107 protein-coding genes and 1 tRNA gene (2 of these 108 cut by a window edge) are annotated in these 115,343 nt (G+C 33.6%); 48 read left to right on the forward strand and 60 right to left on the reverse strand.

The features are described from left to right. The 6 genes from C1S72_RS05015 to C1S72_RS05040 all read left to right on the forward strand — a co-directional run. On the forward strand, positions 1 to 646 hold the end of the coding sequence (locus tag C1S72_RS05015; protein WP_104734547.1) for a carbon-nitrogen hydrolase family protein. Its footprint begins 884 nt before the window's first position; the window shows 646 of its 1,530 coding nt (coding positions 885-1,530); the start codon falls outside the window, past its left edge; it ends in the stop codon at positions 644 to 646. After that, entirely contained in the window at positions 643 to 867 is a 225-nt protein-coding gene (locus C1S72_RS05020; RefSeq protein ID WP_104734548.1) for a CBU_0592 family membrane protein, read from the forward strand. Before C1S72_RS05015 ends, C1S72_RS05020 begins: the two co-directional genes overlap by 4 nt. A gap of 108 nt (positions 868 to 975) precedes the next feature. After that, positions 976 to 2,421: a RimK family protein gene (locus tag C1S72_RS05025; protein ID WP_104734549.1), complete on the forward strand. Its 1,446-nt coding sequence runs from the start codon at positions 976 to 978 to the stop codon at positions 2,419 to 2,421. A gap of 1 nt (position 2,422) precedes the next feature. Next, a complete protein-coding gene (locus C1S72_RS05030; RefSeq protein ID WP_104734550.1) occupies positions 2,423 to 3,646 on the forward strand; it encodes a glutamate-cysteine ligase family protein in 1,224 nt (407 codons plus the stop codon). Next, complete coding sequence (locus tag C1S72_RS05035; RefSeq protein ID WP_104734551.1) at positions 3,643 to 4,338, forward strand: N-formylglutamate amidohydrolase; 696 nt, start codon at positions 3,643 to 3,645, stop codon at positions 4,336 to 4,338. Before C1S72_RS05030 ends, C1S72_RS05035 begins: the two co-directional genes overlap by 4 nt. Positions 4,339 to 4,376: 38 nt before the next feature. Beyond that, entirely contained in the window at positions 4,377 to 4,775 is a 399-nt protein-coding gene (locus tag C1S72_RS05040; RefSeq protein WP_162919931.1) for a response regulator, read from the forward strand. Between the two features lie 49 nt (positions 4,776 to 4,824). Here the strand turns inward: C1S72_RS05040 and C1S72_RS05045 are convergent, their stop codons facing one another. After that, entirely contained in the window at positions 4,825 to 7,101 is a 2,277-nt protein-coding gene (locus C1S72_RS05045; protein ID WP_104734553.1) for a T9SS type A sorting domain-containing protein, read from the reverse strand. A 212-nt stretch (positions 7,102 to 7,313) separates the two neighbouring features. Further along, a complete protein-coding gene (locus tag C1S72_RS05050) occupies positions 7,314 to 7,895 on the reverse strand; it encodes an NUDIX hydrolase (RefSeq protein WP_104734554.1) in 582 nt (193 codons plus the stop codon). 116 nt (positions 7,896 to 8,011) lie between these two features. On the opposite strand from C1S72_RS05050, the gene pyrE reads away from it, so the two are divergent. Further along, positions 8,012 to 8,656: an orotate phosphoribosyltransferase gene (pyrE, locus tag C1S72_RS05055; protein ID WP_104734555.1), complete on the forward strand. Its 645-nt coding sequence runs from the start codon at positions 8,012 to 8,014 to the stop codon at positions 8,654 to 8,656. A gap of 29 nt (positions 8,657 to 8,685) precedes the next feature. Beyond that, positions 8,686 to 9,081: an SRPBCC family protein gene (locus C1S72_RS05060; RefSeq protein WP_104734556.1), complete on the forward strand. Its 396-nt coding sequence runs from the start codon at positions 8,686 to 8,688 to the stop codon at positions 9,079 to 9,081. Here C1S72_RS05060 and C1S72_RS05065 read toward each other — a convergent pair. Then, positions 9,078 to 9,809: a biotin--[acetyl-CoA-carboxylase] ligase gene (locus C1S72_RS05065; protein ID WP_104734557.1), complete on the reverse strand. Its 732-nt coding sequence runs from the start codon at positions 9,807 to 9,809 to the stop codon at positions 9,078 to 9,080. The genes C1S72_RS05060 and C1S72_RS05065 overlap by 4 nt on opposite strands. Before the next feature lie 95 nt (positions 9,810 to 9,904). Here C1S72_RS05065 and rsfS point away from each other — a divergent pair, with 95 nt between their 5' ends. From rsfS to C1S72_RS05095, 6 genes are all read left to right on the forward strand, one after another. Next, positions 9,905 to 10,276: a ribosome silencing factor gene (gene rsfS / locus C1S72_RS05070; protein WP_104734558.1), complete on the forward strand. Its 372-nt coding sequence runs from the start codon at positions 9,905 to 9,907 to the stop codon at positions 10,274 to 10,276. An 8-nt stretch (positions 10,277 to 10,284) separates the two neighbouring features. Beyond that, entirely contained in the window at positions 10,285 to 12,252 is a 1,968-nt protein-coding gene (gene ftsH, locus C1S72_RS05075; protein WP_104734559.1) for an ATP-dependent zinc metalloprotease FtsH, read from the forward strand. 113 nt (positions 12,253 to 12,365) lie between these two features. Further along, entirely contained in the window at positions 12,366 to 12,974 is a 609-nt protein-coding gene (locus tag C1S72_RS05080; protein WP_104734560.1) for an LUD domain-containing protein, read from the forward strand. A gap of 1 nt (position 12,975) precedes the next feature. Then, positions 12,976 to 13,785, forward strand: coding sequence for a phosphatidate cytidylyltransferase (locus C1S72_RS05085; protein ID WP_104734561.1), 810 nt, complete (start codon positions 12,976 to 12,978; stop codon positions 13,783 to 13,785). A 1-nt stretch (position 13,786) separates the two neighbouring features. Beyond that, entirely contained in the window at positions 13,787 to 14,437 is a 651-nt protein-coding gene (locus C1S72_RS05090) for a phosphatidylserine decarboxylase family protein (RefSeq protein WP_104734562.1), read from the forward strand. After that, positions 14,434 to 14,700 carry an acyl-CoA-binding protein gene (locus tag C1S72_RS05095; protein ID WP_104734563.1) on the forward strand — a complete coding sequence of 89 codons (267 nt, stop codon included), beginning with the start codon at positions 14,434 to 14,436 and terminating at the stop codon, positions 14,698 to 14,700. The genes C1S72_RS05090 and C1S72_RS05095 overlap by 4 nt, the downstream gene beginning before the upstream one ends. 5 nt (positions 14,701 to 14,705) lie before the next feature. Here C1S72_RS05095 and pafA read toward each other — a convergent pair whose 3' ends face one another. Then, positions 14,706 to 16,385 carry an alkaline phosphatase PafA gene (gene pafA / locus C1S72_RS05100; RefSeq protein ID WP_104734564.1) on the reverse strand — a complete coding sequence of 560 codons (1,680 nt, stop codon included), beginning with the start codon at positions 16,383 to 16,385 and terminating at the stop codon, positions 14,706 to 14,708. 107 nt (positions 16,386 to 16,492) lie between these two features. On the opposite strand from pafA, the gene C1S72_RS05105 reads away from it, so the two are divergent. Both C1S72_RS05105 and C1S72_RS05110 read left to right on the forward strand, forming a co-directional pair. After that, positions 16,493 to 17,233 (forward strand): MlaE family ABC transporter permease, encoded by a 741-nt coding sequence (locus tag C1S72_RS05105; RefSeq protein ID WP_104734565.1) that lies wholly within the window; start codon positions 16,493 to 16,495, stop codon positions 17,231 to 17,233. After that, the gene (locus tag C1S72_RS05110) at positions 17,230 to 17,997 is read left to right on the forward strand and encodes an ABC transporter ATP-binding protein (RefSeq protein ID WP_104734566.1); all 768 of its coding nucleotides are present in this window, start codon (positions 17,230 to 17,232) and stop codon (positions 17,995 to 17,997) included. The genes C1S72_RS05105 and C1S72_RS05110 overlap by 4 nt, the downstream gene beginning before the upstream one ends. Before the next feature lie 10 nt (positions 17,998 to 18,007). Here the strand turns inward: C1S72_RS05110 and C1S72_RS05115 are convergent, their stop codons facing one another. Genes C1S72_RS05115 through C1S72_RS05130 form a run of 4 tightly spaced genes read right to left on the reverse strand, consistent with a single transcriptional unit; the run spans position 18,008 to position 21,919 of the window. Further along, positions 18,008 to 18,751, reverse strand: a complete 744-nt coding sequence (locus C1S72_RS05115; RefSeq protein WP_104734567.1) for a DUF6090 family protein — start codon at positions 18,749 to 18,751, stop codon at positions 18,008 to 18,010. 1 nt (position 18,752) lies between these two features. Next, positions 18,753 to 20,237 carry a DUF389 domain-containing protein gene (locus tag C1S72_RS05120; RefSeq protein WP_104734568.1) on the reverse strand — a complete coding sequence of 495 codons (1,485 nt, stop codon included), beginning with the start codon at positions 20,235 to 20,237 and terminating at the stop codon, positions 18,753 to 18,755. A 3-nt stretch (positions 20,238 to 20,240) separates the two neighbouring features. Further along, a complete protein-coding gene (locus C1S72_RS05125) occupies positions 20,241 to 21,320 on the reverse strand; it encodes a mannose-1-phosphate guanylyltransferase (RefSeq protein ID WP_104734569.1) in 1,080 nt (359 codons plus the stop codon). 2 nt (positions 21,321 to 21,322) lie between these two features. Continuing rightward, a complete protein-coding gene (locus C1S72_RS05130) occupies positions 21,323 to 21,919 on the reverse strand; it encodes a SprT-like domain-containing protein (RefSeq protein WP_104734570.1) in 597 nt (198 codons plus the stop codon). 267 nt (positions 21,920 to 22,186) lie between these two features. On the opposite strand from C1S72_RS05130, the gene C1S72_RS05135 reads away from it, so the two are divergent. Both C1S72_RS05135 and C1S72_RS05140 read left to right on the forward strand, forming a co-directional pair. Beyond that, positions 22,187 to 22,837 carry a hypothetical protein gene (locus C1S72_RS05135; RefSeq protein ID WP_162919932.1) on the forward strand — a complete coding sequence of 217 codons (651 nt, stop codon included), beginning with the start codon at positions 22,187 to 22,189 and terminating at the stop codon, positions 22,835 to 22,837. Between the two features lie 167 nt (positions 22,838 to 23,004). After that, a complete protein-coding gene (locus tag C1S72_RS05140; protein WP_104734572.1) occupies positions 23,005 to 23,514 on the forward strand; it encodes a lactoylglutathione lyase family protein in 510 nt (169 codons plus the stop codon). 105 nt (positions 23,515 to 23,619) lie between these two features. On the opposite strand, the gene C1S72_RS05145 is transcribed toward C1S72_RS05140, so the two are convergent. Beyond that, positions 23,620 to 24,039 carry a hypothetical protein gene (locus C1S72_RS05145; protein WP_104734573.1) on the reverse strand — a complete coding sequence of 140 codons (420 nt, stop codon included), beginning with the start codon at positions 24,037 to 24,039 and terminating at the stop codon, positions 23,620 to 23,622. Between the two features lie 453 nt (positions 24,040 to 24,492). Between C1S72_RS05145 and C1S72_RS05150 the strand changes: the two genes are divergently transcribed. The 7 genes from C1S72_RS05150 to C1S72_RS05175 all read left to right on the forward strand — a co-directional run bounded on the left by C1S72_RS05150 (position 24,493) and on the right by C1S72_RS05175 (position 30,738). Next, positions 24,493 to 25,734, forward strand: a complete 1,242-nt coding sequence (locus C1S72_RS05150) for an erythromycin esterase family protein (RefSeq protein ID WP_104734574.1) — start codon at positions 24,493 to 24,495, stop codon at positions 25,732 to 25,734. A 189-nt stretch (positions 25,735 to 25,923) separates the two neighbouring features. Beyond that, complete coding sequence (locus C1S72_RS14410) at positions 25,924 to 26,100, forward strand: DUF6090 family protein (RefSeq protein WP_162919882.1); 177 nt, start codon at positions 25,924 to 25,926, stop codon at positions 26,098 to 26,100. Between the two features lie 157 nt (positions 26,101 to 26,257). After that, the gene (locus tag C1S72_RS05155; protein WP_104734575.1) at positions 26,258 to 26,839 is read left to right on the forward strand and encodes a YdeI/OmpD-associated family protein; all 582 of its coding nucleotides are present in this window, start codon (positions 26,258 to 26,260) and stop codon (positions 26,837 to 26,839) included. Positions 26,840 to 27,045: 206 nt separating this feature from the next. After that, complete coding sequence (locus tag C1S72_RS05160) at positions 27,046 to 27,933, forward strand: NmrA family NAD(P)-binding protein (protein ID WP_104734576.1); 888 nt, start codon at positions 27,046 to 27,048, stop codon at positions 27,931 to 27,933. Between the two features lie 72 nt (positions 27,934 to 28,005). Further along, the gene (locus C1S72_RS05165; RefSeq protein ID WP_104734577.1) at positions 28,006 to 28,755 is read left to right on the forward strand and encodes a DUF6090 family protein; all 750 of its coding nucleotides are present in this window, start codon (positions 28,006 to 28,008) and stop codon (positions 28,753 to 28,755) included. Positions 28,756 to 28,830: 75 nt separating this feature from the next. Next, the gene (locus C1S72_RS05170; RefSeq protein ID WP_104734578.1) at positions 28,831 to 29,349 is read left to right on the forward strand and encodes a RidA family protein; all 519 of its coding nucleotides are present in this window, start codon (positions 28,831 to 28,833) and stop codon (positions 29,347 to 29,349) included. Between the two features lie 150 nt (positions 29,350 to 29,499). After that, positions 29,500 to 30,738, forward strand: a complete 1,239-nt coding sequence (locus C1S72_RS05175) for a fibronectin type III domain-containing protein (protein WP_230401580.1) — start codon at positions 29,500 to 29,502, stop codon at positions 30,736 to 30,738. A gap of 66 nt (positions 30,739 to 30,804) precedes the next feature. Here the strand turns inward: C1S72_RS05175 and C1S72_RS05180 are convergent, their stop codons facing one another. The 3 genes from C1S72_RS05180 to C1S72_RS05190 all read right to left on the reverse strand — a co-directional run bounded on the left by C1S72_RS05180 (position 30,805) and on the right by C1S72_RS05190 (position 33,020). Then, positions 30,805 to 31,215 carry a hypothetical protein gene (locus tag C1S72_RS05180; protein ID WP_104734579.1) on the reverse strand — a complete coding sequence of 137 codons (411 nt, stop codon included), beginning with the start codon at positions 31,213 to 31,215 and terminating at the stop codon, positions 30,805 to 30,807. Between the two features lie 142 nt (positions 31,216 to 31,357). After that, positions 31,358 to 32,107 (reverse strand): alpha/beta hydrolase, encoded by a 750-nt coding sequence (locus C1S72_RS05185; protein ID WP_230401581.1) that lies wholly within the window; start codon positions 32,105 to 32,107, stop codon positions 31,358 to 31,360. A gap of 40 nt (positions 32,108 to 32,147) precedes the next feature. Beyond that, the gene (locus C1S72_RS05190) at positions 32,148 to 33,020 is read right to left on the reverse strand and encodes an alpha/beta hydrolase (protein WP_104734581.1); all 873 of its coding nucleotides are present in this window, start codon (positions 33,018 to 33,020) and stop codon (positions 32,148 to 32,150) included. A 154-nt stretch (positions 33,021 to 33,174) separates the two neighbouring features. On the opposite strand from C1S72_RS05190, the gene C1S72_RS05195 reads away from it, so the two are divergent. Next, positions 33,175 to 33,636 carry a DUF4890 domain-containing protein gene (locus tag C1S72_RS05195; RefSeq protein ID WP_104734582.1) on the forward strand — a complete coding sequence of 154 codons (462 nt, stop codon included), beginning with the start codon at positions 33,175 to 33,177 and terminating at the stop codon, positions 33,634 to 33,636. Between the two features lie 70 nt (positions 33,637 to 33,706). Here the strand turns inward: C1S72_RS05195 and hemL are convergent, their stop codons facing one another. From hemL to C1S72_RS05210, 3 genes are read right to left on the reverse strand one after another with little or no spacing between them, the layout of a single operon-like run. After that, positions 33,707 to 34,993, reverse strand: coding sequence for a glutamate-1-semialdehyde 2,1-aminomutase (gene hemL / locus C1S72_RS05200; protein WP_104734583.1), 1,287 nt, complete (start codon positions 34,991 to 34,993; stop codon positions 33,707 to 33,709). A 10-nt stretch (positions 34,994 to 35,003) separates the two neighbouring features. Continuing rightward, on the reverse strand, positions 35,004 to 35,813 hold the full coding sequence (locus tag C1S72_RS05205; RefSeq protein ID WP_104735794.1) for a glucosaminidase domain-containing protein: 810 nt from the start codon (positions 35,811 to 35,813) through the stop codon (positions 35,004 to 35,006). Next, positions 35,813 to 36,718 (reverse strand): 1-aminocyclopropane-1-carboxylate deaminase/D-cysteine desulfhydrase, encoded by a 906-nt coding sequence (locus C1S72_RS05210; RefSeq protein WP_104734584.1) that lies wholly within the window; start codon positions 36,716 to 36,718, stop codon positions 35,813 to 35,815. The genes C1S72_RS05205 and C1S72_RS05210 overlap by 1 nt, the downstream gene beginning before the upstream one ends. A gap of 437 nt (positions 36,719 to 37,155) precedes the next feature. Here C1S72_RS05210 and C1S72_RS05215 point away from each other — a divergent pair, with 437 nt between their 5' ends. Together C1S72_RS05215 and C1S72_RS05220 are read left to right on the forward strand one after the other, a co-directional pair. Next, positions 37,156 to 42,360 (forward strand): T9SS sorting signal type C domain-containing protein, encoded by a 5,205-nt coding sequence (locus C1S72_RS05215; protein WP_162919933.1) that lies wholly within the window; start codon positions 37,156 to 37,158, stop codon positions 42,358 to 42,360. 231 nt (positions 42,361 to 42,591) lie between these two features. Further along, positions 42,592 to 47,076, forward strand: coding sequence for an Ig-like domain-containing protein (locus C1S72_RS05220; protein ID WP_104734586.1), 4,485 nt, complete (start codon positions 42,592 to 42,594; stop codon positions 47,074 to 47,076). Between the two features lie 8 nt (positions 47,077 to 47,084). Here C1S72_RS05220 and C1S72_RS05225 read toward each other — a convergent pair whose 3' ends face one another. Continuing rightward, complete coding sequence (locus C1S72_RS05225; protein WP_104734587.1) at positions 47,085 to 47,408, reverse strand: hypothetical protein; 324 nt, start codon at positions 47,406 to 47,408, stop codon at positions 47,085 to 47,087. 47 nt (positions 47,409 to 47,455) lie between these two features. Here C1S72_RS05225 and C1S72_RS14415 point away from each other — a divergent pair, with 47 nt between their 5' ends. From C1S72_RS14415 to C1S72_RS05235, 3 genes are all read left to right on the forward strand, one after another. Beyond that, positions 47,456 to 47,614 (forward strand): DUF5522 domain-containing protein, encoded by a 159-nt coding sequence (locus C1S72_RS14415; RefSeq protein ID WP_162919934.1) that lies wholly within the window; start codon positions 47,456 to 47,458, stop codon positions 47,612 to 47,614. A 133-nt stretch (positions 47,615 to 47,747) separates the two neighbouring features. After that, on the forward strand, positions 47,748 to 49,742 hold the full coding sequence (locus C1S72_RS05230; protein WP_104734588.1) for a urocanate hydratase: 1,995 nt from the start codon (positions 47,748 to 47,750) through the stop codon (positions 49,740 to 49,742). Between the two features lie 19 nt (positions 49,743 to 49,761). Then, positions 49,762 to 50,301, forward strand: a complete 540-nt coding sequence (locus tag C1S72_RS05235; RefSeq protein WP_104734589.1) for a DUF4136 domain-containing protein — start codon at positions 49,762 to 49,764, stop codon at positions 50,299 to 50,301. 61 nt (positions 50,302 to 50,362) lie between these two features. Here the strand turns inward: C1S72_RS05235 and C1S72_RS05240 are convergent, their stop codons facing one another. From C1S72_RS05240 to C1S72_RS05325, 18 genes are all read right to left on the reverse strand, one after another. Continuing rightward, on the reverse strand, positions 50,363 to 50,713 hold the full coding sequence (locus tag C1S72_RS05240) for a hypothetical protein (protein WP_104734590.1): 351 nt from the start codon (positions 50,711 to 50,713) through the stop codon (positions 50,363 to 50,365). Between the two features lie 131 nt (positions 50,714 to 50,844). Beyond that, positions 50,845 to 51,906, reverse strand: coding sequence for a bestrophin family protein (locus C1S72_RS05245; RefSeq protein ID WP_104734591.1), 1,062 nt, complete (start codon positions 51,904 to 51,906; stop codon positions 50,845 to 50,847). A 48-nt stretch (positions 51,907 to 51,954) separates the two neighbouring features. After that, positions 51,955 to 53,058 (reverse strand): bestrophin family protein, encoded by a 1,104-nt coding sequence (locus C1S72_RS05250; RefSeq protein ID WP_104734592.1) that lies wholly within the window; start codon positions 53,056 to 53,058, stop codon positions 51,955 to 51,957. A gap of 33 nt (positions 53,059 to 53,091) precedes the next feature. Next, positions 53,092 to 55,170: an alpha-ketoacid dehydrogenase subunit alpha/beta gene (locus C1S72_RS05255; RefSeq protein WP_104734593.1), complete on the reverse strand. Its 2,079-nt coding sequence runs from the start codon at positions 55,168 to 55,170 to the stop codon at positions 53,092 to 53,094. Beyond that, positions 55,167 to 56,486, reverse strand: coding sequence for a dihydrolipoamide acetyltransferase family protein (locus C1S72_RS05260; RefSeq protein WP_104734594.1), 1,320 nt, complete (start codon positions 56,484 to 56,486; stop codon positions 55,167 to 55,169). Before C1S72_RS05260 ends, C1S72_RS05255 begins: the two co-directional genes overlap by 4 nt. 3 nt (positions 56,487 to 56,489) lie before the next feature. Beyond that, positions 56,490 to 57,086, reverse strand: a complete 597-nt coding sequence (locus C1S72_RS05265) for an acyltransferase (RefSeq protein ID WP_104734595.1) — start codon at positions 57,084 to 57,086, stop codon at positions 56,490 to 56,492. Further along, on the reverse strand, positions 57,086 to 57,838 hold the full coding sequence (locus tag C1S72_RS05270) for an enoyl-CoA hydratase/isomerase family protein (RefSeq protein ID WP_104734596.1): 753 nt from the start codon (positions 57,836 to 57,838) through the stop codon (positions 57,086 to 57,088). The genes C1S72_RS05265 and C1S72_RS05270 overlap by 1 nt, the downstream gene beginning before the upstream one ends. 63 nt (positions 57,839 to 57,901) lie before the next feature. Next, a complete protein-coding gene (paaZ, locus tag C1S72_RS05275; protein WP_104734597.1) occupies positions 57,902 to 60,439 on the reverse strand; it encodes a phenylacetic acid degradation bifunctional protein PaaZ in 2,538 nt (845 codons plus the stop codon). A gap of 48 nt (positions 60,440 to 60,487) precedes the next feature. Then, positions 60,488 to 61,702 (reverse strand): 3-oxoadipyl-CoA thiolase, encoded by a 1,215-nt coding sequence (gene pcaF / locus C1S72_RS05280; RefSeq protein WP_104734598.1) that lies wholly within the window; start codon positions 61,700 to 61,702, stop codon positions 60,488 to 60,490. A 53-nt stretch (positions 61,703 to 61,755) separates the two neighbouring features. Next, positions 61,756 to 62,163: a PaaI family thioesterase gene (locus tag C1S72_RS05285; RefSeq protein ID WP_104734599.1), complete on the reverse strand. Its 408-nt coding sequence runs from the start codon at positions 62,161 to 62,163 to the stop codon at positions 61,756 to 61,758. Next, positions 62,164 to 63,318: a 3-hydroxyacyl-CoA dehydrogenase NAD-binding domain-containing protein gene (locus tag C1S72_RS05290; RefSeq protein ID WP_104734600.1), complete on the reverse strand. Its 1,155-nt coding sequence runs from the start codon at positions 63,316 to 63,318 to the stop codon at positions 62,164 to 62,166. It abuts the gene before it with no gap. Positions 63,319 to 63,375: 57 nt separating this feature from the next. Further along, positions 63,376 to 64,161, reverse strand: a complete 786-nt coding sequence (locus tag C1S72_RS05295) for an enoyl-CoA hydratase-related protein (protein WP_104734601.1) — start codon at positions 64,159 to 64,161, stop codon at positions 63,376 to 63,378. 18 nt (positions 64,162 to 64,179) lie between these two features. Continuing rightward, positions 64,180 to 64,680, reverse strand: a complete 501-nt coding sequence (paaD, locus tag C1S72_RS05300) for a 1,2-phenylacetyl-CoA epoxidase subunit PaaD (RefSeq protein ID WP_104734602.1) — start codon at positions 64,678 to 64,680, stop codon at positions 64,180 to 64,182. Positions 64,681 to 64,755: 75 nt separating this feature from the next. Next, positions 64,756 to 65,508 carry a 1,2-phenylacetyl-CoA epoxidase subunit PaaC gene (gene paaC / locus C1S72_RS05305; RefSeq protein WP_104735795.1) on the reverse strand — a complete coding sequence of 251 codons (753 nt, stop codon included), beginning with the start codon at positions 65,506 to 65,508 and terminating at the stop codon, positions 64,756 to 64,758. 68 nt (positions 65,509 to 65,576) lie between these two features. Next, positions 65,577 to 65,864 carry a 1,2-phenylacetyl-CoA epoxidase subunit PaaB gene (paaB, locus tag C1S72_RS05310; protein WP_104734603.1) on the reverse strand — a complete coding sequence of 96 codons (288 nt, stop codon included), beginning with the start codon at positions 65,862 to 65,864 and terminating at the stop codon, positions 65,577 to 65,579. A 76-nt stretch (positions 65,865 to 65,940) separates the two neighbouring features. Further along, entirely contained in the window at positions 65,941 to 66,897 is a 957-nt protein-coding gene (gene paaA, locus C1S72_RS05315) for a 1,2-phenylacetyl-CoA epoxidase subunit PaaA (RefSeq protein ID WP_104734604.1), read from the reverse strand. A gap of 69 nt (positions 66,898 to 66,966) precedes the next feature. Continuing rightward, on the reverse strand, positions 66,967 to 68,040 hold the full coding sequence (gene paaE, locus C1S72_RS05320) for a 1,2-phenylacetyl-CoA epoxidase subunit PaaE (RefSeq protein WP_104734605.1): 1,074 nt from the start codon (positions 68,038 to 68,040) through the stop codon (positions 66,967 to 66,969). A gap of 69 nt (positions 68,041 to 68,109) precedes the next feature. Further along, positions 68,110 to 68,679, reverse strand: a complete 570-nt coding sequence (locus tag C1S72_RS05325; protein WP_104734606.1) for a TetR/AcrR family transcriptional regulator — start codon at positions 68,677 to 68,679, stop codon at positions 68,110 to 68,112. A 49-nt stretch (positions 68,680 to 68,728) separates the two neighbouring features. Here C1S72_RS05325 and C1S72_RS05330 point away from each other — a divergent pair, with 49 nt between their 5' ends. After that, a complete protein-coding gene (locus C1S72_RS05330) occupies positions 68,729 to 69,034 on the forward strand; it encodes a rhodanese-like domain-containing protein (protein ID WP_104734607.1) in 306 nt (101 codons plus the stop codon). Here C1S72_RS05330 and C1S72_RS05335 read toward each other — a convergent pair. The 6 genes from C1S72_RS05335 to alaS form a co-directional block, all read right to left on the reverse strand. Further along, complete coding sequence (locus C1S72_RS05335; protein WP_104734608.1) at positions 69,029 to 69,643, reverse strand: DUF4230 domain-containing protein; 615 nt, start codon at positions 69,641 to 69,643, stop codon at positions 69,029 to 69,031. The two genes, C1S72_RS05330 and C1S72_RS05335, sit on opposite strands and share 6 nt — an antisense overlap. A 142-nt stretch (positions 69,644 to 69,785) precedes the next feature. Then, the gene (locus C1S72_RS05340; protein ID WP_104734609.1) at positions 69,786 to 70,436 is read right to left on the reverse strand and encodes a response regulator; all 651 of its coding nucleotides are present in this window, start codon (positions 70,434 to 70,436) and stop codon (positions 69,786 to 69,788) included. A 44-nt stretch (positions 70,437 to 70,480) separates the two neighbouring features. After that, entirely contained in the window at positions 70,481 to 72,364 is a 1,884-nt protein-coding gene (locus C1S72_RS14420; RefSeq protein WP_104734610.1) for a tetratricopeptide repeat-containing sensor histidine kinase, read from the reverse strand. Positions 72,365 to 72,951: 587 nt separating this feature from the next. Next, a complete protein-coding gene (locus C1S72_RS05355) occupies positions 72,952 to 73,479 on the reverse strand; it encodes a DUF6252 family protein (protein WP_104734612.1) in 528 nt (175 codons plus the stop codon). Between the two features lie 81 nt (positions 73,480 to 73,560). Continuing rightward, positions 73,561 to 74,511, reverse strand: a complete 951-nt coding sequence (locus C1S72_RS05360; RefSeq protein ID WP_104734613.1) for a GSCFA domain-containing protein — start codon at positions 74,509 to 74,511, stop codon at positions 73,561 to 73,563. A gap of 32 nt (positions 74,512 to 74,543) precedes the next feature. Further along, positions 74,544 to 77,156, reverse strand: coding sequence for an alanine--tRNA ligase (alaS, locus tag C1S72_RS05365; RefSeq protein ID WP_104734614.1), 2,613 nt, complete (start codon positions 77,154 to 77,156; stop codon positions 74,544 to 74,546). Between the two features lie 130 nt (positions 77,157 to 77,286). Between alaS and C1S72_RS05370 the strand changes: the two genes are divergently transcribed. From C1S72_RS05370 to C1S72_RS05390, 5 genes are all read left to right on the forward strand, one after another. After that, positions 77,287 to 78,258, forward strand: coding sequence for a M23 family metallopeptidase (locus C1S72_RS05370; protein ID WP_104734615.1), 972 nt, complete (start codon positions 77,287 to 77,289; stop codon positions 78,256 to 78,258). Continuing rightward, positions 78,258 to 78,587, forward strand: coding sequence for a MerR family transcriptional regulator (locus C1S72_RS05375; RefSeq protein WP_104734616.1), 330 nt, complete (start codon positions 78,258 to 78,260; stop codon positions 78,585 to 78,587). The genes C1S72_RS05370 and C1S72_RS05375 overlap by 1 nt, the downstream gene beginning before the upstream one ends. Before the next feature lie 69 nt (positions 78,588 to 78,656). Further along, on the forward strand, positions 78,657 to 79,256 hold the full coding sequence (locus C1S72_RS05380) for a LemA family protein (protein WP_104734617.1): 600 nt from the start codon (positions 78,657 to 78,659) through the stop codon (positions 79,254 to 79,256). Positions 79,257 to 79,261: 5 nt separating this feature from the next. Next, positions 79,262 to 79,699 (forward strand): TPM domain-containing protein, encoded by a 438-nt coding sequence (locus C1S72_RS05385; RefSeq protein ID WP_104734618.1) that lies wholly within the window; start codon positions 79,262 to 79,264, stop codon positions 79,697 to 79,699. Continuing rightward, the gene (locus C1S72_RS05390; RefSeq protein WP_104734619.1) at positions 79,699 to 80,517 is read left to right on the forward strand and encodes a TPM domain-containing protein; all 819 of its coding nucleotides are present in this window, start codon (positions 79,699 to 79,701) and stop codon (positions 80,515 to 80,517) included. The genes C1S72_RS05385 and C1S72_RS05390 overlap by 1 nt, the downstream gene beginning before the upstream one ends. A 13-nt stretch (positions 80,518 to 80,530) precedes the next feature. Here the strand turns inward: C1S72_RS05390 and C1S72_RS05395 are convergent, their stop codons facing one another. Together C1S72_RS05395 and der are read right to left on the reverse strand one after the other, a co-directional pair. Beyond that, positions 80,531 to 83,338, reverse strand: coding sequence for an outer membrane beta-barrel protein (locus C1S72_RS05395; protein WP_104734620.1), 2,808 nt, complete (start codon positions 83,336 to 83,338; stop codon positions 80,531 to 80,533). A gap of 90 nt (positions 83,339 to 83,428) precedes the next feature. Further along, complete coding sequence (gene der / locus C1S72_RS05400) at positions 83,429 to 84,733, reverse strand: ribosome biogenesis GTPase Der (protein WP_104734621.1); 1,305 nt, start codon at positions 84,731 to 84,733, stop codon at positions 83,429 to 83,431. Between the two features lie 106 nt (positions 84,734 to 84,839). On the opposite strand from der, the gene C1S72_RS05405 reads away from it, so the two are divergent. Next, a complete protein-coding gene (locus C1S72_RS05405; RefSeq protein ID WP_104734622.1) occupies positions 84,840 to 85,352 on the forward strand; it encodes a GTP-binding protein in 513 nt (170 codons plus the stop codon). Between the two features lie 2 nt (positions 85,353 to 85,354). Here C1S72_RS05405 and era read toward each other — a convergent pair whose 3' ends face one another. The 5 genes from era to abc-f form a co-directional block, all read right to left on the reverse strand. After that, positions 85,355 to 86,239, reverse strand: coding sequence for a GTPase Era (gene era / locus C1S72_RS05410; protein ID WP_104734623.1), 885 nt, complete (start codon positions 86,237 to 86,239; stop codon positions 85,355 to 85,357). Positions 86,240 to 86,280: 41 nt separating this feature from the next. After that, a tRNA-Met gene (locus C1S72_RS05415) sits at positions 86,281 to 86,353 on the reverse strand. A gap of 57 nt (positions 86,354 to 86,410) precedes the next feature. Continuing rightward, complete coding sequence (locus C1S72_RS05420) at positions 86,411 to 86,593, reverse strand: CPXCG motif-containing cysteine-rich protein (protein WP_104734624.1); 183 nt, start codon at positions 86,591 to 86,593, stop codon at positions 86,411 to 86,413. Positions 86,594 to 86,667: 74 nt separating this feature from the next. After that, entirely contained in the window at positions 86,668 to 87,483 is an 816-nt protein-coding gene (locus C1S72_RS05425) for a leucine-rich repeat domain-containing protein (protein ID WP_104734625.1), read from the reverse strand. A gap of 104 nt (positions 87,484 to 87,587) precedes the next feature. Next, complete coding sequence (abc-f, locus tag C1S72_RS05430; RefSeq protein WP_104734626.1) at positions 87,588 to 89,492, reverse strand: ribosomal protection-like ABC-F family protein; 1,905 nt, start codon at positions 89,490 to 89,492, stop codon at positions 87,588 to 87,590. A gap of 80 nt (positions 89,493 to 89,572) precedes the next feature. Between abc-f and C1S72_RS05435 the strand changes: the two genes are divergently transcribed. Beyond that, a complete protein-coding gene (locus C1S72_RS05435; RefSeq protein ID WP_104734627.1) occupies positions 89,573 to 89,965 on the forward strand; it encodes a DUF983 domain-containing protein in 393 nt (130 codons plus the stop codon). Here the strand turns inward: C1S72_RS05435 and C1S72_RS05440 are convergent. The 8 genes from C1S72_RS05440 to C1S72_RS05475 form a co-directional block, all read right to left on the reverse strand. Further along, positions 89,946 to 90,992, reverse strand: coding sequence for an NAD(P)/FAD-dependent oxidoreductase (locus C1S72_RS05440; RefSeq protein WP_104734628.1), 1,047 nt, complete (start codon positions 90,990 to 90,992; stop codon positions 89,946 to 89,948). The genes C1S72_RS05435 and C1S72_RS05440 overlap by 20 nt on opposite strands. An 89-nt stretch (positions 90,993 to 91,081) precedes the next feature. Further along, a complete protein-coding gene (gene porN / locus C1S72_RS05445; RefSeq protein ID WP_104734629.1) occupies positions 91,082 to 91,981 on the reverse strand; it encodes a type IX secretion system ring subunit PorN/GldN in 900 nt (299 codons plus the stop codon). 51 nt (positions 91,982 to 92,032) lie between these two features. After that, positions 92,033 to 93,583, reverse strand: coding sequence for a type IX secretion system motor protein PorM/GldM (gene porM, locus C1S72_RS05450; protein WP_104734630.1), 1,551 nt, complete (start codon positions 93,581 to 93,583; stop codon positions 92,033 to 92,035). Positions 93,584 to 93,636: 53 nt separating this feature from the next. Next, a complete protein-coding gene (gene porL / locus C1S72_RS05455) occupies positions 93,637 to 94,284 on the reverse strand; it encodes a type IX secretion system motor protein PorL/GldL (RefSeq protein ID WP_230401582.1) in 648 nt (215 codons plus the stop codon). Between the two features lie 61 nt (positions 94,285 to 94,345). Further along, positions 94,346 to 95,716 carry a type IX secretion system lipoprotein PorK/GldK gene (gene porK, locus C1S72_RS05460; RefSeq protein ID WP_449404774.1) on the reverse strand — a complete coding sequence of 457 codons (1,371 nt, stop codon included), beginning with the start codon at positions 95,714 to 95,716 and terminating at the stop codon, positions 94,346 to 94,348. Positions 95,717 to 95,875: 159 nt separating this feature from the next. Beyond that, positions 95,876 to 97,042, reverse strand: coding sequence for a formimidoylglutamase (locus C1S72_RS05465; RefSeq protein WP_104734632.1), 1,167 nt, complete (start codon positions 97,040 to 97,042; stop codon positions 95,876 to 95,878). 6 nt (positions 97,043 to 97,048) lie between these two features. Beyond that, a complete protein-coding gene (topA, locus tag C1S72_RS05470; protein ID WP_104734633.1) occupies positions 97,049 to 99,541 on the reverse strand; it encodes a type I DNA topoisomerase in 2,493 nt (830 codons plus the stop codon). 157 nt (positions 99,542 to 99,698) lie between these two features. Continuing rightward, on the reverse strand, positions 99,699 to 100,472 hold the full coding sequence (locus tag C1S72_RS05475) for a hypothetical protein (RefSeq protein WP_104734634.1): 774 nt from the start codon (positions 100,470 to 100,472) through the stop codon (positions 99,699 to 99,701). Between the two features lie 152 nt (positions 100,473 to 100,624). On the opposite strand from C1S72_RS05475, the gene miaB reads away from it, so the two are divergent. The 9 genes from miaB (at position 100,625) to C1S72_RS05520 (ending at position 111,290) form a co-directional block, all read left to right on the forward strand. Continuing rightward, entirely contained in the window at positions 100,625 to 102,070 is a 1,446-nt protein-coding gene (gene miaB / locus C1S72_RS05480) for a tRNA (N6-isopentenyl adenosine(37)-C2)-methylthiotransferase MiaB (RefSeq protein WP_104734635.1), read from the forward strand. Positions 102,071 to 102,176: 106 nt separating this feature from the next. Then, entirely contained in the window at positions 102,177 to 103,436 is a 1,260-nt protein-coding gene (locus tag C1S72_RS05485; RefSeq protein WP_104734636.1) for a sigma-54 interaction domain-containing protein, read from the forward strand. A gap of 40 nt (positions 103,437 to 103,476) precedes the next feature. Continuing rightward, positions 103,477 to 104,847 carry a DUF7507 domain-containing protein gene (locus C1S72_RS05490; protein WP_104734637.1) on the forward strand — a complete coding sequence of 457 codons (1,371 nt, stop codon included), beginning with the start codon at positions 103,477 to 103,479 and terminating at the stop codon, positions 104,845 to 104,847. Positions 104,848 to 104,924: 77 nt separating this feature from the next. Then, positions 104,925 to 105,440, forward strand: coding sequence for an LptE family protein (locus tag C1S72_RS05495; RefSeq protein WP_104734638.1), 516 nt, complete (start codon positions 104,925 to 104,927; stop codon positions 105,438 to 105,440). A 1-nt stretch (position 105,441) separates the two neighbouring features. Then, a complete protein-coding gene (locus C1S72_RS05500) occupies positions 105,442 to 106,383 on the forward strand; it encodes a hypothetical protein (protein WP_104734639.1) in 942 nt (313 codons plus the stop codon). Next, the gene (gene secG / locus C1S72_RS05505) at positions 106,383 to 106,739 is read left to right on the forward strand and encodes a preprotein translocase subunit SecG (RefSeq protein WP_104734640.1); all 357 of its coding nucleotides are present in this window, start codon (positions 106,383 to 106,385) and stop codon (positions 106,737 to 106,739) included. Before C1S72_RS05500 ends, secG begins: the two co-directional genes overlap by 1 nt. Before the next feature lie 157 nt (positions 106,740 to 106,896). Continuing rightward, positions 106,897 to 107,172 carry a co-chaperone GroES gene (locus C1S72_RS05510; protein ID WP_104734641.1) on the forward strand — a complete coding sequence of 92 codons (276 nt, stop codon included), beginning with the start codon at positions 106,897 to 106,899 and terminating at the stop codon, positions 107,170 to 107,172. A 25-nt stretch (positions 107,173 to 107,197) separates the two neighbouring features. After that, complete coding sequence (gene groL, locus C1S72_RS05515; protein WP_104734642.1) at positions 107,198 to 108,829, forward strand: chaperonin GroEL; 1,632 nt, start codon at positions 107,198 to 107,200, stop codon at positions 108,827 to 108,829. A gap of 115 nt (positions 108,830 to 108,944) precedes the next feature. Beyond that, the gene (locus C1S72_RS05520; protein ID WP_104734643.1) at positions 108,945 to 111,290 is read left to right on the forward strand and encodes a hypothetical protein; all 2,346 of its coding nucleotides are present in this window, start codon (positions 108,945 to 108,947) and stop codon (positions 111,288 to 111,290) included. Positions 111,291 to 111,338: 48 nt separating this feature from the next. Here the strand turns inward: C1S72_RS05520 and C1S72_RS05525 are convergent, their stop codons facing one another. From C1S72_RS05525 to C1S72_RS05545, 5 genes are all read right to left on the reverse strand, one after another. Further along, positions 111,339 to 111,692, reverse strand: coding sequence for a heavy-metal-associated domain-containing protein (locus tag C1S72_RS05525; protein ID WP_104734644.1), 354 nt, complete (start codon positions 111,690 to 111,692; stop codon positions 111,339 to 111,341). 18 nt (positions 111,693 to 111,710) lie between these two features. Then, a complete protein-coding gene (locus C1S72_RS05530; RefSeq protein ID WP_104734645.1) occupies positions 111,711 to 113,948 on the reverse strand; it encodes a TonB-dependent receptor in 2,238 nt (745 codons plus the stop codon). Next, the gene (locus C1S72_RS05535) at positions 113,945 to 114,676 is read right to left on the reverse strand and encodes a heavy-metal-associated domain-containing protein (RefSeq protein ID WP_104734646.1); all 732 of its coding nucleotides are present in this window, start codon (positions 114,674 to 114,676) and stop codon (positions 113,945 to 113,947) included. The genes C1S72_RS05530 and C1S72_RS05535 overlap by 4 nt, the downstream gene beginning before the upstream one ends. Positions 114,677 to 114,742: 66 nt before the next feature. Beyond that, positions 114,743 to 115,120 (reverse strand): HYC_CC_PP family protein, encoded by a 378-nt coding sequence (locus C1S72_RS05540; RefSeq protein ID WP_230401583.1) that lies wholly within the window; start codon positions 115,118 to 115,120, stop codon positions 114,743 to 114,745. Between the two features lie 81 nt (positions 115,121 to 115,201). Next, on the reverse strand, positions 115,202 to 115,343 hold the end of the coding sequence (locus tag C1S72_RS05545) for an exosortase F system-associated membrane protein (RefSeq protein WP_104734647.1). The gene runs 287 nt beyond the window's last position; the window shows 142 of its 429 coding nt (coding positions 288-429); its start codon lies off the right edge, out of view; the stop codon is at positions 115,202 to 115,204.

Raw genomic sequence — 115,343 nt, forward strand, 5'->3', positions numbered from 1 at the left:
AATCGTTCAGAAATTTTCTGAATTTGCAATAACTTATAATATCAATATTATTACTGGTAGTATGCCAGAGATTAAAGATGATTTACTCTATAATGCAGGTTATTTATGCAGACGTGATGGTTCAATAGACCGATATGAAAAACTTCACGTCACACCAGATGAAGCCAAAGTTTGGGGTATGCAAGGAGGCTCAGAAATTAAAGCCTTTGACACCGATTGCGGCAAAATAGGCATATTGATTTGTTATGATTCAGAATTCCCTGAATTAAGCAGGTTGTTGGCTGATGAAGGTATGGATATTCTATTTGTACCTTTTTTAACGGACACTCAAAATGGCTATTCTAGAGTTAGACATTGTGCACAAGCAAGAGCCATAGAAAACGAGTGCTACGTTGCCATTGCTGGTAGTGTTGGTAACTTACCAAAAGTACATAATATGGATATTCAGTTTGCACAATCTATGGTATTTACACCTTGTGATTTTTCATTTCCAGCCAATGGCATAAAAGCAGAAGCCACAACAAATACCGAGATGATTTTAATTGCTGATGTTGACATTGATTTGCTGCGAGAACTCAACCAATTCGGAAGTGTTAGAAATTTGAAAGACAGACGGAAAGATATTTTTGAACTTCGCAAAAAATGACTTTCATAGACTGGTTAGGTTTTATTGGTGTGTTTTTAATATTGCTTGCCTACTTTTTAAACGTATCAGGCAAACTAAAAAGCACCGATTTGCCATTTATATTACTTAATTTAATTGGAGCTGGAATAGCTTGCCTTGCCTCTATTTTACTCCATTATATACCTTTTATTCTTTTGGAAGGAGCCTGGACATTAATATCAGCGTTTACACTTTTTAAATAATTAAAAAACAACTAGTTATATAATTAATAATTATCTATTCCATTTGTAAAACGTGTCAAAAAATAACTTAATATTGCAAAAATTTTATATCGCATTTTTGCGCATTTAATGAATAAATATATTGTTGTTAATCAACCTGAAAAATGGCATTTTTCGATTGAGAACATTACCGTAATATCTTCGCAAGATTATCTTACAAATCCAAAGTACTCGCTGTTAAAAAAAGCACGAATTTTTAATTTGTGTAAAGACTATTCCTATCAATCAAAAGGTTATTATGTATCGCTTTTGGCTGAAGCTCGTGGACATATGCCAATTCCAACTGTAAAAAACATTGTGGATCTAAAAACCTTAAAACTTGTTCGTATTGTATCTGATGAATTTGATGATGTTATTCAACAAAGTCTAAAAAACATTAAATCACAGGAATTCACGTTAAGTATTTATTTTGGCCAGAATGTTGCTCAAAAATACAAGGAATTAAGCGCTCTATTTTACAAACATTTTCAAGTTCCGTTTTTAAGAGTAAAATTTAATCATACTACAAAATGGCATGTTCAAAACATTAGAGCCATTTCAGAATCCGAAATACCAGCAGAGCATTTTGAAAGTGTACATATTTTTGCGAATCAGTATTTTTCAAAAAAACGCTATGATACCCCTAAACTTGTTACTTCAGATTTCGATTTAGCCATTTTGGTAAACCCTAATGATCTTGCTCCGCCTAGTAATCAAAAAGCCCTAAAAAAATTTATTGATCTTGCAGAAAGGATGAATATTTATGCAGAAATCATTGAACCCAAAGACCTCTCACGATTATCCTCTTTTGATGCTTTGTTTATACGTCAAAGTACTGAAGTGAATAACGAAGCTTATGCCTTTGCCCGAAAAGCCCAGCAAGAAGGGATAGCTCTCGTTGATTATCCTGACGCTATTTTAAAATGTTGTAATAAAGTATATATGGCAGAAGCGTTGAAAAATGCCAATATAGATACTCCAAAAACAATTATTGTTCACAAGGACAACAGAAATCAAACTTTAGATATGGTTGGATTACCCTGTGTACTCAAAGCTCCAGATTCCACGTTTTCTTTCGGGGTAAAAAAAGCTAAAACTGAAGAGGACTTTCAGACCTTGGTATCAGAAATGCTCAAGGAATCCGATTTAATTATTGCGCAAGAATTTTGCCCATCAGATTATGATTGGCGTATTGGCATTATTGATGACAAACCCTTCTATGCCTGTAAATATTATATGGCAAAAGGACATTGGCAAATTTACAATTGGAATGCCAAGAAAAAAGATGATCAAGATGGCAATGCGGAATGCTTACCAATTGAAAAAGTGCCAAAAAAAGTACTAAATATGGCGTTAAAGTCTGCAAGACTCATGGGTAAAGGTCTTTATGGTATCGATATTAAGGTAGTAAACAACAAACCTATGGTCATTGAGATAAATGATAATCCGAATATAGATTTTGGCGTAGAAGATTTACATTATGGTGATGCTGTTTATACTGAAATTCTCTTAGCATTTAAAAACCGATTAGATTAAGATGGGCAAGAAATATCATTTATTTGAAGTTTACGGTATTGAACTTGAGTATATGTTGGTTTATAATAACTTGAAACCCGCTCCAATTGTTGATAAACTACTTACTAAAAAAAATGGCACATTAACCTCAGATATAGAAAATGGCGCGATTGCTTGGAGTAACGAATTGGTGGCACATGTTGTAGAGTTAAAAACCAATGGACCAACACCAGATCTTAATAATTTATCTGATTTATTTCATCAAAATATTTTAGAAATAAATACGCTTTTAAAGCCCTTAAACTCACAATTATTACCTACTGCTGCGCATCCTTTACTAAATCCGTTACAGGAGACAGAGCTGTGGAAGCATAGCTATAGTGAAGTTTACGAACTATACAACCGTATTTTTAATTGTAAGGGACATGGTTGGAGTAATGTTCAAAGTACGCACATCAACTTACCTTTTTATGATGACAAGGAATTTGAAAAATTACATGCTGCTATTAGAATTATTTTACCATTAATTCCGGGTTTATGTGCGAGTTCGCCTATTTTGGAAGGCAAAAAAACTGGCTTTAAAGACACGCGTTTAGAATACTATAAAACCAATCAGAAAGAAATTCCAGAATTAACGGGTTTGGTAATTCCAGAGCGCGTTTTTACGAAGGTAGATTATTATGCAACCATTTTTGAACCTATAAAAAGTGCTATTAGACCTCATGATACCAAAAAAATACTGGATCATCACTTTTTAAATTCTCGTGGCGCCATTGCACGTTTTGATAGAAACGCTGTTGAAATACGTCTAGTAGATATTCAGGAATGCCCAAAGGCCGATATTGCGATTTGTGTTTTAATCATAGAAGTCATCAAACTACTTGTAGATAAACAATTAGGTTCTTTACAGCAACAAAAAAAATGGCTAAAGCAAGAACTATTTGACATTTTAAACCCGATAATTAAGGATGCCGAAAGTTTTGTTATAGACAATATTGATTACTTGCGTTTATTCAAATTAGAAAACCCTGTATCGGTACAAAACCTATGGAAACACTTGTTTGCTCTGGCTAAACAAAACATTCACAAATCCCATCATGACACCTTGGAATTCATTTTAAATGAAGGGACATTGGCGACTCGCATTTTAAATGCAATGGAAAATAACCATACTGAACAGTATATAAAACACACCTATGCAAAACTTGCTGAATGCCTTCAGGAAAATAAGCTTTTCAAACCGTGAAACTTATTTTAACTTGTGAACATGGTGGAAACTCGATTCCAATAGAATTTTTTGAATATTTTAAAAAACATCAATCGGTATTAAACTCACACAGAGGTCTGGATATTGGAAGTTTAGATTTATTTCACTCTTTAAAACCATTATCCGATTTTTCGCTTTACAGCGAGATAAGTAGATTACTCATTGAACTAAATAGGTCGCTACATCATAACGCGTTATTTTCTGACTTTTCAAAAAATCTTTCAAAAGCAGACAAAGAAAAGCTCATTAACAGTTATTATTTAGTCTACAGAAACAACGTTGAGAATCAAATTAGAAACTATATTAACGCTAATGAACATGTTCTACATATTTCAATACACTCTTTTACGCCTATTTTAAATAATAACTTAAGAAATTGTGATATTGGCTTATTATATGATTCAAGACTTTCGTCAGAAAAACAATGGAGCAAGAATTTAAAACTAAGTATATTAAAGAGCAATCCTAATTATAATATTAGATTTAATTATCCATATTTAGGAAAAGCAGATGGTTTCACTACGTATTTAAGAAGACAATTCCCTAGCAATTACTTGGGAATTGAGCTTGAGATTAACCAAAAATTCGCTAAAGCAAACATGATGTCCTCACGAATAAAACGTGATTTGTTCTCTGCCTTATATTTAACAATAAACAAAGAACACCCCTAAAAATTGAGGTGCCCTTTTCTTAACTAAAAAATAGTTGGTTGATTAGAAATTGTTATTCTAAACAGATTTTATTGGCCGAAGGTGATGAGTTCAATACCATGGTGATTGAAGATGATTTGAATTATTTCATCAAGAAATTTACCTTGACAAAAGCAAAAAATAGAAAAGAAGCATTGGAATATTTCAAATCAAATACATATGACATTATACTAATGGATTTGCACATGCCTGTTTTAAACGGTATTGAAGCTACTATTGAAATCCGTAAATTGGAACTAAATAAAAATTCAATTCAATCAATACCTATTTTAGCTATGACGGCCAATATTGTAAAGTCCGAACTGGATAAATGTATAAATTCAGGTATGGATGCCGTTATACCAAAACCCTATAAACCCGAACAATTACTCTTAAAATTATCTGAATTTTTTCCATAAAAAAAGCCCCAATTAAGGGGCTTAAGAAAGTCATAATTTTTCTTTTTCATTATCTATTAATCAAAACTTTCTTTGAAATTGTTCTGTAATCAGATTCAAAATTAAGTATATACATACCATTCTTTAAGGCGCTTGTATTAATACTCTTTGAACCCGTGTCAAATGTCATTCCATTGCCCGATAAAACTTGTCTTCCAGTCATATCAAGTATTTTAAAACTCATTATTTCGTCATCAAACAATCGGATATTCACATTTAAATCATTGACCACGGGATTAGGAAACATTCTAATTTCAGAATGAGTATCAATAAAATCCTTTTCAAATGATTTATAACTATCATGATTATTTACATATGATGCTAAATTGGAATTATCATTTCCATTTTTATGGAAATAGTATTCTATAAAATCACAAATCCAATCGTAGGCTAAAACTAAATTTATAGCTCCAGCAACATCTAGTGATGCACAAATTTCATTTTCTGTTACTAAATTCACAACGTCAAAACCTGTAGTTACGCCAATTTCAACCACACTTAAATCAAGCGTACTTGGATCATACACTAAACTGTGAATTCTATAAAAGCCTCTATTATTAACGGTAAATTCTGGGGAAGTTGAAACATTTAATATAGTTAAAGAAAAAGCCTCCGTTAAAACAAATAATTGTTGGAAGCCGTCTGGAATAATTGCCGCTTCATCTTGAGATGCTATCAAAGTAGCAGCACCATCATTCAAGCAATTCACAGGGTTCATAGAATACATAGTTCCAGAATAAGCAACACATACATTATCCTTAACATGCACTGGAGCACCTGGTACATCTAATGATGCACAAATACCATTGTCATTTATCAAGTTCAATACATCTACTCCTGTAGTTACTCCTGGCTCTACAACACCTAAATCTAATGTCTCTGGATTGTATACCAATGTGTGAATGGTGTAATCTCCTGACTCACTTACTTCAAAGCTTGGCTCACCACCTGCATTTACTATCACTAATCCTGATCCTTGTGTTAAGACATAAACTGTGTTGTATCCAACTGGTACATTTGAGTTGCCATCTGGTGTCGCTGATAACGTAGCCATACCATTTACTAACTCTACTGAATCCATATCGGCTGTTAATGTACCTGCATCTGCCATGCATTCCATTACTGAAATTGGAGCACCTGGTACATCTAATGATGCACAAATACCATTGTCATTAATTAAGTTCAATACATCTACTCCTGTAGTTACTCCTGGCTCTACAACACCTAAATCTAATGTCTCTGGATTGTATACCAATGTGTGAATAGTGTAATTTCCTGACTCACTTACTTCAAAGCTTGGCTCACCACCTGCATTAACAATCACTAATCCTGATCCTTGTGTTAATACATAAACTGTGTTGTATCCAGCTGGAACATTTGAGTTACCATCTGGTGTGGCTGATAACGTAGCCATACCATTTACTAACTCTACTGAATCCATATCGGCTGTTAATGTACCTGCGTCTGCCATGCATTCCATTACGGAAATTGGAGCACCTGGCACATCTAATGATGCACAAATACCATTGTCATTAATCAAGTTCAATACATCTACTCCTGTAGTTACTCCTGGCTCTACAACACCTAAATCTAATGTCTCTGGATTGTATACCAATGTGTGAATGGTGTAATCTCCTGACTCACTTACTTCAAAGCTTGGCTCACCACCTGCATTAACAATCACTAATCCTGATCCTTGTGTTAAGACATAAACTGTGTTGTATTCTGCTGGTACATTTGAGTTGCCATCTGGTGTCGCTGATAACGTAGCCATACCATTTACTAACGCTACGGAATCCATATCGGCTGTTAATGTACCTGCGTTTGCAAAACAATTATTAGTAATAGTAATTGTAAACATAGCACGGTCACAGTTTCTACCCCTTCCTCTATCTCCGGCATGAATAGCAGTCATTACTTTGAACGTTCCAGTTCCTAAACTCCATGATGTGTCATCATTTGGGAATGTATATTCTTCAGAGTTGTCAATAATTGCGATTCGTTCATTCGTTTCTAAATTTTCAGCAGAAATTCGAGCGCTTTCTGAATTACCTTGAACATCTAATTTCAAATAGAAGTTCGCAGGTAATTCACTTAAATCGTACACGTTTCCATCTTCTATACTTATGGATTGAGAACCATTTGTGAATTGAACACTTTCAATTGTTCCACAATCTCTATTCAATGAAGAAATAGATTGTTGCGCATGGAATTGAAATGAAAATAAAAATAGAAACAAAAGTAGCATGGTAGTTTTGGGGATCCGAAAGGTAATGTTTTGTTTCATCTTTTAAATATTTTTGTCTAATGTTTACTGTACAAATATAGACAAAAATATATTATTTGTCTAACTTTTTATTTTTTTTATTGTACAAAATAATAAAAAAAATATGTATGCATTTGATTTTCAACAACATATGTAATTAAATAAAATTCAGATTATCAATTTATAGCTATCAGCAAAAAAAAATCCCTTCAGTGATAGGGATATGGAAGGGATTATATCAAAGATTTGATATTGGCATAGCTGTTTTTAAGCGCTTTGGTAATTTCCGATTGATTCAACCAAGCTACTTCGGTAATACCTTCGTTTTCTTCAGGCTCTAATTTGCCAGTGTAAGTTGTAGTCATCTCAAACCAATGCGTAATCTTAATTTTATATTTTCCATTACGTTTGAAAATATGATAGGTAGTTTCTAATGGTTTTACAATTTTTAAATCACGTACTTTAGTTTCCTCTTCAACCTCCCGAATAGCAGCCTCCTCAATAGTTTCTTTACCATCAACTTTACCTTTAGGAAGATCCCATTTCCCATTTCGGAAAATAAAAAGGATTTCTTCATTATTATTATAAACCTTACCTCCACCTGCTACAACATTAGGAAGCTTTTTTAAAAATTTTTTAAGGAGTTTATCTTTGTCATCATGAATAAGTCTTACTTCTTTTATTGAAGAACGGTTTAACTCTTTGATAACTTTACTAATATTTACTGATTTTAGCAGATAGTTTTTAAAACCAGATTCTTTTTCAACTTCTGTCGTTAAGATAATAGGTTTATCATTAACAAAAACTTTGTACATATGAACAATAGTTGTATTAGTGTCATGTAAAAATATCAAAATTTATATGATCACACTAGAATTAAAAAAATAATTTTAAAAACTTACATTAACTAAAAAAGTGTAATTTTGCGACTATGATTTTCAATAAACATACCGCCAGAAAAACCGCAGAAGTTTTACTTCAAATTAATGCAATTAAACTTCAACCAAAAGATCCTTTTACATGGGCTTCAGGTTGGAAATCCCCTATATATTGTGATAATCGTATAGTATTATCTTACCCACATATACGTAATTACATACGTGAAACTATGGCCAAACAAATTGAAAAACAATATGGACGACCAGATGTAATTGCAGGCGTTGCAACAGGTGCTATTGGTATAGGCATGTTGGTTGCTGAGTATTTAGGTTTACCCTTTATTTATGTTAGACCTGAAGCCAAAAGTCATGGTCGTAAAAACCAAATAGAAGGACATCTGGAAAGCGGTCAAAATGTAGTGGTTGTTGAAGATTTGATAAGTACCGGAAAAAGTAGTTTGAATGCCGTTAAGGCCATAAAAGCCAATAAAGGTGTCGTTAAAGGTATGGTTGCTATTTTTTCGTATGATTTTCAAGTTGCAAAGGATAACTTTGAAAAAGAAAATGTGCACCTTCTAACTTTGAGTGATTATGAATCACTTTTAGAGCAAGCACTTCATACAAATTATATTTCCAGCAAAGAGCAAGACATTTTAACATCTTGGAACGCCAATCCTTCAGAATGGAATGCTAATTGATATCTTCTTTACAGAAAAATAAAAAAACCATGAATTTAGAATCTCCAAAAACAATCGTAAATAAATCACCACAAGAGGTATTCAATTTTCTCTCCGATGTTAAGAACTTTGAAAAACTCATGCCTGAAAACATTAGTAAATTTGAAGTTTTAGATGAGGATAAATTTCTTTTTGCTTTGAAAGGTATGCCTGAAATTATCTTAAAGAAAAAAGAAGCTACATCTCCAAATAAAATTGTACTTGGAGCTGCAGGTGGAAAAATTGATTTTTCGTTGGTAGGTAACATTACTGAAATAGATTCAGATAAAAGTGAGGTTCAATTGGTATTTAATGGTGATTTTAATCCCATGATGGCCATGATGATAAAGGGACCTATTACAAAATTTATTGAAACCCTTTCAACCAATATACCTAGCTCTATTTAATAAAGGAGTGTAATTTCCTTTAGATTAAATTCTGCTAAAACATTATCTTCTAACAACAATTGCAAGCATCCTGAATCTGTCACCTGCTTAATGTAGCCTGAAAAGAGATTTCCTTCAGTATCACTAAAAGTTGAGGGTTTATCTTTTCTGAATAAATGAGACTCATATTCAGTTTTCAATTTATCGAAAGCTTTGGCTTTAAGAATTTTAAAATAATGCTTGATATTTGTAATAAGTCCAAATAGCACCTCATTGATATCATAATGCTGTCCACTTAACAACTTTAAAGATGATGCTCTGGGTAAATTATCAAATTGTGTTTGATTAACATTTAATCCAATTCCAATTATTGTGGCTCTTAATAGATCTTGTTTGACTACATTTTCGATAAGAACACCGCACAACTTCTTATCTTCTGACAAAATGTCGTTCGGCCATTTTATACTTAATTTTGTAATTGAAAATTGCTGAAGAGTCTTAATTATGGCTAGAGAAACAACCATACTGATATAAAAATGAGATTTTAATTCAAGAAAAGAAACATCTTTAAACATACTAACCATAAGGTTTTTACCTGATTCTGATTCCCAATTAGTCCCAACTTGTCCCCTACCTTTTGTTTGATAATCACTCATTACAATGGTATAATCCTTCAACGGTTTTGTACTACTCAATTGCCGTAAATATGAATTGGTGGAATCAATGGCATCAAGTTTGATTATATGCATTCTGGTGGCGTAATTTTAAGAGGCTAAAATCTTATGATTTTTTTACACTATAAAGAACTAAAAAATAATAACTTTGCACAAATTAAATCAAGTTAATGGCGAAAAAACATTCTAATGCAGACCAATTAATAACTTCTATATTAGGCGGAATTGAAGATGTAAAAGGAAAGGAAATAAACATTCTAGATTTACGGGAAATTGAGAATACAGTTTGTGACTACTTCATTATTTGTGAAGGTACGTCCAACACCCAAGTAAATGCCATTGTTAATTCCATACAAAAAAAAGTAAGCAAAGAGTTAAAGGATAAGCCTTGGCATATTGAAGGAGAAGATAATGCCGAATGGGTACTCATGGATTATGTCAACATTGTTGTTCACGTTTTTCAAAAACATATTCGTGAATACTACGACATTGAAAGCCTTTGGGGCGATGCCAAGACAACTGTAATTGAAACAAACTATTAAAGAAATTAATGACAGATAATAAGAAATCAAATAATAAGAAACCTAAATTCAGTCCCTATTGGATTTATGCTGGAATCATAGCTATCTTTTTAGTTGTAAATATTCTAGGTGGTAGTAGCTTTAATGAAACCAATCCTACCACACCTTCTCAATTTATGAGTTATTTAAGAGATGGTGATATTGAGAAAGTTGAAATCGTAAATAGACGCGAAGCTAAAGTTTACTTAACAAAGGAAGCTGAACAAAAGGATATACACAAAAAATCTAAACCAACTACATTTTTACCAACTGCAAGCCAATTACCAAATTACAAGTTTGAATTTGGTGATCTTCAGAATTTTGAAGATGATATGGCTCAAATAGTAAATTCGGAAAATTTAGATCCCAAACCTAAAATAGAATACAAAACAGAACAAAATCTTTGGGGTGACTTTTTAATTGGTTTGCTTCCATTTATTTTACTAATTGGTGTTTGGATTTTTATCATGAGACGCATGTCTGGTGGTGGTGGTGGTGGCGCTGGTGGACAGATTTTTAATATTGGAAAATCAAAAGCCAAACTATTTGATCAAAACACCGAAGTTAAAACCTCTTTTAAAGATGTTGCAGGTTTGGAAGGTGCAAAAGAAGAGGTTCAAGAAATTGTTGACTTTTTAAAGAATCCTGAAAAATACACCTCATTAGGAGGTAAGATACCAAAAGGAGCCCTACTAGTAGGCCCTCCAGGTACAGGTAAAACACTTTTAGCTAAAGCCGTTGCAGGTGAAGCCAAAGTACCTTTCTTTTCATTATCTGGTTCTGATTTTGTTGAAATGTTTGTTGGTGTTGGAGCGTCCCGAGTACGTGACTTATTTAAACAAGCTAAAGAAAAATCACCAGCTATTATATTTATTGACGAGATTGATGCCATTGGTCGTGCCAGAGGAAAAAATGCTATGTCAGGTAGTAATGATGAACGTGAAAACACGCTCAATCAACTTCTAACTGAAATGGATGGTTTTGGAACCAATACTAACGTCATTGTATTGGCGGCAACTAACCGAGCTGACATTCTAGATAAAGCCTTGATGCGTGCTGGTCGTTTTGACAGACAAATTTTTGTTGACCTTCCAGATGTAAGAGAGCGTAAAGAAATTTTTGAAGTTCACTTGAGACCTCTTAAAAAATCTAAAAATTTAGATATTGATTTTCTATCTAAACAAACACCTGGGTTTTCTGGTGCCGACATTGCAAATGTTTGTAATGAAGCTGCTTTGATTGCTGCTAGACAAGGCAAAAAGGAAGTTGATAAGCAAGATTTTTTAGATGCTGTTGATAGAATTGTTGGTGGACTTGAAAAGAAGAATAAGATAATTACTCCTGACGAGAAAAAGGCTGTTGCTTATCATGAAGCTGGTCATGCAACCGTTAGCTGGATGCTTGAGCACGCTGCTCCACTTGTAAAAGTAACTATTGTACCAAGAGGAAGATCCCTTGGTGCTGCTTGGTACTTGCCAGAAGAGCGTCTTATTGTAAGACCAGAACAAATGCTAGATGAAATGTGTGCTGCTTTAGGTGGTCGTGCTGCTGAAAAAGTGATATTCAATAAAATTTCAACAGGAGCTTTAAGTGACTTGGAAAAAGTGACTAAACAAGCACGAGCTATGGTAACTATCTATGGATTGAGTAATAAGGTTGGAAACCTTACCTATTATGATTCATCTGGTCAAAGTGAATATGGTTTTACAAAACCCTACAGCGAAAAAACAGCTGAACTTATTGACAAAGAAATTTCAGATATTATTGAAGAACAATATCAACGTGCTGTTAATCTGTTAGAAGCCAATAAAGATAAACTAACCCAGCTAGCAGAAGTACTGCTTGAAAAAGAAGTTATTTTTAAAGACAATCTTGAAAAAATATTCGGAGAGCGTCTATTTAAAACCAACGAGGTTATTGCAAAGCAAATCGATGTTGTAAAGGACGAAGAAGAATAATATCTTTTTTTCTGTTAACATTAACTAAAAATCTTAAATTAACCCAATGGTTCGTTTAAGATTTTTTATATTTGAAAAACACCTAAATCACACAGATTAATAGCAGTTAACACATGAGTCTGTTTAGAAAAATTTTTGGTTCCAAATCTGAAGGCAAAGAGGAAGAATTAAAATCAGAAGATAGAGGCAAATACATGCCAGAGGTAAAGCTACCAATAGACGAAAGGTTTACTATAAACTTTAAGGCTAATGGCGGTAAATTTCTCTATTGTGAAAATTTAAGCGAAATTTTTGAGAGTTTTGAAAACATACTTATTGAAAATGATTGGCAGGATAAAAATGGATTTATTTTAGATAAAAACCTTAAAGACCGTTTTAGTGATATTGATATGACTAAAACCCAATCAGTTTCTGATGCCATGTATTTTTTAACAACTTGTGAGAATCTTATTGCTGATGATGGATCACTGTTAATTTCGTCAAATCAAATTGCTGAAAAAAAGCTAAAGGAATTTCCAGATAATTTTATTGTCTTTGCCACAACCAGTCAAATTACTGCCAATATTGGCGAGGGACTTCGTGGTATCAAATCAAAAAACAGAAAAAAAATACCTACAAATATTACCACTATCAAACATTTTAAATCGGTTGAAGAAAAAGATTTCATGACCTATGGTAGTAGTTCCAAAAATTTATACTTGCTTCTATTAGAAGATTTATAAAATGAAAGAGATTTTAACACGCTCATTTACTGGTTTACTATACATTTCCCTGTTAATGGTTTCTTTGTTAAACCAACATGCCTTAATCATATTGTTCTATGTTTTTGGTTTAATATGTCTGGCAGAGTTTAAAAAACTTATTGGTTATAAATCTATAATTCCCTTTATAATATTTACCGTACTATATATAGTGTTTGGTTATTGGCAGTTTTTCATGAACTCCAACAACGGCCTGGACGAAGCCACTCGTATCTTACAGGTTATCACCATTTTTGTGCAACTCTTTTTAATTAAAGACTTGTTTACTGAAAAAACTATACCCTTATTTATCTCAAAACGCTTTATTATAACTACCTTTTACTTATCCAGTAGTTTTGTGTTTTTAATACTGATAGCTAATCCCAAACACACCTTTGAACCATTGGTACTTCTTGGGTCCTTCATATTAGTTTGGACCAATGATACCTTTGCATTTTTGGTTGGTAAAAACTTTGGGAAACAAAAACTATTCTCCAAAATATCACCCAAAAAAACAGTTGAAGGATTTTTAGGCGGTTTATTTTTTGCTTGTGTAGCAAGTTATTTTATTGCTACCTTTACAAAAACTTTGAATTTTAATCACTGGCTTATTTTGGCTATTATTATCAGTGTTTTTGGTACGCTTGGAGATTTAATTGAATCTAAATTTAAACGCCAAGCAAATGTAAAAGATAGTGGCATTATCATGCCAGGTCATGGCGGATTACTTGACCGTTTAGACAGCATCATATTTGCCTCACCATTTATTTATTTGTTTCTACAAATTATATAGTATGTTTCATAAAGAAGGTCATAAAATCATTTTAATCACACTCATTTTTGTAGTGGGCTTATTCTTGCTTACAGATAGTTTTAATCTGGCCTATTGGCTAAAAACACTTATAATGGTTATATTATTGGTGTTTTTAATATTGATATTACAATTTTTTAGAAACCCTAAACGATTTATTCATATCAATGACGACAATGTCGTATCACCTGTTGACGGAAAGGTTGTTGTGATAGAAGAAGTTTTTGAAAAAGAATATTTTCAGGATAAATGTATTCAGGTTAGTGTCTTTATGTCACCTATTAATGTGCATGTGACGCGTTATCCTGTGGGAGGAAAAGTATTATACAGTAAATATCATCCTGGAAAATATTTAGTAGCTTGGCATCCTAAAGCCAGTGAAGAAAATGAACGCACAACTGTTGTCATAGAAAACCATAGCTTTGGCAAAGTATTATACAGGCAAATTGCAGGTGCTTTAGCAAAACGGATAGTGAACTATGCTAAAGAAGGTGAAAACATCATCCAAGGTGCGGATTCCGGTTTTATTAAATTTGGGTCAAGAGTAGATTTATTTTTACCTTTAGACTCCAAAATCAAAGTAACATTGAACGAAAAAGTTCGTGGTGGTGAAAGTATTATAGCAGAAAAATGACTTCCGAAGAATTAAATATTGCATTTAACGAAGCCGTTGAAAGAATTAATGCGCATAAAGAGCCATTTCCTGCAGATTTTCTTTTGAGACTTTATGCTTATTACAAAAAAGCCACTAATAACTACGGAAGACCAAGTAGTAGAAAGCCAATAATAAATGCTTTCAAAACCAATGCACTATTTCAGGTTCAAGACATCACTCAAGATGAAGCCAAACAAACTTACATTGATCTAGTTAATAATTATTTTCTGTATAGAAAGTAATTTATCTAATTATCAAGCACAAACTCTAAAGGCTTTCCTATAGATCCATTTGGGAAACTGATTTCCAACAACGCTGAAATAGTGGGTGCAATATCAACAATTTCAGTACGGGTTATTGTACTGCCATTTTGAATTCCCTTGCCAAAAAATAGCAGTGGCACATGAGTATCATAATTTAAACCGGTATGGTGATCAGTTCCAGTTCTATTCCAAGGAGTATCCTTAAATACGGCTGGTTCGTAAACAAACAATATATCGCCCGATCGCTTTTGATTATGACCGTTTCTTAATAAACTTTCTAAATAGCCATCAGGTCCTTCAAAATGATTGAGTTCAGAAGTAATATAAACCTTATCAATAAGATTATAACTCAATAACTTTTTGGCTAGTTCTGCTTTCACATCTTGTAAATTAAGATTGACTGCCTCAAGTTTCTCATGATCTAAAAACAGCTGATTATTAGTTCTGCTTAAAATCACATTATCTAAATTGTATTTCTGCAACAAATAATCATTCAACTCCTTTCGCATGCTACTTTCATCAAAAAGCCCTGAAGGTATTTTATTCGATTTCAAATAACTAGGCACATTAGGAGCAGCGTGGTCAGAAGTTAAAAAAACCGTATACTCGCCTACCCCAACTTGCTCATCTAGTACTAAAAACAAACGCTCCAAATCCAAATCCAATCGTAAATAGGTGTCCTCAACCTCAACTGAATTAGGTCCAAAATCATGTCCGACCTTATCGGTACTTGAATAGCTTATAGTCAAAACATCTGTAATGCCATCTTTTCCGAGTTCTTCAGCTTTAATGGCCTCAATTGCAAAATCTGTAGTTAAACTATTTCCAAAAGGTGATTCAGTTATAATTTTAAAATTACCATTTTGAGTTTTTAAAAGTTCTAAATCATAAGGAAATGTAGCAGTTTCTTTGCCTTTAAACAGTCTTTCGAATGTGTTTAAATCACTGCCACTTTCATTGTAAGTTGTAATATCATATAAGGTATTCCATACCTTAAAATAAGATTCAGTAATATCCGATTTATTAAAATCATCGACCCATTTGGGTAATGTGTTCATATAAAATGTACTACTTATCCAATTACCATTACCGTTATGATCATAATCAAGCCAATAGGCTGCATTAGCCGTGTGACCAGCAGGCAATATTGCGCCACGATGCTTAATAGAAATCCCAATAGTCTTTCCACGCAATTGCGTAAATAATCTATTCTCATCAGCAAATGTAGTATTCAATAATCTTGCAGGTGATTTTTTTCCATCATTACTTGAAGTACCTAACGCATCTACTGTATCATCCTGAACACAATTAACCTGGGTATTTAAATTTTTATCAAACCAATTATTACCAATAATACCATGGTATTTAGGTGTTGTCCCAGTGAAAATTGTTGCATGGCCAGGGCCTGTCTTGGTTGGTATGTAATTGAAATGATTGTTTTTACAGTTGTAACCTTCACGCATCATTCTTTTAAAACCACCTTCACCATATCTGTTTGCAAATCGAGTTAGGTAATCATAACGCATCTGATCAACCACAATTCCAACAACTAATTTTGGTTTTGAATTTTCATTTTCTTCATTTTGAGCTTTATTATTTAAATTTTGCGCTTTGCAGAAAAAAAATAATGCTCCAAAAAATAACAACAAATAGGTTTTTTTCATTTCTACTAATCAATTAAAAGCCAAAAATAGTCATTTTTAAACATCGCTATTTAAAATTACGGTTAAATACATTTTAGTTTTTTATTTTAGCATGAACAAAATAGTCTATGACGTACCTGCATAATATTGGCGTTTATTTTTTAATGATTAAAGAAATGTTTCGTAAGCCTACCAAGTGGTCGGTTATGAAAACATTAATTTTTAAAGATATTGATGATTTAATCATGGGGTCATTGGGCATTGTAGCTTTTATTTCCTTTTTTGTTGGTGGTGTAGTAACAATACAGACGGCCTTAAACATCAGTAACCCTCTAATACCAAAATATCTAGTTGGTTTTGCAACCAGACAATCGGTGATTTTGGAGTTTGCTCCTACCTTTATTTCCATCATTATGGCTGGAAAAGTGGGTTCATTTATTACTTCTAGTATTGGTACCATGCGTGTTACCGAGCAAATTGATGCCCTCGAGGTTATGGGAATCAATACTATTAATTATCTTGTATTTCCCAAATTTGTAGCCATGATGTTATATCCTTTTGTGATTTCAATTGCTATGTTTTTAGGTATTTTAGGCGGTATGGCGGCTTGTATTTATGGCGGTTTTAGCACATTGGAAGATTATATTATGGGTGTTCAAATGGATTTCATTCCTTTTCACATTACTTATGCTTTTATTAAAACTTTTGTTTTTGCCTTCCTCCTAGCTACTATTCCATCTTATTACGGATACTATATGAAAGGTGGTGCATTGGAAGTTGGTAAAGCCAGTACAACATCCTTTGTTTGGACGAGTGTGATGATTATTCTTTTAAATTATATATTAACCCAAATGCTATTGAGCTCATGATAGAAGTAAAAGATGTACATAAGTCGTTTGGAGATGCACATATTTTAAAAGGTATATCCACATCGTTTGAAAAAGGCAAGACCAGCTTGGTTATTGGACAAAGTGGTTCAGGTAAAACGGTCTTTTTAAAATGCTTATTAGGTTTGTTTAGTCCAGAAAAGGGCACCATATCCTATGATGGTAAAGCTTATTCAGATTTATCTGATGACCAAAAACGTGATTTACGTGCCGAAATGGGCATGGTCTTTCAAGGAAGCGCTTTGTTTGACAGTATGACAATAGCTGAAAATGTTATGTTTCCCTTACGCATGTTTACTAAGCAGAGTAAAAGTGAAATGCAAGATCGTGTAAACTTTGTTTTAAAGCGTGTAAACCTAGAAGATGCTCATAACAAAAAGCCTAGTGAAGCATCAGGTGGTATGCAAAAACGTGTTGCCATTGCGCGAGCTATAGTAAACCGTCCTAAATATTTGTTTTGTGACGAACCCAATTCTGGTTTGGACCCCAAAACCGCTATTGTGATTGACAACCTGATACAAGAAATAACAGAGGAATATAATATTACGACCATTATCAATTCACATGATATGAATTCGGTTATGGAAATTGGTCAAAAAATTGTGTTTTTAAAAGATGGTCATAAAGCTTGGGAAGGTTCCAACAAGACTATTTTTAAAACAGATAATGAAGCTGTCACTAACTTTGTTTATTCTTCAGAATTATTCAAGAAAGTCAGACAGATGTATATAGAAGAAAGGGAATAGCTGGTTTTTTTTAATTATTTTTCAACGCTTCGGATATTTGTCTTTTCAGATTAATTATTTTTTCTTCCATAGTTTTTGCGCGCAGTCTAACAAACTTATTTTCAAAATCAATAGCTCTAATTAATTTAATGAATGAATCATTGTTTTTCAATTTTAAATAATCGTCTTGAGTACAATTTAAAGTTGTTAGAAAATATTTATCTAAATCACTCATCCAACTAAAATATTTTAAAAAATATGGCTGAATCAGGTTTGATTTAAACATTATTCGCTCTTTCTCATATTGATTATAATATGGATAATAAGACTCATATAAATCTGAAATAGCTATACGCAAACTATCATTAACTACTATTTCGACACCTTTTGAACTTAATAATTCATAACCGCTTTTATTTGGATTAAAATGTGGAGCGACTTTCATTTTGGCTACGTTATAATTAAACTTTTCAGATGGTATTTCATGATTACTTATATAATCAACAATATCAATAGCTGCAAATTCAATACTATCCATTAATGAAATGTCCTCGCGAATTTCTTCTAGATCGAAACTTAAGTTAGTATCTATCTCTTTTAATATTTTTATCTCTAAATCTGACTTTTTTTTCTGATCGTTCCAATCGTTTATTTGTAGAGCAATTAAAATACCAATGACCACTAGTATGATTTCACCAATAGCATAAAGCATGTATTTGTTAAAACGGTTTTGAGACACAAGGTTTCGACGTATTTTTCTTAAAAGCGTTACCATTTTAGTTTTTTCGTCTGATGGCCAAGGTATCTAAACTCAATTTCACCTTTAACCAACGACCTAACTTATCAGTTTCTGATGGAATATTGGCTTCCTTAATTTTAGATTTATCCCATTTTACAGTAAAAACAGATAGTGTGTCTGATTTTTTAAAATCAGACGATATTTCATTGGCATAACTAAAACTTTCCAACGCGTCATAGTTGATTTGTACTTCTTTTACAACCTGGTCAAACGGAATCATTTTTTCTTCCAATGCGGCTAACTTCTTTTCCCTATCTTCTAGGTAAGCTATTTTTTGCGTTTGGTTTATTAAATCAATAGAATCTCGATAACGCAATTGTTCCATATATTTTAAATTATCAAATTGCTCAACGCGGTTTTGGTTAAAAACAATTCTTGTATCTAATAAGGCTGGATAGGACGCTTTTCTATTTTTAAGCAAGTTTATTGTTGTTTCAGGAATTTCATCAAGTCCATAGGTATTGAATGAAATAAACGAATTGCCATCATTAAAACTATAATTGGCGTTCTTCTTAATATATTCAAACTGTGGCAAGGCTTTCAATTCATTATCAATAAAGCTTTTTGCAGCTGTTTCAAAGTTACTCTCTTTAAGTACATTCCAAAAAGTCCACACGGCAGGTACCATTACAATAATGGCCAGAAAAGAGGCTATTCTGGCAATTCGCTTACGCTTTTTGGAATTAGCATATTTAAGCATGGGGAAGCGCAAGGCTTTTACAACTATAAATGTTGCTAGAGCTATAAAAATAGTATTGATTATAAAGAGGTACATAGCACCAAAAAAGTAAGGCCAATTGGCTTTAGCCAAACCATAACCAGCTGTACACAGAGGTGGCATTAAGGCTGTGGCGATTGCCACACCGAATATAACTGAAGCAATAGTCCCCTTTTTTGTTTTTGCAATTATTAATGCTGAACCACCAAAAAAGGCAATAAGCACATCACGAATATCTGGTTTTACACGACCCAATAATTCGGAGGTATCTTCACTTAATGGGAATAACCAAAAGAATAAAAACGCTGTGAGTAAACTCAATACAATCATGATTGCCAGATTAATGAGTGACTTACGCATGGTATCAATATCATTAACTGCCACGGAAAGACCAATACCCAAAATAGGTCCCATAAGCGGCGAAATTAACATGGCACCAATAACAACAGCCGTGGAATTGGCATTTAAACCTATGGATGCCACAAAAATAGAACAAACCAAAATCCAAGCGGTAGCACCTTTAAAAGAAATATCTTTTTTTATGGCTTCAATAGTCTCATCTCTATCCGTATCTTCTCTAAAATCCAGTAACTCAACCAGAAATTTTTTAATGTTTTGAAAAAGCCCTTTAGCATCCTTCTTAACAGCTTTTTTTGATTCCTCTACTGCAGCATCTCTTGAAGCATTACCATCTTCAGCGTGCGCTTTTTCTTCATCAGAAAAATTGAATTTATTTTCTTCCATATACTATCCTAGATTGTCTCCAAACTTATCTTTTACGCTTTGGAGTACCTTTTTAATATCTTGTTCTTTTGCTTTAGGAAAGATAAGCAAAACTTCTTTTTTGTCAACAATTATATAATCATCAATACCATCAATGACCACCACCTTGTTTTTAGGTGTACGTATCATATTTCCTCTTGCGTCCTCAATAAGAGTTTGGGCATTAACAACAGCATTATTATTAGCGTCTTTATCCAATTTATCATAAAGACTTCCCCATGTTCCCAAATCATTCCAATCAAATGTAGCTGGAAGGACATAGACATTTTTAGAGGCCTCCATAATGGCGTAATCTACTGATATGTTTTCGGCCTTGGCATAATTCTCTTTTATGAAATCTTCCTCCATAGCTGTGTTATATGCAGCTATACCCTGTTTAAACAACTCAAACAATTCTGGTTGATTATTCATAAAGGCTTCAATCACACTTTTTACACTCCACATAAAAATACCAGCATTCCACAAGAAATTACCTTGTGCTATAAATTGCTTGGCCGTTTGATAGTCTGGCTTTTCACGAAACTGTGCTACCGGTTTTATGGCTGCACGCTCGTTTTTATCATATTCTATATAACCATAACCTGTATTTGGGAACGTTGGCTGAATCCCCAAGGTCATAAGAGCATTGTTTTGTGAGCAAAAATTGAAAGCGTCTCTAACATTTTGTTCAAAGGCTTTTTCGTCTTCTATCCAATGGTCGCTTGGCGCTACAAGCATTAGGGCATTTGGGTTTTCTTTTTGTATTTTAAGTGAGGCATACAAAATACAAGGTGCCGTATTGCGCATGGCTGGTTCCAGAACTACCTGACGTTGTGTAACATCGGGTAACTGCTCTAAAACCAACTGGTTATAACGCGCATTAGTGAGTATAAAAATGTTTTCTTTTGGAATAACGTTGGCAAGCCTGTTAAAGGTTTTTTGTATCAAGGTATCTCCTGTTCCCAGCATGTCATGAAATTGCTTGGGAAATTCCTGCGTACTTATGGGCCAAAAACGCGATCCTACACCTCCTGCCATGAGTATGGCATAATAGTTTTTATTCATAATTAATTAACTAATTCTACTTCTGCATTTGGGTTGAAAAGATACAATTTTCCTGATGCAACCTCAACACATTCATAGCGTTTTACACGTTTTTCACCTTTTTTAAACACTTTACCATTGTATAACTTAAAGTTTTGTCCCAAAGGTACTTCAAACACAAAGGTTTTATCATTGGGTTGATCAAACTGTTTTAATGCCCAAGCTAAAGCGGTATCAGTATCACTAGATGCTTTGGGATTTTTAAAATGTTTAGCCAAGAGAGGCAACAGAGCCATAGGAAACACTTGTGGATTTAAAAACGGGAGCATAAGGTGTTGAAAGGTGTGCTTCCACTCTTTGCCATGTGGTTTTATGTTTTTTCCAAAGGATTTATAGGCCTCAAAGTGCGCTATTTCATGAATAAGCGTTATTAAAAACCTATAGGTGTTTAGGTTAGCATTAATGGTTATTTGGTGTTTTCCGTTTGGGAGACTTCTATAATCGCCATGTCGTGTTTTACGTTCGCTTTTAACCTTTACAGTAAGTTGGTCATGATTTAACAAGCTTATGACTTGATTTACCGCTTTTGGTGGAATGTGATTTAACAGAGTTTTATGCATGACACAAACATAATATTTTTTAGGACTCAAAATTGTAGGAATTTTCACGACTTGACCTGAAGGAGACCTTAAGGAAACCTGAATAAGACCTGACGCAGACCTTAAGGAAATATTAACCAAAAATTAGGCATAACCACCTGTGGTTTTAGTGGTATAAAATGATTAGATTTGGGTAGTGGTATAAACTCACTAGAAAACATTTGCACCCAATTTGGATGCAACAGCACACTAATTTGGTGTATGTACAATAATAATAAACACACTAGTGTGTATCCACTTGTTGCCATTAATTTGAAAATGAACCTTACGAAAGAAATTAAAAATCGGAAAATTGGTTTTGAACCTAAAGTTAAGGTATCTAATAATCGAATTGAAATTGAGAAAATAGGAATAGGAATTGAACTATCGGACAAATTTACTGTCGCGGATAAATCGGAATTTCGGAATTTTATATCCGACTATGAATTTCCTAAAAATTTGGAATTAAGTAAAAAAGACAGAGAAGGATTTGAAAAAGAACTTTTCGAGCCAATTTTTACTCTTTCGGACAAAGAAAATAATCGACCAATTATCGCCTGTTACCTTTTTAATGTTAATGACCTGAAAGGAAATACAAATCTAAATATTCGGAGTATCACGAAATATGAATTAATGTGGGCGGAATATGTTTTGGAATCGAAAAACAATCGGAGAGTAAACGCTAAAAGAGTTGTTACGAATGGAATTAATGGCTCGATTTCGGAAAATTATTGGTTTGCTTATAAAAGTACAAGCACTAATTCAGAAATATTGTCTCGTTTGCGGATTTTAAACTTGGAAATTAATGATTACGTTTTGACATTTTATATTGTGGATGATGAACAAAACGCTATGAGCGATACGGAATTGGAAAAATTCATAAGCGGAATAAAAAACTAATGGCAACACCGTGTATAATTAATGGATAGTCCTCGCCTACTCACGAAATCACTTACACTAGTTTGCCACGCTCATGTCTATTTGGTTTGTATTTGCTAAATTAGTTACTGAAACACGAAACGAAATTATACACAAAACCGTTGTATACAATTTAAAAAAACAATCATATGAAAGAAATTAAATATCCGAAATCATTTTCACATATTGGAATTACTGTTCCCGATATTCACAAAGCTGTTAACTTCTATGAAGAAATTATGGGATGGTATGTAATTATGAAACCGTCTATAGTAAAAAAAGAACGCGATACTGCAATCGGACAAATGTGTATTGATGTTTTTGGAGAGGATTGGGAAGAATTTGAAATTGCGCATATGTCAACGTCTGACGGAATTGGAATTGAGCTCTTTACTTTCGCTAACGGAATTAAAGAAGCACCTGATTTTAATCCGTTTAATACAGGGTTATTTCACTTTTGTGTTCAGGATCCTGATATCGAGAACCTGACAAAAAAAATAGTTGAGGCTGGTGGAAAACAGAGAATGCCAATAAGAGAATATTATCCAAATGAGAAACCTTATAAAATGGTATATGTAGAAGACCCGTTTGGAATCGTATTTGAAATTTATACTCACAGTTACGAGTTGACTTATTCATCAGGAGCATATCAAGAATAAAAAACCGTATACAACAACAGCTATAGTTCCTTGCTTCTGACTTCAGGCATCAATCCATCCACAAACAGGTTATATTACATTTGCTTAAAAGAATTTAAACAAACTCTAAAAAGATAATAATACTGAAACACCTGTATAATTCACAGCATTAAAGCTTACTGCTCCATTCTGTAATTGTATTTTAGCCTTTTTTTTGTGCTTACCTGCCGAAATAAATAAAGGAATACTTACTAAAGTTGTTGCACCACCCAAATAAGACAACCAAAGGCCTTTACTGTTATTTGTAGAATCACCATCTACGATTCCTCCGCTCATATTAATTCCAAGTCCACCAACTATCATAGCAACTCCACCACCAAGAGTTATCCATGCCGCTGTAGAGTTTGTTTTCTTTTTACTTATATGAAAATCATATAATTCTTGAGGAGATTGATTTTTATCTTCCGTTAAAACTTGCCCTAAAGCAGAGTTAGAAAACCCTAAATAAAATATCAGTATTATTAGCGTTTTTTTTAATAATTTCATGAGATATATATTTAAAAACATTTATAAATTTTATTGTAATTTGAAGCTAATAATTACATGCCTAAAGGAATCAAAAGTTATGAAAAAAATATTTAACAATTTTATTATCAGTAATCTATATTGAAAAATCCTATTAAACAGCAATAGCATCATGCTACAAAAATGAACCCAAATTATATTTTCATACTATCAATATTATTCATGAGCATCTCAAGTTTTGGTCAAGGGTTGATAAATAACTATCCTGATGTTCAAAAAGAGATAATAAAGATTGAGCAAAACGACTAATCTCATTTGATTCATCTATTCGATTCGCTCGTGTTTATTTGGTTTGTATTTGCTAAATTAGTTGCTTAAAACATACAACTAATCTTATACTAGACCGTTTGCAAACACTTTTTATACTGTAACAATCAAAAAAAACAACTGTCATTATAGGTAAACTAACATAAAATGATAAGAAAGAAGATATTGTTAATTGTGCTTATTTTAAATGTGTTTCTTCTTAATGCTCAAGATTTGAAATTACCCAATTCTGGTTATTTGAGAAAAGAAACAAAATCAATTGACGTAGATTCAAACTACACAAATGGTAATTGGAACCCTTTACTTGAAAAGGTAAAAAACAAGCGAATAGTTTTGCTTGGAGAACAGAATCATGGTTCAAAAGAAATATTTATATCAAGAAACGATTTGATAAAATCACTTCATGAAAAACTAGACTTTAATGTGATTATTTTTGAATCTGGAATAGGAGAATTAGCATCTATTGAAATACAAAAAAATACATTAACTCCAACTCAAATGACATATGGTTTTTTTAGTGGTTGGAGAACAAAAGAATTTACAGATTTAATGAAATATGTTAAATTCAATAACATTTCAATAAGTGGATTTGATGTTCAAAAAACTGGCAGTTCGTTTGAAAACCTATTAATATCGACCTTAAAAAAACTTAAACTCAATTTGGATCAATATCCTGATTTAGAAAAACGATTTGATAATGAAAAACGAAAGTTAACCAATAGAAAAGCTGTTTTTGATTCTGTCCAAAATTCAACTTTAACATTAATAAATGATTTTAAGTCACAACTTTCAATCATTGAAAAATCAGACAGTCAAAAATTTGATAATTCAACTCATTTTGTAACAAGAACTCTTAAAAATCGGATTAAATATTTAGAATATTTTTTAGAATTCGTTCAAGACCAAGATTGGAATAAAAGGTGGGAAGCAAGAGATTACATGATGTATTCTAATATAGATTGGCTTTTAAAAACAGTTTATAAAAATCAAAAAGTAATTGTTATTGCACATAATTTTCACATTTCAAAATTTAATGAAAAATTAGAAGTCATGGGAGAATTTCTTAATCAAGAGTACAATTCTGAAATTTACACACTTGGAATATTTGCAGGTACAGGAACTTTTTACAATAACCGTGGGCAAGAAGAAAACTTAACACCAGCATCTGATATCACATTAGACATCAAACACATTATTAATTTATTACAAAACAGAGTAAACTTTTTAGATATTTCTAGCATGGGTAATGAAAAATCTTCTTGGCTATTTAATGAGATAATAGTTAATGATACATTTATTGATTTAAGTAATTCCAATAAACTAGTTTTATCAAAAAATTTCGATGGTCTTTTATTTATTGATGAAATATCAGTGCCTGAAAAAAATTAGAACTGTAGCTAAAAACCCAATAATTCATAGCCGCTAACTTTCCTCTTTTGAATATACTCACGAATTTTTACTATATACCATTCATTACGCAAATGTCTATTTAGTTTTATTTGCTAAATTGGGCGTTGGAATATGTTTTGATTCATTATAACCAACTAATAAGATTCCAGCTTTCTCGGGAAATAGCATATGATAAAATTCTTTAGAAAAATCCGCGAGCGACTGCTGACTGAAAATAAATTCGACAAGTATTTGCTTTATGCTATTGGTGAAATTATTCTGGTAGTATTTGGATTTTTGATTGCATTACAGATAAATAATTGGAATGAAGAAAGAAAAACAGAAAATCTAGAAGTTTCAAAATGAAAGGAACTGAATGGACAATAAATAGTCAAGGACTCATTCAAGAATCAATTGGAATATACGATGTCGATGCATATAATAGACAATTAGAATTTGTATTAACATAATAATACAGCCAAAACTGTAACACTTAATTATAACCAACACTAAATGATAAACTATGAATCCAAAGGTTGATTGGTTTTTTGAAAAAGATACAACTTGGAAAACAGAGTATCAAAAGTTAAGAGAGATCGTACTCGATTGCACTTTGGTTGAAGCATTAAAATGGGGAGTTCCTTGTTATACTTTTAATAAAAACAATATTGTTTTAATTCATGGGTTTAAAAATTATTGCGCATTGCTATTTCATAAAGGGGTATTGCTTAAAGACACTAATAACATCTTAATTCAGCAAACTGAAAATGTTCAAGCGGCAAGACAGATTCGGTTTACCAATTTAAATGAAATAATAGATTTACAGCCTATTATAAAAGCCTATATTTTTGAAGCTATTGAAGTGGAAAAGGCAGGATTAGAAGTAAAAATGAAAAAGACTTCAGAATTTGAAATGCCTGAAGAACTTAAAATAGCATTTAAAAACAATACTGAATTGGAAACTGCCTTCTATAACTTGACACCAGGACGGCAAAGATGCTATCTTCTACATTTTTCGCAAGCCAAGCAATCTAAAACTCGAGAATCGAGAATTGAAAAATGTACTGATAAAATTCTTAGCGGCATGGGATTGAATGACAGATAGCGTAAATGACAATGTGAAAAGCCAGTTGCTAACAGTGACCTACCTGTCCTGCAAGCGAGCAGGTAATTACTTGAACTCGTCTGTTTAAAAAAAACTCCGTTAGACTTTACAAAATCTTTTTCTCACTTTATTCATATAGAATTTATTATCTTTTCAATCTCCAATCAGCACTATATCTAACCTGCAACTTGAGTGCATTATAAAAAATGAATCGCATACTTATAACTGGAGCAACAGGAAATATAGGAACAGAAGTAGTTCACTACCTTTCTGAATTGGGCAATGAATCTGAATTAATTGTAGCTGTCAGAAATGTAGAACGTGCGAAGATAAAGTTTTCCTATCTATCAAATTTATCCTACAGGTTATTTGACTTTGAGAAGCAAGACTCTTTTGATGCCGCATTTAAAGATGTTGACATTTTATTCTTGCTTCGGCCACCACATATTTCAGAGGTCGATAAATATTTTCAGCCTCTATTACAATCAGGGAAAAATAATGGCATTAAGAAAGTGGTTTTTCTTTCGGTACAAGGTGCAGAGAAAAGCAAAGTTATTCCTCATAATAAAATTGAGCGGTTAATTAAGTCTATTGGTTTCAAATACATTTTTGTGCGTCCTAGCTACTTTATGCAAAACTTAACAACTACATTACTACCTGAACTACAAAAAAACCAAACTATTACGCTTCCTTCAGGACAGGCAAAATTCAATTGGATAGATGTAAAAAATATTGGAGAAGTATCAGCCGTATTAATAAAATCATTTGATAAATATCAAAATAAAGCCTACGACATTACAGGATTGGAAAACAAAAATTTTCAAGAAGTGACAGAATTAATGAGCGAAATAATAGGGACTAAATTCAATTTTAAAAGTATTAACCCAATTAGTTTCTACTTCAAAAAGAAAAAAAGTGGCGTTAAAAGTGAATTTGCTTTTGTTATGACAATGCTTCACTTCTTACCAAGATTTCAAAAAGAACCTGATATTTCAGATAACTTTGATAGAATTACAGGAAAGAAACCAACAACACTAAAAGCGTTTATAAACAGGAAAAAAGAAGTTATAAAAACACCTCAACTATGTATATAAAATTGTTGAGATAGATTTTAGGCACTCATTATGAATAATCAATAAGATTCCCGCTTTCTCTGGAAATAGCATATGATAAAATTCTTTAGACACATTAGGCAGCAATTACTTTCAGAAGGCAAAACTGGAAAGTATTTTAAATATGCCATTGGCGAAATAGTTCTTGTAGTGATTGGAATTTTGATTGCATTACAAATTAATACTGTCAAAAATAAAAATGACAAAAGAGCTGAAGAAATTACTCATCTTGAAAATATTTTATCAGACTTAAAACAAGATAAATCAGAATTAATTAAGATAATTGACAGAAGGCAATCCAAAACAGAGTCTGCAACGGTTATGGAAAGCTACTATCATACAAAAAAAGTAGATAGTCTTAACCGCTATTATTTTCACTGGACAAATGTCCTTATGTGGGAAACACATAATCCAAGTTTAGTTACTTTTAAAGAACTTATTAATTCTGGTAAACTTTCAACTTTAACAAATGAAAACGTTAAGCAGTTATTACTTCAAATAGATTATAATTACAACCAGATGTTTGAGCTCAGAAATCATTTGTATCATGATTATACCGATTATTTTTATAAACCATTTGGAGATTTTATTGATTACGAAAATGGTCTTAAAGCATTTTTAGAACCAAATGCGAAAATTGAATTATCAAGAGAGGATGTTGAAATAGCACTCAAAAGTAAACGTATTAAAAACGGATTTACATTGGCAAGACTCAATAATCAGCTTTTGTCCCAGCAATTAACCGACATATTAACTAAAGTTGATTCAACCATTGTGCTAGTTGAGCAAGAGATAAAAAAATAACAACAACTAAAAAAACACTCAAAATAAACGGGATAGCCGAAAACCGACCACAGTAGGCAACTAACAATCAAATTTATGAAAACACAAACTTACCAATTAACTTTATTCACATTACTTTTTACTTTGGTTTTTGGAATCCAAAGTTGTGAACAAAAACAAAACGAGGAAACTAAAGAAGTGGAAAAAGAAATAGTTGTTGAACCTGAAAAACCCGAATACTTTTCGCTACGACCAGAAGTGGAAAAAGCATATGGTTATTCACACGCTGTAAAAATTGGTAATGCCATTAAAGTTTCTGGTGCTGTAAGTATGGATAATGAAGGAAATCCAACAGCCATTGGTGATTTGGGACAACAAATGAAAAACTGCTATGCCGATTTGGAAAAAATTCTAAAGCATTACGGTTGTACATTTGATGATGTTGTCGTTGAAAATATTTTCACAACCAATATGCCTTTATTTCTTGAAAATGCAGCTTATCGCTCTGAAATTTATAAAAATCATTTCCCTACTGGATCTTGGCTTGGTGTAAAGGAATTGGCAATTCCAGAATTTATGATTGAAATTGAATTGGAGGTTCATAAGATTGAATAATAGTTAAAAGTATCATAGCATTATTACATACACTATTAAAAAATCTGGTTCACAACCGCTAGAACTTGTGAATCAGATTTTTACCGATTTTTTTTATTTTGATTGAATGAAAATTGTTATTTTCACAGTCAGAAAAAATTCGAGTCTCTCATGAAATCCTATTTATTTGCAGCGTGTATGCTGTTTTTGGTTATGTCTTGTTCAAGTGATGATGATGTAACGGTTCCGCAATGTGCAAAACCCACCAATGTTTCAGCTAGTGCTGTCACCTTTGAAAGTGCTACCATATCATGGAATGATAACAATGCTAGTTCTTACACTGTTGAATTTGGTTTATCTGGTTTCACTATAGGTTCAGGAACAACTTCAAACACTAATGAAAATAGCATAGTGCTTTCAGGCTTAACAGCCAATACAAGCTATGATGTTTATATAAAATCTAATTGCAGTACTACCAACACAAGTATGTACACCAATACATTTACGGTTACAACTGCTGCACCTTTGGTAGTACCTCAATTTATGCCAAACCTTTCGGAGTTGAATTTATTTACTGGTGACCTAGAAAATCTAACCCCTAGCCCATATGCTTTTGTATATGACTTAAACACACCACTGTTTACAGATTATGCATACAAGCATCGTGTAATTGCTTTGCCGCCAGGCACAACTATGGATTATGTTGACAATGGCTTTCCTGATTTTCCAGACAACACCGTTATTGCAAAATCATTCTATTACTTTAATGATGAGCGTAATGAATCATTAGGAAAAAAGCTTATTGAAACGCGCATATTAATAAAAGTTGCTGGCGAATGGGAATTAGGAAACTACAAATGGAACGAAGCTCAAACTGATGCCATATTGGATAACACCACTGGTACCGTTCCTGTAACTTATATTAATGCGTCTGGTAATACACAAAACGTGAATTATGTTATTCCATCAGCAAACCAATGTTTTGACTGTCATAATAACGAAAATATTGTAACACCAATTGGTCCAAAGTTGCGAACTATGAACTTTGATAATCAATTACAAGATTTTATTGATGCTGGATATTTAAGCAATTTGACTGACCCGAATACGGTTACTGTTTTACCTAATTGGGAAGATGACTCCTATACTTTAGAGCAACGTGCAAGAGCTTATTTTGATGTAAACTGTGCGCATTGTCATTCAGATGGTGGGTTTTGTCAGTTCCAAACCCTGTTGCGTTTAACCTATGAAACACCATTTGAAGATTCTTATATTTTTGAGTCTAAAGATGAAATAGATACCAGAATGGAAACTTTTAATCCACCATATACGATGCCGCTAATTGGCACAACCATGGTTCACGATGAAGGCTATGCTTTAATACGTTCTTACTTAAGTACGTTGGAATAAAAACAAACCCGTGATTTAATTAAATCACGGGTTTTACTTTTCTACCTTTTTCATAAAATTACTTTTCTATTTATTACATCTCGCATGTTTATACATGCCCTTGTATGGGTTAAAGCCTTTTGGCAAGTAATCTTTAGTATCAAAACCAAGATTAACTTCCTCATCAAGCTCTACCAAATCAATTTTGCTCCAATCCAAATCATGCTTTCCTTTTAATGGATTGAAATTAGGTGGCAAATATTTACTGGTATCAAAACCATAACAAACCTCCTCTTCTAATTCTAACACGTGAATATCCTCAATGGCAATAGGTTCTGCATCGGGATTGTGAAATAATAGAGTTTCAAGGTGCGCTTTTTCACTTAAAACAGATTCTGTTTTATATGACGATAAATCGTCAGGCTCTTCATTTGGGGAATCGGTCACAACTGTACTTGCTGCAAGTATCAAGCTGCTCATTAAAAATACAAGTTTCATTTTGGTAAAGATTTAATTGTTTACATGAAGTGACAAAATTTTACTGAAATTGTTACATAACTTTTGAAATCTTTAACACTATAAATCAATACTTTATATTTTAATTAAGAATCACAACTCAAAACGTTAAGAATTTTAATATTTATTGCAGTTGATTTTTTATGGCTTCATGGTACGCTTCATAATCAATAAGGTTGTTATGATTAGCACCTTCTACTTCTACAAAAATAGTCTGTTCAGAGTTTGAAATGTCACGAAGCATCTTTCCTGAAGCTAGTGGTACAACCTCATCATTGGTGCCATGCAGAATTAAAACAGGACAGTTTACTTTTTTCATAAACTTAAAAGAAGGAAACTCATAGCGCATTAATTGTCTAATTGGAAAAATAGGAAACCTTCTTTGAGCTACATCTACCAAACTATAATAAGGCGTTTCTAAAATGAGATTTTTTGGAGTATTTTCAGAGGCTAAATAGGTTGCAACTCCAGTTCCTAACGAACGACCATATAGCACAATATCTTGCTCCTCATAATTCTCTCTTAAATAATCATAACAAAACTGTGCGTCATGATAAAAGGCTTTTTCACTTAATGGTCCAGTACTCTTTCCGTAGGTTCTGTAATCTATAACAAAAACGTCGTAATTATATTGCGTAAAATATTGAGCTGTTGCTCCCCATCGGCTCAAATCACTTGCATTACCATGAAAATAAAGTATCACTCCTTTGGGTTGCTTTGCTTTGAAATGAATAGCGTTGATTATGGCTTCATCGTCTGTGTTCAGAAAAATTTCTTCAAAATCTGTTTTGAAATTATAGGTGTAATTCTGATCTAGAACCGTTGGTAAAAAAATTAGCTTTTCCTGAAACATACATAGTAAAACTCCTATCATCACATATAGTCCAAGAATTATCAGTAGGATTTTTTTGACTTTACTTTTTTGACTTTTTTGACGTGTGTATGACATTAATGCTGGTTGTTTCTAAATCTAATTCTTTAGGTTTTGTATTGAGGATTTCATCTAACATTACATGATATGATTCAAAATTATTGAGATTTTTATGACCACCTCCAATTACTGTATGTAATTTGGTCAATTTGGGATTAATTTTAGACAACTTTACACTGGTTTTATAAGGTATGAGCTTATCATTGGTACCGTGAATTATATGTATTGGGCATTGAACATACTTCAACCATTTATAGGTAGGTAATGGATATTTCATTAATAATGAAAATGGCATAAATGGTGCATATCTTGCTGTAACTTTGGTTAAACTATAATAAGGCGCATCAAGAATGAGCATTCTAGGGTGATTCATAGAAGCTAACTTTGTAGCAAAACCAGAACCCAATGAGCGACCATAAAGAATAATATATTTTTCAGGCACAAGCTCTTTGAGTTTATTATAGATTACTTGTAAGTCTCTTTTTATTGCTTTCTGCGATCGTCTTCCGGTACTTTTACCAAACCCTCTGTAATCAACCATAAAGACATTAAACCCATGTCTGGTAAAATCTACTGCAAATTTACCCCAGCCTTTTATGCTTTTTGAATTTCCTTTGAGGTATAAAACAATGCCACGTGGTTTTTCTTTTGATTTAAACAAAACACCATTAAGTTCAGCGCCATCCCTGGTTTCCATATTAAACTCCTCAATGTCTTGATTTTCATAGTAAAACTGAAAATCTTTTGGCAATTTCTCTGGCTTAAACAACATGTAGTCCTGAAGAAAATACAATGTTAAACTTATAACTACATAAGCTATAATTACAATTATTATGATGGACCACCAATATGCCATTTTATAGAAATTACGTTCTTACAATATATGAAAATCAATAATGAATACTGTTGTGAGTAGTCATAATGTTAATATCAGGTTAAAATACCATGAAGGATTAAACTTAAATCAAGTTTCATAGTCAAAGCAATACATTAACAAAAAACGGTATAAAATGAAAAAACTATTTTTAATTGCGTTGGCTTTAGTAACACTACAAGTTTCCGCACAGCACAAAAGAGAAGGAGACAAGAAGGGTGATAAAATGGAGCGCATGAACGACTACACGCCAGAACAAATAGCCGAACTTCAGACAAAAAAAATGACTTTACATTTAGATTTGAATGAAGACCAGCAACAAAAAGTTATGGCATTGAATCTCCAGAATGCCACTGACAGAAAAGCGATGATTGAGGCTAAAAAACAGATGGCAAAAAAAAGTGATGATCAAGAAATGTCAAAAGAAGACAAATTGAAAATGAAAAATGATATGCTAGACAAGCAAATTGCCCTGAAGCAAAAAATGAAAGATATTCTAGACGAAAAACAATATGCTAAATGGGAAGAAATGATGTCTAAACGAGGAGAAAGAGGTCGTGCCTATCAAAAGAAAAAAATGCACAAAAAGAACGATTAATATTTGAATTAGTTTAATTGGTTAGTTAGTTAAAATGGGCAATTCTATTATTGGAATTGCCCATTTTTATTTATAAACTTTTACTAACCTTATTAACCGCTTCAATAGTTTTATCTAAATCGTTATAAGTTAAGGCATCAGTAACAAACCATGTCTCAAATGCACTTGGTGCTATATAAACCCCTTCATTCAACATACCGTGAAAGAACTTTTTAAAACTTTCATTATTTCCAGTTGCTGATGATTGAAAATCTACAATTTCGATATCTGAAAAATGTACAGAAATCATCGAACCTACCCTATTGATAGTATGTGTAATATTATTTTCTATCAATACTTTTTGGATACCTTCGTGTAGATATTTGGTTTTGTTTTCAAGTCTATTGTAAATGTCACTATCTTTATTTAATTCCTCAAGCATAGCCAAACCGGCTGCCATTGCTAACGGATTACCACTCAATGTTCCTGCTTGATAAACTGGTCCTACAGGAGCCAAATAATTCATAATTTCATTTCTTGCTGCAAAGGCACCGACTGGCAAACCTCCGCCTATAACCTTTCCGAAGCAAACAATATCAGCCTTGATATTGTAACGTTCTTGAGCACCACCTTTGGCCAAACGAAAACCAGTCATAACCTCATCAAATACCAAAAGAATATCATTAGCATCACATAATGCTCTTAAATCTTCCAAAAAACCGCTCTTTGGCGGAATGCACCCCATATTACCTGCAACTGGCTCTAAAATAATACATGCAATTTCATTCTTGTTTGCATTAATAATGTCCTTTACATTTTCAATATCATTATATGAAGCCAATAAGGTATCTTTAGCAGTGCCTTGGGTCACACCTGGACTATTTGGTGTGCCAAAAGTTACAGCGCCACTTCCAGCTTGAATCAAAAAGCTATCACTATGACCGTGATAACATCCTGCAAATTTTATAATCTTTTCCTTTCCAGCAAACCCTCTAGCCAATCGCACGGCACTCATACAAGCTTCTGTCCCTGAATTGACAAAACGAATTTTATCAATATTGGGCACCATGGATATAGCTAACTCGGCAATTCTGGTTTCTATTTCTGTAGGTGTTCCAAATGACGTACCTTTTTTTGCTTTTTCCACAACAGCATCAACTACAGGTTTGTAGGCATGACCCAATATCATAGGTCCCCAGGAATTAATGTAATCAATGTATGTGTTGCCGTCAGCGTCATACAAATAAGCACCTTGAGCTTTTTCAATAAAAATTGGTGTCCCACCTACAGCTTTAAATGCGCGTACTGGAGAATTGACACCGCCAGGAATAACGCTTTCTGCTTCAGCAAACAAAGCACTACTTCTTTGATAGTTCATGTTGTTTTGATTATTTGGATTTAACGATTAACACATTGCCAATGGTTAAATCATTTGATTTTAGATTGTTTAGCCTTTTAATTTCTTCAACTGTGGTATTGTAGCGTTTAGATAGTGAATACAACGTATCTCCTTTCATAATTTGATGAGTAAGTCCAATGCCTACCGAATTGATTTCCGAAGTTTTTCCAAGCACAGCCTCATCATATTTGTACAATTGATAGCGCTCAATTAAACTAATCAACTTGTCTGGATATTTCCTATCGGTTGCATAGCCAGCCGCACGCAATTCTTTTGCCCAGCCTCTATAATCATCTAGTTGTAATTCAAATAATTTATAATAGCGTTTTCGTTCTTTTAGAAACAATGAATGATCACGAAACGAATACCTAGCGTCGTTATATTTTCTAAAACACTCTTGTCGGGCATCATCATCATGATAAATTTTTGCGCCAGTCCACTCATGACATTTTATACCAAAATGGTTATTGGCTTCAACAGATAAACGTCCTTTACCTGAACCCGATTCTAAAATCCCTTGAGCCAATGTAATACTGGCAGGAATACCATATAATCGCATTTCATTTTGAGCAATAGGACTGTATAACTGGATGTATTGTTCAGTAGGTGTGCCTGTCAATTCAATTGTGCTTGCCGTTCTCGTAGGTTCTGAAACCGCATTATTGTCTCTGGTTTCAGGTTGTTTAACCACACGTTCCGTTTTGGGTTTACTTCTATTTGTTTTACTAACAGCTCTTTTTTTTGAGCCACAGCTAAAAATTAATATGGTTAAACCTATAATACATACAATCCTTTTCATCATTTCAATAAGGGCATTTTTTTTCGTTCTAAATATTGATTCATTCCAGATATTCCCTGAAGGCCACCTGTGTGAATTGCTAGAATTTTTGATCCTTTCTCAAAAAATTCTTTCTCAATTAAATCCATGATTCCAAAAAGCATTTTTCCAGTATAAATAGGATCTAATTGAATATCATATTCCATTTTAAAATCATTTATAAAACTGATTAATGCTTCATTTATTTTAGCATAGCCGCCAAAATGGTAATCAGTAATCAAGTTCCAATTGGATTTATTGGCAAATTTACTAATATCTTTCTTTAAAAAATCACCTTTTAAGGCTGGAAAACCTAAAATTTTTTGATTCTCAAAACTAGCATTAATTATTCCTGAAATAGTACCTCCTGTGCCAACAGGACAACAGATATAATCAAACGCTTTATCGGTTTTTGTTACTATTTCTTCACAGCCCTTAACTGCTAGGCTATTTGTTCCTCCTTCGGGTATGAGGTAAAAATCTCCAAACCGTTCTCCTAGCCTATTCATAAATTCCAGATCATACTTATTTCTGTAATCCTCACGGGAAACAAAGTGGAACTGCATACCGTTTTGCTGTGCAAAATCTAACGTTGGATTGTCTTTTGCTTTAGTCGATATTTCCTCACCTCGAATAACACCTATAGTTTTAAAGCCAAACTTCTTACCTGCCATGGCAACAGCTGCAATATGGTTTGAATAAGCACCTCCAAAAGTGAGCAAAGAAGATTTTCCCGATTCTTGAGCTTCTAGGATATTGTATTTAAGCTTGCGGTATTTGTTTCCAGAAACTAATGGATGAATAGCATCTTCACGCTTAATTTTTAGAGAAATTATGCCATTATTTAAAATGGTATCATTAGGTACTTTTACAGACTCAAAAAACATAAAATTTAGAGTTCAAAACTAGGTTCAAAATTACAAAATAAACTGATGAAACGTCAAAAACAGCAGAGTAATATTATGACTACATTATACCGATAATAATTTGATTTCCACGATGTAATGAGGGTATTCAACTTATAAAACAAACTCTTTATCGATTTTGGTACTCAATATTATTTTTCTTAACTTAAGAATGATATTTTTATGTTAATAATTTTTTAAAAAAACACGTTTTTAAGGTTAATTATTTATTACTAAATTCTTAATTTTCAACGCTTTTGTCAAAAAGATTGCTGTTTCTTTTAAAATTTAAGATTTTCCCCAAAAATCTACATAGATCTTGACCCATTTTGTTATTTAAACATGATACAATTTTGTACTATGTTTTGAATTAATTTTTAGCAACCTAAAAACGATATCCGTTTTTTAATCATAACATAATGAGGCACCTATACAAGCTTATTTCGTTTTCAAAAAACAATTTATTATTCAATTTTACCTTAGCGTCAGCTTTCATTTTACTATTTTCAATGAATGGTTTTGGTCAGGGTCCAGCATGCGGAACAGCCGAACTGATTACCATTAACCCAGGTAGTACAGTGTGTGATTCTTCACCTGGAACAACTTCAGACACAACTGAAAACCTCCCAAATATTTCTACTGGTTCATGTGCTGGGGCTAATTTTAACCGAGAAGGCTGGTATACATTTACTGTTACTGGCGGACCTTTAGACATTACAATTACAGCCCAAAATTCTGACACTAGAAATCTATACTTACAACTCATGTCTTCTACTGGGTCTTGTGCAGGTAGAACCGAAATAGCTTGTGCCAATAATGATACTAACAATGCTGCTCAAACTGAAACTATAGGACCATTGAGTTTAAGCAATGGTGATTATTATGTAAAAGTTGTTGATGTCAGAAATGGAAACGCTAACATGAATATCGCTAGCTTTTGTATAGAAGCCGTTGCCCCTTGTAACGCACCCACTGTTACTGCAGCAACAGCAATAACCAACACAACAGCAACCATTAACTGGACTGCGGCTAGCCCAGCGCCTAGTAATGGTTATCAATATGTAGTGTCCACATCTAATACAACACCAGCTGGTGCCGGAACACCTGACGCTGGATCACCTGCAAATGTAACTGGTTTGACTGCTGGCACTACATATTATGTATTTGTAAGAAGTGATTGTGGTAGTGGCTTTAGTTCGTGGTCTGGCCCAGTATCCTTTACAACCTCTTCCGGTCCTGTTAATGATGATCCTTGCGGTGCTATTGCATTAAGCTCTGGATGTACAACTGGGACAACAGTTGGTGCGTCTGCATCAACTATTTCACCTTCAAATACCGCAGGATGTGGTAGCCACAGTGGCAATGAAGATGATGTTTGGTTTTCGTATGTTGTTGGGGCTAGTGGTTCTATAGAGATTGATGCTTTATTGGGAAGTATGACAGATCCTGTTATTGCCGTTTACTCTGGAACTTGTAGTGGCTCGTTAAACTTAATTGATTGTGATGATGATAGTGGAACTGGACTAGAATCAAATCTATTATTGACTGGATTAACTCCTGGTTCAACTATATATATAAGAGTTTGGAGATATAATGAAGATACCGGTGGTGGTAACGGAACGTTTGATATATGCGTCAATGATATTGCTGATCCATGCGCATCAATAACAAATATCAGCAGTTGTGGTTCAACTACTATTAATGCAACAATAGCATCTGGGTCTGGAGCTTTCAACGATTCCTGCTTTGGCACACCTGGTGATGAACACATATTTTCTTTTACTCCTGCTACAACAGGTAACTATAACATTACGCAAATATCATCAAATGTTGGTCATGTTAATTATGGTTACAACACAACATGTGGCCCTTCTGGCTGGACATGTATTGATGATATGACTACTAATGGCGACACTAGTTTTTTCAATTTTACTGCAGGAACTACATACTATATTATGCTAGACACGGAAGACTCCACTGGTGGCAGTGTGAGTTTTACCTTAAACTGTCCACCACCCGTTCCACCAAATGATATTTGCACCACATCTACAACTTTAAATTGTGGTGATGCTGACGTTCCAGGTACAACTAACGGATCTACTAACGTAGCCCACGGTACTGGATGCGGTTCTATAAGTAATTATGGTGTTTGGTACACTTTTATTGGTGATGGTAGTCAAACCACTATTTTCACTGATGCTGATCCTGGTTTTGATCACGAAATGGCTATAGTTTCTGGTAATTGTGGAACATTAACAAACATTGCTTGTGTTAATGCAAGCGGTGCTGGAGGAACTGAATCTTATACCTTTATTACGACAAACAGCACTCGTTATTTTGTATATATTGCTGACGATGTTAATGGTTCAACCGATACTGGTAATTTTACAATTTCTAGGAGCTGTACTCCTGTTACTCCTCCACCAAATGACGATTGCCCTAATGCTATTGACCTTACAGTAAACGCTAGTTGTGTGCCTACTTCTGCCACCAATGAATTTGCAAGTAACTCTACAGGTGTTACTAACCCTTCATGTGGTAACTATCAAGGAGGTGATGTTTGGTTTACCGTAACAGTACCTCCAAGCCCTGGAAACTCTATTACAATAGATACTCAATCTGGTGGTATTACTGATACAGGTATGGCTGTTTATACTGGAACCTGTGCAGGTGGTTTAACAGAAATTGCATGTGATGATGATAGCGGTTCAGGATCTATGTCCAACATTACACTTAATAATGCGAATGATGGAATAATAACCGGACAGGTTTTATACATTAGAGTTTGGGAATATGGTAACAATGATTTTGGTTCCTTTGGTATTTGCGTGACTGCTCCAACTCCTTTTAATTTTGATGTTGAAATTTGTCAAGGTGATTCTAGCCAAGCTATGGCTACCGATTTATTTTGTTTTGATGGTGGCACAAGTTTAGGCGCAACAATTACTGGATCTATTGGTTCTGGAAGTCCTCAAGCTAATAGTCAACCTTGGTTAATAGTTAGTACTGATCCCTGTGCTTTTGCTGGTAACTTTAGAAGATATGATACCAACACCTTTACCGTTTCCGCTTCAGCCACTTATGTGTTTTCCATAGATGGTGCTGCTACTACTATTGGCGACCCTATGGGTTATATATATGAAACTGCTGGAACAACAAGCCCTGGAACATGCGGAACCGGTTATATAGCTGGTGATGATGATTCTGGCCCAGGATTGGATTCTGAAATTACTGCCTTTTTACAAGCTGGTGTGAACTATACAATTGTAACAACCAATGCTCTTGGTGGCAGTACAGATTCAGGTAGCTACACCTGGGATGTTGGGGCTGTTGCTACTTCAGCTGAATGGTTTACCTCTGCAACAGGAGGCACTCCTATAGGTTACGGTTCATACTTTGACCCCGTAACTTCTGGATATTTTACTGATACAGAAACACCAGGTACATTTTCATTCTGGGTAGGATGCCCTAACAGTTCAGATCCTAGGATAGAAACATTCTATACAATAAACCCAAGACCAACAGGTGTCATTTCGGGTACTAGTACTGGTGCTTGTGGTTCTTATGAAATTACAATTACAATTAATGATCCTTCTGCTACGCAATGGGACATTGAATACTCAACTGATGGTGGCACTACTACAACAGGAGTCTTTGGCATTAGTTCGCCTTACACCTTTACAGCAACAGAACCAGTTGGAACAACTTATACGTTAGAATCTATTTTAAATTATTCTGGTTTTTGTTATGCTGACCCTGCTGATATGACAGGTAGTGCCACTGTTACCTCTGCTGCCAAAACGTGGAATGGTACGGTAAGTACTGCATGGACTAACCCTAACAATTGGTCTCCTAGTGGCGTACCAACCTTATCCGATTGTGTTATTATTCCTAACGCAGGAGCCAATTTTGACCCTATAATAGATGGTACTAATGACAATGCTCAAGCTGGTTCATTAACTGTACAAAACGGTGGCTACTTATTAGTACTTGCGGGTGGAACCATCACTGTGCAAAATGAAGTAACCGTTGTAGGTGGTGGAACATTTGAATTGGAAGGTGCAAATGGAGGAGCAGGTGGTTCATCATCAAGTATAAGTGCTAATTTAATTCAGATAAGCGATTCAGCTGTAAACTCCGGGGTAATCACTCAAGACAGAGCGACTTATGTACGTATTCAAGATTATGCCTACTGGTCTTCACCTGTAGAAAATTATAATAGTTCTTCTATATTTAATACGCAATATATTTATGAATGGATACCTACGGTTTATGTTGACGCTACAACACAATTTGGTAATTGGAGTTCTGCCACAAACACTATAATGGAAGCTGGTAAAGGCTATATTGTTCGTGGCCCTAGTGGCAATGGTAACACTAATGACCAAGCTGAATGGAACATGATAACATTCAATGGCACACCTCATAATGGCGTTTATCAGCCAACAATAGAGCGAGGCTCATTTACTACCGGTAGTACACCTGGAAACAATAACGGTGATCCAGGTGACGAAGATGCTACTCATGAAGACGACAATTGGAATTTATTAGGAAATCCGTATCCTTCAAATTTAGATGCTGATGCTTTTTTATTGGAAAATGCAGTAAATAATACAAGAATTGATGGAGTCGTTTATCTATGGACACATGGTACCAAAATTAGACGTGGTAACAGTCCATTTTTTGGGGATTACACCTTAAGCTATGATGAAGCAGATTATTTAGCCTATAACTATACAGGTTCAACTGGTGGGTTTAATGGCATTATTGGTTCTGGACAAGGTTTCTTTGTTTTTATGGAAGACAGCTATGGGACAGCTAATGGAAATTTATTTGAAGGTACTGCAACTTTTAATAACAGTATGAGATTAGGCACAGACGAACAATTTTTTAGAACCTCAAATTCATTGAGAAGGCCTTCAGAGCTTGAACGCCATAGGATTTGGTTGGGTCTAGTACAACCTTCTAACAATGTAAGCACCATTTTAACTGGATATATTGAAGGTGCCACTATGGGCAAAGATCGCTTATTTGATGCAGGGTTAATGAGTGGTAGCAGCAGAAAACTATACACTCTAATTGATAATGACGATAGAAAGTATGTTATTCAAGGTAGAGCTTTACCTTTTGATGATTCTGATATTATCCCGCTAGGAGTCATTATTGATCAAGAAGGTGAATACGCTATTTATCTAGAAGATGTTGATGGAATTTTTAATATAGATGCAACACAAGATATTTTCATTGAAGACGTCGCACTAGGAACAATTCATAACCTTAAAGAATCTCCTTATTTCTTTACCCCTACAGAAATGGGCGAATTCAATGATCGTTTTAGAATTAGATTTACAAGTAATTCTCTTGGAGTTGATGAGTTTAGTACAGATTCTAATATTACGATTATGGCACCCAACAGTGATTACGTAAAAATAAATACAACATTTGATGTTATTGATTCTGTGGTGGTTTATGATATTTTAGGCCGTAATCTCATGAGTTTTGATATGGTCAATGAGCAAGAACTCATTATTGAGAATAATGTCTTAAGTGATGGTGTCCTTATGGTAAAAGTAACTTTAGCAAATGGGGCTCAAAAAATTCAAAAAGTAGTATTAAGAGATTGATATTCTGATTAATCCTAAAAATCCCTCAAAAAGGTCTTGGTATATTCAAGGCCTTTTTTTATTAACATAAACACCTGAATATCAAATCAAACAGTGTTTTAAATGAAATTTAAGTCGTTCAACGATTTTGATTTTAAATTGATCTTAAATTCCCTAAACTTGTTAACAAAATTAGCTTAAATGTTTAATTTTTAGTATTTTAACTATAGCTATTACCAAATTCAGGATGTTATGAAGAAAATTACTTTTAATAATAGATGGGTAATTCCGTTTAATTCAAAACAACCAACCAAAAACTTAAAGCATCTTTCAATTATACTACTTGTTTTTTGCTTTTTCAATCAAAATACCTTTTCTCAAATCTTTACTGAAGATTTTGAAGCAGCTTCATCGACTGCCCCAATACAAGCTGAACATGAATTGAGTGCAGCTGCTTACTTGAATTGGGAGAGTGCTCAATTTACTGCACAAACAAATGACAATTATTGGTGGATTTTTGATAATACTAGGTGTAATGTTATAACTGGTAATTATTCAATGGCTGTTAGCCAAAATAATCCTGTAACTTCTGGTACTTTACCACAATATGCTACAAATAGAAGAGCATATACTTTAGGCTATCATACTGTTGCTATCGATGCAACAAACTATATGAATATTACATTAGATTTTAATTGGATTGCTGGAGGTGAAGCAGGAGAAGATTATGGAAATGTTGTTTATTCTACTGATGGAGGAAATACATGGTTTACAATTCCAGGAGATTACTTGAATCAAAATACTACACAATCGGTTACAAATTTAGACTTATCTGTTGTTGATGGGCAAATTTTTCATTTAGGATTTAGTTGGATTACAGATAATAATGGCGGTGATAATCTTGGATTTGTAGTTGATGATATTGTGGTGAATGGAACGCTTTTAACTCCTTGTACTACACCCAATCAACCAACAACTTTATCCTTAACACCAACTGGTGATACCATAAATGGATCTTTTAACGTTCCAGGTACCAACCAGCCTGATAATTATTTAGTGGTAATTAGCACCTCTGCTACAGCACCTACTCCTACTAATGGAACAGTCTACAATATTGGAGATACTATAGGGGCTGGATATACTGTAGTTGACAATGATTCAGATACTCTTTTTACAGCAACTGGTTTAAATCCCTCCACAACCTATTACATTTATATATTTTCATTTAATACAGGTTGTTTAGGAGAACCAACCTATAATGCTACAAATCCATTGACAGGTTCAACAACAACAACAAACTCTACATATTGTTCACCAGCCACAAGTAATAATGTCAACACACGTTACATCAATGATGTTGAATTTATTGGAACGTTAAATGATATTACTAATAATGGAAATGGATCATCATCTACTTCTAATGGTTATTCTGACTACACAGGGTTGACTAATTGCATTCAGGCTCAAGGTGAAGGAGTAAATATTTATGTTGGCAGCAATTCTGGAAGAGGTCATTTTAAGGCTTGGGTTGATTGGAATAAAGACGGTATATTCAACAATGATGCTTCTGAATTAGTATATGATTCTGCAGGAATAGCGACTTCAACAACAACATTTGGCTTTGTAATTCCAGCTGGTCAACAAATTGGCGATTACCGAATAAGAATCCGCTTTTTTAACAGCTTTCGTTCTCAAGGTCCAAATGTTTATGAATATTATGCTTATGATTTCAACGCTTGTGAAACATTCTCAACACTTGCATATGCAGGTAGAACTTATACTGCATATGGAGAAGCAGAAGATTATTTATTTACAGTAGTTCAAAGTTGCCCAGCTAAAATCACTAGTCTTACTGAAGGCACAACTTGTGGTCCAGGTTCAGTAACCCTGTCTGTTACAGGTTCTGCTGGTGTAACAGGCTTTAACTGGTATGACTCTGAAACGGGCGGTAATTTAATAACCACCACTAATAGTGGTAATTTTACACCTATAGTATCTCAAACAACAACTTATTGGGTAACTGCTACTAATGGAAGTTGTGAGTCACTTGTAAGAACAAAAATTGTTGCAACCGTTAATCCTGTCTCCGAGCTAACTATTAATTCGGCAAATAGTATTTGTGGAGAAGATAACATCATTGAAATTTCTGCAACTGGCGATACTGAGCTAGCCTATTTAATAGATGAAGATTTTGAAGGTGGTGGGTTAGGTGTTTTTACTGGAGTTAACTACGATCTAAACGGCACTGCAATTGACGATTTATCTGAATGGCAAAATGAGACAAGTACCTACGTTCCTTCAAATCTTGTATGGTTTCCTGCAATTTCATCTGGGTTTGGCACAAATAATTTTGCGATGTCAACATCAGACGTAAATCCAACTTATTACGTTGAAAATTCTTTAGAATCACCAACAGTTGACACCTCTAGCTTTAATGATTTAACGTTGGATTTTGACATGTATTTTTCTAGATATGTTTTTGACAATTCTAATCCGGGATTATATGAGTTTGTTTACATTGATGTTTCTATAGATGGCGGAACTAATTGGACGAATATTCAAGTGTATGATAATGATATTGGTTATGGTACTAGTTTTGAAAGTAGATCATTAGATTTGTCTGCCTATGTTGATGAGACTAATTTTAAAATTAGAGTATATTATTTTGCAGCTTGGTGTGATGGTGTTGCAATAGATAATATTCAACTATATGGCACTAGAGACTTGATACCTTCTTTTACTTGGACTAGTGCGACAACTATAGATGCCTATACAAACCCAGCTGCAACAATACCTTATGTTTCAGGCACAGCTACTTTAGGTACTATTTACATCAAACCCTCAATCACTCAATTGGAAGATCCTAATTTCACTTTTACTGCTAATGCCACGTTAACCAATGGGTGTATTATTAATAAAGACATAACCATTCAAAACAAAACAAAAGTATGGCAAGGATTGTCATCTAATTGGAATGACCCTAGTAACTGGAAACCTTCTGGTATTCCAGATAATACCAATTGTGTAATCATACCTGATAAACCCATTGACCCAATAATAACAAGTGGTATTGATGGTGATGCTTTTAGTCTATCGGTTAAAGATGATGCCTTACTAACAATTAACGCTGGTGCAACGCTAACGGTAGTTGATTTAGTTAATATTGACGCACTTGGAGAAATTATTTTGGAAGGAATTAATGGTGCGGTTGATGGCAGCAGTTCTAGTGCTAGTGGTAGCCTCATTCAAGTAGATGATAGTGCTGTAAACACTGGTACTGGAAAATTAACACTCAATCGAAATACATTTGTTAGAAGTCGAGATTATGTATATTGGTCTTCTCCGGTTGAAAATTATGCAGTGACAAGCATACTAAATACACCTAATATTTTTAAATGGATTCCTACAATATTTGTTGATAGTGCAACCCAATTTGGAAACTGGACAGCTACAACAGAAAATATGTTAGCTGGTAAAGGATACATAGTGAGAGGTGGACCAGAAGGAAATGGAACTAATGATACAGCTGCATGGAATACTGCTACTTTTGAAGGTATTCCTAACAATGGTATTATCACAATTCCTATTTTAAGAGGTACCTGTATGGGTAATGGATGCGGAGGTACAGGTAATGGAGGAACCAATGGCACAGATTTCACTGAAGATGATGATAACTGGAATTTAGTAGGTAACCCATATCCTTCAGCTTTAAGTGCTCTTGAATTTTTACAAGAAAATTCCGAAGACAATGACCGAATTGAAGGAACCGTTTACTTATGGACGCACGGTACTAAAATTAGAAGAGGTAATAGTCCTTTCTTTGGCGAGTTTGTTTTTAATTATGATATTGACGACTATACCGAATTTAATTACACTGGCTCAACTGGTGGTTTTAATGGTTTTATTGGCTCTGGTCAAGGATTCTTCGTATTAATGGACGATGCTAGTCCATCTGGAACAAATTTAGTTTTTAATAACAGTATGCGTGATAGGTCTTACGAATCTGGCGTTCAGTTTTTTAGAAATTCTAGTGAAACAGCTAATAATAGAGAACGCCATAGAATTTGGTTAGATTTAATTCCACCGTCAAGAAATGTAAGCACTACACTTATAGGTTATGTTGATGGAGCCAATAATACTAAAGATAAACTTTTTGATGCAAAGTTGATGAATGGCAGTACTAAAAAACTTTACTCTATAATAGAGGGAAGTGACAAAAAATTTAGTATTCAAGGTCGTGGATTACCTTTTGATCAAAATGACAAAATTAAATTAGGTCTTATTTTAGAGGAAGATGGTGAATACGCTATAAATATTCAAGAAATTGATGGCTTGTTTGAAACCGAAAACCAAGCCATCTTTTTAGAAGATTTAGAATTAGATATTGTGCATAATCTATCAATATCACCATATTTCTTTAATACTTCTGAAATCGGTGAATTCACAAACCGTTTCCAAATAAGTTTCACAAATAACGCCCTATCAATTAATGAATTGGACAATGATTCTGGTATTGGTATTTCAGCACCAAACAATGAATATATAAAAGTGAAATCATATTTGGTGGCTATAAACAGTATTACAATTTATGATCTTTTAGGTAGAAAACTCGTTGATAAAAAACATTTAAATCGCAATGAATTAGAAATTCATGATATTGTTAAAGGCAACGTATTTATGGTAAAAGTTACTTTGACCAATGGTAGCCAAAAAATTCAAAAAGTAGTTTTGAAATAATTTAAAAATTATAAATATCTAATAAATGAGAAAAAAGATCTTGATTTTAAATAATCAAGGTCTTTTTCATTTGTATAAGCTTCTCGTTCAAAGGAGATATTCTGGTATGCTAAACGCCATTTTTTATATTGTAATAACCTAATAATAAATTCAATAAGATACCAAATAAAAAAAGGAAGAATAAGGATTTCTAATTGTTGTTTTAGATGGATTTTTTCATGATTAACTAAAACATTATCTTTTTTACTACTCCGGTATTTCAGAAAAACGAATGGAAATATGGTTATCCCCAAATAACCGTTAGGCACTAAATATTTAGAAATTAAAATCATGCTTTATCACAATCAAAAATCTATCCAATTTACATTATCTTTGTAACATGAAAAAGATAATCCCTATTGAAAAGGGTGATTTTTATTGGACACCTGAAGGTTATCGTTGTTTTACCGAACAATATCACCTTAAAAGAGGTTATTGCTGTGAAAGTGGCTGTAGACACTGTCCGTATGGCTATAACAAAAAAACTAATACACAATAAACGTAAATTGGATATTCTTTTTATGACATATCGAATTAAAGTTGCAAATACTCACCATCGTATAGACATTCGATATCCATAGTTTCATTCTAAAAATTCCGCATTTTTAGATTAATAATAAAACCATTACAAGATGACATTCCAAGAAGCTATATTACAAGGTATTCCAGATATAATACCTAAACCCAAAGTATTTGAACCCCAAATTAATCACGCACCAAAGCGTAAAGAAATTCTTTCTGATCAAGAAAAAAAACTTGCATTGCAAAATGCACTGCGATACTTTGAGCCTAAACATCATAAAATCTTATTACCAGAATTTAAATCAGAACTAGAACGCTACGGTAGAATTTACATGTATCGTTTTCGCCCTGAGTATAAAATATATGCTAGGCCAATTGATGATTATCCTGCAAAAAACAAACAAGCCGCAGCAATCATGCTTATGATTCAAAACAATTTGGATTATGCGGTTGCACAACATCCTCACGAACTCATTACCTATGGCGGAAATGGAGCTGTATTTTCTAACTGGGCACAATACTTATTGACCATGCAATACTTGGCAACCATGTCAGATGAACAGACTTTAGTTATGTATTCTGGGCATCCAATGGGCTTGTTTCCATCGCATAAAGACGCGCCACGAGTCGTGGTCACTAATGGCATGATGATTCCTAATTATTCCAAACCAGACGATTGGGAAAAATTTAATGCTCTTGGTGTTACTCAATATGGACAAATGACAGCAGGAAGCTATATGTATATTGGTCCGCAAGGTATTGTGCATGGTACTACAATCACTGTATTAAATGGCTTTAGGAAAATAAAGAAAGAACCTAAAGGTAATTTATTTGTAACGTCAGGATTAGGCGGCATGAGTGGCGCTCAACCAAAAGCTGGTAATATTGCTGGATGTATTACTGTTTGTGCCGAAGTTAATCCTAAAATAACACAAGTAAGATTAGACCAAGGTTGGATAGATGAAAAAATTACTAATCTAGATGAATTAGTAAACAGAGTCAACATTGCCAAAGAAAAAAATGAAACTGTTTCAATAGCATATTTAGGAAATGTGGTTGACGTATGGGAAAAATTTGATCAAGAAAATATCCATATTGATTTAGGAAGTGATCAAACATCACTTCACAATCCTTGGGCTGGTGGCTATTATCCAGTTGATATCTCTTTTGAAGATGCTAACGAAATGATGGCTAATGAACCTGAATTATTCAAAAAGAAAGTACAAGAGACGTTACGTAGACATGCTGATGCAATAAATAAACATACAGCAAAAGGGACTTATTTCTTTGATTATGGAAATGCCTTTTTATTAGAGGCTTCACGTGCTGGTGCCAATGTGATGTCAGATAACCCAACCATTGGAAGAGAATTTAAATATCCTAGTTATGTACAGGACATTATGGGGCCTATGTGTTTTGATTACGGTTTTGGACCATTTCGCTGGGTTTGTGCTTCTGGGAAACCCGAAGATTTGGCCAAAACGGATACAATAGCTTGCGAAGTTTTGGAAGACATTATGAAAAATTCTCCGCATGAAATTCAGCAACAAATGGCGGATAACATACAGTGGATAAAAGGTGCTCAAGAAAATAATTTGGTTGTAGGTTCACAAGCCAGAATTCTATACGCTGATGCTGAAGGGCGTATGAAAATTGCTAATGCATTTAACGATGCTATTGCAAAAGGTGACATCGGTTATGTTGTTTTAGGTCGTGATCATCATGATGTTTCGGGTACAGACTCGCCATATAGAGAAACCAGTAATATATATGACGGCTCTCGATTTACTACAGATATGGCAATACACAATGTTATTGGTGATAGTTTTAGAGGAGCCACTTGGGTTAGCATTCACAACGGAGGAGGTGTTGGCTGGGGAGAAGTTATTAATGGAGGATTCGGCATGGTTCTTGATGGTACTAAAGATGCTGAAAGGCGTTTAAAATCAATGCTTTTCTGGGATGTTAATAATGGGATTTCTCGTCGTAGCTGGGCAAGAAATGAAGGTGCTATTTTTGCTATAAAGCGTGCTATGGAAGTTGAACCAAATTTAAAAGTAACTATCCCAAACATAGTAGATGATAATATACTAGACTCGTTATAACTAATTAAAAACAATTGCTATGAAAAAATTAATTTTTAAATCGCTACCGCTACTTATATTAGCACTAGCGTTTTCTTCTTGCAGCTCTGTGAAAGTGGTTGCAGATTATGACAAGCAAGTAAACTTTAATGAATTTAAAACATTTGCTTTTTACAAACCTGGTATTGACAAAGCAGAAATTAGTGATTTAGATAAACGTAGAATTTTAAGAGCAATTGAGAGTGAATTAATTGCTAAAGGTTTTATTAAATCTGAAGATCCTGACTTACTGGTAAGTATTATAGCTTCATCTAGAGAAAAAATTGATGTTTATAATAATTTTTATGGAGCTGGCTGGGGCTGGGGCTGGAACCCTTATTTCTACGGAAACTATAACACAGTTTCTACCTCAACGGAGGGTGTTCTATATATAGATTTAATAAATGCTAAAAACAAAGAACTTGTTTGGCAAGGACAGGGTATCGGTTATTTAAATGTATCAAGTAATATTGATAAAAAAGAAGCTAGAATTAAAGAGTTTGTAAAAACAATTTTAGAGAAATATCCACCTGAAATGTAATTTTTAAATAAAAAAAATAGCGGTCAATTGACCGCTATTTTTTTTATCTATAAAGCAAATGTTATTTCTTTTCTTCTTTTTCCAAAGACCTCATGTAAATTGCATATTGTTCTGGATTTAGAATAGCTTTAATTCTTGTATTAGTGTTATCCATAACTGCAGCTCTAGTTTTTTGACTAGATTCAATATTTTGATTTGTAGATCCAATTGCTGATAAATTACTTTCAGCATCAACTAATAACTTGAATATTTCTCTTTGCTGATCACCACTTAAACCAACTAATTCATGAATCTCGTGAGTTTTTTGTTTAGCAATAGCTTCTGGACTTTGTTTCTTTTCTTGCGCATTTGAATTTTGCATTCCTACAAAAAACAAGGCAATAATACTAAATAATGTAATGTATCTTTTCATAATTATACTATATTAATTGTAATTTAAGAGGTTGAATATACAAAATATATCATTATATTTTTTAGAACTTATTCAATATTCCTTATACTACCTAAATATCGGTTTAATTACATTCAAGCCCTTTTAAAACCTTACATTTGAACGTCATGTTCTTCTGGAAATTGTTGAGGAATATCTTCTAAACTCTCATCTAGCATTTGTCTTAAATCAATTTCTATTCCTCTAGCTATTGTTGAAATTGGTACATCATTAGAAGTACCCTCAAATGGATTCTCACCTACTCTTGCCATACGCTCCATAATATGAAATGCCCAAGAAACCGCAGCACAAAATGGAATTCCTAACCAAATAAAGTTTTTACCAATATGCCAGAAGTCATCAACCATTGTAGCTCCAATCTCCGCAAATTCCGGAATTATTCCAAAAGGTAGTAGCAAAGCAAACAAACGTGTTAAATACAGAGCTAAACTAGCATATTGTCTGGGGTAAGGGAAGTTTTTTATACGTTCACTTTTGCCTTGATGCGTAAATAACTCTTCTAAAACATTCTCCAATTCTAGAAACGCAAACTCCCAAATAAGTCCCTTATCTTTTAACTCCTTAATATGTTTGGATTGTAAATAGAGGATTGCAGTTTGTTTATTAGATTTACTTAAAACATAAGCTTCCTCTTCAGGCGATAAATATAACATCAAGTTATCTTCTAAATCGGATACTCGCTCTGGAATATGAATCATTCTAGACCATTCCTGATTGGTTTTAGCGGTATGTTGCGTTTCCCAAGACTTTCGTTGTCGCATAGCGTATCGTAAAGCTGTCAGCCAAGCAATATGTCTATAAATGAGCGTTTTTTTATGTGCTTGAATTTCGGATTCAGGAACTATGACTTTACCAATAGGATTGGAAACCATATCCTGAACTTTCATGCCCCAAGTACGTGAGGAGTTTACAATGGCACCCCATATTTTTCTCGCTTCCCATATTCTGCCATAAGCCGAATTGTTCTGAAAACCAACCATAAAGGCTACAGCAGTACCAATTAGGGCTACAGGTGTCCAAGGAACATTTAAAAATGTAAAATCAAAAACCCTATATAAAACAGTAATAAAACCTGCATAAAAAAAATATATGAGGGTTTCCCATCGTGACCACATCACAATGTCTTTTACTGAATAACGCTTTTTTGTCAGCATTTAATAATTAAAATTTTCGTTAAGATAGAAAATTAACGTCATATGCAATTACATAACAACATCATTCTTCCATTCATAAGGTTCAGGAATTTCGGTATCATCAATTAACTGTCTAATATCAATTTCAATACTTCTTGAGAGGTCCGTTATTGGCACATCATTTGGACCTCCTTCAAATGGGTTTTCAGAAATTTCCCCTATCACTTCCATGGTATGAAACACCCATGAAATTAAAGCACTAAATGGTATAGAGAACCATACAAAATGTTCAGCTATTGTTTTTTGCAACATATAACGAAAAGAATTTTGAATTCCCGATTGGTCTATTATAATTAGTATTTTATCTCCAAAAGCTTCAAATTCTTCCATTATACCATAAGGAATGAGCAATATAAAAATCCAAATAAAAATATAATTCAATGTTGCAAATTGTCTAGGATATGGAAAGTTCTTAATGCGTTCACTTTTACCTTGAAGTGTATATAATTCAGTCAACATTTTTGACATTTCCATATGTCTAAAATTATCTATTAAGCCTTCTTCTTTTAGTTGTTTTAGTCGTTCAGACTGGACACCTAATAATTGAGATGCTTGGTTAGATTTTGAAGAGATAGTATTGTATTCTCCCTCTGATATATAGCCATTAATAGCCTCCTTAATTGGAATTTTGTCCTCATAAACAATATAGTTAGTATTCTTAACCTCCATGGCCGAATGCTTCCCCTTTAAATGCAATTCCCAAGGTTTATCTTTACGCAATTGATATCTTAAAGCTGTTAACCATGCTACATGACGATGCACTAGCTCACGTTTAATTAATCTTAATTCTTCAGAGGACTTCGATAAATTGGAATGATTATTAGTAATAAAATCTTTTACCATAACGGTCCAAGAACGAGACGAATTTACAATACCACCCCAAATTTTCCGAGCTTCCCAAAGTCGGTCATAAGCCGCATTATTCTTAAAACCTGTAATAAATGCTACGGCCGTACCTAAAACACCAAGAGGTAACCAAGGAACATGCAACCATTTTAGCCCTACAACTTCAAACAGGAATACGGGAATTATCCCTATTAATAGGAATAAAAATATGTAACGGCGAGTCCATTTTATAACTCCTAAAACTGGAAATATTCGTCTTGTATACATGAAATACGATTAGATTTTGAAATATACAAAAACCTAATAATCCAACAAGTCTTCTATTTTCTTTTTCACTTTTTCAGTTGAAGGAATCATAGTCTGTTCTAACGTAGAATTCAAAGGAATTGCAGGCATATTTTCACTCCCAATAGTCATAACAGGTGCATCTAAATACTGAAAACATTCTTCTTGAATTTTCCCTGCCAGCGCTCTTGCAAAACTATTATTAGATGGTTCTTCAGTTATGACTAAACATTTACCAGTTTTCTTAACCGATTTCATTATCGTTTCTTCATCTAATGGGAAAAGAGTTCTTAAATCAATAATTTCAATTTGATCACGCATATCTAATTCACCAGAGGCATTATAAGCCCAATGAACACCCATTCCATAGGTCACTACGGTTAAGGTTTCAACATCCTCTTGCTTCCAAATTTCTTGTAAAACCCAGGCCTTTCCAAAAGGTAATACATAATCCTCTGAAGGCTCCACAGATGTTGCTGTTAAGGTCCCTGGTACTTTAGACCAATATAAACCTTTGTGCTCTAAAATTACCACAGGATTTAGATCGTGATAAGCAGCTTTTATCAAACCTTTTAAATCCGCTCCATTACTTGGATAGGCTATTTTAATGCCTCGAATGTTAGTAATAACACTTTCTACAGAAGATGAATGATAAGGGCCTCCACTTCCATATGCGCCAATGGGTACTCTTAAAATCATACTAACTGGCCATTTCCCATTAGACAAATAGCAACTGCGGCTCACTTCTGTGAATAATTGATTGAGTCCTGGCCAAATATAATCCGCAAACTGAACCTCAACAATGGGTTTTAGTCCTACAGCACTCATACCCACTGTTGACCCAACAATAAACGCTTCTTGGATTGGTGTGTTGAATACACGATCGTCGCCAAATTTTTGAGCCAAGGTTGCCGCTTCACGAAAAACACCACCAAGTCTTCCACCTACATCCTGCCCATACAGCAAACACGCTTTGTCTTCTTTCATGAGCTCCTCCACCGCAAATAAAGCACAATCTACCATTACCACTTTATCTGCACCTTCTGGCGAACGCTCTCCTTTTTCTTCAGTAATTGGAGTCGGTACAAAATCATTTGTAAATAAATCTTCTGGTTTTGGATCTTCAGCTTTTAAGGCTTTTTTGAAATCGGCCTCAACTTTTTTCTTCGCTTTAACTTCCAGATCCTTGACTTCTTTTTCTGTAAAACCATTATCCAATAATTGTTTTTTCAAAACCGGATAAGGATCTCTTGAACGTGCTTCATCTAAATCGTCACGATACCACTCCATTCTAACTCCAGATGTATGGTGATTTAAAAGTGGAACTCGAGCATGCACTAAAAAGGGTCGTCTTTCTTTTCTAATTGTTGCGATTACCTTTTCTAGGGCATCATAGCTCTCCATAAAATTAGCGCCATCAATAGATATGGCTTCCAACCCATTAAAACCTCGCGCATATTCATATGCATTTTGTGCTCTAGTTTCTTCAGCATTTGCAGAAATATCCCAACCGTTATCTTGAACTAAATACAGAATTGGCATTTGTTTTAAAGCTGCCATTTGAAAGGCTTCAGCGATTTCGCCTTCAGTAACTGAAGCATCACCTAAAGAGCAAACCGTAATTGGCTTAATATCTCTTGATTGCGCTCGAGATGACATATCTAAAACAGTGTTCTCTAAATTTTGCTTTTCTAAATATTGCATACCCATTGCAACTCCTGTGGCAGGAATAGCCTGCATACCTGTTGCAGAAGATTGATGCGGAACTTTAGGTTTATCATCATCTTTTATACTTGGGTGCGAATAATAGGTTCTACCACCTGAAAATGGGTCATTTTTTTTAGCTAATAACTGAAGCATTAAATCATAAGGTTGCATACCAAATGCTAAAAGCATAGCATCATCACGATAATATGGAAACGCATAATCTTGAGGTAACAATTGCAAACCTAATGCCGTTTGAATGGCTTCATGACCTCGAGATGTAGCATGCACATATTTTGAAACCTGTTTAAAATTTGCTTCATATAGTTCAGCCATAGATTTGGCTGTACATAAATTTAAAAATCCTTTTTTTAAAATTTCTTTTTTCATATCGTTCTTTCCACATCAAATTGTTCAAAATAATCAGCAACTCGACGTACAAAACTGCCGCCTAAAAAGCCATCAACAACACGATGGTCAAAAGATAAAGACAAGTACATCATACTACGTATAGCGATTTCGTCACCATTTTCTGTTTCAATGACTTCTGGCCTTTTCTTTATAATTCCTAATGCTAGAATGGCCACTTCCGGCTGATTTATTATAGGTGTTCCCATAATACTCCCAAAAGTTCCCACATTTGAAATGGTGAAAGAACTTCCTTGGATATCATCTGCTTTTAAATTGTTTTCTCTTGCTTTTTCGGCTAGTGCATTAACATCAGTTGCCAGTGATACTAAATCTTTGGTATCGGCATTTTTTACTACTGGTACAATTAGATTTCCACTAGGAAGTGCGGTAGCCATACCAATATTAATATCGTCTTTCACAATAATGTTTTTACCATCAACCGACGCATTAATATTTGGGAAGTCTTTAACAGCTTTAGCGACAGCTTCTACAAATAGAGGTGTGAATGTTAATCGCTCGCCATACTTCTCTTCAAATGCTTTTTTGTTGGCATTTCGCCATTTTACCATGTTTGTCAAATCGGCTTCAACATATGCCGTAACATGAGGTGAGGTGTGTTTTGAATACACCATATGATCTGCAATCATTTGGCGCATACGATCCATTTCTATGACTTTACCTTTCCCTTTGTCAAAAGTTAATTGTGGAATACGGTAAGCCGTTGGATCTTTAGTAACAGGCTGGGCAAACTTAAATGGTCGCCCTTCTTCTATATACTGGAATACATCGCTTTTTCGCAATCGCCCTTCTTTACCTGTTGCTGGAATTCTAGCTAATTCTTCAAAACTGATATGGTGTTTTTTTGCAATAGAAACGACTAATGGTGAAAAAAACTGATTTGAATTTGATACAGAAAATGACTGTGCTTGAGATTCCTCGACTGCGTCTGGAATAATTTGACGTTTCTTTTTAGTTTTTTGTTTTTGTGAGGCCTCAACTGCGCTCGACGTGACAGCAGGTTTTTTTGATGCCTTTTTTGAAGTTGACACTTTACCATCAGTTTTAATTATGGCAATGGTCTCTCCTATTTTAATAACATCATTTGCTTTAAAACGTATTTCTTCAACAACACCTGAAACGGTAGATGGCACTTCAGAGTCAACTTTATCTGTAGCGACCTCTAAGAGCATTTCATCTTGTTCAATGGTATCACCCACGTTCTTAAACCAAGTAATAATGGCTGCTTCTGTTATACTTTCACCCAGTTTGGGCATTTTAAATTCGAATTTCGACATTCTTTATTTTTTCATAAAATCACGAAGTGTATCGTAAATACCTTCTTGTATTTTCATTTTCGCTGGAACCTCTCTTAATGGTTCTACTTCCTTTAAACTTTCATGGCAATCTTTTGGTAATTGTTGATAAAGTTGCGTGCCTTTGGTTTTCCAAGCTAACATCTCATCATTTACTTGATTTATAACTTTTGCTGGATTACCAAATACTAAACTCCGATTTGGAATTTTTGTTTCAGCTTTTATAAAAGCCATAGCACCAACTATACTTTCATCACCAATTTCGGCATCATCCATAATAACAGTGTTCATGCCTATTAAACAATTTTTACCCAAGTTTGCTCCATGAATAATTGCACCATGACCTACATGAGCACTCTCTTTTAGCGTTATTGATTTACCGGGAAACATATGGACTGTGCAATTTTCTTGAACATTAACACCATCTTCTAAAATGATTTGTCCCCAATCACCTCGAATAGCCGCTCCTGGACCTATGTAGCAGTTTTTACCAATAATTACATTCCCAGTAACAGCAGCTAAAGGATGTACGAAACTGCTTTTATGAACCACTGGAGTGTAACCTTTAAAGGAATATACCATTATTTAAATCCTTTTAATTTCTCTTTTGTAAAATCGCTTAATACCAATCTACCACTGGTTTGAGCACGTTCAGCTAGCAAATTATCCCAATTATCTGTTCCTTTCCAGAATACTTTTTTCATTTCCATCATGGCTTCTGTATTATAGGTACATAAATGTTCTGCTGTTGCTTTTACGGCTTCGTCTAGGGCTTCTGTACTCTCATAGACATGTGTAAATAAACCTTTTTGTTTAGCCCATTCAGAGGGATAAAATGAGTTTGCATCAATAGCTATTTGCGACATGGCACTTAAACCCATTTTACGCTCTATTGCTGGCCCAACTACAAAAGGTCCTATACCAATATTGAGTTCACTTAATTTAATTGCAGCAAATTTTGTTGCCATACAATAATCGGTTGAAGCTGCAAGCCCTACACCTCCTCCAACGGTTTTTCCTTGAATGCGCCCAATGATAAATTTTGGACATTTACGCATGGCGTTAATCACATTTGCAAATCCAGAAAAGAAAACTTTTCCAGTTGCCGCATCATTAATATTTATAAGCTCTTTAAAACTGGCGCCAGCACAGAAGGTTCGGTCTCCTCCACTTTTTAGAACAATAACTTTAATAGCATCGTTATGTCCAGCATCAGTAATAGTTTGTGCTAATTTTGCCAACACATCTCCTGGCAATGAGTTATGAGCAGGATGAAAAAATTCAATATAGCCTACTTCATTTTCTATTTCTAACTTAACATAAGGGTCACTCATATTGTTTTATTTTATCTTTTTGTGAGACCTCTCGACTGCGCTCGAGGTGACATTAGTTTTAATTTATATTAATCCAAATTGTTCGAAATGGTGATTTAAATGTTTACGTTCTAATAAATACCACTCGTATCTATTTAATTCACCAAAAACCATATTTTTTAATGTCGCATCGGGATGTTCTTTAAAAAAATCTAGATATTTTTCACGCTGAGACTTAAAATTTTCAATTGCTGCTGCTAAATTTTCATACTTTAAATTATCTAGTGTGTCTTTCTCTAATAATGGAAATTGAGAATTTTGTGGAAACTTTTCATAATTATATAATGAATGATGAACTTTCTCTAATATCTTTTCTGGAGTTGAAATTTCAAAGTCTTGAATCTCTCCAGCAGCTATTTTATATGTATATTCCAAATGTTCAATCATATGTTGTGGTGTCATGATTCCCCATTTTGGTTTAGTATCTTCTTTTAATTTTGACAAACACTCTTGAATTTTACGTTCAGTCATTTCAACGAATGTCTCTTGTTTCTTTTGAACCATGGTTAAAATAGTAGCCACTGCAACTAATGGACTATCTTTTTCGTTTTTTTGACTTTCAGGTTTATTTTCAAAATTAGCATCAAATACCTCAACATGCCATTTAACAATCCCACTTGGATGTTCAGCCGTAGTTACATCGCGATCTACTTTCTCCTTACACGTTAAACGCACATAAATCGTATCATTATGATACAATGGCCTTAAAAAGCGAATACTATCTAAACCATAATTTGCCGCTACGGGACCTTTGTTTGGATACACAAATAATCCAGCTGCGGCTGAAATTATAAAATAGCCATGAGCCGTACGTTTTTCAAATATGCTTCCGTCTAATGACGTAATATCTGTATGCGCATAGAAATGATCCCAAGTTAAATTGGCAAAGTTTTGAATGTCAGTATCTGTAATTGTTCGCTTATGAGTTTTAAGTGACATTCCTGGTTGAATATCTTCCCAATGGTATTGAAACGGATGTTGTTCAGCATTTTTATATTTTGCATTTTGCTGATAAATGCCTGTTATTTCCGTAAGTGTTGTTGGTGTTCCTTGAATTGCTGTACGTTGTAAATAATGTTTTATTCCACGCATACCTCCCATTTCCTCTCCTCCACCTGCTCGTCCAGGACCACCATGTACTAATGTAGGTAATGGCGAACCATGTCCAGTACTTTCTTTTGCCATTTCACGATTAATAACTAAAATACGTCCGTGATGACTAGCCGCATTCACTACATATTCTTTAGCAATATTATCATCATAAGTAGCTATAGAAGACACTAATGAGCCTTTGCCCATTTGCGCTAATTTCACTGCATCATCCAAAGTTTTATATGGCATGATTGTGCTTACAGGACCAAAAGCTTCACGTTCATGAACAATGGTGTTTTGGAATGGATGATCTGTTCTAAATACCACTGGACTTATAAAAGCACCTTTGTTAGCGTCTGCACCAATGGTCTCAATTTTATCTAAATTACCATAAACCATTTCGGCTTCTTTTGCAATATCAGAAATTGAATTTTTAACAGCTTCAACTTGTTGCTTACTCACTAAAGACCCCATTCGCACCTCTTTTAATCGTGGATCACCAATAGTTATTTTATCTAAAGCCTTACCTAATGCAATTTGAACATCTTCAACCTGGTTTTCAGGAACAATAATGCGTCTAATAGCTGTACATTTCTGACCCGCTTTGACAGTCATTTCTTTACGGACTTCTTTGATAAATAAATCGAATTCAGGTGTTCCTGGTACAGCATCTTCCCCTAAAATAGAGGCATTTAAAGAATCGGCTTCCATAGTAAAAGGCACAGACTCTTGTATTAATCTTGGATGCGCTTTTAATAAACGACCCGTAGCTGCTGACCCTGTAAAAGTGACTACATCTTGCGATTCTACAGGATCTAAAATAGATTTAACTGTCCCATTAATAATTTGCAACGCACCTTCAGGTAAAATTCCGGAATTGATAATTTCTTTAGCAACAGCTTCAGCTAAATATGATGATGAAGGTGCTGGTAATACCACAGCCGGAACTCCAGCCATCCAATTAACAGCACATTTTTCAAGCATGCCCCAAACTGGGAAATTAAAGGCATTAATATGAACGGCTACACCTTTTTTAGGCACCATAATATGATGTGCCATAAAACGTCCTCCTCGCGATAAATCTACAGGATCGCCTTCGACGTGATAGGGCTGATTAGGAAATAATTTCCGCAATGACGCATTGGCAAACAAGTTACCAAAACCGCCTTCAATGTCAATCCAACTATCAATTTTTGTAGCTCCAGTTCTATAACTTAATTCATAGAATGCGTCTTTTCGTTTGGTTAAATAAAAAGCAAGCTTCTTAAGCATATTACCACGCTCTTGAAAGGTCATCTTACGTAGGACCTCACCACCTTTTGTTCTTCCATATTGCAGAATTTCTGGAATATCTAATCCTTCAATTGCGACACTAGTAAATGCTTCACCAGTAACAGCATCAAGAATTGGTGTACCTTCTTCTTTACCTGTTGTCCAATTACCCTGAACGTAATGTTGTATTTTGTTCATATTCTATAAAATAAAATGGATTCCTTCCTTCGCAGGAATTACATACCTCTATAAATTCACATTTTCAATAATAGCTGCATAGCCCTGACCAACACCCACACACATCGTTATTAAAGCATAGCGCTTGTTTTGCTCTTGTAATTCTATTGCTGCTGATAAAGCAATTCGTGCTCCCGTAACGCCTAATGGGTGTCCTATGGCAATAGAACCACCATTTGGGTTTACTCTGGGATCATCATCAGCTAATCCCCAAGCTCTTGTGCAAGCCAATGCTTGAGCCGCAAAGGCTTCGTTAAGTTCAATGATATCAATGTCGTCCATGGTAAGACCTGCTTTTGCCAATGCTTTATTTGAAGCTTCAACGGGCCCAATACCCATGATTCTTGGCTCTACACCAACCACAGCAGAACTTACAATTCTTGCTAATGGTTTTAAGTTATATTTTTTAACGGCATCTTCTGATGCAACGATAGTTGCTGCTGCACCATCATTTAAACCAGAAGAATTGCCAGCAGTAACACTGCCTCCTTCCTTTTTAAACGCTGGACGAAGTTTAGCTAAAACTTCTAAAGATGTTGTTGGTTTTACAAACTCATCTTTTGAAAATCGGATGGGGTCTTTTTTGCGTTGTGGAATTTCAACGGTTACTATTTCTTTATCTAAACGTCCATTTTCTTGTGCTTTTGAGGCTTTCATTTGGCTCCAATACGCAAACTTATCTTGATCTTCACGGGAAATATTGTATTTCTCGACCAAATTTTCTGCCGTATTACCCATGCCATCGGTTCCATACATATCCTGCATTTTCGGATTGATAAAACGCCATCCGAAGGTTGAATCATACATTTTAGAATCGCCTCCAAAACCCGTTGATGGCTTAGCAATAACGTATGGTCCACGTGTCATGTTCTCAACACCTCCAGAAATAAACAGATCTCCATCTCCAGCCTTAATAGCACGATTAGCATGAATAATTGCTGACAAACCAGAGCTACACAATCGGTTTACCGTTTCACCAGGAACCGAATACGGTAATCCTGCTAACAACGAACACATACGTGCCACGTTACGATTATCTTCTCCTGCTTGATTTGCACAACCCATTATCACATCATCATAAGCTTCTTTTGGGATATTTGGATTTCGTTTTACAACTTCTGAAATTATTAAAGCTCCTAAATCGTCTGTACGAACAGCTGATAAGGTTCCTTTGTAATTTCCTATTGGTGTTCTTATGCCGTCTATTATATATGCTTCTTTCATAATTATTTATATAGATTCCGCATCACATGCGGAATAACAAACTATTTAAAAATTTATTCTTTCCAATCCTTTTGAGTTCTATAGACAACACCTTTAAAAAGTGCTACTAATTCATCGCCTCGTTTCACTTCGACGATATTAAACCCTAATTTATTGTTTACTTTTTCAATGACGGATTCGGCCACTAAATAATCACCTTCCTCTAATGCTTCAATATGATTAATACTAGTTTCAATAGATACGGCATATTTGCCATGCGTATTTGCTGTAAAACCAAATGCTGTATCAGCCAATGAATAACTTACACCACCATGTGCATAATTCATACTGTTAAGCATATCTTTTCGTATGGTCATACCAACCTTACAACGCCCAATCTCACATTCTAATATCTCAATACCTAGCCATTGACTAAAAGCATCTTGACTTAACATCTTGTAAGGTATTTGTTCTCCATTCATTTAATAGAACGTTTTATTTTCTCTATTCATTTTACGTAATAGAGGACTACAACGGTATCTATCTTCATGATATTCGTTATACAATTCATCCATTTTATTGACGCACCAATCAATTTCTTTTTCATCTGCCCAAGCCAATAAGCCCTTTGGGTAGTTAACGCCTTTGGTCATGGCATTATCAATATCTTCTGCCGATGCAATGTTTAAAAACAAAGCATCTGCTGCTTCGTTGATTAGCATGGCTAATACGCGTTCGAAAATTTTTTGTGCTAATTCTTTGTTTTCTAATGGACTGGGTTTCGTCGCACCTTCCGAATAATCATAATAGCCTTTACCGGTTTTACGACCTAAATATCCTGCTTCAGCAAAGCGTTTCTGTGTAAATGCAGGTTTGTATCTTGGGTCGAAATAAAATTCCTTAAATACAGTTTCTGTAACGGTATAATTGACGTCATTCCCGATAAAATCCATTAATTCGAATGGTCCCATTCGGAAACCTCCCAAAGTTTTTAAACTCCAATCTATAGTTGCGAAATCTGCAATGCCTTCTTCGTAAATACGCAAAGCTTCACCATAAAATGGTCTTGCCACACGATTCACTATAAATCCTGGTGTGTCTTTTGCAACTGCCACCACTTTTTTCCAATCCTTAATAGTTTGTACAGATTTATCTAATACGTCTTTTGAAGTTTGAATCGCTGGAATAACCTCAACTAACTTCATTAAAGGTGCTGGATTAAAAAAATGAATCCCAACACAACGTTCTGGTTTCTGTAATGAAGCTGCTATTGATGCTATAGATAAACTAGATGTATTGGATGCAATGATACAATTGTCAGAAACATAAGTTTCTAATTCTGAAAACACCTTTTTCTTAATATCCAGATTTTCAACAATAGCTTCTATGGTTAAATTAGAATCTGCTAAATCCTTTAAATTATCTACATATGATATATTAGACTGAATTCTATTTTTCTCATTTGAATCGATTCGGCCTTTTTCAATAAGTCTATTTAATATTTTTTCAAGGCTTGCTTTAGCTTTATCTAAAGCCGCTTGGTTGGTATCGTATAATTTTACATTACAACCAGAAGTAGCTGCAACCTGCGCAATGCCGCTTCCCATTGTTCCACTTCCTATTATTCCTATGTTCATAATTCTGTTTATCTTTCAATGCGACCTCTCGACTGCGCTCGAGGTGACCACTTTAAATTATTTTCCTTTAAAAGTTGGTTTACGTTTTTCAACAAAGGCTGCAACACCTTCTCGGTAGTCCTCGCTTTGTGCTGCTTCTATTTGTAATTTAGACTCTAATGCTAATTGCTCTTCTAAACTATTTGTCATAGATTGATTAAACAATTCTTTAATCATACCTAGTGCTTTAGTTGGCATATTAGCCAATTTTAAAGCAAGTTTACTAACCTCATCTTCAAAGTTTTCTAAAGGAATCATTTTGTAAATCATTCCTAATCGTTCTGCTTCTTCAGCTGAAATCTTGTCTCCTAACATGGCTAATGCAGTTGCTTTTTGGAATCCAATAAGTCTTGGCAAAAAGAATGTCCCAGCACTATCTGGAATTAAACCAATTAGGCTAAATGCTTGAATAAAACTTACTTTTTCATGAGCAACAACAATATCGCAGGCCAGTGCAATATTTGCTCCTGCACCAGCTGCTACTCCATTTATTGCACCAATAATTGGTTTTTTGATAGAACGAATTCGAGTGATTATTGGATTGTAATGTTCTTCGAGTATTTTTTTAAATCCTGGGTTTAACTCTGGATCTGTGACTTCTTTTAAATCTTGGCCAGCACAAAATGCTTTTCCGCTTCCAGTAAGGACAATTGCTCTTACATCAGTATTGGCTTCACAGTCATCCATAATAGACTGGAGACTTAAAGCCATTTCACGATTGAAACTATTAAATACTTCTGCTCTGTTTAGCGTTATATACGCTACTTGGTTTTCAATTTTTAAAAGAATTGAATTGTTGCTCATACCTATGTTTCTTGTTGTCTATTTAAGACATTTAAAATAGTCGAATGGCTCTTGACATTCATCACACTGAAACTGTGCTTTGCATGCTGTAGAACCAAACTGACTTACTAATTTTGTGTTTTTGGATCCACACTGTGGACATTTTACCAATCGTTTACCATTTAGCAAAACATCTTTATCTGCCTCTGCCTCTAAAGGAGCCGCAATGCCATATTTCTCCAGTGCTTTTCTACCTCGTTCTGTAATCCAATCCGTTGTCCAAGCGGGATGGAGAATGAGTTCAATTTTAGATTTATAACCTGCATTTTTAAGTGCTGCCATAATATCATCTCCTATCACATCCATGGCTGGGCAGCCGCTATATGTTGGTGTAATTTCTACTTTTACAATATCATTTTCAATAATTGCAGAACGCACAACACCCATATCCATAATGGATAAAACAGGAATTTCAGGATCTGAAACCTGTTCCAGAATTGGGATTAAGATTTTATCTATATGTTGTTCCGTTGTTGTCATAACATTTCCCGTGAAAACGGGAATCTTATTATTACTTCCTTTTATTCATGAGATTCCTGCCTGCGCAGGAATTTGTTACCATTCCATATTGGGATAGGCACGTTGCATATATTGTAATTCAGCCAACAAATAACCCATATGTTCTGTATGAATTCCGTGTTTACCTCCTTTTTGAAAATATTTTAAATCTGGCACTTGAATTGTTGCCTCTGTTAAAACTTCTGCAACATTATTATAATATGTGTCCTTGAGTTTAGTAACATCAACTCCTATCCCTTCTGAAACCATCTGTTTATCGGCATCAGTTTGGTGAAATAACTCATCTGTATAAGTCCATAAACCATCAATGGCATCTTGCATTTTGGCATGACTTTCTTCAGTACCGTCACCTAATCGTTTCACCCAATCTGAAGAAAAACGCAAATGGTAACTCACTTCCTTTAAGGATTTTGTTGCTATAGCTGATAGCGTTAAATCCTCACTCTTTTGTAATTCAGTTAAAAATAGATGATGGTACACGTCAAATAAAAATTGACGTCCGATGATATATGCAAAGTCTCTATTCGGTTGTTCTACCAATAACACATTTATATAGTCACGCTCTTTGCGCAACATCGCAATATCGTCTTCAGTTCTATCGTCTCCAGCAATTTTTGCAGCGTATTGATAATAACTACGTACTTGACCAAATAAATCTAAAGATAAATTTGTACATGCAATATCAGTTTCCAAACTTGGTCCATGACCACATAATTCACCTATTCTTTGACCAAGGATAAGACTATTGTCCGCTATTCCTAAAATATATTTGTATAAATTATTTTTCATAGTTTCTCTTAATGAGATTCCTGCCTTCATTTCGACAAGCTCAATGTGACACGCAGGAATGACAATTATTACATGTGTTTTATTTCATCAGGCAGATCATAAAATGTTGGATGACGATACACCTTATCTTGAGCAGGCTCAAACATTTCACCATTATGTTCTGGATTGGATGCTGTTATGTGTTTAGATTCTACCACCCAAATACTTACACCTTCATTTCTACGCGTATAAACATCTCTTGCATTTTCTAGAGCCATTTCTGCATCTGCTGCGTGCAGACTTCCAAAATGCCTATGCTCTAATCCATTTTTACTTCTTACGAAGATTTCCCAAAGTGGCCAGTTTTTTGTTGACATAATAATATTTATTGATTTATCATTTATTATTGATTCGAAATATCTTAAAAGAATTTCTATCAAATTGATGATAATTTTAAACTACTTGTTTTGCTTTTCTTTCTCTTTGCTTTTCGGCATAAGCCATAGCCGCATCGCGAACCCATTCTCCGCGTTCCCAAGCACCAACTCGTGCTTTCATACGTTCTTTATTCATTGGACCGTGACCTTTTACTACTTGCCAAAATTCATCCCAATCAATTTCACCAAAATCGTAACTACCGCGTTCTTCATTCCATTTTAAATCTGGATCCGGAATGGTTAATCCAAGAATATCTGCTTGAGGCACAGTTTGATCTATAAATTGTTGACGTAAGTCATCATTCGATTTTCGCTTTAATTTCCATTTCATGGATTGCTCTGTATGTATAGATTCTGCATCTGTTGGCCCTAACATCATTAAACTTGGCCACCACCAACGATTCAATGCATCTTGTGCCATCTCTTTTTGTTCTGGTGTTCCATTACACAATTTCAGCATGATTTCATAACCTTGTCTCTGGTGAAAACTTTCTTCTTTACAAACGCGAATCATGGCTCGTGCATAAGGTCCGAAAGACGTGTTACACAATGGCACTTGATTGATGATAGCTGCTCCATCTACCAACCATCCAATAGCTCCCATATCTGCCCAAGTAAGTGCAGGATAATTAAAAATGGACGAATATTTGGCTTTTCCTGTATGTAATTGCTCATACATTTCATCACGTGAAATACCTAAAGTCTCGGTTGCAGAATATAAGTATAGTCCATGACCTGCTTCGTCCTGAACTTTGGCTAACAATGCTACTTTACGCCTTAATGACGGTGCTCTAGTAATCCAATTTCCTTCAGGTAACATACCAACAATTTCGGAATGCGCATGTTGAGACATCTGACGAATATGTGTTTGACGATACTTTTCTGGCATCCAATCTTTTGGTTCAATTTTTTCGTCACGTGCTATTCGCGCTTCAAATTGCTCTTCTAGGTTTTTTATTTGTTCTTCACTCATAATTTAGTATTTAGTGAATAATTCTATTTATAATAGATTCCTCGACTGCGCTCGGAATGACATATCTTTTTAAACATCAAAATCCACAACAACTTTTTCTGTTGTTGGTACGGCTTGACAGCTTAATACATAGTTTTGTGCGACTTCTTTATCTTCTAACGCATAATTAATCTTCATTTCGACTTTACCTTCTTTTATCTGACACTTACACGTACTGCAAACACCACCTTTACATGCAAACGGCAAATCGGCACCAGCACCTAAAGCGGCATCTAAAATATTATCGTATTCTTTGGTCATGGTGAATTGGAATTCTTTCCCACCATCAACAATAGTGACTTGTGTGCCTTCTACATTTTGCTGTGCCAAACGTTCAGCTCGTTTAATATCTTCTTCTGAAAGACCGGTAACAAACAATTCAAAATGCACCAACTCTTTTGGCAAACCTTTATTTGTCAAATATTGGCTTACGTACTTAACCATTTGTTCTGGTCCGCACAGAAACACTTCACTAGTATCTGGAATATCAATAAATATTTCTGTAAGTACCTTCATTTTCTCATCATCAAATCGCCCATTAAACAAGTCTATATCACGTCTTTCTTTGGTTAAAAAATAATAGATTTCTAGTCTTCCAAAATACGTGTTTCTCAACTGTTCCAAGTCTTCTTTAAAGATAATGGATTTTGCCGTTTTATTCACATAAAACAATTTGCAAGTTGAGTTTGGCTCTTCAGCCAAATGCGTTTTTATCATAGACAGTATAGGCGTTATACCACTACCTGCTGCAAAAAACAAATAATTCTTGTTTTTTTCTTTATTACAATTAACTCCAAATGTTCCGCTAGGTGTCATTACTTCTAGTGTATCTCCTGCTTTCAATTCTTCATTAACATAAGTTGAAAATTTTCCTCCTGGAATGAGTTTTACAGCTACTTTCCATTGGTTCTCTAAAGGGCTTGAACATAATGAATAGGAACGCCGTACGTCTTCATCGTTAATAATAGCTTTTAAAGTCAAATGCTGACCTTGTCTAAATTTAAAAGCATCTTGAGATGATTCAGGAATCTCAAAAGTGATAACCGATGTATCTTCGGTTTCTTTATAAATATCTGCAACTTTTAAGTTGTGAAATTCTGTCATATTATTCTTTTGAACATCTAACTAACACTTGTTAGTTAGATTTACAAATTTACAAAAAAATTCTATTAACTATTTGTTAATTCCACTAATTAGGATTGTACTCAAATTTTTTGATAACTCCTCAAAATTTAAATCTTCTTTTTTAGGTATCCAGAGATATAAAGAACGTAATGTAGATAATAGCGAAAACAACATAGTTTCTATATCCGAATCAATAATTTCATTTTTACTAATACCATCAATTAAAATGTTTCTAAAGTCATTTTCATAGTTAGTTCGTAATTCTAGATAATACTGCAATTGGCCTTCAAGATGCATCCAATCATTATTCAATGATGCCATACCATAAGTATTCTTGCTCGTAATGTTAATATGCAATGCAATGATGTCCTTTAACTTTTGAATTGAAGATTGGTTAGAATTATTGATTTGCTCCATACCATTAGTAAATTCTTCAGCCAACGAAATGATTATTTCTTTTAATATCTCTTGTTTAGAACTTATGTGGTTATAAAGACTTGCAGCTTTCATACCCATGGTAGTAGCCAAATCGCGCATGGTCACAGCACTAAATCCTTTTTCTTTAAATAATTGTGCAGCTGTTTGAATTATCTCCTCTCGTCGTGTTTCAGATTTCAATTGTAGATTTTAATTATTTATTTGTAAATTTAAATAAAATGAAATGACTATGGGATTCTTAGATTTTTTATTTGGAGCAAAGAAAAGACAGATTCAATATTTTTTAGAAAATGGGGCTGTAATTCTAGATGTTAGAACAAAAAAGGAATGGGATAATGGTCATATTGAAAATGCTGTACATATTCCTTTAAACGAATTACAAAATCATGTTGAAGAACTAAAAGCAATGAATAAACCTTTTGTAGTATGTTGTGAAAGTGGTGTACGATCGGCCAAAGCTGCGAAATTCTTGAATCTAAAACGTATAGAAGCTACTAATGGAGGTGGCTGGGTAAGTTTGAGAAAAAGATTATAATTTTAATCCAGTTAGTTCATTTATATTATCGATAGGTTTTTCATTATACTTTAAAGTCCATCCCATTGAATTTGTTAAAATATGAAATTTTGCCAATTCGCTTATCAATCTGTTTTTTGCATTTAATTTTATATCTGAAGCCTCTACCTTTTGCATGAGTGATTTCTTTACAGTCTCTTTAATATTGTTATAGTCTTTGGCTTCAAAAGGGTTTAAATAATCCGCTTGAACATCATAATATTCAAAATCAGGATTTATTTTTATTTCTTCCTTTGGCACACCAGTAATATGAAGCGTTTTGTTTTTTTCATCTATACTGTAAGTTATTTTACTTAAATCATATGCTATAGTCACATCGGCATTGACTACAACTAGTGCTTTTTTTTCAACGTTGACTAAATCGGCAAAAATGGCTTTTGAATTTTTATAAGTAAACACTTCACTAAAATGACCTTCAGTAACCACTAACTTACCAACGTTTTTAATTTGTTCTTGTATTAATGTGGAATTTTCCTTTAGAAGAGTTTCTTCTTTTTGCTTATCGCCACAATACTTGAATGACAACAAAACCACCAATGTAATTATTATACCAAATAAAATTTTTCGCATATTACTAAAATACATAAAAAAACAAAGCACTGATATCTTCGACAATGAAGTCTTATCAATGCTTGCGTTCTTCCTTGATTAATAGCAATTCAAAAATACATCAATAGAAAAAATCAAATGTTCTCTATCGATTAAATTATTGTTAAATTAAATTATTGTTTTTTGCTTTTTGAACGGCTTCAATCTTATTATGGACTTGCAATTTTTTGTAGATGTTTTCTATATGTTTTCGAACGGTACCTGTGGATAGTATAAGATTTTTGGCTATTAAATTATAACTCAATCCTTTGCTTAACTGCTCTAAAACCTCAACTTCTCTTGGAGTTAATTTTATATCTTCCTTATCAGACTCATTTTCAATATTAAAGGGATTTCTTAATAACCTAAGAGTTTTCATTGCAATAGAAGGATTCATAGCTGCACCACCATTTAATGTTTCAACTATGCCATCATGCAGATCTTTAGCATTGACATCTTTTAACAAATAACCATCTGCTCCAGCTTTTATGGCATTAAAAATGTTTTCGTCATTATCAAAAACTGTGAGCATAATAATTTTGATATGCGGATATTTTTGTTTCACTATTTCTGTAGCTTCTATACCATTTAAAACTGGCATTTCAATATCCATTAATATTAAGTCAATATTGTGATTGGACTCCAATTTTACCAGTAGGTCAGATCCGTTAAGTGCGGAAAATTTAAAATCTAAATCTTCAAAAAAAGACAGTTTTTCATTTACTGAAGTAATTAAAAAAGAATTATCATCTACTATAGCTATTTTAATTTTCATCATTCTAGTTTTTACAAAACGAATTTACTAAACAATACAAAGCCTTACTTATTTATAGCCTTTTTCACAATTATTGAAGTGCCATGTTTAGGGTTGGAGTTTATTTCTATCTCTGCTTCCAATTCATGTGCTCGCTTTTTCATATTGTTTAGACCATTACCAAATTCGACCGTTTCTATATCAAAACCTTTTCCATTATCAATTACTTGTATGACTACCGCATTGTTAACCTCTTGAATTTTTACAGTAATTTCGGTTGGGTTTGCATATTTTACAGCGTTATGAATGGCCTCTTGGATAATCCTATAAATATTCATGCCTTCAACTGAAGTAAATTTTATAGTATCATTTACGTTTTCTGTGTGAAATGAAAACGTTATTTTTTCAGAGGCTCTATCTGCCTTTTCAATAAAATTTGAAATTCTGGCTTGTAAATCATCAATAGTAATCTCATTTTTATTCATTGCCCAAATGGTATCTCGCAATTCATGAATAGTGGAGGTTGTAAAGCGACCTATAGAATCTAATTTATTACTCAACTTTTCTGGTAATTGAAACCCGTACTTTAAATTATCTAAAGACGAAATTATAAAGGTTAATTGCGCGCCTATATTATCATGCAAATCCCTTGAAATTTCAAGGCGTTGTTCTTGAAGTTTATTTTGTGTTTCAATCTTCACCAATGCTTCTTTCAATTCACTTTCTCGCTGTAATTGTTTGTTTTTTAGTTTTTGCTGACTGTAAAACAGATAGCTCAAAATAAATAAAAGCACAGCCAAAATTATCAAGCCAATTACTTGTGTGTTTTTCCTGTTTAAATCAAGTTCCTTTTCAGCCAAATCAGCTCTTTGAGCAAGAATTTCCTTTTCTTTTTTTTCGGTTTGATATTCAATTTCCAATTCAGCAATTTTGTTTTTAGTATTTTGATTATGAATACTGTCTTTAAAAGCGGTGAAATCTTTGTAGTAAATTAATGCTTTTTCAGGTTGACTATTGGCTGAATAATAAGTCGAATAATTTTCTAAAGCCATTTCAATATCTGTAGCGACTTTATATTTTTTAGCAGTAGTATAAGCACTATCAATATACTTTTTAGCTTGTGGTACTCTGTTATACTCCAGTAACACTTGTGCGATATTGTTGTAACTAGCTCCAAGACCTGCAAAATTTCCGATTTCTTTTTCTAATGTGGCGGATTTTTCAAAATAGACAAGAGCAGAATCAATTTCACTCATATAATAATAAACAGCTCCCACATTATTTGCCGATTCAGCAATGCCTTTTTTATCGTTTAAGATTTGTTCTATTTTTAAAGAGTATTGAAAATATTCCAATGCTTTTGTTAGATTTCCTTCATTAGCATAAATAATAGCAATATTATTATATACTTCAGAAATACCTTTTTTATCATCCAATTTTTCAAAATCAGCTTTGGCCTTCAAATGGTATTCTATAGCTTTATCATATATATTGTTGAAACTGTAAACTATTCCAATATTGTTATGAGTAGTTGCAGATTCACGACGCATATTTTTTACTTCATAGATACTCAATGCTTTTATAAGGTATTCAATTGCTTCATCATACAACCCTAAATTTCTGTTGACTACGCCAATATTATTATAAGCTGAAGCACTTATTATGGAATCATTAGTATAATTTAAGGCTTCAAGCGAAAGTGTTTTTGCTTTATCAAAAGTTCCCAAATCTCTATAAACAACGCCCAAACTGTTTTTTAAACGTCCTATTTCTTTTTTATCATTATCCTTTTGAGCTATTACCAACCCTTCTTCTAAAATTGAAATGGCTTTTTGATGATCACCTTTATAAATATCTAAAGCTGAATCATTAAGAACTTGCGCTCGGTTTTGCGAATATGATAATGATAGGGTAAAAAAAAGTAAGACAAAATAAATACGTTGTTTCATGTGGTTAGCTTTTACATATTTAATAATAAACAAAAAATGTTTATTGACTTAATAGTTATTGGATAATAAACTCTTTTGCAAATCCATCAATTCTTTAAATATAAATGAAACTTGCTTAAACATAAACACGTTTAAACTATCCAATAATTTTACTCTATGTTTAAGCGAACTTTGTAATTGAATTTGATCAGATAGTTTATTTGTTAAAACATTAAAACTCTGATTTCTTGTATTGACATCTTTAAGAATCTGAAAAAATTTAAATATTGAAGTAATTACAAGAAAGATTACAAGCGTAATAATAATAACATTGAAGTACATCTTGATGAAGGTATTAAGCAAAAAAACACCAATTATAAACTGTTTTTACACAGTCTATTAAATTGATGTTTCTTTATATATTGATTAATAGCATAATAAATTTACGATTTAAAGTGACATGAAAATTAATTTTTCGATAAACTGCCTTTAAAAAAGATTAAGCGTAATAACTGTCTGGTCATCACGCCTAATCAACAAATCTCAACAACAAGATTTAATTATTGCTTGTTAAGATTTTCAAGTATTGCGTACAAACTCAGACTGATTTAGGTTGTTTGTAATGTTAGGTTAAACGAACCATCTGTTATATTTTTTACAGAACCGTCGTTACTGTTTTTGCATTCGTAATTAAAGGTTCCTTTAACCTTTGTTTCTGTTTGTTCTGAAATATTTATTTCACCAATAACTCCCGAATCTTGAAAAGGTGCTGACCACGTTTGTGTATTTGAAGGGTCACTAATGTTAGGCTCAATATAAGAAGCTACAATAAACACATTGTCATCTGAAATTTCATAAGATCCAACACCTTCATAACCATTGATTATAATATTAATAGCTTGAGATTGTGTGTTCCCTTGAAGAATTAATGTTGTTTGACCACCTCCTGAAGACATATTAGCAAATGATGTGATTTCTAAAGATGTAAATTGGTTTCCGTTAATTTTAGCTGAAATAGTACCTGAAGCAGCTCCAACGCTACCTGGATCTCCACCATCATCATCACTTTTACATGATGTTAATGACACCATTGAAGTTACTACTACTAATAACATAAATTGTTTTAAAGTTCTCATTGTTGATAATATTTTATTGTTAATAATGGTTCAAAATTGCAACAATATGAAAATGAAAACAATACGATGAATTACGTATTTTTAAAATACGATATGGGGAAAATCCTTTTGTAGATGGATCTGTTTCTGCTTTAAATCCTCTAGAAATCTTTGATGTTCTTCAGAATTAGGATTAAATGGCTTATGTAAAAGCCGTTTTTGGATAGCATCAATATTTTGAAGAGTTTCTGTAGCTTGATTAGAAACCCAAACATTTTGAAACTTTTCCCAAATATAGTTTACGGCAAGCGTATTAGGATGCAACATGTCCTCCTTATAAAAACGGTAATCACGTAATTCGTCTAACATGATTTCATATGAAGGAAAATAATATATCTGATTTCTTGGTTCTACTACTTGGTGAATAGCTGCAACTAAATGTGCTTTATTTTGGGTATTTTCAACAAATCCATCTTTAATGTGACGAACTGGAGACAGTGTAAAAATCACCGAAGCATTAGAATTGACGCTTTTTATTAATGCCACAATACTTTTAAGTGATTCCGAAATATCATCAACAGTTAATAATTCTTTTACAAACTGTTTTTGAGATACTTTATGACAATTAGCCACAATGTTATCGGTTTCTAAATTTCTATAAACCCATGCCGTACCCAGTGTTATGATAATATGTGATGCTTCTTTTAAAAACGAATTTGTAAGAGAGATTTGATTATTTAGTTCTTCTATTAAATCTTCTTTTGATGAATTACTCAATCTAGAGTGAGCATCATAACAATGCCACTGCTCATTGTGAAAAAAAACATCATTTTTAGAATAATCTTTTTTATTAATAGCATTAGTAATCAATTTCTCAATGCCCAGTGGGTGAAATAGAATACCAAACGGATTTTGTAGCTGCTGAAACTTAAAATAATTTAATTTCTCACCTATATTCTCTGCAAAACACGACCCAAACAGTATTATTTTGGAGTGATAATCAATTTGATTATGCCGCTGTGGTTTTAAGGGTATTTGGGTTTGTAGTTTCATAATATTAACTTGAGACAAGCTCAAAATGGCAATTAATCAAGATAAGATTTAACTGCTTTTAAAGCTTCTTTGATACCATCAGGATTTTTGCCACCAGCTGTAGCAAAAAATGGCTGACCACCTCCACCACCTTGGATATGTTTTCCCAATTCTCTAACTATTTGTCCAGCATTCAAGTTCCTTTCAGCAACTAATTCTTTTGAGATATAGCAAGACAATAATGCTTTACCGTCATTTTCTGCACCAAACAAAAGAAATAAATTATCATATTGGCTTCCTAATTCGAAACATAAATCTTTTATACCTGAAGCATCTAAATCAACTTGTTTTGCTAAAAATTGAATTCCATTAAACTCTGTCAATTCGTTTTTAAGTTCGCCTTTTAGGTTTTTGGCTTTTTCCTTCAGCAAATTTTCAATTTGCTTTTTTAAATTACTATTTTCTTCTTGTAAATTTTGAAGTGCTTTTACGGGTTCTTTAGTGTTATTAAGCATGCTTCTGATGTTCGTAAAGACTTTATAACCTTCCTCAAAATAATCTTTCATCGCATCATTTGTTATGGCCTCTATTCTGCGTATTCCAGCCGCAACTGCACCTTCTGAAACAATTTTAAAATACCATATATCGCCAGTGTTTTTCACATGTGTTCCGCCACATAACTCTATAGATTGACCAAATCGAACCGTTCTAACGGTATCACCGTATTTTTCGCCAAATAATGCCATGGCTCCTTCCTCAATAGCTTGTTCCATTGGAATGTTACGCTGTTCTTGTAAAGGTAATTTCCCAGCAATTCTAGCATTTACAAAGTTTTCAACATCGCGGAGTTCATCAACCGTCATTTTTGAAAAATGCGAAAAATCAAAACGCAAATATTTACTATGCACTGCACTACCCTTTTGCTCAACATGAGTTCCTAAAACTTCACGTAAAGCTTGGTGTAATAAATGCGTTGCTGTGTGATTACACTCGGTTCGGTAACGTTGTTTCTCATCTACAATAGCTTTAAAGTTTCCTTGAATATTTTTAGGTAGGCTTTTCGTAAAATGAATGATTACGTTATTTTCTTTTTTGGTATCAACAATATATATTACATCTCCTGTTGCATCCTCAAGATAGCCTTTATCACCAACTTGACCACCTCCTTCGGCATAAAACGGAGTCAGATTAAAAACCAGTTGATACATATCGCCATCTTTTTTTGAGGTCACTTTACGATAGCGGGTAATTTTCACATTGGCCTCTAAAGCATCATATCCAATAAATTCCTGATCGGCATCATTAATTAAAACCGTCCAGTCATCGGATTTTAATTGAGAGGCTTGCTTGCCTCGTTCTTGTTGCTCCTTTAATTTTTTACTAAACTCCTCATGATTATAGGTAAATCCGTTTTCACGAAGAATTAAATCTGTTAAATCTTCAGGAAAACCATACGTGTCTTTTAATTCAAACACTTTGTTTCCAGAAATTTCTTTTGAATTGGAATGCGTAATAATTCTGTCTAGTAATAATAAGCCTTGATCTAATGTTCTTAAAAATGAAGCTTCTTCCTCTTTTATTACATTTTCAATAAGTTGCCTTTGTTCTTTTAATTCTGGAAAAGCTGATCCCATTTTTTTAATAAGCACATCAACTAAACGATATATAAATGGTTCCTTTTGGTCTAAAAATGTAAATCCATATCGAATGGCACGACGTAAAATTCGACGTATCACATAACCCGCGCCTGTATTGCTTGGTAATTGTCCATCAGCAATTGAAAAAGCCACTGCACGTACATGGTCACTTATAACTCTTATTGCAACATCTACTTTGTTAGACACCCCATAATCTTTCCCGGAAATGGTTTCAATTTCACGAATGATTGGTGTAAATACGTCAGTATCATAGTTACTCTTCACACCTTGTAAAACCATACATAAACGCTCGAAGCCCATTCCTGTATCAATATGCTTATTCGGTAAGTTTTCAAGCGAGCCATTGGCTTTACGATTGTATTGCATAAAAACAAGGTTCCAGATTTCAACCACTTGAGGATGATCCATATTTACCAAATCTTTTCCAGAAACATTGGCTTTTTCTTCTTCTGAACGAATATCAACATGTATTTCACTGCAAGGACCGCAAGGACCTTGATCTCCCATTTCCCAGAAATTATCTTTTTTATTCCCCATTAAAATACGGTCTTCAGAAATGAGTTCTTTCCAAAAATCGTAAGCTTCTTGATCCATGGGAATATTATCCTCCTTATCGCCTTCAAAAACGGTTACATATAGTATGTCTTTATTAATTTTATATACTTCCGTTAACAATTCCCAGGCCCAAGCAATCGCTTCTTTTTTAAAGTAATCGCCAAAGCTCCAATTTCCCAACATTTCAAATAATGTGTGATGATAGGTATCATAGCCCACTTCTTCCAAATCATTATGCTTTCCTGAAACACGCAAACACTTTTGCGTATCTGCAATTCTATTGTTTTTAGGCTCGGCATTTCCTAAAAAATATTCCTTAAAAGGTGCCATTCCTGAATTAACAAACATAAGCGTTGGGTCATCCTTAAGCACCATAGGTGCTGAAGGCACAATGGCATGTTGCTTATCTTTAAAATAATTCAAAAATGTTGAACGTATATCTTGGGATTTCATGTATGAGTTTGTGTTTCAAGCTTGTGTTAAAATTCCGTAAAGTGCTAAACTATTTTTATATTTGTTAGTTTACTTGTCAGAAAAACTACTTATTAGTAATAGTTATCTGCAAAAATAGTAAATTTAGCCAATGAGTAAGGTAAAATATTATTACGATTCTGAAACGCTTTCTTATAGAAAAATAGAGCGCAAAAAAGGACGTACATTTAAATACATATCAGTTTTTATACTGGCTGCTGCCTTATTTGGTTTTCTTACAGTTTTTATTACTAGTCAGTATGTTGAATCGCCTAAAGAAAAAGCTCTGAAACGTGAATTATCTAATATGCAATTACAATATGAATTGCTTAATAGAAAAATGGACGAAGCACAATTAGTTTTAGAAGACATAGCGAATAGAGACAATAATATCTACAGATTATATTTTGAAGCCAATCCTATACCAGATGAACAACGTAAAGCAGGTTTTGGCGGTGTAAATCGTTACAAATATTTAGAAGGATTTGACAATTCGAAACTCATTATTGAGAGTAGTAAGCGATTAGACATCCTTCAAAAACAAATTGTAGTACAATCAAAATCTCTTGATGAAATTGCCAAAATGGCCGAAGAAAAAGAAAAGTTATTGGCCGCCATACCAGCCATCCAACCTGTAAGAAATGAAGATTTAACACGAATGGCTTCTGGTTACGGCATGAGAAACGACCCTTTCACAAAAGTGAGGAAAATGCATTGGGGAATGGATTTTACTGCACCAAGAGGCACGCCAATCTATGCCACTGGCGATGGTGTTGTAACCAGAGCTGATAGTAATTCGGCTGGATATGGAAAACACATTCGAATTGATCATGGCTATGGTTATGTGAGTCTTTATGGGCATTTATATAAATACAATGTCAGAAAAAATCAAAAAGTTAAACGCGGTGATTTAATTGGTTTTGTAGGAAGTACAGGTCGATCAGAAGCTCCTCACCTACACTATGAGATTTTCAAAGACGATCAACGTATCAATCCTATTAATTTTTATTATGGTAGTTTATCACCACAAGAATTTAATGAACTACTAGAAAAGGCAACTTTAGAAAACCAATCTTTAGACTAATGCATATAGAACTACCAGAAAAAAGATATTACGGAATTGGTGAAGTAGCCAAAGCTTTCGACGTAAACACGTCATTAATTAGATTTTGGGAAAAGGAATTTGATGTACTGAAACCAAAAAAAAATGCAAAGGGCAATAGAAAGTTCACACCTGATGACATAAAAAATCTTAAACTTATTTATCATTTGGTTAAAGAACGTGGTTTTACTCTGGAAGGCGCAAAAATTCATTTAAAAGAAGAGAAACAGCAAACACTAAATAACTTTGAAATCATCAGTAAACTAGAAGATGTCAAAGCACAGCTAATCAAAATCAAAGAACAGTTGTAACATTTTATTGATTTTGTCAACTTATTAATAGTTACTTACAAAAAACACTAACATTCAAAACTTAATATTATGAAAAAATGGTTAATCCCAGTTATCGTTATTGCCGTAATTGCTTTTGCTCTTTATTCATGGGCAGTTGGATTTAACAATACTGCAGTTGAATACCAAGCTGATGCAGAAACTGCATGGGCTGATGTTGAAAGTTCTTATCAGCGTAGGAATGACTTAATAGGTAATCTTGTGAAAACCGTTCAAGGTGCAGCAGATTTTGAAAGAACAACACTTCGTGAGGTTATTGAGGCTCGTGCCAAAGCAACTTCAACAACAATTGATGCTAGTAATTTGACAGCCGATAATATGGCCCAATTCCAACAAGCTCAAAGTGGTTTAAGTGGTGCACTATCAAAACTATTAGTTTCTGTTGAACGTTATCCTGATATTAAAGCCAATCAAAACTTTTTGGAACTACAGGCACAATTAGAAGGTACTGAAAACCGCATAAATGTTGCCAGAGATCGCTATAATGAAAAAGTCAATATTTATGACAAGCATATTTCAAAATTCCCTGGAACCCTTTTAGCAGGATTATTTGGTTTTGATGACATGCCACGATATAAGGCAGATCCTGGAAGTGAGAATGCACCTGATGTAGATTTTGATTTTGAATAAACCTTATGTCAAAAATTGAAGATTTCCTAACAGCAAAAGAAGAACAAGACATCGTTTCTGCTATTCGTCAAGCTGAAAAAAACACGTCTGGTGAAATACGTGTGCATATAGAAAACTCTACAAAATTAGATGTTTTTGATCGTGCAAAGGAAGTATTTCATATGTTAAAAATGGATAATACCAAGCAGCAAAATGGTGTACTAATTTACGTAGCAGTAGAAGATAGAACTTTCGTGATTTTTGGTGACGAAGGTATAAACAAAGTTGTTGAAAGTGATTTTTGGGATACGACTCGTGATGCCATATTAAAAGAATTTAAAAAAGGTGATTTTAAACAAGGGTTAATTAATGGTGTTTTAAAAGCTGGAAAAGTACTTGAAACTTATTTTCCATGGCATCAAGCAGATACTAATGAACTTCCTAATGATATATCAAAAGGTTAATGGCGTTATTTAAAAACTTATTAATTTGGTTGCTTTTTTTGGGTTACTTTTCAACAAGCACTTTATATGCGCAATATGAAATTCCTGAAATACCAAAAGAACAGACCTCTGTTTATGATTACATTGATTTATTATCAGTTTCAGAAAAGAACAGCCTTGAAGAGAAACTGATAAAATATTCTGATACGACGTCTACACAAATCGTTATTGCTATAATAAGTTCAACTAAAGGCGAGAACATTAATTATTTAGGCGCACAATGGGGAGAAAAATGGGGAATTGGTCAAGCTGAAGAAGATAATGGCATACTCATTCTATTGGCAAAAGATGATCGTAAGATTGCTATAAATACTGGTTATGGCGTTGAACATCTTTTATCAGATGCTATATCAAAACGAATCATAACCAATGATATAATCCCTTATTTTAAACAAAATAATTATTACGGTGGATTGAATCGAGGTGCTGATGCTATTTTTGAAGTTATGACTGGCGAGTATCAAGGCTCGAGACAATCTTCTTCTAATGGATTTCCAATAGGTTTTTTCTTCTTCTTATTTATCGTATTTATTATTATCCTGATTGCAATTTCCAAAAATCGGAGAGGTGGAAATAATGGCGGCTCTGGTGGTAAAAAACATGAAGGTATAAGTATTTTAGATGCCATTATATTAAGCAATATGGGTCGTGGTAGTTATGGTAGAAGTTCTGGAGGCGGACTATTTGGTGGTGGTTCAAGCGGAGGATTTGGTGGTGGTTTCGGCGGTGGCTTTGGAGGCGGTGGCTTTGGAGGCGGAGGTGCCTCTGGTGGCTGGTAGCAATCTTTTATTTTTAATCAAAAAAGAAAACATCATTACCACCTGTTTCTCCTTTTTTACCCAAACTATTAAATTTCCAACTAAAACTCAACATAAAATATTGTTCTAATACAGTACTTTGCGAATCTTGAATATAATTTTGTGTAGCCGTTCTTCGTGCGTTAGTGTTTTGATTTAATAAATCATAGACCTTTAAAGTTACAGTTCCATTGTTTTTAAGAACAGAGTACGCTAACGTAGAATTCCAAAACCAGGCACTACTTTGAAATCCTGGACCAATATTTGGGTTGTAGTTATATTGTATATCATTTCGCCATTCAAAATTTTTAGGTAAAAATAAGGCTGTTTTAATATTTAAATCATGATAAGAAAACTTTCTATCCTCAAAGTCATCAATGTCATACTTATTTGTAGTGAACGTAATACGGTATCTTGGTCTAATTTCAAGTATATCCTTCCAAGTAAACGTTAAACTTGCGCTTGGTGAAATTGATCTCACCTTACTTGCATACATAACATCATTATTGAAATTTATGCTCTTATTTAAATTTGCAAAAGCACCTACACCAAACTTAATTGTTCGTAAACTATCTACTTTAACATCCTTACTGTAGTCCAAATTTCCATTTACTCTGTAATTCCCATCTACATTGGCATAAGTTGTTTCTCTAACAAAATTTTCATCAATAGTCGTTTTAGACACCACTTGGTTTTCAATAAATGTAGCACTTACATAACTATAAAACCCCGTTCGTTTTTGCCAGTCAAACGCGTTAAACCCCATGCTGATTCTATGGTTGTTGGATGGCTCTAAGTTTGGGTTACCTACAATAGTGTTCAATGGGTCAGACACATTAGCAAATGGCTGTAATTGTTCTAACTGTGGCGGTGTGTTATTTAAACGATAACCTGTCCACAGTGAAGCTTTTGGGTTGAACCTGTAATTAAAGCTAGACCATAATTCTGTAGCTTCAAAACGTCGTTTTATACTTAATTGTGGTCTTAATAAATCGACATTTTCGAGTGTTCTAAAAATATAATCAAATCCAGCTCTAGCTGACCATTTCTCCTTACGATAACTTAAACTCACACCTGGAGTCATGCTTTCATTTAAATACTCAAAATCCGTGCTCAAATCATCATTAAATATACTGTATTCACCATTAGCGTCTTTATCAAAAGTACTTTTCCTATCGGTGCTTTTGTCTCTACTATAATCATAGTCAAAATTGATGAAAAACTCTTTTTTAATAATAGGCAATCGATATCTAATATCTGATCTAAAATTACTCACACCACCCTCGCCATCAGTGTATTGGTCACGTATCACTTGGTCTATCAAGACATAATCTGGATTATTAGGATTGTTCACATCTTCTCCATAAACATTTGTTTGCGAAGTCAAAAAATCATCTGAATTACGCGCATTAATTTCATTTGTTAAACTAACTCTCACAAATGCACCTTTATCTCCAAATCGTTTAGTAACATTTAAATTATTTCTGAAATTTTTGGCATCGTTTTCAACCAGTGAATTTGTATTTGATTCATTGGTCAATATACGCTCATCATTTAATGATTCTTCAAAATTATCAAAAGTGGTTTTACTTTTTGAATAGCGAAAGGATGGATCTATATTTATTAAAAAAGTAGAATCTACTTCAATATCAAACCCCATATTTGCACTGTGATTATCATTGTCATTGTATGTACTTGATAACGAGTTTGTGAAATATCTTGAATCAGGCAAAATATTCTCTCTTTGGGTTGCTCGTTTGTTTTCTGAACTACTTCCTGAATAAAAATAGTCTGCAGATATGTCTGTGGTTTCACTCAACTCATCAGCATAATTAGCTCCAATATTTTGTGACTTCACAATACCTTCTCCACCTCCAAATGAACGACCATCAATAGTAAAAGAGCCATTACTTGACATAGACATGCTAGAACCACCCCCAAACATTTTTCTAATTTCTCCAAAACTAAAACCAGGCGAATTAATATTATTACCCCCAGCCAAAACACTTATTCGTTGATCATTATCAAAATAATTAAGCATTCCTGCCATTTCATAACGCTCATCAGTTCCGCCTCCTGCAGCTACTCTACCAAAAACACCTTTATTATTTTCTTCTTTTATAGTCAGGTTAATAGTTTTATTCTCACCATCTACCGTCTCACCTGTGAAGGCTTCAGATTTTGTTTTGGTATCAACAACCTGAATTTTTTCAATAATATCTTTTGTTAGGTTTTTAGTGGTAATTGTTGGGTCATCACCAAAAAATGGTTTTCCATTAACAAGTATTTTATTAACCTCTTTGCCATTGACTTTTATTTTTCCTTCATCATCGACTTCAACACCTGGTAACTGTTTTAATAAATCTTCAACAGTAGCATCCTTTTTGGTTTTGAACGATTTCACATTAAACTCCAATGTATCTTTTTTAATAGTGATTGGAGCAGCCGATTTGATAACGACTTCATCAAGCGCATTTGAAACTTCCATTTCAATAACACCTAAATCTATGGTTTCTTTATTTAGCTCAACCTTTTTGTAATATGTTTTATAACCAACATATGAAATATAAAGATTTACTGATTTGTCATTGGTTTTATCTTCCAATTGGAACTCCCCTTCTTTATTGGTAATGGTATATGAAATAACTGAACTATCTTGAACTCTCTCAACATGTACTGTAGCAGATTCTAAAGGTGAATTCTCGTCAATCGATTTAATACTACCGAAAATTTTAAAATTGTTGGATTGTGCAAAAGTAAAAGTTATGCAAAAGCTAGTTGCTATCAGAAAAAGATACTTCATTTTTTGATTGATGGTTGATTAAGATTATTCTGAAAAACGAAGGTAAATCGATTTTCGTATGAATTTTCTTAAAAAAAAGATAAAGTTGTGTTATTTTTTTCTCATATAAACGCTTACCGGAACACCATGGAAATCAAAATGTTCGCGCAACTTATTTTCAAGAAAGCGCTTGTAAGGGTCTCGGACATATTGTGGTAAATTACAGAAAAACGCGAACTGTGGTTGGGGTGTAGGTAATTGCATAATGTATTTAATCTTCACAAACTTACCTTTATATGCAGGTGGTGGATAATTTTCAATAAGCGGAAGCAATACTTCATTGAGTTTACTCGTCTTAATTTTCTTCGAACGGTTTTTGTAAACTTCAACAGCCGTTTCAATAGCTTTAAAAATACGTTGTTTATTCAAAACAGAAATAAATACAATAGGCACATCGGTAAATGGTTCTATTTGAGACTTTATATATTTCTCAAATTCCTTGATTGTTTTATTATCCTTTTCAACTAAATCCCATTTATTGACTAAAATTACAATACCTTTTCGATTACGTTCTGCCAACCAAAAAATATTTTGAACTTGACCGTCAAAACCTCTGGTGGCATCTAAAACTAGTAGGCACACATCACAATGCTCAATGGCTCGAACACTTCGCATAACAGAATAAAACTCAAGATCTTCCTTGACTTTGGATTTTTTTCTAATTCCAGCAGTATCAACCAAATTAAATTCAAATCCAAAACGATTGTATTTTGTATCTATAGCATCTCGTGTAGTTCCTGCAATATCGGTAACGATATAGCGATCTTCACCAATTAAGGCATTTATAAATGATGATTTACCAGCGTTGGGTCTCCCTACAACGGCGAAACGAGGTAGCTCTTCTTCTTCAACTTCTTCTTTTTCTGGAAGTGCCTCAACAAGCGCATCCAGTAAATCACCTGTACCACTACCATTGATACTAGCAATAGTATAATAATCTCCTAAACCAAGCGAATAAAATTCAACAGCATCTTCAGCGCGTTTAGCATTATCAACTTTATTTACAGCTAAAAACACAGGTTTTGTTACTTTTCTCAATAATCTAGCAACATCTTCATCCATTCCAGTAACCCCTGCTTCCACATCGACCATAAAAATAATTGCATCAGCTTCATCGATAGCAATTTCAACCTGCTTGTCAATTTCAGCTTCAAAAATATCGTCACTACCTTTTACATAGCCACCGGTATCAATTAAAGAAAACTCTCTGCCGTTCCAGTCACTCTTACCATAATGACGGTCTCTAGTGACACCACTCACAGCATCAACTATTGCTTCACGACGTTGTATTAAACGATTGAAGAATGTTGACTTTCCAACATTTGGCCTTCCCACTATGGCTACGATATTACTCATTACTTATAAAATTTGATGCAAATATAATGATAAGCTTATGATTTCGTTATATTTTAGTGCTAACAAAAGCATATAGTATTTAAGATCAATTACAGGATTTACTAAAATGTCCATTAAGAAACAAGATATTGTCTTACGCCCGCGATTTAAAAAGCTACTGAATAAAAAAAATACTTTTTATTTAGAACAATTTCAAATGGCCAAAACCAACCAGAAAAAATTTATTGTTTCAATAATTGATGACCATGTATTTTTGAAACTCCCCAAAGACAAACAACAGTTTTGGTCTCCTCAATTACATTTGGAAATAAATGAAGATGGCGAAAAAACTGCTATTCTACACGGTGTTTTTGGACCCAATCCAACAGTATGGACCATGTTTATGTTTTTTCACTTTATTGTTGCTGGTTTATTTATTGCTTTCGCTATATGGGCTTACTCAAATTGGGCTTTAGATAATTCCTACGTTGTTCAACTAGGTGTTATGTTTTTATTGGTTATTTTATGGTTTGTACTCTATTTTGCAGGACGCATTGGGAAAGATTCTAGCAAAGAAGAAATGCACGATCTATACGATTTTATGAATGAAGTTATAAATGAAAAACCCAACAATAAATAATACTATTGATTGTAACCAAAACGTTTCAACTGTCGTTGATCACTACGCCAGTTTTTATTGACCTTCACATATAGTTCTAAATGCACCTGCTTACCAAAAAATTTCTCTAAATCCTTTCTAGCCTCAATACCAACTCGTTTAATGGCTGAACCTTTATGTCCTATAATAATGCCTTTTTGAGTTTCACGCTCTACCATTATTACAGAACGCATGCGGATAATATCATCTTCTTCAAAAAACTCTTCTGTATCAATCTCAACAGCATAAGGTATTTCCTTTTTATAATGCATTAAGATTTTCTCACGAATGGTTTCATTAACAAAAAAACGTTCGGGCTTATCTGTTAGCTGATCTTTTGGATAAAATGGAGGCGATTCAGGTAATAACTCAACTATACGACTAAATACTTCTTTTACATTAAAACCTTCTAATGCCGATATGGCAAAAATCTCTGCATTTGGGACTTTTTCAGACCATAAAGCAACATGTTCCTCTAATTGCTCTTGATTGGACTTGTCAATTTTATTTAAAAGCAATAGAACAGGCGTTTTCGAATTGGTTATTTTATTAAAAAAGGCCTCATCTTTTAATTCCTTTTCACCTATTTCCACCATATAAATAAGCACGTCAGCATCATCAAATGCTGATTTTACAAAATCCATCATGGATTCTTGCAATTCATATGCTGGCTTTATAATACCAGGCGTGTCGGATAAAATCACTTGAAAATTATCGCCATTAACAATTCCTAAAATTCTATGTCGAGTTGTTTGTGCTTTGGAAGTAATAATAGACAGCTTCTCACCAACAAAGGCATTCATCAATGTTGATTTCCCAACATTGGGATTACCTATAATATTTACAAAACCTGCTTTATGAGAAACCACACTATAAAAAAAAGTCTCTCAAATTTTGAGAGACAAATTAGTAGCGGGAACTGGACTCGAACCAGTGACCTTCGGGTTATGAGCCCGACGAGCTACCTACTGCTCTATCCCGCGATTTAGACTGCAAATATACAATGCTTTTTAGATATTACAAGTATATTTTACAGAAATTTATTGTTCAATACTTTCAGCATTAAAATAAACTAATTCGGTATTGTCAAATTTCACATGTATTTGAATAGGATTACAACACACCTCACAGTCTTCAATACAACTTTGCTTTTCTTGACTAATATCTAACAACATGGATATACTTTCCCAACAATAAGGACACTGAAAAAACTGTTCTAACATGACAATAATTTACAAAAAAAGAGACCATGAATTATTTCATGGTCTCTTTTTTAACTATTGTTAAAACTTAAAAATTAATCATTGTCAGTAATTACGGTATCTACGTTATTAAAATCCATAAAGTTTGGATTATTACCATTTACAATGCTAATGTAATCTTGACTTAATTTGTTATCACTTACCATAAACGTCATTAATTTTGGAAAATAAGACAGTTCAAATGGTAAATCTCCTGTTAATTCATTGCTTGCTAACACAAGTTCTTCCAACTGCTTTAATTCAGCAATTTCAACAGGAATCTCACCAGAAATCTTATTATCGATTAAACTTAATTTTTCTAATTTGGTGAGGGAATTTATCTGTGTTGGAATCGTACCAGACAACTGGTTACTTCCAATTAACAATTCTTTTAGGTTAGACAAGCCTGTAATAGCCACTGGGATCTCTCCTGACAAACTATTACTGTATAATTTTATGACTTTAAGATTTTGAAGGTTACCTATTTCATCTGGAATACGCCCTTCTAAACTATTCATAAATATTTCTAGAGATTCTAATTGCTTTAACTCACCGATTGATTGAGGTAAATTTCCAGTGATTTTATTAAAACCTAATTTGATTGATTTTAAATGAGTTAACTTTCCTAATTCTTCAGGCAATGTTCCTTGCAGATTATTAAACTCAAGGTTTAAAGCAACAACTTGATTTTCTTCAACCGTAACACCATACCAAGTATTAATTGGTGTACTTAAATCCCAAGTGTTTACCCATTGGTCACCTTTGGTTGCGTTGTATAATGCTAGAAGTGCTTCTTTTTCGCTTGTTGAAACGCTTGCAAAAGAATTTACAGCTACGAAAAGACAAAGTAATGTTAGTTTTAAAGTTTTCATATTCAATAGATTTGGGATTAATCTGATTCAATATTAGAACAATGAACGCTTAAATCCAAAATTATTCGATGAACTACTATTTAATGTAAGAATTTACGTATTAATTATAGTGAATCTATTTGTTCATGTACTTTTTCCCAATCTTTCATAAGACTCTCAAGTTTATTTTTTTTTCCTTGATAGTCATCAAAAAAAGCAGGATCCGACACTACTTCATCATAATTAGTTGCTAATTCTACATCAATGGATTTGATGTCTTTTTCTAGTTGATTAATTTTGGATTCAAGATTACTCAACTTATTGGTAAGTGATTTTAATTTTTTTTGAGACTCGTAGGAATCCTTATTACTTGCTTTAGGCTTTTGCTTTTCAACCTCTCTTTTTTCAACTTCTCTCAAATTTTCAACATTTCGCTGTTCCAAATAAAAGTCAATATTACCTAAATACTCCTTAATTTTTTGATCTTTAAACTCATAAACCACATCAGTAAGTCCTTGTAAAAAATCTCTATCATGTGATACTAAAATCAAAGTGCCTTCAAAATTTTTCAAAGCATCTTTTAAGACATTTTTTGATTTAATGTCTAAATGGTTTGTTGGTTCATCCATTACTAGCACATTGAATGGTTGTAATAGTAATTTTGCCAATGCTAAACGGTTACGTTCGCCTCCTGATAAAACACGTACATATTTATCAACTTCTTCACCACGAAATAAAAAAGCTCCTAATATATCACGAACACGACTCCTGTTCTTTTCATTAGCAGCATCAATCATAGTATTTAAAACCGTTTTGCTTCCATCCAAATACTCTGCTTGATTTTGGGCGAAATAAGCTATTTGAACATTGTGCCCCAGTTTTAAATCACCTTGATGTTTTATTTCACCAACAATTATTTTTGCCAAGGTAGATTTCCCTTGACCATTTTGGCCTACAAAGGCAGTTTTTGTATCTCTTGAAATAGTTAGATTAATATTTTTCAAGACCTGTAAATCATCATAATTTTTCGAAATTTTTGATGCTTCTACAACAACTTTACCAGGTGTAACTGAAACTGGAAAATTCAAGGACATTACACTGTTATCCTCCTCATCAACTTCAACGCGCTCCATTCTATCTAATTTTTTTATTAATGATTGCGCCATTGATGCTTTTGATGCTTTTGCTCTAAATTTTTCGATAAGTTTTTCAGTTTGCTGAATTTGCTTATCCTGATTTTTCTGGGTTGCTAGTTGTTGTTCCTTAATTTCTTTTCGCAGCACTAAAAACTGTGAGTAAGGCTTGCTGTAATCATAAATCCTACCTAGTGAAATCTCTATAGTTCTGTTGGTCACATTGTCTAAAAACATTTTATCGTGAGATACAATAACTACAGCTCCAGGATAGTTTTTTAAGAAGCCTTCTAACCAAATAATTGATTCTATATCTAAATGATTGGTAGGCTCATCCAACAATAATAAATCATTATTTTGAAGTAATAATTTGGCTAATTCAATACGCATACGCCATCCTCCAGAGAAGGTATCTGTCAACTTATTGAAATCATCACGCTTAAAACCAAGACCTTGTAATATTTTTTCGGTTTCTCCTTGATAATTATAACCACCTAAAATTTCATATTGATGTTGCAATTCATTTAAATCAATCATCAGTTGATGATATCCTTCACTATCATAGTCAGTTCTTTCAACCAATTGTTTATTAATATCTTCTAGCTTACTTTCAACTTCTTTTATTTCTTTAAAAGCTTCATACGATTCTTCCAAAACCGTACGTCCAAATTCAAAATCTATATCTTGTTTTAAAAACCCTATTTTTAAGTTTTTATCAGCTGCTATTTGCCCTGAATCAGGTTCCATCTCTTTGGAGAGAATTTTAAGCATTGTGGATTTACCTGCACCATTCTTTCCTATGAGCCCAATGCGATCTCCAGAGCTTAATTTAAAAGTTATTTCTTCGAACAAATATTCGCCCTGAAATGAAATGGAAAGATTATGAATGTTAAGCATTTTGTTACAATTGTTACAAATTGTTATTGATTAAAGAATTAATTTTGCAATTCCCAAAGTGCAAAAGTAAACTTTTAAAGATGATTAAAAAAGGAAGTAAGATATATAGTATTCTAACTGGAAGATGTCCTAAATGTCATCAAGAATCCATGTATGAGAACAAAAACCCCTATGTTTTAAAGGATGTTTTAAGAATTGGTGAAAAATGTTCTCACTGTGGTACAAAGTATAGAATAGAACCTTCTTTTTTTTATGGCTCTATGTATGTAAGTTATGCTGTTGGAATTGCGTTTGCTGTTGCTGCATTTGTAATTAGCTATTTAATTCTGGATGCAAACCTAGACGTCGTATTTATATCTATAATTGGGACACTTATCGTTTTTGCTCCTGTTATCATGCGCTTATCACGAAATATATGGATTAACCTCTTTATGCACTATGATAAAAGCTTGGTTAAAAAGAAAACCGATTAATATCAATTTCTGGAATTAAGGGTTCATTACATTCTATGTAATTGAATAATGCATTCGCTATAAAAGGTGCAATCATTACACCTCGAGTTCCCAAGCCATTTAGAACAAAAAGATTATTGTACGCTGTATGTGAGCCCACAAGAGGTCGTCTATCTTTAATGGTAGGTCTAATACCAGCAACTTGATTTATTACTTTAAATTCACAATGTATAAGGGTTTTTAATTTTGAAACCAATTCTTCACGTGCTAATTCTGTAATAGATTGGGTCTTATCTTCCCAATTATAAGTAGCTCCTACTGAATATACATCTTTGCCTTCTGGAATTACAAACACAGACGATTTTAAGGCATAATCTATTTTTAATTCAGGAGCTTTTATGGTTAATACTTCACCTTTAGTTCCGTTAAGTGGCAAATAGTTGAAATAGATATTTTTTTTCAATCCGAATCCTTCACAAAAAATTACTCTATCAGCTTTTAAACCGTTATATTCAATCTCATTATCAAGTATCTTGAGCTTTTCGTATTGAAATCTTTCCTTTTTTAATACATTTTCATGTTCTAAAAATTTCAAGTAATGATCAATCAGCATGTTTGTATCTACTCTACCTGCTTGTAAGACTTCACCAAAACCAAAACTAGCTTCAATATTACTATTGGAGTTCTTAATTATTGTTTGTGAAAGAAAAGGCTCCAATTTAGGTTTATCCATAGCGTCAAACCACAAATTTTGTTCTTGTACTGAAGTGAATTTTCTATACAACTTCAATTCATGATCTAATTTTACATTAAGAAGAGTTTCCAATTGACTGTAAAAAGGCTTGACCAACTTTAATTGTTCAGAAGCTAACCATACTTCAGAAAAACGTTTTAGAATAACAGGGTTATACATACCTGCAGCGACAATTGATGATTGTTGAGAGGCATCATCAAATAATAAAAATGATTTATTGTTTGTTCGCAATTTTTCACAAAATGCAATGCCTGCCAAACCACATCCAACTACAATATAATCTACCTTGTTCATTATACTTTTTTATACACTTTGCAAATATCGTAATAAAAAACGCTCACTAAAAAAGTGAGCGTTTAAACTATTATTTATTGTAGAACTTATTAGTAAGCCCACATATCTAATTCGAAGTTTCTTATCTTCTCCTTTATTCTATCTGATTCTAGTAACTGCATTAAAGCATTTTCAGAAATATATTCGGTTACCTTACGGTCGCCATATACGTTTTCCTCTTTGTAAACATAACCATTAAAGCGTCTAGAGTTCAACAAGTGATCAAAACTAAATGAAACAGCACTGTTTTCATTATTAAACGCTTTGGCCTCATGTAAAATATCCCTGGCATCCGGATAAAACACCCAAAATAGTGGAATAGGCTCCTTATTGGCTTCATCATCAGAATCTAAAAAGTTAACGTCTGGTGCAGCTGGTGCTATACCAATAAGTCGATATTTCATTTCAGCTTGACGCTTATCAAAATACCATAAACCTTTCATTAAATAAGCACTAACATGAAAAGAAGTAATATCCGTTTTTACAATATATTCCGGATCAACATAACCATCAGCGTTATACTGTTCGTATCCAATATCCAAAGTATCAATTTTAGACATACTCGCTTTCAGATCTTTAATTGTACGTTTTGCTGTGAAATAAGAATCATCATAGATGTTTTCCAAATCACCTTTTTTAACGCTATTCCATAATACATCAAATAACGATCTTCTGTTTTTACCAATATTATTAGTATCAACAGGATAGTATAACGGAAAATTAACACGCTCATCAAGAACTACGCGTTCCCATGTCATTTTTGAATACATGATATCTCTATCATCAACATACCCATATTCCAATGGCTCATCATTGTCCAATGCTTTTTGGGCTTCAGTTCTTACACCTATTTCTTCAGGTGATTTCGCGCTCAATAAATTGGCCTGCGAAAACGAAGCAGTCACAAAAGACATACTTAATACGGTTAATAATAAACTTCTTAATTTCATCTGTTTTAATTTTAGTTATTAGGGCTTATCATCAGATGCTTAAACCTTCTATTAATTTGTAATCTCAACAACTACAGGAGATACACCTTTTAATTTATAAGATGAATTCCCTCTAATTTGAGCTTTAATATCAAATATTGAAACTTGATCACCACGTCTAGCTTTACGTAATGCATTTTTTGCTTGGCTGTTTAACTTGGTTCCATTAACTGAAACAGAAGGTTGTCCTGGTACTTTTATTTTAAATGATGTTACCTGAATTGGTAATTCAAAATCAAAATCGTCCAATTTCGCACCTATAGTTGAAATCTCAACACTATTACGAGGTAATTTAACAATACCATCTTGTCCACTTACAGTTCCTGTAGGTTTAGGAATATCCTTAATTCTAAAGACAGCACGATCACTTACTTTAGTTCCATCAGGCAAAGTACCATTAACATTAATAGCCACCTCTCTTCCTGAACCAGGATTCATAACATATTTACCAACTCCAGATCCCTTACTTAAACCAGGAGCACTTGCAGTTACATTGTTATCAGAAACTCCAGCAAAAGAAATAGTCATTGGGTTAGAAACACCACGATAAACAACATTCATCTTGTCAGCTGAAATAGTAGCTGAATTTGGTTTAGGTACAACTGCATACGTTGACTTCACAGGAATAGAAATAATAGAATCTCCTTCTTTAAATTGAAACTCACCTTCTATTTCACGTTCACCAACAGCTCCTGCAGGGAACTTAAGTAATGTTTGACCAGCTTGCATAGCTGTATCAGCTAATGTTTCACCGTTTATAATTACTTTATCAGCACGTAACGTTTTATCATTTTTACCTAAAATAATACGTCCAGTAAAATTTTCTCCTGAAAAGAATGCTGTTTTGTCTGGAACAACAATCGCATCAAAATTTGTTAATGACGCCTCAACTTTCAGTTTACCAGCCAACATTGATGATAATACTTCAGATTCTGTAGTCTTAACATCGGCTTGTAATTGTGTCATTTTAGTTAAAGATGCCACTAATGGAAAACCTTTATAGTGATAATCTAACCAATCTATTTCATTTCCATCTCTGTTTGTTACAGGATCTGTAGCAAACTTCTTCTTAACATCTTGAGCTATGCTTTGCATATCAGGATTTGTTTCTAGGATAGCTGAAACACCATTTCTGAATTTAGCTATTTCATCTAAGAACTTTTGTCCTTCTGGCTTAAGCTTTTCTCCTATGAAAAAATAATTATCAAGGAAATCTCCTTTGTCCATTATTTCATAATCTTTAGGGTCTTCAACCGTAGCTGTCATTTTCCCCTTTAAATCAACAATGTATGAATTAAAGTCATTTGCCAACTCGCTGATTTGATCAGCATCTCTTTTTAATGGTTGATATTTAGCTGGTTGTTCTTCAACTTTTTCAGCTAAACCCTGCATGAAAGCCTCATTTCTTTCAGTAGCTGCTTCATTAGATTCGACTAATTTTTCGTTCATTAGTCCGAATGCAGATAGCACCTCTTTTGACATATTTAATGCTAGCATCGCAATGAATACTAAATACATCAAGTTAATCATTTTCTGCCTTGCAGATAATTTTCCTCCTGCCATTTCTAATTAGTTTTTTTAGTTATTGTTAAATACATTTTGTTTGTAAAAACTAATTAGCTTTTATTCATTGCAGATAGCATACCACCATAAACACCATTTAATGACGATAAGTTAGATGCTAATGATTGCATTTGTTCTTTTAATTTAGTAGCGTTTTCAACAGCTTCTTCATTGATTGCTGCTTGTCTATTTGCAGCATCCATTTGAACTTTGTAAAGACTATTTAAAGACTCCATTTGAGCAGCAGCCAATGACATTTCCTCACCGTACTTTTTAGTCGCAGCAATTGAATCAACTGTTGGGCTAATACCTTTTGCAGCACCTTCAAAATTCTTGATGCTTTCTCCTAAACTTGACATTAATTCAGCATCAATTTTAGCTTCTTTTAATAAGTTATCTAATTTTTTAGATAACAGTCCTTCAGCATCTTTTGGTTGCTCTTTCTTTTTATTAGCTCCCATACCTCCAGCTAACTCTGGGTAAACCAATGACCAATCTAAATCATCATCAACAGGTTCAAAAGCTGAAAGTGCAAAGATAATTGCTTCAGTTACCAGACCAATAGTTAACATTACGTTACCTGTAAGTGGTCCTATTTCAAAGTGAATAATTTTAAATAGTGCTCCAACGATTACAATTGATGCTCCTAACCCATAAGCCATTGCCATGAATTTCTTAAATGCTCTTGATTGTCCTGCCATAATTTCTGGTTTTTTAGTTAAGTATAATACTTAGGTAGTTTAATATTTAGTTATAGTTTAATTAATTTTTTGCGTTTAATGTTACGTCTGTTCCCATATAATCCTGAACAGTTCTAAAGCCAATGTAACTTCTTGCTGAATCTGCATATTCGTAATCTCTTGAACTAACCTGCATATAATAGGCTACATCTTTCCATGAACCACCACGAACAACTTTTCGTTGGTTGTTAACGTCATTGACACTTGGATTTACAGAAGATACAAACTCATAAGATGACGGATCATATGATGCATGCACCCATTCTGATACGTTACCAGCCATGTTATATAAATTATAATCATTTGGCTCGTAGGATTTTGCTTCTACAGTATATAAGGCTTGGTCGGCCGCATAATCACCACGCAACGGTTTGAAGTTAGCCATAAAGCATCCTCTATCATTTTTAGTGTAAGGACCACCCCATGGATATGTAGCAGCTTGAAGACCACCTCTTGCTGCATATTCCCATTCAGCTTCTGATGGTAAGCGATATTCGTTTACAAAATGTTGTTTTTTCTCTTTTCTGTAAGCATTATGGTATAGCGTACGCCATTCGCAAAATGCTTTGGCTTGTTTCCAAGACACACCAACAACTGGATATTCATCATAAGCAGCATGCCAAAAATAATCATTGTGCATAGGCTCATTATATGAATACGCAAAATCACGAATCCAAGCTGTAGTATCTGGATACACCTCAACTTCTTCAGTGATGATGAATTCAGAACGTTTTTTACCTTTATTCTTTGCTTTCGCAGCCTTTTCAATATCCATGTATTTATACTGGAATTTGAATTTGGTTACATCCCAAGTACGTTGCCCGTTATAAGACTCTTCCATTGGTAGGTACATGGTGTCCATAACTTCAGCATAATACTCATCGATATAATTAGCTGTATCAAACTCAATATCAATATCTTTATTAAGTTTTCTGCCTTCGTATCCTGTAGGTCCTAAACCAGCATAATTGTCATACATATACTTTTCGTATACAGACATATCATCTGGATTTTGATCAACAAAAGCATAATCACCAATAGTTCCAGCATCGGCTTGTGTCATTCCAACCTCATCAGCTAGAATAGCCAAGCGTGTTCTGATTGTTGAATCACGAACCCACTCAACAAATTGTTTGTACTCGCTATTAGTAATTTCAGTAGCGTCCATATAAAAAGAACGAACTGTAACTGTCTTCGCTGGCGCATCGTGAATACCGGCAAGATCATCATCTGCCTTACCCATAATAAATGCTCCACCAGGTACTAATTCCATACCATATGGCTTCTCGGGATGCCATTTTTTTCCTTTAACTCCTACTAACTGCCCCCTGTCACCAGAGCCACAACTTGTCAGTATAGCTAAAACTGCGGTTAATAAAAATAATTTCTTCATATCCATAGAAAACTCGAGGTTAATTATTGTCTTAAAAAATTTAAGAGCGTAAACATATTTATATATTTTGTAAAAAACAACTTTTTATCAAAAAAATTTACGTTTCATCGTGAAAAAAGTGCATTTTACCGATAAAAACATCGACGAACGGTAACTCATTTACACACAATTCTTTTGAAACGCTTTATACCAGCGCTCTGGCACTACATTATTACAAGCATCTAGATAATCTTGGTGCATGCAAGGTAATAACGTATGTCTTTTTAATTTATTATTCACTTCTTCCAAAAATGGTATTTCAATCCACCAACGTTGCGTTTTCATACTTTTATAGAATACCAACTCTTGTAAGTCCACTAAGGTAGTGAATTTTTGATAGTTATCATCATTTAAAAAATCATCATCTTTCACCCTAAAATTCACACCTTCAATAAAGTACCATAGCATTTGGGAAATTAAACTAGCTGTAATTTCATCATCTTGACTAGGTTTATATTCAAAAATACCAAATGAGGATACTTTATTACTTATTCCTGCATATCTGGATATAGCACAAATCTCTTTACCATCTAATCCATTTGGTGAAGACTTTTGTTTTGAACTAACTTCTGAAGCTTTAACAACATTTAAATCAATACTTACTATGTTGGCATCTCTCAAAACAGGCTCAACCATAGTAACGTTATTAGAAACTTGACCCAAACGATACGATTCAAAGTACAGCTTGTCCATTAAGTCAATTTCTTCTTGAGAATTATAGTATGTTTGATAGCCAATTGATGCGTAATTGAATAAATTATAAGGTTGGTCAAGTATAACTTTCCCTACAAAGCTGTTATTCTTAATGGGTTTATTAGAATCACCCAAATCAAATTTGGAATCTACATTTACAATATTAACCATTGGCATTAAAGAGTCATAGGCTCGATACATGGGATACGTTAAGTCTTGACTCCCACCAATAATAATAGGAATAATATTTTTTTGAATCAATAATGAAACAGCAGTCTTTAGTGCAAAATATGTGTCTTCAACTGTTTCCCCTTTTTGAATATCACCTAAATCAGCTATCTGTGTATGCCAATTACCTGGAAAAAGTGCGTAAAGCGCTTTTCTTATTTCATTTATATTGAACTCTTCACCCAAAAAATCAACATCGTTTCTATTTTCAAGAACACCAATAATTGCTAGCTGAACATCATCTAAATCAGGGATTCCTAATTGTTTTGAATGAATTGTCATTTTTTTACCAAGTGATTGCTGTGATAATAACTCATTATGCGCGACAACAGAATCTGCAACAGGTGATAAAAAATTAAAATTCATAATCTGCTATTTCTTTTTAGAAGTACTTTTCTTTTTTGTAGTTTTTTTCTTTTTTGGTGCATTCTTGTCCAAAATATCTTGAGCTTCTTCCAATGACATGTCAGAGACGTCTACTGTTTTTGGTAATTCAACTTTGGTTTTTCCTTTTATAACATTGTGTCTCCCCCAACGTGCTTTTTCAACACGAATTCCAGCATCTTCCCAATTGTGAATTAATTTATCTTTTTCTTTTTGAATTTTATCCTCAATCAATGTTATGATATCATTATCACTTAAATTATCCCAATCATACTTTTTGTTGACGTTAATAAACATATTGTTCCACTTTATAAATGGACCAAAACGACCTTTACCTTTTTGCACTGGCAAATCTTGATACATATATATAGGTGCATCTGCTTTTTTCTTTTCTTTTATCAATTCAATAGCATCTTCCAGTTCTACGCTCAAAGCATCCATACCAGCTGGTAATGACACAAATTGCTTTCCAAACTTTACATACGGACCATAGCGACCATTATTAACTTGCACTTCTTCACCTTCATAAGTTCCTAAATCTTTAGGCAGTTTAAACAAATCCATAGCTTCTTCATAAGTAATGGTGTTTAGTTGTTGGTCAGGTGACAAACTAGCGAACAATGGCTTCTCCTCTTCCTCTACTGTACCTATTTGAACCATTGGCCCAAACTTCCCTAATCTCACACTTACTTGACGACCTGTTTTTGGATCTGTTCCCAGCACACGTTCTCCAGACTCTCTATCAGCATTTTCCTGTACATCTTCTACAACAGGATGAAAGTTTTTATAAAAATCTTTCATCATTTTAGACCAATCTACTTTACCTTCAGCAATATCATCAAAATCTTCTTCAACTTTGGCTGTAAAATTATAATCCAATATTTGCTCAAAATGATTGACCAAAAAATCAGTAACAATCATACCTATATCTGTTGGTACTAACTTACCTTTATCTGAACCTACTTTTTCGGTTAACTGCTTATCTTTTACTGCTCCATTTTCTAAAGTTAATTGAGAATATTGACGCTCAACACCATCAACAGTACCTTTCTCAACATAGTTTCTATTTTGAATAGTCGAAATAGTTGGCGCATAAGTAGATGGACGTCCAATGCCTAACTCTTCTAGTTTCTTAACCAATGACGCTTCGGTGTAACGAGCAGGTGGACGCGTGTAACGTTCGGTTGCTGTGATGTAATTATTAAGAAGTGTTTCATTAACTTTCATAGCAGGCAACATACCATCTTGTTCGGTATCTTCATCATCAGTCCCTTCCAGATAAACTTTTAGGAATCCATCAAAGGTGATAACCTCTCCATTAGCTGAAAATAATTCAGCATGCTTATTTGCCGAGATTTTCACATTCGTTCTCTCAAGTTTAGCATCACTCATTTGTGAGGCAATAGCTCGTTTCCAAATCAAATCATATAAACGCGCCTGATCACGATCAATATTTACTGAATGTAATGAAAAATCAGTAGGTCTAATAGCCTCATGTGCTTCTTGAGCACCTTTAGATTTTCCTTTATAATTTCTTGGTTTACTGTATTCAGAACCATAAGACGATTCTATTTCTTTTTGAGCACCTTTACGTGCTTCATCAGACAGATTCACGCTATCTGTTCTCATGTATGTAATTAAACCAGCTTCATAAAGACGTTGCGCCATCGTCATGGTTTTACTTACTGAAAAGTACAATTTACGAGAAGCTTCCTGCTGCAATGTTGATGTTGTAAAAGGCGCTGCAGGTGATTTTTTTGCTGGTTTTTTATCTAATTCTGAAACTTTAAATTCTGCTGAAATATTAGCTTTTAAAAAATCTTCGGCTTCTTTTTTTGTATTGAAATTCTTAGGTAGTTTTGCTCGAAACGTTTGGCCTTCCTCATTTGAGAACTCAGCATCTATTCTGTAGGAACCTTGTGGTTCAAAGTCTTGAATTTCACGCTCGCGCTCTACTATTAGTCGTACTGAAACCGATTGTACACGACCAGCAGACAAACCTCCTTTTACTTTTCTCCAAAGTACAGGAGACAATTCATAACCAACTATTCTATCTAAAACACGTCGTGCCTGTTGTGCATCTACTAAATCATAATCAATTCCACGAGGGTTTTCAATAGCCTTTTGAATAGCCGATTTTGTTATTTCATGAAAAACAATACGTTTGGTTTTTTCTTTATCTAAATCTAACGACTCTGCCAAATGCCAAGCAATAGCTTCTCCTTCTCGATCCTCATCACTAGCAAGCCAAACCATTTCAGCTTTCTTGGCTAAATCTTTTAATTTTTTAACTACTGATTTTTTATCTTTAGAAACCTCATATTTTGGTTTAAAATCGCCATCAACATCAACACCCAACTCCTTTGAAGGTAAGTCAGCGATATGCCCAAAACTAGATTCTACTTTAAAATCTTTTCCTAAAAATTTCTCGATTGTTTTTGCCTTTGCAGGTGACTCAACAATTACTAAATTCTTTGCCATGTATCATTTTTTAAGGCTACAAATGTATATGAAAAAAAGTTTATGTTCCTAATTTTAAAATCTTGAATACCAAAAATCAAAGCTAATTGAAAGAAAAAACCCATGCTTTTTTTAGTATAAAAACACAGGTTTATTAGTATTAAAATAATATTTTAGATTATTCTACAATATGGTTAATTGGGCTATCAGAATTAAAGCCTACTACATTTTTATAGACTAAATAGGTGGGATGATAAACAAAGGCTGCCGTGAATAGTACGCCAATTCCACAGAGTATCATTCCTATTATTTGTGCCAATAATGATGAAACAATTAATAAGCCAAAAACCAATAACCACTTTTTATTACCTAAAGCAAAACTTCCTTTAATAATGTCACTAACCGAGAGCTCTGGGTTGAAGGCAAAAAACATAGTGAAAAATGACATAGGCACCATAACATATATTAATGGTAAGAAACATAATAAGGTTGCTATGGATGAAATAACAACAGATGCTAACATTAAAACAAATAATTTGCCTAAATATTTCCCTTTTATAAAATGAAAGAAATCGGATGTTAGAACTTCTTCATCATGATCCAAACGCTTCATTATTCTAAAAAAACCAGCTTGAAGCGCAATCGTTACAGTGCTTAAAACCAAAGCACCAACAATTATTAAAATAATAAATAAAACAGAAAAGCCTGCAAACACAGCATCATAGGCATCTGGGTTTATGTCACCACTTTCTGCTTGAGCAATCATGACACCAATTAACGGCACATAAATTATCAGTATTAATGGCAACATAATTATCATGGAGAATAATTGCAGTAAAAATCCTTGCATCCAAGTTTTCTTAAATAATTCAATGGAATCATTAAAAATGTTACCAAAATCTAATGCTTTGGCATTTTGAATTTTTTCTAAAATACGTTCTATTGTATTCATATATAATGTAAGATTGGTTAGTTTCGTCTATCAAAGTAACCATATAAATAGTCAATAACAAAATTATTTTAATTGTATGACACTTTGTCACTAATTAGAAAATAATCGTAACTTTGCATACTTATTGACTGAAAAGACTTTCAGAGGTATTTATGGAAAAGATAATAGACGAAAATAGACAAGGTGAAAGCCTAAATTTAGAAGCCAAAAAAGATAATAGCCGTAAACTTTTTATTGAAAGCTATGGCTGTCAAATGAATTTTAGTGATAGTGAGATTGTGGCTTCAATTCTTTCAAATGAAGGATTTAACACAACACAAAACCTCGAAGATGCTGATTTGGTATTAGTAAACACCTGCTCTATTCGTGATAAGGCCGAACAAACTGTTCGCAAACGTTTAGAAAAATACAATGCTGTAAAAAAGATTAATCCAAAAATGAAAGTTGGTGTTTTAGGCTGTATGGCAGAACGTTTAAAAAGCAAATTTCTTGAAGAAGAAAAGATTGTTGATTTAGTTGTTGGTCCAGATGCTTACAAGGATTTACCAAACCTGTTATCAGAAGTTGAAGACGGTCGTGATGCTATAAACGTCATACTTTCAAAAGAAGAAACATATGGTGATATTTCACCAGTTCGTTTAAATAGTAATGGTGTAACAGCATTTGTCTCAATTACCAGAGGCTGTGACAACATGTGTACGTTTTGTGTTGTACCATTTACCCGTGGCCGTGAGCGCAGTCGAGATCCGCAAAGTATTATTGAAGAAGTCAACGATTTATGGAATAAAGGTTTTAAAGAAATTACGCTTTTAGGACAAAATGTGGACAGTTACCTTTGGTATGGTGGCGGATTAAAAAAAGATTTTGACAAAGCCAGCGACCTTCAAAAAGCTACTGCTGTAAATTTTGCGAAATTATTAGATATGTGCGCACAAGCACAGCCTAAAATGCGTATTCGCTTTTCAACTTCCAATCCACAGGATATGACGCTAGATGTTATAGAAACTATGGCAAAGCATCGTAATATTTGTAATTACATTCACTTGCCAGTTCAAAGTGGTAGCAACCGTATTTTAAAAGAAATGAACCGTCAGCATACGCGTGAAGAGTACTTCAAACTCATTGATGACATTAGAAACATTATTCCAGATATAGCCTTAAGTCAAGATATGATTGCTGGTTTCCCAACAGAAACTGAAGCCGATCATCAGGACACCTTAAGTTTAATGGAGTATGTAAAATACGATTTCGGTTTTATGTTTGCTTATTCGGAACGCCCAGGAACACTAGCAGAACGAAAGATGGATGATGATGTTCCAGAAGCTGTTAAAAAACGTCGCCTTCAAGAGATTATTGATTTGCAACGTGCGCATGGTTATTATAGAACACAGCAACATTTGGGTAAATTGGAAGAAGTATTGATTGAAAAAGAATCAAAAAAATCTGACTTGCATTGGTCAGGAAGAAACACACAAAACACCGTAGTGGTTTTCCCTAAAGAAAAATATAAAGTTGGAGATTTTGTTAATGTAAAAATAACCGATTGCACCACAGCTACGCTTATTGGTGAAGCGGTTGGATATTCTGAAAACAATTAAAAAAATAAAGAACCAAGAGACAAGAATCAAGAATGACTCTAAAATATTTTGTTAAAAAATATATAGTCTTGACTCTTTTGACTTGACTCTTGAATCAAGAATAAATATGGAATCCATTCAAGCAATAAAACAACGATTTGGTATCATTGGCAATGATCCCACACTTAATCGTGCTATTGAAAAAGCCATACAGGTTGCACCTACAGATATCTCCGTTTTAGTTACTGGCGAATCTGGTGTTGGTAAAGAGAGTATTCCAAAAATAATACATCAATTATCGCACAGAAAACACGGTAAATATATTGCTGTAAACTGTGGAGCTATACCAGAAGGCACCATTGATAGTGAATTGTTTGGTCATGAAAAAGGTGCTTTTACAGGAGCCACTCAAACACGCTCTGGTTATTTTGAAGTTGCGGATGGCGGAACCATTTTTTTAGACGAAGTTGGCGAATTACCACTTACTACTCAAGTACGTTTACTGCGGGTGCTTGAAAATGGTGAGTTTATAAAAGTTGGCTCAAGTAAGGTTCAAAAAACAAACGTTAGAATTGTTGCTGCTACAAACGTCAACATGTTCGAAGCCATCAAGAAAGAAAAATTTCGTGAAGACCTTTACTATCGCTTGAGTACTGTTGAAATTCACTTGCCGCCTCTTCGTGATCGCAAGGATGACATTCATTTACTTTTTAGAAAATTTGCTAGTGATTTTGCCCTTAAATACAAAATGCCAACTATCAAATTAACTGATGACGCTGTAAATCTACTATTAAAATATCGCTGGAGCGGTAACATACGTCAGTTACGAAACATTGCCGAACAAATTTCTGTTTTAGAACAGAATCGCACAATCAGTGCTGCAACTTTAAAAGATTACTTACCTGACGCATCAAGTAACTTACCCGCTGTAATAAATACCACAAAATCAGAAAGCGATTTTAGCAGTGAGCGAGAAATATTGTACAAAGTTCTTTTTGATATGAAGAGTGATTTAAATGATTTAAAGAAACTCACCATGGAACTAATGAAAAGTGGCAACGGTTCAGAAGTTCAAAAACAAAATGAAGGTCTTATTCAAAAAATATATGGTGAAGATGATGAAGAAACAACTGTTGAAGATTTAGAAGTATTATCAATCCCTGAAAAATCATCTGAATCTAATTACTCTGAATCTGAAGAAATCCATGATAAGTATCACTTTGCCGAAGAAATTGAGGAAGAAGAAACATTATCTTTACACGACAAGGAGTTGGAACTCATAAAAAAATCACTTGAGCGCCATAACGGTAAACGAAAACTAGCAGCTCAAGAATTAGGCATCAGTGAACGCACGCTTTACAGAAAGATTAAGCAATTTGATTTGTGATAATTTATTGATAACTTAACGAATTATAATTCAATTCATTATGATTCGATTACTAACAATAATCTCCCTAATCTTTTTCTTTTTTTCCTGCAGTGACAATTCTGATGATAATCAATCACCACCTAACATAAATGAAAATGCTGGGCTGGAAGTCACTAATATTGTTGAAGTAACTTCTGATGAAAACAACTTTTTGGGTGTTGATGATGTTTTAACCTACACCATTTCGGTTAAAAATATGGGTGAGGTAGTCTTATCCAATGTCAGCTTGTCTTACTTTTTGATTGACAACGATGACAATGTCTTATCCCTTAATTCTCCCGTTAACTTTGTGAGTTCAGATTCGGGAAGTAGCGATGGATCACTTTTAGTTAACGAAACGGCTATTTATAATGCAACTTACACTATTACACAAACTGATGTAGATGCTGGAGGCATTTCTAATACCATTTCTGTTAATGCCACAACTCCAAATGGCAATATCATTATTGATGTTAGTGATGACGGCATTGACACGGACGGGAATCTGACAGATGATGCCACAATAACCAATTTAACCGAACCAACAACAGACTCTACCATAATCTCACAATTTCATATTCTCAATTCAGATGGTGATCCTTATATAAAAATGTATTTTGATTATTATGGGCAATTGTATAAAATATACTACACTGATATTCGTACGCAACCGCATAATATTTACATTTATGATTTTGAGTTTGATTCAGAACAAAGACTTGTTAATTACTCAAAAAATGATGTCAATGGTGTGCCCTTATGGTCTAGCAATATTACTTATAATTCAGAGAATAGGATTATGAGTATTGGCAGTCGTCAGATTGAATTTTTTGATGATGACCCTGACTATTACATTGATTCCACCAATTATACAGAAGATGTTTGGACTGATGGTAACATTGAATATACCGAAGCATATTTTGCAAAGTATATTATTAGTAGTACTAATCCAATGCTAAGTGTATGTAGCTATTTTTACACTTCTGAATACAATACAGTGACGGATGAATTTTCAGAATTTGGATCATGTGGCGACATGTTTTGGAATGGCTATAGTGGTAATGTTACCAGTGATTGTTCAGATACTGACTGTGTAGCATTTAGCCATGACAATATTACTAACCCGTTATACTCTACAACTAATTTGATTAATTTATTCCCTTTAATTGATCCTTTTATTGGAAATTACAATCCAATATTTTATTTATTCTCTCAAAACAACTTAACCTTAATCAATTATTCTGATCCAAGTATGATTACCTTTAGTTACACCTTGAACGGAAACAATTTACCAGAATCTTCAACTAGACAGTATATTGATGAACTCGGACCTCAACCTGAAAGAGCTTTTGGCAATTATTATTATCAAGGCGATGTAATTCCAGATTAATATTTTTTGAAAACTTTATGACTTACTTGCATTTAAAGAATTAAATTTGAACTTCATTTATTTTTAGTTTTTCTAAAATGATTCAAAAAAGAGTTTATATATATATTGGATTATTGATTTCCACTTTAACATTTATTGGCTGCGGAGCGTATTCGTTTACAGGAGCCTCTATTTCATCAGATGTCAAAACGTTTCAAGTAAATTATTTTCAAAATAATGCTCTATTGGTTGAACCAGGTTTAGATCGTGATTTCACATTAGCTCTACAAGATTTACTTTTAAATCAAACTAATTTAGATTTGGTGAAATCTAATGGCGACTTGGTTTACGAAGGCGAGATAACCGAATACAGGATATCGCCAACAACAGCTACCGCAAACAATACAGCAGCCCAAAACCGCTTAACCATGTCTGTAAGAGTTCGTTTTTATAATAAAAAAAATGAAGAAGATGATTTTGAGCAGAATTTCTCTTTTTTTTATGATTATACAGGTAGTACCCTATTAACAGGTGCAACAAAAGACGCTGCATATGAAGAGCTTTTTACACGTATTACACAAGATATCTTTAATGCCTCACTAGCAAAATGGTAATATGAATACTGCTGAATTTTCAAAAATTATTCAAAAACCAAAAAAGGTTACCTCTAATCATACTGAAGATTTAGAAGCAATAATTAATAAGTACCCTTATTTTCAATCAGCAAGAGCAATTCATTTAAAAGCTTTAAAAAACAACGATAGCTCTGATTATAATTCCGCCTTAAAAGTGGCAGCAGCTTACACTACGGACAGGAGTATTCTATTCGATTTTATCACTTCTGAAAATTTCATTCAAAACGAAATATCGCAATTTATTAAGAGTCACAACGACCACGTTAAAGACATGGATGTTTCTGCTGAAGCTGTTTCGGTTGATAAAAGTATTGAAATTGATGACGCCCTAAAACAACAAATAAAAGATACTACTGATGTTTTAGACCCAGATTTATTTCAACCAAAAGTTAAAAAATCTAAAATTGTTAATTTTCAATTGGATGAAAATGAACCTATAAAGGATGCACTTGAAGCTAGTATTGATCTAGAAGAATCTCCTGAAGACATTTTAAAAATTGGAACGCCTTTACAATTTGACATCAATGAAAAACATTCTTTTAATGAGTGGTTAAAGCTTACACGCTTTAAACCTATTGATCGTTCAATTGCTGAAGAAAAGTTAAGTCATACTTCAACTTCTAAAAACCCAAATGAACGTGATAAAAAATTTAAGCTTATTGATAGTTTCTTAAATACAAATCCTAAACTAAAGCCTACCAAATCGGAAACTAAAAATGTTAATTTGGCTGAAGAACAAATGATACAGCCAGAAGCTTTAATGACCGAAACTTTAGCTAGAATTTACGTGGAGCAAAAGAACTATAAAAAAGCTATTCAATCTTACAAAATTTTAAGTTTGAAATATCCAGAAAAAAGTGGTTTCTTTGCAGACCAAATTAAAGCAGTAGAACAATTACAAGAACAAAATAATAAAGAATAATGAGTACGTTTACAATATTTTTAGCCTTAATAGTTGTTGTAGCATTTTTATTAGTGGTAGTAATTATGGTACAAAACCCAAAAGGCGGTGGATTATCGTCATCATTTGGTGGTGGTGGCACTCAACAATTAGGTGGTGTAAAAAAGACAACAGACTTTTTAGATAAAAGTACTTGGACTTTAGCAACACTAATGTTGGTATTAATTTTACTTTCTAATGTTGCTATCAACAGAGGCTCTGGAAATGCAGAGTCAAAAGCAATTGATGATGTTAATACAACACAACCTGTTGTTCCTGCAGCTACAGCACCTGCCCAGACTGATGATACAGGGACAGCAAATGATTCTGCCCAATAATTTACAGATTGAAAAACACAAAAAAGCCAACTAATTTAGTTGGCTTTTTTTGTACCTCAATTTATAGTGAAAATTTGTCAGTCCCAATCCATTGGCACATTTTTAGCTAACTATATATGCATAAAAACAAGTTTAATTAATCAAAATATAATACAAAATGGCATTAAACATTAAACCATTAGCAGATCGTGTTTTAATAGAACCGGCTGCAGCTGAAACTAAAACAGCTTCTGGAATTATCATTCCTGACAACGCCAAAGAAAAACCCCAACAAGGTAAAGTTATGGCAGTTGGAAAAGGAACCAAAGATGAACCAATGACTGTTAAAGTTGGTGACAAAGTTCTTTATGGCAAATATGCTGGAACCGAGTTAAAGCTAGAAGGTAAAGACTATTTAATTATGAGAGAGAATGATATTCTCGCAATTGTTTAATCATCATTTAAAAAACTAAAGAAAAATGGCAAAAGACATAAAATTTGATATTGATGCACGCGATGGATTAAAACGTGGTGTAGATGCATTAGCAGACGCAGTAAAAGTAACATTAGGCCCAAAAGGTAGAAACGTAATTATTAGCAAAAGTTTTGGCGCTCCTCAAGTAACCAAAGATGGTGTTACAGTTGCCAAAGAAGTAGAGCTTGAAGACGAGCTTGAAAACATGGGAGCTCAAATGGTAAAAGAAGTTGCTTCAAAAACCAACGATTTAGCTGGTGACGGAACAACAACTGCAACCGTTTTGGCACAAGCTATCGTAAAAGAAGGTTTACGCAATGTAGCTGCCGGAGCAAATCCAATGGATTTAAAACGTGGTATTGACAAAGCTGTTGAGGCTATCACTAAAGATCTTGAAAAACAAGCCAAGCAAGTTGGTAACTCGTCAGAAAAAATTAAACAAGTAGCTTCTATTTCAGCAAATAATGATGATACCATTGGTGATTTAATTGCCAAAGCTTTTGGAAAAGTAGGTAAAGAAGGTGTTATTACGGTTGAAGAAGCCAAAGGTACTGATACGTATGTAGATGTTGTGGAAGGTATGCAATTTGACAGAGGCTACTTATCACCTTACTTCGTGACTGATGCTGATAAAATGATTGCAGATTTAGAAAATCCATACATTTTGTTATTTGACAAAAAGATTTCTAACCTTCAGGAAATTCTTCCAATTCTAGAACCAGTTGCGCAATCAGGAAGACCTTTATTAATTATTGCAGAAGATGTTGAAGGTCAGGCTTTAGCAACTTTAGTTGTGAATAAACTACGTGGTGGTTTAAAAATAGCTGCTGTAAAAGCACCTGGATTTGGTGACAGACGTAAAGCAATGTTAGAAGATATTGCTATCTTGACAGGTGGTGTAGTCATTTCGGAAGAACGTGGCTTTACACTTGAAAATGCTGACTTAAGCATGTTAGGAACTGCTGAAACAGTAACTATTGATAAAGATAATACTACTATCGTAAACGGTTCAGGTAAAGCTTCTGATATAAAAGCTAGAGTGAGCCAGATTAAAGCCCAAATAGAGACAACAACTTCAGACTATGATAAAGAAAAACTACAAGAACGCCTTGCTAAATTAGCTGGTGGTGTTGCTGTCTTGTATGTTGGAGCAGCTAGTGAAGTAGAAATGAAAGAAAAGAAGGATCGTGTTGATGATGCTTTACACGCTACAAGAGCAGCCGTTGAAGAAGGTATTGTTGCAGGTGGTGGTGTTGCTTTAGTAAGAGCTAAAAAAGTTCTTGAAAAAATTACTACAGAAAATTTAGATGAAGTCACAGGTATTCAAATTGTGGCTCGAGCTATTGAAGCACCATTGCGTACCATTGTTGAAAATGCTGGTGGTGAAGGTAGTGTAGTGATTTCAAAAGTTATGGAAGGTAAAAAAGATTTTGGTTTTGATGCCAAGTCTGAAACCTATGTTGACATGCTTAAAGCTGGGATTATTGACCCTAAAAAGGTAACTCGTGTTGCATTAGAGAATGCTGCTTCAGTTGCTGGTATGATTCTAACTACAGAGTGTGCTTTAATTGATATTAAAGAAGATGCTCCTGCAATGCCGCCAATGGGTGGCGGTGGCATGCCAGGCATGATGTAAAATAACATTAATAGCAAAATTAAAAACACTCCAAGAAATTTCTTGGAGTGTTTTTTTTATGAACTAAAATAGTATCTTTATTTTTTCATCATTATTAAATCTAAACTTTTACATATTGAAATCTATTACCTTATTAACCTCCTTAATTTTAGTTTTACATTGTGGATTTTCTCAAAACGAAAATAATAATTTAGTAGAAGATAAATATGTTGAATATTTTAAATTAAATCCTGAAACTATTTACACCCATGTAAATAAGTCAAAATTTTCTACTAGCGAAACATTATGGTTTAAAACATATATATATGACACCAAAACTCAAAAACCATATTTGAGTACAACAAATGTTTATGCCGCGATATATGATGCTGAAGGTCATTTAATTGAAAAAAAAGTTTATTACGCTAAAGATGGAATGACACATGGCGATTTCAGTTTAGCAAAAAATTACTCTCCTGGTATTTATTTTTTAAAAGTTTCAACAAATTGGATGCGGAATTTTAATGAATCTCGTCATAGCTTGCAAAAATTCATGATTTTGGATGAATCTGTTAATAAATCAAAAATTGTAAACCAACAACAAAAAGTTGATTTTCAATTACTACCAGAAGGAGGTCATCTAGTAGAGAACACAAATAACAGTATTGGTTTTAAAGCAATTGATTTTAATGGAGACCCACTAATAATAACTTTAGGCAAAGTTCTGGATAGCAATGGCAACATTCTATCTAGCTTTAAAAGTAATACCTTTGGCATTGGAAAGTTTAATCTTTTTATAAAAGAAAATGAGTCCTATAGAGTTGAAATCACAGTTGATAATGGTACAATTATAACTAAAGATATTCCAAAAGCTGATCCAATAGGAATTGGCATCAATATTAACAACATCAATGATGAAATATTGTTTGTAAATATCAAAACGAATTCTAAAACTTTGCCAAGCCTATTAAACGGTTCATACTACTTTTTAATTCATAGAGATGGTTTATATAAAAAAATAGATATAGCTTTTGAAACTGAAAAATATGAATATCTAACCTCTATCCCTAAAAATCAGTTATTCGATGGTATAAATATTTTAACATTATTTAATGATAAAAATCAACCTGTTTTAGAGCGACTTTTATTTAACAAAAAAGATAAATTAATTAACGATGTCATGTTTTTATCTCAAAATTCAGATAAAGATTCTACACAAATTAAACTGGCGTCTAGAGGAAAGAACCTATTAAAACAAACTATTAGTGTCTCTATACTACCCGCAGCATCTGAAGCTTATGAAAGCGACAACACAATAACATTGGCACTCTTATTAAAACCATATATTAAAGGACATATTGAAAATCCTAGTTATTATTTTAAAGATAATAGCAGGAAAACCAATCATGATTTAGATTTATTACTACTCACTCAAGGATGGAGTTCTTACAACTGGAAAAACATCTTTTACAAACCTCAAATTGCTAAATATAATTTTGAAACAGGATTTCAAATTAAAGGAAAAATCAATTCAGCAAAAGACACTGACGTTAAAGAGATAATATTATTTTCAGAAGAAAATGAACTGATGGTAACCTCTGAAGTTAAAAACACATATTTTAACTTCGATAATCTGTCCCTAATGGATAGTTCGGTTGTTTCTCTTAGTGCTAAAAATATAAAAGGAAAATTAGTAAAACCACAGATATATTATAATGTTTACCCAACATATGTAGTTGATTCAATAAAAACAGAACACCTACCTGAAATAGATTTCAAATACAAGAGTACTGTTGATGGTTTTATCTATGACGAATTTGTCACACAATTGGATACTGTTCTCTTATCTTCAAAGAAACAAGAAAAAGAACAAAAATTTATGGTTAACGGCGGTGTTAATAATAAATTAATAGATTTAGAAACATACTACTCACCAAATACTCGAATAATTGATATTATTAGAAATAATGGCTTTGAAGTTAGAGAAAGCGGTCAGAATTTAAGTATTCTATCAAGACGTGTTACAAATTTTAGAGGCGCACTAAGTCCAAGTGTCTCTTTAGACTATGTGCAAATTAATAGCACTTTAGACTTTATTCAATACTTAACTGTTTTTGACGTAGAAGCATTATATATTTCAAGAATAGGATATGGCATGAATAGTCCTGGTGGAGCAATTAATATCTTTACTAAAAAAGGTATGTCCACTAAAAGCTCAAATAAAAGTAGGTTTAATAATAATAAAATAAAAATAGGCTTTTCAATAGCTAAAAATTATTATTCACCAGCATATGATAAAACAAAGCAAGAAATATTTGCTAAATATGGTGTTTTAAACTGGATACCAAATCTATCAAATGATGAAAATGGATTTTTCATTTTTAAAATCCCAAATTATTACTACGACTCAATCAACTTGTATATTGAAGGCATTTGTGAAGATGGTAGTTTAATCTCAAAAACTCATAACATTAAATTATAAAATTAAAAAACACCACGAGTTGTGGTGTTTTTTGATAGGATTGCTTCGTTAATCTTCATGATCTTTTTTTACATCTTCATCGCGATATCGGCAACATGCATGCACACTATTGTATGCTTCTTCCGTTGCTTTTATTTCTTTGGTATCATGACCAACATTAGCAATATTTTGATTAATAGTTTTTAAATCGGTTTTGCGTTCGTCATAAATTAATTTTAATTCATGTGTCTCAACATTCCATACAGCCGATTTCACACCTTTAGTTTTAATACAGGCTTTCTCTATACGCTCTTTACACATCATACAAACACCATCCACCTCAAGTGAGGCTCTGGCATTCTTATCTTGTGCATAGATAACGGAGCCTACTAACATGATTAATACAATAACTAAATTTTTCATAAGTTTTATTTTTAAATTTTAATTTATTCTAAATCGCAATCCTGCGTAATACATACTTCCAAATACAGGACCATACACAAATGTTGTATCAAAATTCGCTCCAAACGGATCGTCTGCAGCCAAAATCGGATTGTTCTGCCTAACATTGGTTATGTTTTCACCTCCTAAATATACTTCAAATTTTGAAGAAAACACTTTTGTTATTTGCGCATTGATTGTTCCAACTGTAGGCGAGTATTCAGGCAACCTATATTGCGCTGGATTTGTAACAGTTGACGAAAAACGCTGTTTGCTTAACCAATTAAAGGTTGCATCAAACTTCCATTGACCGCCTTTGTCACCTGGTTTGGTTTCATAAGAAGCATTGGCAAAAAAACGATGCTTTGCTGTTAACGGCTTCTCTAATTCACCTGATTGATACTGTGTTTTTACATCATAATATTTATATGCCAAACGCAAATCAAAATGCTCAAAAACATTGTAATTTAATTCCGTTTGAAAACTATTAGCATAACTATCACCTTGCAAATTATAAAAGCTAACTGCTTGAGGGTTTTCATAGTCAACTACAATTTGGTTCGTAAAATCAGTTCGATAATAATCAAAAGCAACATCAGCTTTTCTACCAAACAAATTGAAGCCTTGTAAATATGACAAACCGTAATTCCAAGCAATTTCGGGATCCAAACCGTAGATTTCACCTCCAGAATTTAAAATATTAATTTGACGAGATGTTGCAAACACACTTTGGTTTTCAGTAAAAATATTAGCACTGCGTTTACCTCTTCCTATAGAAGCTCTAAAAGCTGCTTTTTCCCATGGTGTATATCTAGCATGTAGCCTTGGTGTTACAAAAAAACCTAACAAGTTGTGGTTATCAACACGTAATCCTGCTGTTAGATTCAGCTTATCAAGATTATCATAATTATACTCAAAAAAGGCGCCAATGGATGTTTCTGTTCGTTCAAAATCAGTAGTATTTACAAACTCATCATAATGATCATAGGTATAGCTAATACCCGTTTTAATTTTGTGCCTAGAATCACTGATTATAGAGTTATACATGGCATTAGCATAAAGACTATTGTGTGTAATATCATATTGATTCAACCCAAAGTAAGAGTCTTGTGTATGACTACTAAATGCTGTTTGAACACCAATACTTTGATATGGAATTTCTGGATTTACATAACCTAATTTAGCCGAAATCTCATAGCGTTCCGTATCAATTTCACTTCCCCAAGCATTTGTGGTTAACTTATCTGTATCTGGATTAAAATCTAGCTGACCCGTTTGCTTACCATCATTTAGGTATTTTAAATTGATAAAACTCACAAAACCTTTTTCAGGATTAGTATACTGCCAACGGTTCATGATATTTATCTGATTATACAAAGGCATATCTAAAAAACCATCATCATTAACATCGTGCTTTTTGTTATGCGTATTGCCATGTAAGTACAAACCTGTATGCCATTTATCACTCACTTTGGTATTAACATGAGTGTTTAATTCCATACGCTGGCTACTGGCTCCATAAAAGTTGACAAACAATTTATCATCTGTTGATGGTTTTACAAGTTCTGTATTGATTTGCCCTGCAATGCTTTCAAAACCATTAACAACACTACCTGCGCCTTTGGTTATTTGAATGCTTTCTACCCAAGTCCCTGGAATGAAACTTAATCCATATGCTTGCGAAGCTCCTCTAATTGACGGAATATTTTCAGTAGTAATTAAAATATAAGGACTCGTTAATCCTAGCATTTTTATTTGTCGCGTTCCTGAAATAGCATCTGCAAAATTCACATCAATTGAAGGATTGGTTTCAAAACTCTCCGATAAATTACAGCAAGCAGCTTTCAACAATTCATCACTGCTCACAGTCATAATATTTTGAGCTTGTAAATATGATTTTGCCGTAGCTTGTTTTCTTGAGGTTACTGTTACCTCATCAAGGGTACTGGTACTTTGTAGAGTATGACGGATTCGTTTTGGTTCCGTTATGGTCAAGGTATCCGTTTTATAGCCAACATAACTAATTACCAGTTTTTTGTAATCGCTTTGATACGGAATAGTAAACTTTCCATCAAAATCGGTTACATCACCAACCGTTGAGTTAAGCCAATAAACATTAGCTCCTGGCAATGGTACTTCTTTGTTTTCAGCATTAACTTCCACTATCTCTCCACTGATTTCGGTTTGTGAAAAAGACAAAAAAGGAAGCATTAACATAATGATTAATATCCTTTTCATGAGCTATAAATTTTAATCAGCATGATAATAGCCATAACCATCATAATACTATTTTCAATAAAAGTCGCTTTGGTCATAGGCAGTTTTAATGCTGTTCCCAAACAAGCGCATTGAATGGACTTTTTATCTAATAATGTTTTGGTGACTCCAACTGTTGTGATACCAAGAACAATTAAAGTAATTACTAAAGCTAAAGGAATTTGAAAACGCATCAGGAACATCAGTCCCAAAACAACTTCTATAAATGGGTATATCCAACCATAGGCTGGAACAACTTTAGCCAATGGATCGTACATTTTAAATGATTCCGGAAAACCTTTTAAATCCAATAATTTAAAAAAGCTAAAAACAATATAGAATAAGCCCATAAAATCAAGCATAAAACTGCTCCAATCCATTGGGCTGTTATTTAGTAAAAAAGCCGTTGTAATTATATAGCCAAAGATTAAAAACAAAGGAAACAATTTCTTTAAGTCTGATTTTTCCTCCACCTGTTTTGAAGTTGAAGCAAAGATGTTTTGCTCTTTTTTTTGCGAAATCTGATATTTTTCTGGTAATGCGTCTTGCAACGTTTTATTTGCTATGTGTTCTGTCATGGTAATTCGTGCTTCTTGAGCTTCCAAATTTACCTGAACGTCATCAACATAGTCTAAATTTTGTAAAGCACTTTCAACTTTTGCCTTACAACTGTTACAGGTCATTCCCGTAACGGTATATGTATGTGTCATTTTTGTTTGATTTATAAATTGAACAATTAATTAGCTATCCGTTTTCACGGAGGTTGTTCAAAAAAATCAAATTAAGAAAACCTGGTCACGTATCTGTATATCGTGAACCAAGTTGGGAGGTGAGTAATCTTTATGAGGAATTACTTGTTGTGATAAATCCTCAAATAACGTTAGATAAGAATATGCAAATGTGGTAACAAATACTTGTTGCTCAAAATCAAGGTCATCAAAGGCTTTCACTGTGAGCTCGTCCTGTCCTTGAACAACATCAATGGTATCTTTGCAGCAGTCCATTTTGGCAATAATTTCTTCAGCTTCTGAAGCACATTTTTCAGCTTCAGCAAACAAAGACACATCTACCAATACATCACCACAAAAATGTTTTTCAATAGTGAATGAAACCGTAGAAAACAGCACTAAAAAAGCCATTAGAACTGAAAACATACTATGTAAAACTTTCTTTACCACGATACAAATTTACAAAAAAGGGAATTAATAAGGTTTGTTTTAAAAAAGGATTAACATTTATTGATGCTGCTTATAGTAATAAAAAGCTGGAATCAACAAAAGCAGCAACAAAGGTTGAATTAAAAACCTTCGAATATTAAAAAACAAATAATAGTCTTCTTGTCTGGGATTAACAACAAAGTATAAAAAGAGGACAATT

The organism is Hanstruepera ponticola (assembly GCF_002940745.1).
In the GTDB taxonomy this organism is placed as follows: Bacteria; Bacteroidota; Bacteroidia; order Flavobacteriales; family Flavobacteriaceae; genus Hanstruepera; species Hanstruepera ponticola.

What these genes read in the sequence shown, in the direction of transcription:
- C1S72_RS05020 (WP_104734548.1), top strand. Translation starts at nt 643, where the DNA reads ATGACTTTCATAGACTGGTTAGGTTTTATTGGTGTGTTTTTAATATTG.
- C1S72_RS05025 (WP_104734549.1), top strand. Translation starts at nt 976, where the DNA reads ATGAATAAATATATTGTTGTTAATCAACCTGAAAAATGGCATTTTTCG.
- C1S72_RS05030 (WP_104734550.1), top strand. Translation starts at nt 2,423, where the DNA reads ATGGGCAAGAAATATCATTTATTTGAAGTTTACGGTATTGAACTTGAG.
- C1S72_RS05045 (WP_104734553.1), bottom strand. Translation starts at nt 7,101, where the DNA reads ATGAAACAAAACATTACCTTTCGGATCCCCAAAACTACCATGCTACTT.
- C1S72_RS05050 (WP_104734554.1), bottom strand. Translation starts at nt 7,895, where the DNA reads ATGTACAAAGTTTTTGTTAATGATAAACCTATTATCTTAACGACAGAA.
- pyrE (WP_104734555.1), top strand. Translation starts at nt 8,012, where the DNA reads ATGATTTTCAATAAACATACCGCCAGAAAAACCGCAGAAGTTTTACTT.
- C1S72_RS05060 (WP_104734556.1), top strand. Translation starts at nt 8,686, where the DNA reads ATGAATTTAGAATCTCCAAAAACAATCGTAAATAAATCACCACAAGAG.
- C1S72_RS05065 (WP_104734557.1), bottom strand. Translation starts at nt 9,809, where the DNA reads ATGCATATAATCAAACTTGATGCCATTGATTCCACCAATTCATATTTA.
- rsfS (WP_104734558.1), top strand. Translation starts at nt 9,905, where the DNA reads ATGGCGAAAAAACATTCTAATGCAGACCAATTAATAACTTCTATATTA.
- ftsH (WP_104734559.1), top strand. Translation starts at nt 10,285, where the DNA reads ATGACAGATAATAAGAAATCAAATAATAAGAAACCTAAATTCAGTCCC.
- C1S72_RS05080 (WP_104734560.1), top strand. Translation starts at nt 12,366, where the DNA reads ATGAGTCTGTTTAGAAAAATTTTTGGTTCCAAATCTGAAGGCAAAGAG.
- C1S72_RS05085 (WP_104734561.1), top strand. Translation starts at nt 12,976, where the DNA reads ATGAAAGAGATTTTAACACGCTCATTTACTGGTTTACTATACATTTCC.
- C1S72_RS05090 (WP_104734562.1), top strand. Translation starts at nt 13,787, where the DNA reads ATGTTTCATAAAGAAGGTCATAAAATCATTTTAATCACACTCATTTTT.
- C1S72_RS05095 (WP_104734563.1), top strand. Translation starts at nt 14,434, where the DNA reads ATGACTTCCGAAGAATTAAATATTGCATTTAACGAAGCCGTTGAAAGA.
- pafA (WP_104734564.1), bottom strand. Translation starts at nt 16,385, where the DNA reads ATGAAAAAAACCTATTTGTTGTTATTTTTTGGAGCATTATTTTTTTTC.
- C1S72_RS05105 (WP_104734565.1), top strand. Translation starts at nt 16,493, where the DNA reads ATGACGTACCTGCATAATATTGGCGTTTATTTTTTAATGATTAAAGAA.
- C1S72_RS05110 (WP_104734566.1), top strand. Translation starts at nt 17,230, where the DNA reads ATGATAGAAGTAAAAGATGTACATAAGTCGTTTGGAGATGCACATATT.
- C1S72_RS05115 (WP_104734567.1), bottom strand. Translation starts at nt 18,751, where the DNA reads ATGGTAACGCTTTTAAGAAAAATACGTCGAAACCTTGTGTCTCAAAAC.
- C1S72_RS05120 (WP_104734568.1), bottom strand. Translation starts at nt 20,237, where the DNA reads ATGGAAGAAAATAAATTCAATTTTTCTGATGAAGAAAAAGCGCACGCT.
- C1S72_RS05125 (WP_104734569.1), bottom strand. Translation starts at nt 21,320, where the DNA reads ATGAATAAAAACTATTATGCCATACTCATGGCAGGAGGTGTAGGATCG.
- C1S72_RS05130 (WP_104734570.1), bottom strand. Translation starts at nt 21,919, where the DNA reads ATGCATAAAACTCTGTTAAATCACATTCCACCAAAAGCGGTAAATCAA.
- C1S72_RS05140 (WP_104734572.1), top strand. Translation starts at nt 23,005, where the DNA reads ATGAAAGAAATTAAATATCCGAAATCATTTTCACATATTGGAATTACT.
- C1S72_RS05145 (WP_104734573.1), bottom strand. Translation starts at nt 24,039, where the DNA reads ATGAAATTATTAAAAAAAACGCTAATAATACTGATATTTTATTTAGGG.
- C1S72_RS05150 (WP_104734574.1), top strand. Translation starts at nt 24,493, where the DNA reads ATGATAAGAAAGAAGATATTGTTAATTGTGCTTATTTTAAATGTGTTT.
- C1S72_RS14410 (WP_162919882.1), top strand. Translation starts at nt 25,924, where the DNA reads ATGATAAAATTCTTTAGAAAAATCCGCGAGCGACTGCTGACTGAAAAT.
- C1S72_RS05155 (WP_104734575.1), top strand. Translation starts at nt 26,258, where the DNA reads ATGAATCCAAAGGTTGATTGGTTTTTTGAAAAAGATACAACTTGGAAA.
- C1S72_RS05160 (WP_104734576.1), top strand. Translation starts at nt 27,046, where the DNA reads ATGAATCGCATACTTATAACTGGAGCAACAGGAAATATAGGAACAGAA.
- C1S72_RS05165 (WP_104734577.1), top strand. Translation starts at nt 28,006, where the DNA reads ATGATAAAATTCTTTAGACACATTAGGCAGCAATTACTTTCAGAAGGC.
- C1S72_RS05170 (WP_104734578.1), top strand. Translation starts at nt 28,831, where the DNA reads ATGAAAACACAAACTTACCAATTAACTTTATTCACATTACTTTTTACT.
- C1S72_RS05175 (WP_230401580.1), top strand. Translation starts at nt 29,500, where the DNA reads ATGAAATCCTATTTATTTGCAGCGTGTATGCTGTTTTTGGTTATGTCT.
- C1S72_RS05180 (WP_104734579.1), bottom strand. Translation starts at nt 31,215, where the DNA reads ATGAAACTTGTATTTTTAATGAGCAGCTTGATACTTGCAGCAAGTACA.
- C1S72_RS05185 (WP_230401581.1), bottom strand. Translation starts at nt 32,107, where the DNA reads ATGATAGGAGTTTTACTATGTATGTTTCAGGAAAAGCTAATTTTTTTA.
- C1S72_RS05190 (WP_104734581.1), bottom strand. Translation starts at nt 33,020, where the DNA reads ATGGCATATTGGTGGTCCATCATAATAATTGTAATTATAGCTTATGTA.
- C1S72_RS05195 (WP_104734582.1), top strand. Translation starts at nt 33,175, where the DNA reads ATGAAAAAACTATTTTTAATTGCGTTGGCTTTAGTAACACTACAAGTT.
- hemL (WP_104734583.1), bottom strand. Translation starts at nt 34,993, where the DNA reads ATGAACTATCAAAGAAGTAGTGCTTTGTTTGCTGAAGCAGAAAGCGTT.
- C1S72_RS05205 (WP_104735794.1), bottom strand. Translation starts at nt 35,813, where the DNA reads ATGAAAAGGATTGTATGTATTATAGGTTTAACCATATTAATTTTTAGC.
- C1S72_RS05210 (WP_104734584.1), bottom strand. Translation starts at nt 36,718, where the DNA reads ATGTTTTTTGAGTCTGTAAAAGTACCTAATGATACCATTTTAAATAAT.
- C1S72_RS05215 (WP_162919933.1), top strand. Translation starts at nt 37,156, where the DNA reads ATGAGGCACCTATACAAGCTTATTTCGTTTTCAAAAAACAATTTATTA.
- C1S72_RS05220 (WP_104734586.1), top strand. Translation starts at nt 42,592, where the DNA reads ATGAAGAAAATTACTTTTAATAATAGATGGGTAATTCCGTTTAATTCA.
- C1S72_RS05225 (WP_104734587.1), bottom strand. Translation starts at nt 47,408, where the DNA reads ATGATTTTAATTTCTAAATATTTAGTGCCTAACGGTTATTTGGGGATA.
- C1S72_RS14415 (WP_162919934.1), top strand. Translation starts at nt 47,456, where the DNA reads ATGAAAAAGATAATCCCTATTGAAAAGGGTGATTTTTATTGGACACCT.
- C1S72_RS05230 (WP_104734588.1), top strand. Translation starts at nt 47,748, where the DNA reads ATGACATTCCAAGAAGCTATATTACAAGGTATTCCAGATATAATACCT.
- C1S72_RS05235 (WP_104734589.1), top strand. Translation starts at nt 49,762, where the DNA reads ATGAAAAAATTAATTTTTAAATCGCTACCGCTACTTATATTAGCACTA.
- C1S72_RS05240 (WP_104734590.1), bottom strand. Translation starts at nt 50,713, where the DNA reads ATGAAAAGATACATTACATTATTTAGTATTATTGCCTTGTTTTTTGTA.
- C1S72_RS05245 (WP_104734591.1), bottom strand. Translation starts at nt 51,906, where the DNA reads ATGCTGACAAAAAAGCGTTATTCAGTAAAAGACATTGTGATGTGGTCA.
- C1S72_RS05250 (WP_104734592.1), bottom strand. Translation starts at nt 53,058, where the DNA reads ATGTATACAAGACGAATATTTCCAGTTTTAGGAGTTATAAAATGGACT.
- C1S72_RS05255 (WP_104734593.1), bottom strand. Translation starts at nt 55,170, where the DNA reads ATGAAAAAAGAAATTTTAAAAAAAGGATTTTTAAATTTATGTACAGCC.
- C1S72_RS05260 (WP_104734594.1), bottom strand. Translation starts at nt 56,486, where the DNA reads ATGTCGAAATTCGAATTTAAAATGCCCAAACTGGGTGAAAGTATAACA.
- C1S72_RS05265 (WP_104734595.1), bottom strand. Translation starts at nt 57,086, where the DNA reads ATGGTATATTCCTTTAAAGGTTACACTCCAGTGGTTCATAAAAGCAGT.
- C1S72_RS05270 (WP_104734596.1), bottom strand. Translation starts at nt 57,838, where the DNA reads ATGAGTGACCCTTATGTTAAGTTAGAAATAGAAAATGAAGTAGGCTAT.
- paaZ (WP_104734597.1), bottom strand. Translation starts at nt 60,439, where the DNA reads ATGAACAAAATACAACATTACGTTCAGGGTAATTGGACAACAGGTAAA.
- pcaF (WP_104734598.1), bottom strand. Translation starts at nt 61,702, where the DNA reads ATGAAAGAAGCATATATAATAGACGGCATAAGAACACCAATAGGAAAT.
- C1S72_RS05285 (WP_104734599.1), bottom strand. Translation starts at nt 62,163, where the DNA reads ATGAATGGAGAACAAATACCTTACAAGATGTTAAGTCAAGATGCTTTT.
- C1S72_RS05290 (WP_104734600.1), bottom strand. Translation starts at nt 63,318, where the DNA reads ATGAACATAGGAATAATAGGAAGTGGAACAATGGGAAGCGGCATTGCG.
- C1S72_RS05295 (WP_104734601.1), bottom strand. Translation starts at nt 64,161, where the DNA reads ATGAGCAACAATTCAATTCTTTTAAAAATTGAAAACCAAGTAGCGTAT.
- paaD (WP_104734602.1), bottom strand. Translation starts at nt 64,680, where the DNA reads ATGACAACAACGGAACAACATATAGATAAAATCTTAATCCCAATTCTG.
- paaC (WP_104735795.1), bottom strand. Translation starts at nt 65,508, where the DNA reads ATGAAAAATAATTTATACAAATATATTTTAGGAATAGCGGACAATAGT.
- paaB (WP_104734603.1), bottom strand. Translation starts at nt 65,864, where the DNA reads ATGTCAACAAAAAACTGGCCACTTTGGGAAATCTTCGTAAGAAGTAAA.
- paaA (WP_104734604.1), bottom strand. Translation starts at nt 66,897, where the DNA reads ATGAGTGAAGAACAAATAAAAAACCTAGAAGAGCAATTTGAAGCGCGA.
- paaE (WP_104734605.1), bottom strand. Translation starts at nt 68,040, where the DNA reads ATGACAGAATTTCACAACTTAAAAGTTGCAGATATTTATAAAGAAACC.
- C1S72_RS05330 (WP_104734607.1), top strand. Translation starts at nt 68,729, where the DNA reads ATGGGATTCTTAGATTTTTTATTTGGAGCAAAGAAAAGACAGATTCAA.
- C1S72_RS05335 (WP_104734608.1), bottom strand. Translation starts at nt 69,643, where the DNA reads ATGCGAAAAATTTTATTTGGTATAATAATTACATTGGTGGTTTTGTTG.
- C1S72_RS05340 (WP_104734609.1), bottom strand. Translation starts at nt 70,436, where the DNA reads ATGAAAATTAAAATAGCTATAGTAGATGATAATTCTTTTTTAATTACT.
- C1S72_RS14420 (WP_104734610.1), bottom strand. Translation starts at nt 72,364, where the DNA reads ATGAAACAACGTATTTATTTTGTCTTACTTTTTTTTACCCTATCATTA.
- C1S72_RS05355 (WP_104734612.1), bottom strand. Translation starts at nt 73,479, where the DNA reads ATGAGAACTTTAAAACAATTTATGTTATTAGTAGTAGTAACTTCAATG.
- C1S72_RS05360 (WP_104734613.1), bottom strand. Translation starts at nt 74,511, where the DNA reads ATGAAACTACAAACCCAAATACCCTTAAAACCACAGCGGCATAATCAA.
- alaS (WP_104734614.1), bottom strand. Translation starts at nt 77,156, where the DNA reads ATGAAATCCCAAGATATACGTTCAACATTTTTGAATTATTTTAAAGAT.
- C1S72_RS05370 (WP_104734615.1), top strand. Translation starts at nt 77,287, where the DNA reads ATGAGTAAGGTAAAATATTATTACGATTCTGAAACGCTTTCTTATAGA.
- C1S72_RS05375 (WP_104734616.1), top strand. Translation starts at nt 78,258, where the DNA reads ATGCATATAGAACTACCAGAAAAAAGATATTACGGAATTGGTGAAGTA.
- C1S72_RS05380 (WP_104734617.1), top strand. Translation starts at nt 78,657, where the DNA reads ATGAAAAAATGGTTAATCCCAGTTATCGTTATTGCCGTAATTGCTTTT.
- C1S72_RS05385 (WP_104734618.1), top strand. Translation starts at nt 79,262, where the DNA reads ATGTCAAAAATTGAAGATTTCCTAACAGCAAAAGAAGAACAAGACATC.
- C1S72_RS05390 (WP_104734619.1), top strand. Translation starts at nt 79,699, where the DNA reads ATGGCGTTATTTAAAAACTTATTAATTTGGTTGCTTTTTTTGGGTTAC.
- C1S72_RS05395 (WP_104734620.1), bottom strand. Translation starts at nt 83,338, where the DNA reads ATGAAGTATCTTTTTCTGATAGCAACTAGCTTTTGCATAACTTTTACT.
- der (WP_104734621.1), bottom strand. Translation starts at nt 84,733, where the DNA reads ATGAGTAATATCGTAGCCATAGTGGGAAGGCCAAATGTTGGAAAGTCA.
- C1S72_RS05405 (WP_104734622.1), top strand. Translation starts at nt 84,840, where the DNA reads ATGTCCATTAAGAAACAAGATATTGTCTTACGCCCGCGATTTAAAAAG.
- C1S72_RS05420 (WP_104734624.1), bottom strand. Translation starts at nt 86,593, where the DNA reads ATGTTAGAACAGTTTTTTCAGTGTCCTTATTGTTGGGAAAGTATATCC.
- C1S72_RS05425 (WP_104734625.1), bottom strand. Translation starts at nt 87,483, where the DNA reads ATGAAAACTTTAAAACTAACATTACTTTGTCTTTTCGTAGCTGTAAAT.
- abc-f (WP_104734626.1), bottom strand. Translation starts at nt 89,492, where the DNA reads ATGCTTAACATTCATAATCTTTCCATTTCATTTCAGGGCGAATATTTG.
- C1S72_RS05435 (WP_104734627.1), top strand. Translation starts at nt 89,573, where the DNA reads ATGATTAAAAAAGGAAGTAAGATATATAGTATTCTAACTGGAAGATGT.
- C1S72_RS05440 (WP_104734628.1), bottom strand. Translation starts at nt 90,992, where the DNA reads ATGAACAAGGTAGATTATATTGTAGTTGGATGTGGTTTGGCAGGCATT.
- porN (WP_104734629.1), bottom strand. Translation starts at nt 91,981, where the DNA reads ATGAAATTAAGAAGTTTATTATTAACCGTATTAAGTATGTCTTTTGTG.
- porM (WP_104734630.1), bottom strand. Translation starts at nt 93,583, where the DNA reads ATGGCAGGAGGAAAATTATCTGCAAGGCAGAAAATGATTAACTTGATG.
- porL (WP_230401582.1), bottom strand. Translation starts at nt 94,284, where the DNA reads ATGGCAGGACAATCAAGAGCATTTAAGAAATTCATGGCAATGGCTTAT.
- porK (WP_449404774.1), bottom strand. Translation starts at nt 95,716, where the DNA reads ATGAAGAAATTATTTTTATTAACCGCAGTTTTAGCTATACTGACAAGT.
- C1S72_RS05465 (WP_104734632.1), bottom strand. Translation starts at nt 97,042, where the DNA reads ATGAATTTTAATTTTTTATCACCTGTTGCAGATTCTGTTGTCGCGCAT.
- topA (WP_104734633.1), bottom strand. Translation starts at nt 99,541, where the DNA reads ATGGCAAAGAATTTAGTAATTGTTGAGTCACCTGCAAAGGCAAAAACA.
- C1S72_RS05475 (WP_104734634.1), bottom strand. Translation starts at nt 100,472, where the DNA reads ATGAATACAATAGAACGTATTTTAGAAAAAATTCAAAATGCCAAAGCA.
- miaB (WP_104734635.1), top strand. Translation starts at nt 100,625, where the DNA reads ATGGAAAAGATAATAGACGAAAATAGACAAGGTGAAAGCCTAAATTTA.
- C1S72_RS05485 (WP_104734636.1), top strand. Translation starts at nt 102,177, where the DNA reads ATGGAATCCATTCAAGCAATAAAACAACGATTTGGTATCATTGGCAAT.
- C1S72_RS05490 (WP_104734637.1), top strand. Translation starts at nt 103,477, where the DNA reads ATGATTCGATTACTAACAATAATCTCCCTAATCTTTTTCTTTTTTTCC.
- C1S72_RS05495 (WP_104734638.1), top strand. Translation starts at nt 104,925, where the DNA reads ATGATTCAAAAAAGAGTTTATATATATATTGGATTATTGATTTCCACT.
- C1S72_RS05500 (WP_104734639.1), top strand. Translation starts at nt 105,442, where the DNA reads ATGAATACTGCTGAATTTTCAAAAATTATTCAAAAACCAAAAAAGGTT.
- secG (WP_104734640.1), top strand. Translation starts at nt 106,383, where the DNA reads ATGAGTACGTTTACAATATTTTTAGCCTTAATAGTTGTTGTAGCATTT.
- C1S72_RS05510 (WP_104734641.1), top strand. Translation starts at nt 106,897, where the DNA reads ATGGCATTAAACATTAAACCATTAGCAGATCGTGTTTTAATAGAACCG.
- groL (WP_104734642.1), top strand. Translation starts at nt 107,198, where the DNA reads ATGGCAAAAGACATAAAATTTGATATTGATGCACGCGATGGATTAAAA.
- C1S72_RS05525 (WP_104734644.1), bottom strand. Translation starts at nt 111,692, where the DNA reads ATGAAAAATTTAGTTATTGTATTAATCATGTTAGTAGGCTCCGTTATC.
- C1S72_RS05530 (WP_104734645.1), bottom strand. Translation starts at nt 113,948, where the DNA reads ATGAAAAGGATATTAATCATTATGTTAATGCTTCCTTTTTTGTCTTTT.
- C1S72_RS05535 (WP_104734646.1), bottom strand. Translation starts at nt 114,676, where the DNA reads ATGACACATACATATACCGTTACGGGAATGACCTGTAACAGTTGTAAG.
- C1S72_RS05540 (WP_230401583.1), bottom strand. Translation starts at nt 115,120, where the DNA reads ATGTTTTCAGTTCTAATGGCTTTTTTAGTGCTGTTTTCTACGGTTTCA.